Here is a 115,343-nt window from a genome sequence, read left to right on the forward strand (position 1 = left end):
TTTACCGCGAGATGTTTCAGCATAGACCTTGAGAGAAAATAAAGTGCTCGAAGATTGACCTGATACACCTGCTCCCATTCTGCTTCTGACATATTGTATAGTGAGCTGTCTGCCGTGATGCCAGCATTGCTGACAATCATATTAATTGGATAAGCCATCCGATCTGCGAATTGTTTCGTCAACTGCTTGATCTGGGATTCCGATGAGAAATCACAGTGTAGTGCGTGTGCTGTATGCCCCTCCATTGAAAGATCTTCTACCAGTTGTTGAGCCTTCTTACCTGAATTGAAATAAGTGAAGTACACGACCGCACCGGCACGAGCCAGCTTGATGACCGTCTCTCTGCCAATACCTGTAGCTCCTCCTGTAACCAATACATGATCCCCACTGAAATTCCAAGCAATGCAACCCAAGGTGTCTGCCCCTTTCTGAGTTAATTTTTTTCGAACACTCCAGCTGCAAGGAATCCTCCAAAGGCAGACACGCATTTGACCGCAGTCTTGATGCTCCGGGATTCCCATCGTGTCGTCATAGGTAAATCTATTTTGAAATGATGGTTGCTATAGTTGGCCGCTGGAGGAATCACACCTTGCTCCATGCTCTCCAGCATGCAGACAATTTCGAGCAGCGTGTTTGCACCAAGCGTATGTCCGAAATAACCTTTCAAGGCCGTCATCTGCGGAAGAGGCATATTTAAATCAGCGAATGCCCTTGCTATTTCTGCCACTTCATAAGCATCCCACATTTGCATACCTGTTCCGTGTGGAATTAGCAGATCCAGCTCCTTAAGATTGCTGTGCTGCATTGCTCTAGATATAACGCTCGAATAGGAATGGGAAGCAACATTCGGCAGTGACAGATTCCATCCATCCTGCTGAAACGCTCCTCCGAGATATGTGCCAAGCTCTCGTCCACCTGCATTTGCCTTCTCAGGACTTGTCATGACAATCGCTGCTGCCCCATCTCCGAGCACCGAACCGTCACGTTCTGAATCAAATGGTTTCAATATTTGCCGGGGTGAATGGAAGCCTTTGTCCCCGAGCCACAAATATTCGGTCGCATGTACATAATCAGCACATACAACAACCACACTTTCAGCCTGTCCCTGCTGAATGATCTGCCTGCCCAGCTCCATGGCATAGAGTCCAGAGGCACAAGCATTATTTGTAATGTAGGATACACCTTGAATACCGAGTAATTTGGCCAGATAGAATAGATAAGGGAATGTCTGCAACCGAAAAATATCTTGTTTATGCTGTTCAAAAGAAGTAAGGGGAGATACACCTTGCTGCAGCATATGATTCTGTGATTGAAGAATTTTATCAATAAATGGATTTATACCTGGATTCTCATGACCAATGACAAGTGCACTCTTGCTCAGTTCAGCTTTTGAGAGACAAGCCTCGTCAATGGCTAGAAGAGCTGCAACAAGCATAAACACAAAGTCTGGATCCTTATCCAGTCCTTCCTGCTCAATCCACCTGCGTTCAGCTCGAGCAAGCCAAGCCTTCAAATCCAATGGAGGCATTTCGTACACTGGGAAGTTGATGGTCGTACCATCATACATTTCATATCTGCGAAGATTGGGACTGTTTCTGGAAGTTTTCATTCCTTTCCAAACCTCTTCTCTTCCTATCCCCGGTGCTCCGAGCGCGCTGGCTCCGATAATAGAGACACGAGCATTCATATCCTCTCTGCCTCCTTCTTGCGTTCATCATCTTTTTTTTCCAGTTTGAGCTGCAGTATATCTCTATTCGGCAAACATCCATTGGCTTCGCATGCATCCAGACCTCCCTTATCCTGACCATACTTAATCAGTACAAGATCCATATCTTCCGACTCCGTCGTTAAAGATGCTGCTGGTCCTATCGGGGATATTTTCAGCTGTCCATGAATTGAATACGTTTGCCGTGCACTGACACCCGGCCTTTCGATCAGGAGTACTGTGATACGTTCCTCCAAGTATTGGTCTGAAGACTGAACTGATTTCAATAATAGTTCGGACTCAATCCTGTGCTCTGGCGGTATTAGGTGCACATTACATACGATCACTCGGTCATGTCTGCCTTGCTGAAGGAGCTGTAAGGCATATAATATTGCGGCCGGAACTGTGCCTGCCCCTCCAGACAATGTGGTGTTGGTACCTTTGATATTGGTGTACATGGATATATATCCGGCTAGTGAGTTGTACACCGTATTGGGAAAGATGGCCGGATTAACCCGATTGGGTCCATATTTCTCAGCATCCTTCTGTAAGGCTTCAATCGAAAATAAACTTGAGAGGTTATTGCCAACGACGAGTCCTGCCCGCTCCGGAACTCCTGATAAGGAAAGATCTGAGAGACCCGCATCATGAATTGCTTCTTGCACTGCAGCAATACAGGCCTTGGCGATATCGGGGATCCGAGGTAATTGAATTGGATTCAATAAATTAAGGCTTTCAATCGTTATATATGGTGATGAAGGTACATGGCTTCGGTTAATCTCTGTTCGCAAGCCTATGGGGGATAGCCATGCGCTGCCTTGAATAAATGCCTCCATTATGCTCCCGCCTTTCCTAGAACAATGGAAGAGTTGATACCTCCAAAGGCAAATGCATTGGAGAGGATGAAATTTGGCTGCTTGCGTAATGGACGCTTAGCGATAACACGAACGCGGCAATCTGGATCAAGCTGCTCCAAATTAAGTGTGTGAGGAAGCCAGCCGTATCTGAGCATGTTCACACTTGCAATTGCCTCTATGGCGCTTGCCGCTCCCAGTGTGTGTCCAATATGTCCTTTAATCGAACTGGTAAGTATATCTTCACCAAACAGCTCGAATAATGCCTTTGCTTCTGTTCGATCGTTAGCCGGGGTTCCTGTTCCGTGCGCACTAACATAGCCGATGTCCTCCAGTGTTAATTCAGCCATCCTCAGTGCCTCAAGCATAGAACGCATTGCACCAACCCCGGAAGGATCAGGCTGTGTAATATGGTACGCATCAGAGGTAAGACCATAACCAAGCAGGTATGCAAGTGGAGAAACTCCGCGGGCACGTGCATCACTTTCCCGTTCCAATATAAGGACACCAGCTCCTTCACCGAGAATTAATCCTGTTCGATTTACATCAAAAGGCCGGCACCAATCGCTTGACATCGCTCTTAAACTGCCGAATCCAGTGAACGCTGTCCAAGACAGAGCATCTACCCCGCCAGTAATCATACAATCAGCACGACCATATTTAAGCTCATCCATTGCTTGTGCAATCGCAAAATTCCCTGCAGCACATGCATTGGTCATCGTCCATTTTGGACCCTTCAGCTGTAAGGAATCAGCAATTTGATCCGAGATAACATGAGGACCTTGACGATATCCGTTTTTGATGATGGGGGTTGATTCGCCCATGGTTGTTCCCACACATATCCCTGTTCGAAATTGAGCTGGATTCGATAGCTTGGCTTGATACAAAGCATCTTCTGCTGCGGATAGATACATGGCTGCAGCTTTTCCTAATCCTTGATTCATGCTCCCGCTATAGGGAAATACATGTTCCACCTCACACCCACGTTTGTTGGCATGCCCAGATACGTCAAAAGAAGCTATATCACGTGTACCTTGTGTCCCAGACAGCATATTATGCCAAAAATCATGAACATTACTTCCAATAGCTGTTACAATTCCCATACCTGTGATTACAATCGGCTCCATAATCTCACCTCTTCCACAATTTACTGATATCTGAAATGGCAGGATCCGGGCGCTGGAAGCCATCAATTCCCCGATCACGTTTCACAATTTCATATGCCTCCGTCTCATCTGCTTCTGCTCTTTCAGACAAAGCTTGGTCATCCGGATATTTCTCAAAGCCTTGTTTCCAGGCAGTCATTCCTTCCGAGACATCTCCCGCTTTAACCAGTGCATCACCAAAGGCAGTATAAATATCTGGCCAGAAGGCAAAATCGATAGAAGGGTCCATTTGTTCAACGGCTATACAAAAAGCGAAGTCCTGAACTGCTTTATCCGCTCGTTGCAGACCCTGGGGCCAATAAAGATTGTTAAGTCCACGAGCATAGTGAGCAGGGACATTGTAAGGGTCCTCACTCAGCAGTTCATCCAGCAGATGTATGGATTGTGCAGATTTCTGACCCAGTGCGGCAGTGCCTAAATCAAGATCCTGAAGCGTATCAACATAGGCTAGAGCTTGCTGCAGTACTATATCAGGTGTTAACTCAACTTGATTCATTAGATCAATAAACTGTTCTGGCTGTGATTCGCGGGACATCCTGAGCCTTAGCTCTGTAGAATATACAAGGTTGTCCGGAGATTGCTTTATCAAATCCAGTAACTCGCGGTTGGTCAGCTCCGAGTTCACAGGTGGAGTCTCCTTCTCCAGCTTGAAATCGAGTTTGTAATCTTGAATGGACAAACCGGAATCAAGCTTCGGCAAGTCATATGGTTTAATCCATTGCTGATACGAAACTGCACCAATTACCGCAAAGACGACTGCTGTACAACAGGAAACAATTAAAGTTCTTTTCCATCGATTTTTCATGAAGCACCCCCCCATTCCGTAATGCAATCACTCCCTCTCCATTTCTGCCTGAAGATCGAAGGGTTAACACCAACGATTCGCTTGAAAATTTTAGAGAAGTGAGTCAAGTCGTTATAACCAATTGCATAGCACACATCAGTAACGGAATGACCGCTTTTTAGCAGTTTCTTCGCTTTTTCAATTCTTTTGCGAATGATGTATTCCTTGAAACCCATACCAACGTGCTTCTGGAACATTCTTGAATAGTAGTGTCTGCTAACAAAGATCTGTGAAGCGGCCTTCTCAAGCGATAAATCCTGGTCGCATAGATGGCTCTGAATGTAAGCCAGAGATTTACAGAACATCGTGCTGCCTTCCTCTAGTGTGTTATTCTCGACTTCCATCGTATCAATGATGGAGAGCAGGAAATCAGCTGGAACCATCCCGCCCGTCAGGATTAACGTAGGAGCAAGGCTTAGGAATTGTTGAAGATCCCAGGAAGAAGGGAATGATCCCTGCGCGGTGTAAACGACATGATATTGATAGCTGTTAGACTCAGCTGCTTGCATCGCATCATGAAAATCAGTAGTCAGATGTATCACTGCCTTTTTTGACATTGATCTGATCTCTTCAGCCTCTTCCTCTTCGTGCTGGCATAAAATAACGAGTACATTCATGTAAATCTCCTTTCTTCGCTTGAATTATGTTAACAGAGCCTTAATAATCCGCCTGTTTACATGCTACCAATGAACTAAAAATACTTCTTATGTAAAAATTGTTTATTCTTAGTGTTTTTTCACTTTATTGCTACTGGTGCTAAACCTCTAATTTTTTCTGCTGAAAACAACGTCTTATAACATCCTAGCAAACAATAATTTGACGAAACAGCTGTAAATCGGATCATAATTAGGGTTAAATTGTCTTTAATTGAAAAATAAACAAGCCTATTCCATTTTCAGAAGAGGCTTGTCAAAAAATCATATTATATATAAGTTAAAATGCTTTACTGTGTTATATTACTTTCTTTTCTTGATATCCAATAACGATAAGGAATTATAAAAAGTAGACTAATAGTAAACAGTGCATAAAATTGAGGATTAGGAATTCGTTGAATCCTATAGACTGCGTCCATCAATGCAACAAGGAAAGCAAACAGGATCCTTGCTTTACGGGTAGTAGGGGTGGATTTAGGATCTGTCATCATAAAAAAAGCGAACAACTGAAGTCCTGCTCCCATCAGAGGACCTAATGCGGCAAACAGTGGAGCACCGTATAGTAGATGTCTTAAGAACGCAAAAATTGTAAAGCTTCCTATAAAGGTGAGCACCGAATCCAGCCTGTTCGCAACGTAACATACGAGAATCCCCAGGATCAGAATTAACAGCATAATTTCAATCCCGTTCGTCCATTGCTTCGGTGTGCTGACTGCATATTGAGGAAGCAGCACGAGCACGAGCACCATGGAAGCATTGTTCGGGTTGAATATGTGTCCTCCTTTAAATCGCAGTACATATTTGAGAGAAATGGACATTACTGCTGTGACGGCATAGATCCATAACACATTGGAGCTTAATAGCAGGCTTACTCCGATACCTGTAATCAAACCGCTTAATGGAAACGACCATGTTCCTGTCCTCCAACGAGATAAGAAAAGCTCGGTAAGCATTGTACAGGAAATGGATATGAATACAGCCTCCCATCGTTGAAAAAAACCTAGGTACACCTGACCAAGTATAGCGAACAATGATAGAAACACAAGAATGAAATATCTTGGATCCAGCTTATAGTCGTCCCAATGTACAATTGGACGCAGTTTAGTACGAACTTCATTTCTCATGTGCAGCCTCCTAGATACTTTTTATTACTTATTATTGCGATACTCAACGAGATTTTGCTCGTGGGATCTGTGGAAGTATTCGGTTTATTCTGCTTGTCTACTATTATTCATCACCTTCCAGATTCGAAGAGGGAGACCTATAAGTAAGGTAACTAGAAAAGAAGCGTAGAACAATGAGTGATTCACCTCAGCGACTCTCAGAATGGCATCACTCAGGGCAATGGCGAAGCCAAACCATATCCGCTGGTTCCTGCCAGACGGAGTTGTCTTGGGATCAGTGATCATGAAAAAGGTAAATAACTGAAATGCTGCTCCAAGCATTGGACCAAACGCGTAATAGAAAGGCTCTCCGAGACCCCAGTGTCTAACCCCAGCAAACAGAGCATACCCTGATGCAAATGCAAGAACGGTATCCATACGCCCTGCTTTGTATGCGGCCAGGAAGCCAAAAAACAGGATGATAAACATGATCTCCCATCCGTTCGTCCATTGCTTCGGTGTGCTGACAGCATATTGAGGAAGGAAAAACAGCATAATGACCATGGCCACATTATTGGGATTAAATATATGATTCCGATCTATTCGTAGAGCATGCTTAATCCCAATAGCAAGTACAGAAGTGAGAATATATGGCCATGTCAAATGGGAACTTAACAGAAGTCCTATGCCTAACCCCGTAATTAATGCACTGAGCGGGAATTTCCATGTCTTGTATCTAAAGCCTACAATTATTAACTCCAGCACAACGGCCGTTACAACCGAAGCCAGAACATCGGTCCAATCTTGAAAAAAGCCCAATAACAACTGACCTGCCATAGTAAAACTCAATAAAAACAGAAGTATGAAATACCGAGGGTCATTTAATATTTTCATTCCATTACCGCCCCTTTGCCATATAAGATTGCTTATAAGAATAGCTTCTGGGTCGGTTCAATTCCTCTGATAATATTGCTGAGTATCTATTGTAAGATTGTTAATTTCAAGGGCTGGCAATACTAAATTCATTCAAAAGAATATTGCCCCACCTATCGTATGTTCCCACTGAACTCCAAATAAGGTAAACTGGAATACTAAGAAATCTAGATATTTCCTTATAGAGAAAAAAGTAATGGATAGCAGCATAAAGGAGTGAAATCGAATGTCCAATAAACAATTAGACACCCTGCGGCAGTCATTGCCGAGCTGGGTGGAAGCCAGCATCCCCTGCTCTGCGAGCGGGAAGGTTGCCTCTTATATTCCCGAGCTCTCCAAAGCTCCACACGATGCACTTGGCATAACCATCATTGCACCTGACGGAGAGCTCATATCTGCAGGAGATTGTTCCCAGGTGTTTACCCTGCAGAGCATCTCAAAGGTGTTTACACTCATTCTCGCACTGATGGACAACGGCGAGGAAGAAGTGTTCAAACGAGTTGGCATGGAGCCAACGGGAGATAATTTCAATTCCATGCTTAAGCTTGAGCTTGTGCGTCCGGGAATTCCCTTCAATCCGTTTATCAATGCAGGTGCCATCACCATTACTTCCTTGATTCATGGCAGGAGCATGGAGGAGAAATCGCAGAGGATATTAGATCTATTCCATATTCTTACGTCACAAAAGGAACTTTCATATGACATCGATGTGTTCAATTCCGAGTTGGAAAGCGGCGATCTAAATCGATCGATTGCATACTTTCTGAAGGGTAATCAAGTGCTAATTGGAGACGTGGATGAGGTACTAGACATTTACTTCAAGCATTGCTCCATCCTCGTTCAGTGTGCAGACTTGGCGCGAATGGGATTGATCCTCGCCTTTGATGGCGTGGATCCCCTTACGGGGAACAGGCTGCTTCCCAAGAGGTACGTGCAGATTGCGAAGACATTTATGACTACGTGTGGAATGTACAATGCGTCCGGTGAATTTGCGATTGATGTCGGTTTGCCTGCCAAAAGCGGTGTATCCGGAGGGATCTTGTCACTTGTTCCCGGATCATACGGTATAGGCGTTATTGGTCCTTCACTGAACGATAAGGGGAACAGCCAAGCGGGTGTTCATTTGCTTGAGACGGTATCGAAGCAGATGAACTGGAGCATGTTCTAGACGGAAAGAGAATTCTAAATCTTGCAGCTTGTGGGATATGATCACGACAATAAGAGAAGCAATACATCGGACAGCGTTAACGATGATATTGCTTCTCTTTGTTTAATTCACATTTGTTTTTCTAGCTTTAGCATATCAATAGATTTTAATCAAATGGACATACCCAATAAACACTTACAATGCTTATTTCAGTTTGCTTCATATTGATATTTGCTCTTTTCCAGTCATAACAAAGTCCGCGAACATCAAACTTCTGCTATGCCGAACTTCTTCGCCTATCCTCTTCGTATGAATTACCACGAATCATGTTATGTTATTTAACCGTTTTGTTAAGTCTGTGAGCCGCGTGCAGTGTAGGGCCTACAAAACGATTCAGCGGAAAACCACCTGCAATTGCTTTGGTAATGAAGGACTTCCCTTCACGAACCGCATCTTTTACAGACAAGCCTTTGGCAATACCAGCCGTAACCGCCGCAGAAGTTGTACATCCCGCACCATGAGTATAGTTTGTTTGTACGACATCGGCTTCCTGCCATTCAAAGGTCTTGCCATCGTATAACAGATCTACTGCTCGTCCAGGCTCAATGACACCCCGGTCTTTGATGAGGACATTCTTTGCCCCATGCTCATGAATAATGGCAGCAGCCTGCTGCATCTGTTCACGAGAACGGATCGGACCTGTCTTTGCGAGCTGGGATGCTTCAAATAAGTTTGGTGTTACAAGATCTGCTCCAGGAATAAGATACTTCAGCATAGCCTCCGTATTTTCCGGTTGAAGTACTTCGTCAGTACCTTTGCACACCATTACGGGGTCGATAACGATTCCTTTATGATGGGAACGCTTCAATTCAGAAGCGACGAGTTCGATAATTTCCACTGAACCCAGCATGCCTGTCTTCATGGCGTCAAAACCGATACCGTCAAGCACGGTACGAAGCTGTGCCTCAACGATGCTAAGGTCAACAGGATAGACAAGGTGATCCCACGTATCAGGCTTCATAGCCACAACGGTCGTGAGAACCGTCATGCCGTATACGCCGAGCTCCTGGAAAGTTTTGAGATCCGCTTGAATGCCGGCTCCTCCGCTTGTATCTGAGCCAGCAATTGTTAATGTTTTTGGAATAGTCATGATGGTGTTCTCCTTTACAATATACAGTTGGAATCATCCTACTGCGAATTCTATGGCTTGTCAAACGAGTTTAAAAGTTGAGAATATGAAATTTGCCTCTTCTTCATCCCTTCAATTTGTTATATACATTATGATTTAGCAATAGGAGGAATATTGATGAGATTGAAATTATGGAAGAATCAGTGACGTTTATGCAAAGGCAACTCAGTGATTTACATGGATATTGTCTAGTTGGACGAGGAATGGTTATTTACAGGTCACCTTACCAATTAAAAAAGAAGAGGAGCGAACTACTCCTCTTCCTTCCTGTTGATGCGATTTACAATGCTTCACCATTGCGATTGGTATGAACCAATGCTTTTTGCTGCCAAGCCTTGCTCTTCCAGCGAATAAACAGCAGAATGCCTCTCAACCATTCATCCGCGATAAACGCAGCCCAAATCCCATATAATCCATAACCCAAATGGATACCTAATATATAGGTTAGTGGGACACTGAAACACCAGGTGACTAGAATCGACACCAGCATGGCTGCTTTGGCATCTCCTGTTGCCTGCAGAGCTCGCTCCAATATAACATTGAAATTACGGCCAGGCTCCAACAGATAACTAAGCAGTAACAGCGAAGCTCCCATCGTAATAATATCTGGATCTGCTGTGAACAGCTGGATCAGCGGTTCGCGAAATAAGACGAGGATAAATACTGCGCCTAAGGTGATGAACTGACTTCGGATCAAATTACGAAGTACAGTGCTATAAGTGGCTTCATACTTTCCTGCTCCAACGAGCTGACCCACGATGATCTGACATCCTCTGCCCAGCGAAACGGCCAGAATCATCACAAAAAACATAATATTTTGTGTGTAAATCTTCGTTGTCAGCGCACTTGCACCAAGCAATGAAATAAAGGCTGTGGTCACAAATTGATTGGTAGAATAAGACAACGATACTGCAGAAGATGGGACTCCCACACGCAGCACCTTCTCAATATGATCTCTGCGCCATTGCAACAGATCACTCCACTGTATACGAACTTCCGCCGTTCTCCTCAGCAGGATTAAATTAATGATAAGACCGGCACATTGAGCGATTATAGTGCTTATTGCTACTCCGACAATTCCCAGCTTGGGAAAGCCAAATGGTCCAAAGATAACCAGATAATTACCGCATATATTAAGAACATTCATGAAGATCGTTACAACCATGGTTTGGCGGGTTAATCCATGGGACTGTATCATCGCTGTCGCTGCACTCAGAAGGGCCTGTATAACCAGTCCTGCTCCAGCAATCATTAAATAGTATTGTGCTTGCTCGAACAAGACCGGATCCAGATTAAACAACCGGAGTAACGGACCACTGAACGCAATAACAGCGAGGCTGACGATAATTCCAAATAGAAAATTGAGCGCAAGCGAAGATCCTGCGAGTCTGCCGATCTCTGACTTTTTGCCAGCTCCCAAGTACTGCGAGATAACTACAGCGGAGCCGAGTGCTACAAAATTAAACATCAGCACAGCAAACATGATGATCTGATTCGCCACTCCAACGGCTGCTACTGCATCATCAGATACTCTGCTCAGCATGAAGGTATCTGATGTACGGAGCAGCATCTGCAGAGCCGATTCGATAAAGATCGGCCAGGTAATGGCAAACAGAGTGAGCCCGCCTGCAGGCAGGACGCTATTCTCGTTAGACTTCATATGCTCTCTTTATTTTCTCAATCCCCAGCTTAGCTGTTTCAAGAGCTGTTAATGCTCCATATTCTGTCTTAAATAGCTCTAGCGACAAGTACCCCTTGTAACCGGCCTTGCTTAACAGAGCTGCAAGCTCTCGGGATGGAGCAATCCCGTCACCTGGGAACACACGGTCTGCATCCTGGATCTGTTCCTTTGAAGGTTCTCCAGGATAGTCGTTCACATGAACAATGCCAATCTGTTCGCCGGACCAGTCTGTAAGATCACTTATTTCACTGCCTCCTGTATACATATGGAACGGATCCAATAAGATTTTAGCTTCATGGACTCCACTCCCTTTCACTACATACTGGGCATCTCTAACACAATTGAGTCGCTGGGACTTACCCCAGAACTCCAGATAAGGCTCGACACCGATTCCCCGTGCAAGCTCTGCAAGTGTTGCAAAAGAAGTGGCAAAATCATTAAGAGACACATTACTCACATTGCCAAAAGGGGGCGCAGCTGCTGCAGTACAGCCGAGCTCTGCAAGGATATGCAGTTCTTTTTCCGCGAGTTCGAATCCGCGCCTCCGCTCATCTGGATTCGTATCCGCCCAGCTCCAGAAGGCAATGGCATTCGCAAACTCTAGACCGTTCTCATCAATATAGCCCCGAAGTTCGGATAAATTCCCACCTGATTCAAGATAGGCATCAATATCTTTAACCCACAGCTCAATCCCTTGGTAACCGGCTTCAGCTGCGATCCGAATCTGTTCCTTTACACCCAGCCGATACGGCAGGAGCGTGGATGTATTCAAGCATAGTTTAAAAGGCAACAACAAAATCTCCTTCTTTCCGTATGTATTATGGTTAAGGTGTAAACGGTATTTTCCTCTGCCCGGCATGACTTTGCATCCCGAGTTCGATGACACGTATAGCCATTCGTGCCTGCTCAGCCCTAACCGCAAGATCACTCACACCTGCTATGGCTTCATATACGTTGCGATAATAAGAATCGTAGCTGCCAGGAATCGTCTTGATCCGTCCAGTGAATTGAAGCTTATCAACCGTGGTGTTTAAAGTTCCCCACTTCTCTGCCGGTTCTTCTCCCCAATGCGGTGTACCCGGTACTCCGCCTGCTTTGAGCGCATCCTCTTGTGGATCTTCACCATATTTGACAAAAGATCCGTTCTTGCCGTACAAGCGATATCTCGGTGCTGGATCCACCGAGAGCAAGGTTGACTTCAATCTCACCGACAGTCCGCTGTCATAATGAAGAGTAACATCAAAATAGTCGAAGGCCTGAGCCTCTTCTCGCTGCACCTTCAAATCGGCTTGAATACTGCTTGGCAATCCAAACAAAGTCAGTGCCTGATCAATCAGATGGACACCGAGGTCATAGAACGTGCCCGAGCCTTCTCCTCCCGCATCTCTCCATCTTCCTGGATGCGCGAGCGGGCTGTATCGGTCCCATATCAATTCTGCTTCGGTTATAGGACCGACCAGCTTCCGCCGAACTACTTCTTGCAGCGTTAGATAATCTCCATCCCATCTGCGGTTATGGAATACGCTGAGCACAAGTCCTTTTTCCTTCGCGATGGATATCAGTTCATCTGCTTCCTCGGTCGTTGTAGTGAAGGGCTTCTCAACGACAACATGCTTGCCGGCAGCAAGTGCATCCTTGGCAAAGGTATAATGATTCGTGCTCGGTGTCGTAATGACAACCAGATCTATATCAGGATCACGATAGAGCTCATCGACCTGCTTCATAGCCTTGATCGAAGGATAATCGTTCAGGCAGGAATTGCCGCTTCGCTGAACAATCGCTGCTAGCTCAAGACCTTTAACAGAAGCTATAACTGGAGCGTGAAAGGTTTTGGCTGCAAAGCCATACCCAATAATTCCAACTCGGACTTTTGTATTCATAGCTAATCACCTGCTTGAATCAATTTTATAATACCCTTAGTTGCTATAATCAAGAGTATATATGGATCAAATTGGTATAGTTTGTCTATACCCTAATGTGAACCAATGTTATATAGAATTCGATTAATCGGATACTGCGATTCTGATACTTTGACAGGTACGAGATCTCGATAGACCGGATTGAAATATTCCTTGCGGTATTGACTGGCTGTGAGTCCTTTAACCGATTTAAATAGGCGGCTAAAATAATTCTCATCCGTGAACCCTACTGCAAAAGCAACCTCCTTGATACTCCCTGCTTCATACAGAAGAAGCTGACACGCTCGATCAATGCGTCTGTGAATAATGGTTTCTCTTGGAGAACGACCAATAAATTGTACAAATGATCTAGTAAAATGTTCATGCGACCAGCCGACCTGATGTGATAGCTGTTCAATCGAGATGGGCTCATCCAAATGCTGATCTATATAATCCAGTGCCTTGACGATCTGACGTGGAACCCGATTCGCAAGCTTCATCATCGGTTCGTCAAAGTGGTGTCCGTCTATCTCCATAAGAAGAGACCATAGCAAGGAGCTGCCACGAGTCTGAAGTTTGCCAGGATATGCATAAGCGATATTCATAATTTGCTTCATTAATCCAATATGCAGCTCTTCACTTAGTGGAACACAGCTCGGACCTCCAGGAGCAAAGAGAGGCAGGATCTGTTCAATTTCAGACGAATCGGCGAATCCAAAATGAATGAATAAGTGCCTCGCCGGCTGGTTCGGATCATATTCATAGGAGTGAAGCTCACCTGGTCTGGTAAGAACAAAGCCCGGCTCCTTCAGCACGTAAGCGCGATCCTCTACCCGATAAACACTATGTGTGCTGTCCGGGAAGAACAGCAGCTCATAATCATCTATTCGTCTTGGACCGAGAGCGGTACCGGGCTTCTTGACGATATCGCCGACAATATGAATACGCGGCAATTGGACCTGATGTGTGTGTTGTTCCCGGTTAGACATACGACTCATCCTTTTCTTTTACGCTTTAATCCCCAGCTTCTGCAGGTTCCGGAAGCTGATCCTAAGGCTTTCCATTGGATCTCTGCGACTCTGATCCTGTTCAACGACAAGCCACTGTGTTCCAACCTGCCTGGCTGTATCTGCAATGGCATGGAAATCGAGAATGCCTTCTCCAATCTCGGCAAAAAACTGCTCTTCACCAGCTTCCATATCTTTAATGTGCAGCAGCGGACAGCGATTGTTCAATTTGCTTAAATATTGAACCGGGTCTACGCCGCCCCGCTTCGCCCAGTAGGTATCCAGCTCAAGCTTCACAAGCTCAGGATCTGTTTCCCGCAAGAGAATATCCAGAGCGAGTTCTCCATCAAACTTGTCGAATTCCCAGTCATGATTATGATACAACAGCTGAACTCCTCTTTGCTTAAACTTCTCCCCAACTTCATTCAGCTTTGCGGACTTATGAAGCACCTCATCCTTGGAAGAAAAGCGAAGAGATAAACCTACAAATTTATTACCACCTACTTCTTCCAAATAATCGGCAATATAATCCGGATCAAAATCAAATGTATCAAAACCAGCGTGACTGCCAATGACCTTGAGACCGAGATGATCCAGAAGTGATTTCTGTTCTGATACGGACATGCCTTCAGGCGGACGACCTAATTCAATTCCCTGATAGCCAATTTCCGCAATTTGGGTTAGAGTTCCCACATAATCTTTGCTGAGCTGTTCACGAACGGTATAGGGCTGTACCGCAATTGGAAACGTATTCATGCTTACCTACATCCTCTCTAAGCTTCATTTATATTCAAGTGTTTTGTCAATCTCGATACATACAAAGACTACATATCCAAGGTGTTATATTTCAGACCCATCGGTATAGGAGCCGGTCTTTCTGTGGACGATTCCAGCTTCATATGCTTTCCTTGCTCCGAAGCTTCGAAGATTCCCAGTGAGATATCAAGCACATGCCGAGCGAGCTGTCCGCTGGCGCGATTTTTCCGTCCAGACTGGATTGCATAGGCCATATCGGCAACACCCATCCCACGTCCTTCTTCCGCAAAAGGGTGAGAATGTGGAATTTCCTTCGTCTGGCCGTTCGCAAACTGAATGGAAATTGTGCCTCCAAAGAAGTTCGGGTCTGGGACGTACAGTATACCTTCCGTTCCATAGACCTCCATTCGAGGAGAGTAGCCAAATGCTTCCTTAGCCGCAGTGAAGCTCGCCACCGCTCCGCTGTCAAAATCAAGCACAGCCGATACATTGGTCGGAGCTTCGATTGGAACAGACTGACCAAAGGCTGGAGATTTAGGATTTTGAATAATCACTTCCTTATGTAATTGACGCGCAGATCCGGTTACACGGTTCACTGGTCCGAGCAGAGCGATTAGAGCGGTCAAATAGTATGGCCCCATATCCATAATGGGGTCTCCACCCAGCTTCAAGAAGTTGCGGAAATTGGGATGCGTACCGCTTGTCGAGTTCCCCATGATAATGGTTGCGCTTGCAGAATAAGGGGTTCCAATCCATCCGTCATTGATTAATTTGATACAAGTCTGAATCCCTGCACCAAGGAAGGTATCAGGCGCACAGCCAACAAGCAAGTTTTTTTCCTTAGCAAGATTCAGTACTTGATCGGCATCCTCCCGGTTTAGTGCAAATGGCTTCTCGGTGTACACATGCTTACCTGCATGCAATGCCTGTAAATTGAGTGCAGCATGTGCACTCGGTGCTGTCAAATTGAGAACGATTTCAATCTCTGGATCTGCCAGGAGCTCATCTACAGTATAAACATGAGGAATGCCGTATTCCTCGGCTCTTTTTTGAGCAAGCTCCGGTACCAAGTCCGACACCGCTTTGACCTCAACAATGCTATCAAACATGCCGGTTAAATTCTTCAGATATATTGCACTGATTACACCCGTGCCTATCACGCCTACTTTGATTCTACGCACGATCACATCATCCTTTTCACATTATTAGAGTTCTTGAATCAATTTCATAAATTATTAAATATGTAAATTTGAAGCTATATACCCTTGATTTAAGCAGCTAAAGATAATATGAAATTGATTCTCTTGTGTAATTATTATTACGCATTACGGCCAGGAGCTCAATGGACTGTAACGCAAATAAACTGGATTTATTTGATGTGATTCCGTGTTGGATTACAGTGATTCCAGGAACAACAGGTTACGATAAATGTATTTGCCGCAGCCAGGTTTGAAATTGAGAGCTATGCCTCCTTCTTCAATTCCGGCTTCAACACGAATCAAGGCTTTCGATTTCACGAGAGATCGAACCATTTTGTTAACAGATTTCACATCATCTGCTCCTACCGCTCTCGATAAGGCTGCTGTGAATGGACGGTTGCAAGCGATCTGAGTATACAATGGAATGACCGCCCTTGCGATCTCACGATGCACTCTCGTATTAAAATAAAATTGCACAGACCCTGGTATAATTGTTGTCCCATTGGTCAGCTCGGTGATTGAATTTTTCTTAGGGAATGAAATAAAATATCCGATGCCGTTGGAACCGAGTGGCAGCCCTCTGGCCTTCTTCGAAGCCAGTCCGAGCAGCTCTCCCATCTTATCCAAGTCTGCAGCGATCACCGCTCGGCTCCATGCTGAAGCATATTTCCGATGCTCTGCAATCGCACGATAGAACGGGAGCATCACCTTCGCACTATATTGAACTTGGGACACCGGAATATAAGCTATTTTCTTAAGCTTCGTTTGCTTAATTGCCATATAGAAGCCTCCTACATGTATATAGAATGGATTATAGGATCAGTGTATGACGCAGTTTAGTACATGATTGGGCATCTTATGGCATATCACAGGTGAAAAAGAAATACAGCCCTGCGGTAAGCAGTAGCTGTATAGGAGTTCCTATTTAATTCAATACTCAGTCCAGACATTACGTTCGAGAGCCGACTATCTGCCGTGGCATCAGTGTATATTCAACGAAGCCCGCATTGCATTATACAAGGGATGATCTTCTCTACCTCTTGAATTGATAATGGACGTAACTGCGCTTGTAAAAAGCAGAAAGTAATAATTTGGATAGAAATAATCAGCCTTCCTTAAACAGGGAACTGCTGATCTATGGAGTCGGATATTAATAAATTTAAGACTGCTTGGAAGTTAAACTGGTGTAAGCTTCATTCAGTGACAACAAAGAGACACCTTGGATTGACCAAGATGCCTCTTAAGAATACTGCAGGTTTAATTCAGTTGTTTAATTCGGAACAGTAACATCGTTTAATTCGCGGTGGAGCACTGCACCAATTCGTTTCATGCCTTCTACAATCCGCTCATTTGGCATATTGGAATAGTTGAGACGCAGTGTATTCTTAACCGCACCGTTCGGGAAGAACGGCGCTCCAGGTACGAATGCAACATTGTTATTCAGACATTCAACAAACAGTACGCTGGAATCAACGGTTTCAGGAAGCTCTACCCATATAAATAGACCGCCTTCGGGTACACTGTGCTTGATGTTTGCAGGGAAATACTCCTTGATACAAGACAGCATGGTCTCGCATCTTTCTTTGTATACGGCTTTGATCTTCTCTACATGAGCATTAATGTCATTCTGCTCCATATATTTCGCGGTAAGCATCTGAGCGAAGCTGTCTGTATGCAGATCAGCGGATTGCTTGAGCGCCACGTACTTATCAATGATCTCTTCACTTGCGCAAACCCAGCCAAGACGAAGCCCTGGTGCAAATATCTTGGAGAAGGTACTGAGATAGATAACTCTGCCCTCTGTGTCAAAGTGCTTGACCGGTGGAAGAGATTCGCCAGCAAATCGAACAGCCCCATATGGATTATCTTCAACAATCAGAACATTATATTTATTCGCCAGCTCAACCATTCGCTTTCTTCTATCGAGCTTCAAGGTCCGACCAGTCGGGTTCTGGAAATCAGGAATAGTATAGATGAATTTGGCTTCAGGATGTGCTTGAAGTGTCTTCTCTAGTTCCTCCATGATCATCCCATCATCATCCATAGCGACTTCTACGAACTTAGCGTCATATACCTTGAATGCATTAATGGCAGCCAGATATGTAGGGCTTTCACAAATGACAGTATCACCTTCGTTAATAAACAGCTTGCCTGTCAGGTCAATCGCCTGCTGTGAGCCAGATGTAACGAGAACCTGCTCCACCTTCGAATGAATTCCAATCGCGCTCATTCGATCACAAATGGCTGTACGTAATGGAATATATCCTTCAGTCGTACTGTATTGAAGCGATGCTTGTCCCATCTCCGTCAATACGGCATCAGCAGCTGCTCTGATCGCATCTACAGGGAATAGCTCAGGTGCAGGAAGTCCTCCTGCAAAGGAAATGACCTCAGGTTTTTCCGTTACTTTTAAAATTTCTCTTGTCTCCGACGGTTTAACAAAACCGGCTCTAGTTGAATATTTATCGTCCATTCATTTACACTCCTTTGACTATTATAATAACACGCAAATGCCGAATGTAAAAAATATTAATCCTATAATATCTATAAATACGTTCACTCCTTATGTATCTTTAACAACAAGATTAGGATCAATCCGTTGTTATCATCCACACTCTGCGTTGCTCATTATACAAAAAAAACTGCGGTACTCCCGCAGTTAGTATCGCTTATTATGGTAAGACTACGTGTTCCTGTTCCATTTCTTCTCTTGTTAGGGGCTCTCCCTGCAACTGCTTAAGAAGCTTCTTCATCATCACGGAAGCTTTAACTCTCAGCTCTAATGAATCCGATATTTCAATTTGATATGCTCCATGTTTAATAGCCTCTCTTAGTTCATCGACGGTGTTCACAGGCTCGTTCATGCGATTCATGACGCTCCCAAATTGAAGACATTGATGACTGTCGCTTCCAGCAACGATCGGTAGCCCGAGCAATTTCGCAAAAGGATCGATTTTCTCTTGATACACATCCACTCCTTGTTTGTATAGATCCTTAGCATTGAGATCCAGTGCATCAAGTCGCTTCAGCAGGTCTACATTAATATGATGAAGCGGAGTCGATGACCGATAAGGATGCGCTCCAATTTTCAAAACATTCCGTTCCTCCACAAGCTCGAGCAGCTGGGCAAAAGAAATGAAGTTATCTTTAGACAGATAAGGCTTGAGCTGTTCCCGAATAGCCAAGATCTTGTCTCTTGTACTGATTAGAAGGATATGTCCCGTTTCTCTAATATCCACCTCCATCCCCGGAAATACACGAACCCCTTCAGCCTCGTAATAATGCCCATTATAAGAATATACCTCATCAAGTGTTTCATAGATCCGTTCAAAATTTTTAGTATTGAAATGCTCGGTTAGTGCGATACCCGAAATATCATTAGATCGAGCTTCTGTCAGCATCTCCTTGAAATAGGTAATGGAAAAATCAGATTTCTTGGATAGCTTCCCATGAGTATGCAAATCTATGAACATTGTATTCATCTCTCCTTAGTTATAACTTGAGTTAGGAATCATTCTGTCAATCGGTTAATACAGCAAGTTCGGAAGCCTCTCCCCAAACCAGAACAGCCAGCCGACATAAGCCAATGAAAAAATAATAAAATAAACATCGATTGCTTGAATCTTAAGATAGGACAGCCTCAGCTTCTTTACTTCAGGATGATTCATCCCGTACGTAAAACCTCTTGTCTCAAGGGCCTCAACGGTCGTCCTTGAACGTTTAGCCGTATTCAACATGAGTGGGTAGAAGCTGAGCACCAATATGCGCAAATAGTAAATGATGTTCCTGATGTAGAGAACGCCAGGACTTTCAGGCGAACGTCCTCTTAGCCGATAAGACAACAAGATTTGATGAAACTCTGATAACAGTGTAGGTAGTATCCGATAACCATACGATAAGCTGAACGAGAATGCTTCAGGAACTCCAAACGCAGATAGTCCGTCACTCAATTTCTCTGGATCCATGCTGGAAAATACAGCAATACTCGCTAGTGAAATAACGGATAATTTCAGTGTAAGGGTGAGAAGCGGCAATAATGATTCAAGGCTGCCTCCAAACAGCATGGAGAACAGAAACATCCACCCTACTTGACCAATGAGACCTAGCGTTAAAATAATGAGAATGACGTAGCTGACTCGCGCGAGTGCAGTCATACTAACGATAAACACAAACATACCGAACAGTACAGTTGTGTTATGTATAAACCAAGGGACGATCGCAAAGAACAGATACCACAGCAGCAAGGTTCTTGGATCCAGCCTTCCAATAAATGTCGTTGATCTGCCATAGGCAGTCCCTAACAGCTCCAGCTTGATTCGCTCTACGGAGATGCGGTCAAGCGTTTTTCGGACGATATCCATGTGCTCACCTCCCCTTCCCCCGTTAGCTGAGGCCCGCTTGCAGGAGAATAAAATGCAAGAAACTCATCAAGCGTGTAGCAGATCCTTGGCAATCCTAGAGCAAGGCTTAGTTCCATGAGCTGAGTCGACACTAGACCTGCACGCTCCAGCAATCTCCCGTCAGCAAAGATTTCTTCCTTCGTCCCGTCTGCCAGAACAACCCCTTGATGCATAACGATGATTCGCGTAGCCCACTCGGAGACCAGCTGCATATCATGAGTGGCAATAATGACCGTCTCAACTTTATCTTTTAACGAAGCTAATACTTGCTGCATTTCGTGTTTGGTCGCTATATCCAGATTTGCTGTAGGTTCATCAAGAAGCATAATTGCAGGCTCCATGGCTGCCCCAATCGCCAGAGCCGTACGGCGCTGCTGTCCACCGCTAAGCAGACGGGCATCCTTGTCCCTAAGCTCATCTAGTCGGAAATGCTGAAGCATGTCGGCAAGCCGCTGATCTTTATCGGGTACACGATGAGCGTTCAGATAGTATGCAATTTCTTTTTCAACCGAATCTTCGATGAACATTTCCTCTGGATTTTGGTATACATAAGCTGTATGCCTAGCCATTTTCTCAGGTGTCATTACTCTTACGTCCTGCCCGTTTACCTGCATGTAACCCGACGTCGGCTTCACGATTCCGGCAATCAATTTCAAGAGAGAAGATTTGCCTGCCCCGTTATTACCTACGATGGCTACGGATTCACCGGAATGAATTTGTAGATCAACTCCGTCTAATACGGACTGCATTTTTTTAAGGATTGTTCGGTAGGACAGATGGACATCTTCAGCCAGGATCATTGTATTTGCCGTATCTGTTGTTTCGGATTGGCGGATAAGCGGCATCTCAAGAGTCTTCACCTCTGTTCTCTCCTCAGCAGCAAACCAATGTATTGCTTCCTCTAGTGTTATGGGAAGAAGCTGTTCCTTAGACGAATGATCCCTCTGTGAATCCGGACTCTGTGGATAGGCAACATGCCAAGCAGCCTGTGTCACCTGAGGCGGGAAGATCCCGAGCTCCAGCAAGGTTTCCACTGAAGATAATGCCTCGCGGACAGGACGCTTCCACTTGATTCGACCACGATCCATCAATACGACCTCATTACAATAATCAGCAATAAATTCTGCATGATGTTCAATAACAATAATGGTTTTTCCTAAATCCTCATTCAGATGCTTTAGAATATCGTATATTTGCCGGGCATGACGCGGATCAAGCTGTGATACTGGCTCGTCGATCACCAGAATTTCAGGATCCATGGCGAGCGCACCGGCGAGTGCCAGCAAATGCTTCTGTCCACCACTAAGTGACCAGATGAATGCATCCTTTACACCATAGAGACCCATCATACGAAGTGCTCTCTCCCCGCGGGCTGCGTAATCCTTATATCCGTAATTCAGTGGTGTGAACATAACATCGTCCATGACGGTAGGCCTGACCAGCTGATTCTCAAAATCCTGGTATACATAGCCTACATATCGGGATAGTTCTGCTACAGCTGCTGTTTCAGTAGCCAATCCACAGACCTTTGAATCCCCTGTGTATTCGCCTGCATAATAATGAGGGATGAGACCGTTAAATAACTTGCACAAGGTTGATTTGCCTGACCCATTGCTTCCAACGATTGCGATGAAATCACCTTTGTTCACTGTGAGCGATACTTCTTCTAATACAGGAATTACATCACCGGGATATGTAAACGATATATTGGATAATTGAATAACGGGTTCACACATTTTTTGTCTCCGTTCCTTTATCCGACTTGCCTGCTCTGCTGCGCATTGCAATGAGCGTAATGACCGTTATTAGTGCAGCTGCTCCAATACTGATCCATATTAGCTGCTGTTCTGATAAGGCTGTGAAGACATCCTCCCATTCCGCAATATTCCATTCCGTCTCAGAGAGAATCTCTGCTCCTACAGCTACGACGGCAAGGATCACACTAACGATCACATATTTCGGTGATAACCATGCAGCTGTTTCGTATTTCATTCCTTTATGACGGGGACGTATCCCTAGAAGCGGTTCGATCTTTCCATACAGCCGAGGAACAAGATAAAGGGTCGGAAGCAGGGCGAACAAGATGCCTGAGAATAACACATCGTTTAGGAAACCGACCCCTTCGATGACGACGATACTTTCAGCGAGACCCTCTACCGCTTCAAGCTCTTCTACACCTACCCAGACCTTGACGATATCCACTATAGAACTAAGCAGCTGATGAATGGCAACCCCTGTAATCGCTGCTATACCTACCTGACGCTTGTTCGTCGGATCCGTAACCAACCTTCCCGCTGTGTACATCGCCAAGGAAAAAGTGATGAATTTCTCCACTTCTCCGAGGCCGCCGAATTGACCGAGCATCAGCTCACCGAAGATGATCTCTCCTACCGATGCACCTACCGCCGCATACAGCGGATGAAACAGCATACACAGCGTGAGCGGAATAAACGCGAAGTACTCCACCGATAATTCGATAGGCCCAAGCTGCACGCTTGGAATCAGTTCTGTGAACATGTTGGACAAACCATACAAAGACATGGACAGGACAAATATCATCATTTTTTGTGATGAGGTCAGTGTGTACCGCGCAGACAATGTATTCATCTTGTTAAGTTCCTCCTCTAATCGTGAAATATAACACCATTATAAGAAGGTCTGATTATCGCTAAATTCCAGTTTTATTAACGCAGAATCAACATTTTTTCATTATTTTTGACGATGTAAAAATATTTACATAACAATAAATCCTTATATTTAGGAGTGTTTAGTCGCGGAGATAACATAATTAGTGGAGGTATACAATCGGATGTATGAAGAATGGGGTAAAAAACATTTCTCTACCAATCAGCGGCTGCTGGCTGATTTTATACAGCGGAATGAGCAGCGGATTCTATATATGACAGAACAGGAGATTGCAGATGAGGTGGGAATAAGCATTGCCTCCGTCTCAAGGTTCTGGAAATCGGTGGGTTACGTCAATGCCAAACAATTCAAGGCAAAGCTTCGTTTCCGCCTGGAGTCTGCACCTGCGGTCAAATTAGAAGACACGATAAGCAAGATCGAAGGACTTCCTCTGCCACAAACCCTGCTGGGCACAATTCATCAGCATTTAGAAGAGACATGTCAACGACTGGATCTAAAAGTATTGAACGAAGCCTCTGAAGCGATACGACAGGCGAGGCAGATCTTTATTTTTGCGCCAGGTCCATGTATTTCGCTCGCTGAACTGTTTGCGTTTCGATTACATCGATTTGGATTCCATATTCAGATTATGGCCCCAAGTGGTCAAGAATTGCTTGAATCGCTGATGCATGCCGGCCCTGATGACGTGCTGCTTGTCTTTGGTTTCGTGCAGTTAAAGCCGGAGATTGAAGTGATATTGGATTATGCAGAAGAAGCAGGCTATCGAGTTATTCTGATTACGGACCGCTTGGTATATCCTCGGGCAAGTCAGGCGGATCTCGTGCTGTATGCCGGTAGAGGTGAAGTATGGGAATTCCATTCCATGATTGGACCTGTGTTCGTAATTGAGAATTTGATTCTCAATGTGGGCATTGCCATGAATGAAGAAAGTCTCAGCAAGCTTAGACATTTGCAGCAGCTAAGAGCCAGATATCATTCCAAGCTTCCGCGTTAGCAGTTTCAGAGACCATGCGATTCGTCAGAGCTCACAGTGAAATATCATGTCCGAGGTATTGGAGCTTTGGCTTAGAGCAGGAATAGTGTGAATTGCTCTTCGTGTTACCATCCTTCTTGATGTGATTTACAAAATAAATGGTTGCAGCATATTCACAAAATGATTTGAAACTGTTATAATAATGATTATAGTTGAATCAATTTCATAACGCATGATTCAGTTAAAACCAAATATGTTGTTCATGGGAGGAGCCTGCCACACAAGGCCCCTCTCTGTTTATTTTTAAGGCGTGTTTACGGAGAGCTTGCGTAAATGCGCCTTTTTTAATTGAGAGTGGATATTTCCTTCGATTATGTAACAACATAAATGTGGAAACGAAAGGAGAAAGATATGGAATTTATTTTACACTTAGTACTCATCCTCATCTTCACTAAACTGGCAGGTCACTTGTCCCTCAAGCTGGGTCAGCCGTCCGTTCTTGGTGAACTGATCGCCGGTGTTATTCTGGGTCCGGCTGTGCTTGGATGGATACATCAAACATCATTTATTCATGAATTCTCAGAAATTGGTGTCTTGATCCTCATGTTTATTGCTGGGCTGGAAACGGATCTGGAGGAGCTCCGTAAGAATTGGAAGGCAGCTCTGGCCGTCGCCGTTGGGGGTATCATCCTTCCGTTCGTAGGCGGATACAGCTCTGCCTTGGCTTTCGGGATTGAGCAAAGCCATGCCTTATTCCTTGGACTTCTGCTCTGTGCCACATCGGTGAGTATCTCCGTTCAAACACTGAAGGAAATGAATAAACTGAATTCACGCGAAGGTACGACGATACTGGGAGCTGCCGTAGTGGATGATATTCTAGTCGTTGTACTGCTTGCTGTTATGATGAGTCTGTTAGGAACAGGAGAATCCGTAAGTATTGGTTCGCTTATCGGTAAGAAAGTATTGTTCTTCGTTGTCATTATCGCAGCAGCGATCTGGGTCGTTCCGCTCGTCATGAAGTGGATCAGTAAGCTTAGAGTGTCGGAGACGGTAATATCCGGTGGTGTTATCATCGCACTTGCCTTCTCTTATTTTGCCGAGTGGATGGGCGTTGCAGGTATTATTGGAGCATTTGCAGCAGGTATTGCCATTTCCCAAACTCCGTACAAACACACTGTTGAGCATAAGCTTGAGCCGATCGCATACAGCTTGTTTGTTCCCGTATTCTTTGTAAGTATTGGACTTAATGTGAATTTCGAAGGCGTTGGTTCTCAGATCGGGTTTATTATCGTCCTGAGCGTGGCAGCCATTCTCACGAAGCTCCTGGGTGGAGCACTGGGTGCCAAATTGACAGGATTCAATACGCATTCCTCCTTCTCGATTGGTACGGGAATGATATCCCGGGGTGAAGTCGCCTTGATTATCGCCGGAACAGGCCTTGCTTCAGGTCTATTGGATCCACAGTATTACACTTCGGTTATTATTATGGTCATTGTAACGACGCTCGTTACGCCACCGCTTCTAAAAATCATGTTCGCAGATAAACACGCGAATCAATTGAGTCAAGCTAGTTCCCAGAAATAAAATAGAGTCATATCAAAAAACAGGCAGGACATTCTAAAAATGTCTGCCTGTTTTTTATTACCTATTGACCAATCGAATTTTAATCAATCTCCATTTCATATCTTATCGATTTGGTGCTCATTCCATTTGATTCCAGAAAGGCTTCTGCACGCTCATTATCTGCAAGTACATCGATCTCAATTGCATTTGCCTGTCTCTCTTTACCGAGCTCTATGATAAACTCCATTAAAGATTGACCTACTCCTGCTCCCCGAATTTCCTCACGAACACAGAAATCACGGATGAATAATACCTTTCTTTCCCTGTATATCTTGTGTTCATTCACCTTCTCTTCATCTACGATGGCATAACCTGCAATCACATTGTTCGTGGACTCGGCTACGATCACCTCCGAATGATGAGCACCGAGGAATCCTCGAACTTCTTCCTCCGTATAGTTGTCAGCAAGCTTGTACAGATCAGGTCTTCTGTCAGCTATGACTTCATCATATTCCTGTCTTAATTGAATAATGGATGGGATATCTCCTTCAACAGCATTACGAATTCTTAGATCCAAATTAAATCTCTCCTGTCTTATTAGGCTCGAAGCTAGATATTCATATTATTACCCAATTGAGCTAGGAATGATCTCCATGCTTGAATGAATATCCTTTTTCTACACTATGATCTTCAATCCGAGAAACATAACTATGCAGCACCATACCAATCACAACGATAAACATTCCAATCCAAGAAATAGCTGAAGGAATTGCAATGGACAATAATAATACTTCACCTGCGAGTGCAAACAGCACTTCCATGGACTGCGTTGCTTCTACAGCGGCTAATTTCTGCATATTCCCCCTTACCATATCGGTTGCCTTGAAGAATAGTACCGTCGCAATGACTCCGGAACATAAGGCCACAAGCAGCGACTGAATACTCTGATCAAGACTAGGCATGCCTTCCATAGCAAGGCCATACACAGACAGCAGAACCCAGAATGGAAGGCTTGCTAGTGTCATGCCCAGCACTCTTTGATAGGCGTCTAATCTTCCCTCGCACAGCTCCATCATTTTGCGATTGCCAAGCGGATAGGCAAAAGAAGCGATAAATACGGGGAGTGCTCCTAGCAGCAAGTTCTCAAGAGAAAAGCTCTTTGCATGCTGAGCCTGCATCAGCACAATGCCAAGTAAGATAATGAATGACATCAGAAGTCCCTTCAGAGGAATTCTACCTTTTATCTGAAGTACACCTGTAGAAGTATGTATCGTTTCCGTAAATAAAGGGGCGAGCAGCATGCCTGCAATGATCGTAAATTGCCATGTACCTGCAGCTAGCCATCCAGGAGAATAGACAGCAGCAAAGCATAATGGAGCATAAAACAAACCAAAGCCAACACAGCTCCACAAGAGCCAGATTCTCGGTTGTTTTTTCATCTCGGCTATCAATGGTCTGAAATTCTTCCTAAGCATGACAATCACGATTAGAAACGGAATCATAAATATATAACGGAGCGAGGCGCTCCAGATCCAGCTGCCGCCGGACAATTCCATCGACGCGTTTAAGACGAAAGTAAATGCGAAAAAGAAGGCTGCGAATATTCCTAACAATATCGGTCTCAATGAATTCACCTCAGGATGTTCCAAAATTAGCTGCATACGAATTTCGATAATCGGTTGGAGACATGATAAATCTATCATACATTAAGTTATTTCATCTGTGCTGTTCTTTTTTATAATTTTCGTAAGAAGGAGGCTGTCCGATGAAGAAACCTAACATTTTGTTGATTACGAGCGATCAGCAGCACTGGGATACGATCGGTGCATTCAATAATGAGCTGCATACACCTAACCTCGATCGGTTAGTAAGAGAAGGAACGAATTTTAACAGAGCTTACTGTCCTAACCCGACTTGCACGCCTAGCCGTGCCTCCATAATTACCGGCATGTACCCAAGTTAACATGGAGCCTGGACGCTGGGCACCAAACTGCTGGAAGATCGGCATACAATTGGAGAGGATTTCAAGGGTGCTGGCTATCAAACTGCACTCGTTGGAAAAGCACACTTCCAGCCTTTAGTGTCCACAGAGGCTTATCCTTCTCTGGAAGCACATCCTGTCGTGCATGATTTTGATTATTGGAGGGGGTTCAATGGTCCTTTCTATGGATTTGATCATATTTGGTAAAACGCAGGAGGATAATCCTGACTTCTCTTACTTGTCGGAAACAGCTCAGTGAATTCACGGGTACCGTTCCCATCCTTACTATGAATACGGCAAGCGTGCAAGGCTTACAGATTACGATAAGAAGAAGCTCGTGGGTGTCTACTACGGAATGATAAGCCTCATGGACAAATATATTGGCAAAATACTGGATAAGCTTGATGAGCTTGGACTTGCCGACAGCACCATTGTTGTCTTTACAACAGATCATGGACATTTCTTCGGACAGCATGGTTTACAGGCGAAAGGCGGGTTTCACTACGAAGATCTGATTAAGCTGCCTTTCATTGTACGTTATCCCGGTCATGTGCCTGCCGGTCAGCAATGTAACGCCATTCAATCACTGGTTGACCTTGCCCCTACCTTCCTGTCTTTCTGTGATTCTTACAAAAATATGTAGGTTTGTCATCTGCTCGATCACTGATTCTCGCACATTAATGTACTGTTTGAAGAAATAACGATCCACGCAGAGCTTACTATTACTGCTAAATCCTCTCCATTCTCTTGATTTCGACGACAATACTGTAACCCTGACTGTAAACATTTTCCCTCATATCCTCCCTATAATAAATCTTGTCTTACAATATAAGAGTTATCTCTTATAAGAAGAAAAAGGAATTTTTGGGTAATACATAATAAGAAGAGCTACAGCTTAGATTAGGGAGGAATAATAATGAATAAGAAAAGCATGAAATGGTCCGCAGCTATTTTGTCCGCAGGTCTCCTGGTAGGTAATGCGAGCTTTTTAAGTGGGCAATCCGAAGCTGTCGTTGCCGCCGCAACTTCAGTCAAAGCTTCAGACGTCGTGATGAAATATAATGGCAAGACTCTCTCTGCGCCAGGCAGGCTGGTAAACGGAAACACGATGATTCCAATCTCGGTGTTAAGAGATGATTTTGGACTTGCGTTAAGTTATAAAGCTGGTAAGAATGGGACTAAAACCTACACTGTCGGAAGTGGAGTCACACAGATGAGATTAGAAGTGTCTGAATACGGCATCAGCACCTATATAAATGAACGTTATATCGGCAACAACAGTATCCAGTATGAAGCCAAAAATATTAATGGAAAGCTGTATGTCCCATATAGAGTGCTGAAGGAGTATTTAGGTTTTCAGGGCTCTTATAACTCATCAGCCAAAACACTAACACTGAAAAAGCTGCAGCAGAATAAGGTCAGCATCTCTTCGGAAACGATCTCGGACAGTAACAATAATGCAACCATCAACATCCGTTATCCAAAACTAAGCGGTCTCGCAAATAAAGAAGCGCAGGAATCTATAAACAAAACATTCAAAGATAAGGCGGAAGCTTTCGCAGCAGAAGCGAAGAAAAAAGCAACAGAGCGGGATTCGGAGTATGAGCAGCCTTACGAATTCCACGGAACCTTCCTCGTCACCTTTAACCGGGAGGGTGTACTCAGCATAGCCTCTGACTTGTATGAATATGTAGGTGGTGCTCATGGAATGACTTACCGTGAAGGCTTTACTTTCTCTCTCAAGGATGGACAGCAGCTGACAGTTGACGATCTGCTTCATTCTTCAGATGCTGCCAAGAAGAAGCTGGATCAAATGCTGAAGAAGCAAACAGCTGCGGACAAATATGACTTTGGATTTAATGGGTTGAAGGAAGATCCCGATTTCTATGTATCCGAGAGCGGGCTTACGGTGTTCTTCCAACTGTATGAGATTGCATCCTACGCCGATGGGTTCCCAACCTATACATTCAGTTTTGCAGATATGCTGCCTGAAGGAACGGATCCTTTTGCAGCTGCACGATAATAATGTGTGAATCTGCTGGCTGCACGTTGATACAACGTACAGATATCAAAAACACCTTTGGAATCCTCCAAAGGTGTTTTTGCACATCATAGCGAATCAAATTTATAACTCGTAGGAAATATGAAATGATTTTATCTATGATACTTTTACAGGTGTATGTTCTCCCTGCCATAACAGCTGCATTTCTTCACAGCTCTCTAACAGTTCATTAAGGCTGCCTTCAGCTTCAATTCGTCCATCCTTCATCACGATAATATGATCCGCCTTAGACAAGGCTGCTCTTCGGTGAGAGACGGCGATGCAGGTCACATCCTCTTCCTTAAACAGTCCATCCCACACCTGCTGCTCGGTTTCAACGTCCAATGCGCTGGAGAGATCATCAAATATATACAGATCTGAGTCTGTCATCAGCATGCGCGCTGTGGCTGCCCGCTGAATTTGGCCGCCGGACAACATCACGCCTCTTGGTCCAACAAGTGTGTCGAGTCCCTTCTCCAGATCACCTACATCTTTATTCATTACAGCCAGATTCATTGCACGCTCGAGCGAGGCTTCCACACTTGTACGTTTTCCCTGAACGATATTTTCCTTCAAGGTATCGCTGAACAAGCGCGGCACTTGCGGTGTATAGGCCGCTCTTGGCGGTGTTAAGAACTGAGCCGGATCGATCTCTGCTCCATTCCAGCGAATCGATCCTTCTTGCTTAGGAAGCAATCCGAGCATAGCTCGAACCAAGGTGGATTTACCTGAACCGATCCGACCTGTAATGACAAGGAATTGACCTCGCTTCAGCTGCAGATTTACATCCTTGATTCCATTATTTGAATTCGGATATTGATAGCTGAGATTACGGATCGTGACCTCTCGCAGCTTCTCCGTACGATCCTTGCTTATTACGGGTATTTCGGGAGGATCCTCATACAGATATATTTCACGATGATCCATAATCCGGTCCTCTTCACCTGGGCGGAACAACATACGCATACGATCATAGGACACCTTAAGGCGCTTGTGCTGGAACACCATATAACCGAACAACGAGATACTAAATCCAATGTTTGTTAGATAGGTTGTAAATAGCGCGAAATCTCCAACCGTAAAATTGCCATTTCTCATCTCGGCAGCGCACATCAAAAGGATGAATCCTGTGCAAATACTTAAAATGTGCTGATTCAAGGATCTCATCCATTGCTTAAATAAGTTATCCTTAAGCGCTGCCTGCCGGCGGTCTTCGTTCAGCTTCATAAATCGTGCATGCACATGATCTTCTGCCTGACCCAGCTTCAATGCTTGAACGGCCCCGAAGGTTTCGGCAATAAAGCTTGTAATTCGTCCGGTCGCTTCCTGATTCTGCTGGCCGTATCTGCGTGCTCGATTGCCAGAGAGATTGTTCAGCAGTGTGACGATGATTAACGGCAGTACAGCAACTAATGTAATCTTCCAATTGATGCTTGCCATGATAGAAACCGAAACGATAGCAAATACGAACATTCCCCAGAAATCAACCCAGGATTCCACATATTCTACAACCTCATTCACATCATCACGAAAACGACTCATCGCTTCCCCAGGGGAAGCAGGCAGATTCCGCCCTGGCCATCGCATAATTCCCGCCAGCATATTCGTTCGCAGAATGGCTTGGATATGAAAAATATAAGTTACCCATTCATAGAAGGCGATGAGCATTGTTCCTACTCTCGTGATTCTTACAGCAACCATAAGAAGCAGCGGTACGGCAAGCCACAAATAATCGTTCGTATTCGCAGCAGCTGCCCGGTCGAAGAACCACTGCATGGCAAGCCCGATAATAAGCGGAAGCGAATGGAACATGCACCATAAGAGGCCATTGATTATAAACAAGAATGGCTTGAATCGAAAAAGCTTACTGATAAAGCCCGCTACTGTCATGCCAGTTCCTCCTCTCTGCCTGTAACGAGCAGTCTTGCATAATGGGAGGCTGGATTTCTCGCGAGTTCATCACGTTCTCCAAACTCCAGTATCCTGCCATCCCCCAGCACCATAATTTTGTCCACTTGACTCAGTGTAGCAAGCCGGTGAGCAATCATAATTCCGGTACATTCCTTCATCATCTGATCTACTGCGGACTGAAGCATGGTCTCTGTTGCCGCATCCAGCCTCGAAGATGGTTCATCAAGGATTACTAAGCTTGGTTTAGTAAGGAATACCCGGGTTAATGCAAACAATTGAGCCTCACCGGCGGATAAAGATGTACCTCCCGTATTGAGATGCGTATCGAGTCCGTTAGGCTGAGCTTCAATCCATCTGCTTAGACCTAATTGCTCCGTTTTATGCAAAATTTCATCGTCCGTGATTTCATGATCAAACAGCGTCAAGTTCTCACGAAGTGTTCCATCAAACAGCTGTACATCCTGTGTAACCATCCCTACCCGTCTATACAGCGCAGGCAGAGACAGCTTGGTAATATCTACACCACCTACGCGTATAACGCCGCTGTTAATATTGTATAACCTTAGCAGTGTTCGGCTGAGGCTGGATTTACCGCTCCCAGTCCGGCCGATAATCCCTAACAGTTCTCCCGGCTTCAATTCGAAATGAATGTCGGAAAGTATCGGTTTGTCTTCGTTATAGCTGAAGTGAACATGTTCAAATTCCAGACCCAAAGGTCCTTCCGGAAGCTCAGCTTCAACGCCTTCTATAATTTCACTACGTAAGGACAACAGTTCTCTTGAACGCAGCATACCAGATTTTGCTTTTTGAAATTCTTGAATTTGATCTCCCAAGATTTCAATAGGTTCGTTCAGCATCTGAGTATATTGATAGATGAGGTACAGTGTACCGAGTGTAATTGCTCCGGACATGTAATAATGCACTCCGATGAGCAGGACCGCAGTCACCGCTAGTGCAAACAGAATGACCGTTGTATTCCAAGGTATGACCCGAAGCATCCAGGCTCTTCTTCCCTTAAGAAACACGGAGCGCATCAGCCGATGAAATCGATTCATGACATAAGGAACGTGACCATTAGCCTGAACATCTTCGATTCCGGCAATCCGCTCTTCAATCAAACCGAATAGAGAAGCGCTGACTTCCCTCTCATCCTTGGAGGATCGGACACCAAGATTGCGGATAATGACCATGAATAAGATCGATAACAACGTAAATGCCGTCATGACCAGTGCGATAGGCACGTTAATCGTGAACATGAATCCCAAGATTCCAGCGAGTAATACGAAGCTGCCGACTACCTGGACGATAAACATGGCAAAAAAATTGGAAATGGCTGTAACATCTCCATCTACCCGCTCAATCATCTCACCTGGTGTTCTCACATTATGAAACTTCATATCAAGCCGGAGGCAGTGCTTCAAAAGATCACCGCGCAGCTGATTGGTTGCACGCCAGGATACATCATTACCGAAATAGCTGACGGCTACGGTGATAAGCTGATTTACGACAGCTACAACTAGGTATATGCCTGCCAGCTGAAATAGAGCTGTGAGCATTCCCCCTCCTGCTGCTGTGTCAATAAACCGCTGCACAATTTGCGGATTCACTAGCTGCAAACCGGTTGATGTCAGCAGCATTACAAGCAGCAAGAGCAGTCGTCCTTTGACTGGCTTGAGATACCTCAGCAGCCATGACATAGATAATTTCTCTTTTTTGGGCACAGTGCCCACCCCCATCTACACACAAATATGTATTTCTTATTTTCATTTGACCCAAGGTCATTTGCCGTTAAATCATTTATAAGTCTACATGAAAGCAACATCCATTCCTAGGTAAAAAATAATTATAATCCCAATCTGAATTCATTTCATAATTCCTTAAGCTGCTTTAATCAAGAGTGTATGTGAAATATGAGAAAGATTCAGAACAGAACCCAACTTCAGTGAAGGTAACCGCAACGGGTCTCATATTTTGAAATGTACGTAATATAGTATAAAACGAATCAAATTCATAAAACCTTTCAAATCTATGTCATTATGGAGAGAATAAATGGACGTATTACTATTCATTATGATCAATGTATTACTTATAGGTTCGCTTATTATCGGCTATGTATATCTTAACAAAAAGAGAGCACAAATCAGCCATCATCTCGGTATGAACATCTCGATGACGATCAGTATGGTCTGTGCGTTGTCTTTTGGAGCACTTTGGGGGCTTCAATACCCTCAGTATTCCAGCTGGGTTACCATTGCGGCGACGATGCTATCCATGCTGGCAGGATTTATTTTCGGAAGGCTGATCGACATGCAAACAATAATTACCGGTATAACAAGTGGGATGATGACTGGACTGATGGGTCCGATGATTGTGATGCATACGAATCGGCCTGCGCTCTTGCTTATCTTTATTATGTTTCTGTTCTTCTTCACTATGATTCTGTTATGCGGTTCTGTAAATCTGACAAAGGATGAACGTTAGCACCATTGCGTTTATCCTTTTTTTATTTATCCCGCACCCAACAATATTCAAATAATTCTCCCTTTCTTCTAACATGGCTCTGTTATAATGAGTACGATTCCTGATATTTCCAGGGGGTCAAAAATTGAAATAAGGAGTGATTTCATGGTATTCAAGTTCACCCTGCACAAGCATGTAAAATCTCTGTCCAGCGTATTTCTCGCTTCAGTGCTTGTACTAGGGTCTGTTGCCCCGCCTGCTCTGGCTGTAGAGCAAACGGCTGCAGCAGAGCAAGCTCAGCAGGTTAAGGTGCTGAATTCGGAAACAGCATCCTTGTTCCTGGATGAGTTCTTTAATTCACCTGAGGCAATGGCACAATATGTTGGAGCTTCCATTGTTATTGTTAAAGACGGCAAAGTCGTTGCACAAGAAGGCTACGGATATTCTGACCTTGCAGCACAAACGAAGGTAGATCCGGAAGAAACTGCTTTTCGTGTAGCCTCTGTATCCAAGACATTTAATGCTGTGGCAGCGATGCAGCTGGTTGAACAAGGAAAGCTCGACTTGAAAGCTGATTTTGAGCAATATGTAACGGGCCTCGAATTCGATAACCCTTATGACAAACCGGTGACTATTGAGCATTTGCTGACACATACGACAGGGTTTGAGATCCGGGATCCTCAGCAGGAAGATATTCACACGGATTTTAATAAATACATATCCATTGAGGATTATGTTCAAGAGCATATGCCTCCTATTGTTCGTGAACCGGGGAGCTCTTATATGTATGATAATTTCGCCTCACTTTTATTGGGGCTTGTCGTTCAAGAGGTGAGCGGTCAAGAGTACGAGGATTATATGCAAGAACACATCTTTAAACCGCTAGGTATGGAGAATAGCAGCTTCCTGCTTACAGACAAGTTCAAAGAACAACTTGCAACCGGTTACGATGCAGTGAAAAATCCAATAGACTTATACGCGATATCTCCGAATCCAATGCCTCATGGGGGAATGTTAACGACAGCTGAAGATATCAGCCAATTTATGATTGCCTTCCTAAACGGCGGGACAACTGATGATAACCGAATTCTTTCGGAATCGACTGTAAATAGTATGGAGATTTATCGTTCGGCGATCCATCCACTTCTACCGGACACAACCTATGGATTTGAAGCTGCAATGCAGCTCCCTGGAGCGGGAAGCAGTCCTAAGATTATTACGAAGGCTGGAGATCTGATGGGATTCAGTTCTTATCTCTTCCTGATTCCTGAGCAAAATACTGGTGTCTTCCTTACCTATAATCAGTCGGGCGCGCTTCGGAACCTGTTCTATCCTGCTTTTATCAATGAATTTTTCCCTCAATATGCCAAGGCAGCCGGATTTGACGATTATGAGCCTCAATCCGCGGATGAGCTTCAGCGTTATACCGGTTTGTACGCCGATCTGCGTCTAAGCACAATCGTCAGCTCCGTCTCAGGTACGGAGGAGCAGGCAGGCAAGATGACGATCGAGGATGCTTTTCTTGGACCACGTACTCTTACCCAAGTGGAGGAAAATCTGTTTGTCGATGAGATAAGCGGCCAGTTTACCGCTTTTAAAGAGCATACGGATGGCAGCATATATTTGAAAGAGCCCTACCTTAATCCAATGGGTTATGAACGCAAAGGGGTAACACCTGTTGGTTTCAGAGATGTAAGTCCTAGCAGTCCCTATGCTGAATCCTTATACGCTCTTCAGTCATTAGGCTATTATCCGAATGACGCAAGTACGTCTGTTAACCCGAAGCATATCGTCACACGGGCTGAATTTGTTGAGGAGATCTTGAAGGTCAGCAACATCCCAGCTAGTAAAACGACACCTGCAGAAGGAACGGATTGGTCACAGCATCCTTCCGCTGGCTATATCCAAGCCGCTCTGGAAATTGGGATGCTGAGTGAAGCACAGCAATTTAAACCAAATCAAGCCATTAAACGCCAGGAAGCAGCTGTGATGCTGTGGAGAATCTATAAAGCACAGTATCCAGATGAACTTTTTACAGAGGTTGAGCTGTCTGGCAACACGAGCGAATGGGCAGCTCCTGCGATCAAGATGATGATCGGGCTTGGTATTTATGGACCGGAAGTAGAAGTTAATCCTGATGGTTCTGCCGACTATCAGTCCATGAAACCGATGAATGTACAAGAAAATGCAGCTCTTATTTATAAATTGTTAACACAGCCGACAGATCAGATCGCGGCAGCCTTGGCTTCAGAGCAAGCTCAGGCAGAAGCGTCTTCAGGTGACGAATAAATCAAATAATTAAGAAAGAACACTTCTGGTTGCAAAATATGCAGCAGAAGTGTTCTTTTTATTAGCGTCCTATACTCAATATTCGGAATTTAATCAAGGGACAAGCTGATCCACCAGCTTAGGAAGCCACTCATTCAAATCTTCAAATTCAAAGCCGGCTTCGGCCGCTTTATTCGTGTTCATATACCAGGAGGCATCCACTCCGAATGGAGAAGCAGCATCCTCCCCGGCCTCTTTCGTCAGCAGAGCCTTCTTGCCTGCCCTCGTTTCAATCAGCTTTATTAATTCTCCAAGAGAAATGGTATGATTGGATGCCGCGTTTACAGGACCGGTAATGCTGGATTCTCCTGCCCAAGCCAGAAAGCGTGCGGCTTCCTCTGATTGTATAAAGCCCATTCGGGCATTCAGATTAGGCAGGCCAATTGGCGGTCTTCTCTAATGCGATCCACATGGAAATGCAGACGTTTCGTGTAATCATCGGTTCCGAGTACAATGGGAAACCGTACACACACGACTGGAAAAGAAGCTTGCTGGATAAATACAGCTTCGGCCTGCCTTTTGCCCTCCTGATATGTAAAGCGGTCGTGTCTGCCCTGCTGAATCGTATAAGTCGAAGGATCAAAATCCGCTTCCTCAAAAGCATCCTTAACTCCTGCGTCGTAGACGGATAAGCTGGATGTAAAAATATACTTATTCGTTCTGCCATCAAACAGCTTCACCGCATCCTTGGCTGCATCTGGAGAGTAACAAATATTATCGTATACGAGATCCCACGCTTCTCTTCCGGCGGCTAATCGTAGCTGCTCTTCGACCTCGCGATCAACGATGAGATGTCTCACTTCTTCTCCAAAGGGAAGAGGCGTATTTCCCCGTGTTGCTACCGTAATTTCTGATTTCCCCTCATGCAGCAGATATTCCACAAGTCTTTTTCCAAAAAATCGCGTTCCGCCAAGTATCAAGATCTTCTTCATAATTATGTCCTCCATCCCTAACACGATTAAAATATCAAGTTACCGTGAAGTCCAAGCCTTAGCACTATAAACACATATGATATTCCAAGTCTATCACTGATTTCATAGAGGAGGAATGATTATGTGGCTAGGATTTGAATTATTAGCAGCCGCTGTGATTGTGCTCTCAACCATCACGTTTCGATATCTGGATAAACGGGCGGACAGCAAATTCCATCCTCATGCGCCAAATGAGCTGATTATCAAGTTTGTTGAGGGCACATCACAGGATGAGATGAACGCTCTGTACAAAAAAACAAAATGTACGGTTATAGATTACTACGAGGATCTGGGATTCTATCGAATTGCATCTAAACGAAAAGTGCGTAAAATGCTCAAAACATATAGTAAGCATAAACTGATTGAATCAGCTGAACCCAATCATGTGTACAAAGCCCTATACACTCCGAATGATCCCTTCTTCCCAGGTTATCAATATGCTCCGCAGAAGGTACTGGCTCCTGCTGCTTGGGACATCAGCCAGAGCTCTCCTGCCATAAGAATAGCGATCGTAGATACTGGCGTTCAGCCTGACCATCCTGAGCTCGCCGGGAAATTACTTCCTGGATATGACTATGTCGATTGGGATCCTAATACCAGCGATGGGAATGGGCACGGAACGCATGTCGCCGGCATCGCTGCCGCTTCAACGAACAATGGAGTCGGTATTGCCGGTATGGCTCCGCTGGCCTCCATCATTCCCATCCGCTCCTTGGATAACAGTGGCAATGGATTATTATCCAGTGTCGCTAATGGCATTGTGTATGCAGCGAACAATGGGGCACATGTCGTGAACCTCAGTCTGGGATCGCCGGCCAATGATTCGTTTCTTCAAGCTGCTGTGCAATATGCCTGGGATCGTGGAGCTGTTGTTATTGCAGCAGCCGGTAACGATAATACGACAACGCCGATGTATCCGGCCTATCTCCCTGGCGTCGTCGCGGTGGCATCAACGAATGCGTCCGATGTGAAGTCGGCTTTTTCCAATTATGGTGCATGGGTCGATGTAGCTGCGCCTGGTGACCAAATATTGTCCACTTATCTCGGCAGCAGCTTTGCCTATTTAAGCGGTACTTCTATGGCTACACCTCTCGTTTCAGGACTTGCAGCTCTGCTTGCAGCTCAGGGCAGATCCAATACCAACGTTAGAGATTGTATCGTATTTACCTGTGATCCGATTGCAGGTACCGGCACCTTCTGGGCGCATGGCCGCATTAATGCATTACGCGCCGTGCAGCAGCCTGTATCTTAAATAAATTTCTAAGTTCACTCGGAGGCTATCTCATTGGTTTAAAATCTTTGACTTGATCTAATAGTTGGTCTATTCTCGCAAGAGTTATAGAATCCAGTTCGATATCCACGGATTGGGCATTCTCTACAATCTGCTCGGGTCTGGTGGCACCAATCAATGCAGAACTGATTCCCGGCAGACGAAGTGTCCAAGCAAGTGCAAGCTGTGATAGCTTGAGTCCAAGCTCATTAGCTAATCCATCCAGCTGGTGCACCACTTCAAGCACATCGTCACGTAGGTAGCTGCGAATCACGCCATTCACGGAATTGTCGGCTGCTCGTGTACCTGCGGGTGGATTAGCTCCGGGCTTGTACTTACCTGTAAGAATACCTTGAGCAAGCGGAGAGAAGACGATCTGTCCAATTCCTGCTTGCTCGGATACATTCAGCACCTCGTCCTCTATGTATCGTTCGAACATATTATATATAGGTTGATTCGCAATGATAGGGCGGAGATTCAGCTGTTTCGAGATTGCTGCAGCTTCTGTGATTTGAACTGGAGTCCACTCACTGATGGCAGCGTACAGAATTTTACCTTGTGCAGTGAGATCATCCAGTGCTCGAAGGGTCTCTTCTGTTGGCGTTTCATGATCATACCGATGACAAAAATAGATGTCGATATAGTCTGTTCCCAGTCTCTTCAAGCTGGCCTCACATTGCTCCATGATTGCTTTTCTGGATAATCCTTTATCATTTGGTCCGTCTCCCATTGGGAAGTACACTTTCGTACTCAGCACATAGTCAGAGCGTTTATAGGATCTTAGAGCTGTTCCCAGCGCTTTCTCTCCCTCTCCGCGGTTGTACGCATTAGCCGTATCGAAAAAGTTGATCCCGCACTCAAAAGCCTTATCAATACAGGCATCTGCCGCCTGCTGTTCCGCCGCTGTACCATAGGTTAACCAGCTGCCAAGACCAATCTCACTAACCTTGATTCCGCTTGCTCCTACTCTTCTATATTTCATGGACTCTCGCTTCCTCTCTGCATAAGATCATATTTTCTAATAGAGTTAAAGTTAAATGACACTTTCAATATATAGGAAATTCGGAATAAAGGGCAATGGGGAAATTTGATGTTTCCCTTTTTATTCTCCTATCACTTAACAACAAAACCGCGCAAGCCACAGAATCGTGACATGCGCGGTTTTGTATTAATCTATGGTACTATTTTACTTCAGACGAGCAGTCATGAAGAGAAGTGCAACATTCGAGAGTTCAACACATCTCAGTTTATTGGTGATAGATCCTACCATTTGGCCCCAGCCGGAAGCCTTGGTCAGGTGTTCTTCGGGAACGAGCCGCTCTTCTCGTTGATGCAAACATAGACTACTGCATTGTCAATGCAGATTCATCTCAAACTGCGCTGTAGTCAATTTCCATAAATTGAACAACTTCCTTCTCCCAGCGCTCAGTTACAAATTCCACATGCTTCGGATGAGCATTATATGCCTCATAATCTTCCCGACTGTTGAATACCATGGAAAAACCAAAGTCATATGTATTCTTCGGACTAATCTCGCGAAACACTTGAAAGTTGTTCACGGTAGGAATATTACTCAGTGCAGATTTACCTTCCTGAAGAAATGCGGATTCTTCCACAGAGCCACAATCGTGTTTCAGTGAAAATACCACGGAATGTATAATTTGCTGTTGTTCCATCCTAATCACTCCTTGAGTTGGATTATTATTCAAATGGATAACGGAGTCCCCACTGACCTCGAATCTGATCAAGCAGCTTCATGATGGATACAGACTCATCAAGTGGGATAACCGAGCTCTCTGTACGTCCTTCAATCAAGCATTTTCCAAGCTCTTCGGCTTCAAATGCGTAACCTATACTTTCACGATCATCCTCGAAGGTTGTTACATTGCCGTCGACATGGAGCTCTGCTGTATACGCATTTAAGAAAGACGGGATTCGGATATATCCATCGGTACCATAAATGTAAGCTTCATTGGTTAGGCCGAGTCGTACGGCCCCGTTCAGCTGAGCTGTTCTGCCGGCACCGTAGGAGAACAACAGTGAAAATTCTTCATCGACGCCCGTATCACCAATATGTGCTGTACTCCACACGTGTTCAGGCTTAGCCCCGAAGATCATGGACGCAAAGGATACCGGGTAGATCCCTGCATCTAATAATGCGCCGCCTCCAAGTGTAGGATTTAAGAGCCTGCCTTCTGGATCGTAATCTGCACGGAATCCAAAATCGGCCTTCACCAGCTTGATTTCTCCAATCTTCCCTTCATCTAGCCACTCTCTCACCTTACAAATTGCTGGAAGGAATCTCGTCCACATTCCTTCCATGAGGAAGAGTTTATTCTCTCTTGCGTAGGATACCAGCTCTTCTACTTCACCGGCATTCACGGTAAAAGGCTTTTCGCATAATACGGCTTTTCCCGCTCTTAGACATAGAAGCACATTCTCCTTATGAAAAGGATGCGGTGTAGCCACGTAGATGGCATCGACCTCAGGATCGTTTACCAAGCTCTCATAGCTTGCGTGAGCTTTCTGAATCCGATACTCAGCGGCGAATTTCTGCGCACTCTCCGCATGTCTTGAACCGACGGCATATGCCTCTCCATTGCTTGCATAGGCAAGGTCCTTCGTAAACTGTGATGCAATCCATCCCGTCCCTAATATTCCCCACTTAATCGTTTTCGACATTGAATGTACCCTCTCCCTTGATAACAAATTGTCACCGTTTTCAAAAAAATAAAGGCTGTGGCTTTCACTTCTGTGACCATTATAAAGGACTTCCCTGAAGATTGCGATAATGGATGACAAAAAAAGGAACACATAACTTATGTGTCCCTTCATTTCCATTTGAACTACACTTCTATAATGATTGGAAGTATCATCGGTCTTCTTTTGGTTTGGCTATATATGAATCGGCCTACGTCATCCTTCAAGATTTGCTTGATCAGGTTCCACTGACTTACTTCTGATTCGGACAGACTGTCCATGGAGTCTAAGATCACTTGATGAATTTGCTCCATGAGCTCTTCATTTTGTTTGACGAATATGAATCCTCGTGAGATAACTTCGGGAGAAACCATCATTTTTCTCTCTGTTTTGCTTAGTGTGGTAACAATGATCAGCATACCATCAGATGCCAAATGTCTCCGATCCCTAAGTACAATGTTTCCGACATCCCCAACCCCTAATCCATCCACGAGATTGTTTCCAGCATGTACTTTAGGTCCCATGGAGACCGCGCCATTCATAATTTGTATGGTTTCCCCATTGCGAACAATGAACACATTCTCGCTAGGCACACCTACAGACTCGGCAAGCAAGCGGTGCTTGTACAACATTCGAAATTCACCATGTACGGGAAATAAGTATTCAGGCTTCATGAGCGTAAGCATTAATTTCAACTCATCCTGGCTTCCATGACCCGAGACGTGCATACCTGAAGCACTGCCCGAGCCATATAACACTTTAGCGCCAATACCATACAGATTGTCAACTACATTCGATAGGTTACGTTCGTTACCGGGTATCGCTCCGGCAGCGATAATTACCGTATCCCCTGGCAATATCTCAATATGCGGATGCTGTGAGCTTGCGAGCCGGGACAATGCCGCCATAGGCTCACCTTGACTTCCCGTACATAGAACGGCAATCTGTTCTGGCGGATATTTCTCGGAATCTCTCGCATCAATCAGCAGGCCTTCAGGAATTCGCAAATAACCTAGATCATTGGCTACTTCCACTACATTAACCATGCTGCGTCCGAGCAGAGCCAGTTTGCGATTCGTTTCAATCGCAGCATCAATAATCTGCTGAACTCTGTTCACATTAGAGGCAAAAGTGGAGATGAACACCTGCTGCTTGGCACTGGAAAAAGCATCAAGGATATGGCTGCCGACAATACGTTCCGAGGGAGTGAAGCCTGCACGTTCCGCATTGGTACTCTCCGATATTAAGACCTTAACGCCCTTCTTGCCGATTTCTGCCATCCGGTGAAGGTCCGGGTATGGTCCGTTTACAGGCGACATGTCAAATTTAAAATCGCCTGTATGGACGACCGTGCCTTCAGGAGTGTCGAATACGATGCCCAGACAATCCGGAATACTGTGAATGGTTGGAAAAAAAGTGGCTTGAATGGAGCCTGCATCCACTACCGAATTCTCATCAATGACATGCAGCTGGGACTCGTCTAACAATCCGTGCTCCTTCAGCTTTATTTTGATTAATCCGATGGTTAGTGCGGTTCCGTACACCGGTATATTTAACTGCTTCAGCAAATAAGGTATGCCGCCTATGTGATCTTCATGCCCGTGCGTGACCACCAGCGCTTTAATGTCCTCTTGATGATCTAGCAGGTATGAGAAGTCGGGCACAATAAGGTCAATCCCCGGCAGACTTTCGTCCGGAAACTTGGAGCCACAATCTATAAGCACCAGATCATGGTCATATTGAATGAAGTACATATTTTTACCAATTTCATTGACGCCGCCAAGAGCTGCGATCAACAATCGACTAGCTTCCATACTCAATACTAAGTACCTCCTTTTCGTGCTGTAGAATGATGATTAGGACTCTTTGGTTCCGTAGGTCTGCTTCTTCCTCAGCTCGCGATTGTCATGATCTACCCATATATGGAAGACATATTCGAATGCAGCCATCACTAAAGAAATAATCAGAATGTCGGTTAACGATGTATTCCAGAACATAAGCTCCTTGAAGATCCAAAGAGAGGCAAATACAAAAATAAAATCGGCTACGGTCGCGATCAAGTTATTGGTCTTGCGAAATACGACGATGTCGCCGAACAAAAAGCCAATGGCCGCAATCAGCAAAGCGGCAAACCAGGAAGTGATGAAGGAAGCATCGGAGAGCCACATCAGCAGTCCTGTTACCAGCACACTGTATGCCAGAAATTTCGCCATTTCTTTTTTGATATGAATCGCTCCTTTCTGAATCAATTTCATAATACCTTTAGCTGCTTAAATCAAGAGTATATATAGATCAAAATGATTTAATTTGTCTATATAGCTTCGAATCCGCCTTATTAATGAGTTATGAAATTGATTCTAGATGTTATATTATCCGCAAGTTACAATTTACATCCAAAAAATGATACATATTATTTCATATTATTCGAGTTTGATTGCGAACACATAACTGGAACTTCCTTTATCCCAAGAAGCATAAACACTATAAATATAAATACCTGCTATGCCCGGTGCAGTCACTATGTTATAATCCAATGGGACATTTTCGGATTGAAGATCATCCGTCCACTTTGTAACTCCCATCGAACCTTCCCAAGGTTTGGGTGTAAACTCGATTGAGATTTCTGCTTCTGGTGAGACAATGACCGGCTCTAGCTGCTGATGCTTCACCATATCAGGCGGTGCCATATAATCAGCACATTCATTCCAGCAATAGGTACTTTGTAAGTATGGGACTTTCTTCTCGCCAGCTTGGATGCTTGGTTTGGGAGGATAACGATCAAGACTTAATGATGTAATTACATAGACGGTTGTAAACAAGATCACTGCACTTATGATCATTAATAACAGCATCTTCTTCAATTTTGTTCCCTCCTTAGCGCCTCAGCCCTTTCAGTACACTCAGGTATACTTACTCACGACACAGTCAGGCTATTAGTCGAGCAAACCAAAATAAAATAAAAGGATGTTGCACACATGATAAGTAAGAATGGAGCTGCTAATGCCTGGAAAAAGAACACCGTCCTATTTCTAACCAGCCAAACGATATCTCTATTCGGTTCCTCCTTGGTCCAGTATGCCGTCATGTGGTATATCACGTTGGAGACCCAATCAGGCATTATGATGACTATTTCCATTATTTGCGGATTTGTTCCTGCCTTCTTCCTATCCCCATTTGCCGGGGTATGGGCAGACCGGTTCAACCGGAAGCTCTTGATTATCCTTGCAGACTCCTTGATCGCCATATCAACACTGGTACTTGCTGTGCTGTTCCTGCTCGGTTATGATGCCATTTGGCTGCTGTTCGCGATGTCTGCGATTCGAGCGATCGGAACAGGGATTCAGATGCCGGCTGTAGGAGCCATTCTTCCGCAATTTGTGCCAGAGGATCAATTAACCAGAGTTAATGGAATCAACGGAAGTATACAAGCCTTTATCATGATCGTATCTCCTATGGCGAGCGCAGCATTGCTTACGAAGGCAAGCATTGAAGCTATTTTCTTTATCGACGTCGTTACGGCACTGATTGCTATTCTTACTCTGCTATTCTTCCTTCGTATTCCTGCCCATACCAAGGCGATGCAGGATCAGAACACCAGCTATTTTGATGATTTGAAAAAAGGCCTCAAATATATAAGCGGTCACACATTCCTGAAGAAATTTTTCGTCTATGTCGCATTATTTAATGTTCTTGCCGCACCTGCTGCATTCCTGACACCCTTGCAAGTCACAAGAACCTTTGGCAGTGATGTATGGAGATTAACCGCCATTGAAATTACCTTTGCTATTGGAATGATGATCGGGGGAATATTGCTTGCAACCTGGGGCGGATTCAAAAACAAGATCCACACCATGACGATGGCAGGCTTGATCATGGGAGCTTGTACAGTCGCTCTTGGCGTAGTCCCGGTATTCGCCATCTACTTAGCCTTCATGAGCTTGTTCGGCCTCGCAATGCCTTTCTTTAATACCCCATTCACTGTCCTGCTTCAGGAAAAAGTGGAGCCTGACTATCTCGGCAGAGTGTTTGGTGTCCTCACGATGATATCCACTTCGATGATGCCGCTTGGAATGCTCATATTTGGCCCTGTTGCCGATGTGGTGGCTATTGAATGGCTGTTGTTGGGAACTGGTGTATTGCTGCTGGCGCTGGCATTTACCCTCCTCGGAAATAAAGTGCTGGTTGAAGCCGGTAAACCCGTAGTGAATGAAGATACGCATTAATAAACAAGAAAGGCTGCCCATAAGGGCAGCCTTTCCTTTTTCTATAATTTAACTCTAAACTGGTGATTTGATGCTCCTTGGTCCTTGTTCCATAATTCTTGGAAATATCCACTTCGGTCTATCAGTTCCTCGAAACTGCCTTCGTCCTCGATCGCTCCGTCTTTAACTAACAGGATTTTATCTACCTCCTTGATGAAGCTAAGCCGATGAGCAACAATAATGATTGTCTTCTCCTTGAACAAACGCAGCATTTCTCGCATAATCTGCTTCTCCATAATATTGTCCAGCGCGGATACCGGTTCGTCGAGAATAACAAGGGGGCGCTGCTGACCCATAATCCGGGCAAAAGCAAGCCTCTGCTTTTCACCACCGGACAATTTTGTACCTCTTTCCCCTACCCATGTATCCAGCTGCTGAGGAAGGGCTTTCACCTTGTTTTTTAATCCGACCTTATCCAGCAAATCATACAAATCATCATCGGAGTGATTCGTCAGCAGCATATTATTACGAATGCTTGTATCAAAGATTGGAGAATCCTGAGAAATATAGGACAGCTGATCGTACAGATGATGGAGATGAAGCTCATCAACGTCCAAACCATCTATGAGTATTCGACCAGATTTTTTCTTGAGCAGGCCCGTCATCAGCTTGACGATGGTTGATTTACCACTCCCGCTGATTCCTACAATGGCTACAGAAGTGCCCTGCTCGATTGTAAAACTAACCCCATTTAATATTCGTATATCTCCATAATCGTACGTGGCCTTATCAAACTCGATTCTCCCTTCCAGAGAGCTTATGGTAATACCGGAATCAAGATTTCGATCTTCTGGCTTGTTAAGGAAAGCTTCAAACCGAGAATAAGTAACCAGATCCAGCTTGTGATCCACATACAGTACATTGAAGATCGCAATCGGCGTGTACACCTGATCAATAAACATTATCATGGCAACAATTACACCAATGGACAGGTGGCCTGAAATGATCTCGTTCGCACCGTAGAGGATAACCCCAATCTTAATCAAATTAACAATCAGAGCGAAAATCGCAAAAAATGCTTCATGCACAAGTCTAATCTGAGTGCTTCTCTTTATGATTTGACCAGATGTCCGGGTCATACGATCCATCTCTCTCTGATACCGCTTATTTAGTCGAAATACAACCAGCTCCATAAACCCGCGAGTAGTATATCTGGACATTTTCTCCTGATCCGCTATTAGTGAGGCTTTAACACGATAGAGTGTCCGCAGCAGCACATGCGTCATAAGGAATACAAGAACATAGCCAGCTAAGATAATCAACATAATATGGATATTGTATAGACCGATAAATAACAGGCTGAATAGAATCTTTGGTAATAATTCGTGAAATATCGTCAGGTAGAAAGAATGCAGCATTTTTCCTCCAGCCTGAGCTCCGTTCTCAATCACCTTGATCATTTCTCCGGTTCCAATGCTTTGATAAGATGAATAGTCGATTTTGGACACTTTGGATAGGGCCATGATCTTAAGCTTCTCAACAATGCTAATCGATAAGTAGGTATTTGGATATTCATCAACATAATTCAGAAGGGTCGATCCGATGAGCACAGCGCCATACAGTAGAATTAACGGTATTATTTCTTCGATATGATCCACGGTTACGATGGTATCCAGTAATTCTTGAAACATTTTGATCCCTTGCGCTTCTAAATATTGAATGGCAAATCCAATCAGAATATATATCATAATCATCCATTTAAAATGCTTTATGCAGTTCTTTAACAAGGATCGTCTAACCTCCATCAGTGAAATGTAAAAAAGCCAAGGAATCACCGGGCAGGACAATTAAGCCTGGCTCTCCGGCCACAGGCGTTTTTGTCCTCATACAGGTGTCCCTTGACTATTCTTAAGAATGATCAATGCCGGGCACCGTTCAAACAATTAATCAACTTTTGGCCAAAAGGCAGACTGCTCCCTTGGCGGCTGGTACGCGTTTTACCCAGCCCGATGATTAATTACTTCGAACGATACGGAATGCCATCCTCTTCACCTCTTGTGTATAGACTGTTCTTATTGTAAATGATGGAAAAATTGTTGTACAGTCATTCCTTATACTCAGAAGCCAATATTCCGTAATACTCCAAATCCTCATATTGTCCCCACTTCACTACATGCTGGTGGAATGTCCCTTCATGTCTCATTCCGATCTTTCTCATGACTGAAGAGGAAGCAGGATTACGACTCATAGCCGCTGCCCATACCCGATTTAATTGTAGTTCGCGAAAAGCAAACTGGAGTACACATTGAGCCGCTTCCGTACAATATCCCTTTTCCCAGAACGGTTTGCCAATCCAGTAAGCAAGCTCGGCATGATTATGATTTTTATTTACTTGCAAGCCCACTACGCCCATGAATTCGGTTGTCAGTCCATCAAGAACGGCAAAGGAGTAACATATGGATAAAAAAATAACTATCCCATACGGACGAAGTTTGTCCGTAAAATAACTAACCTGTAATTCTTTTTTCAACTGCCTTGCGCTCTTTTTTATACTGCTTGTCCTTCAAATAATCATCCCATGAATCCAGCAGCCGTACCGGCTCTGCTTCTATTAAGTCCATAGCAGCATCCTCATGCCTGCTGCGGAGATCGTTCATGATGTCTATTAAATCCTCGCGATCCAGCAGTCTTACACCATTATATCCTGCCAGCTTCAAGCAAGCATCCGTATAAATGCCTGATGTAATCACGATGGATTTCTGAGCCCTGTAAAACGGCATTGCACTATATATTTCTTGAACAGCAGATAATCCGACTGGATTATTAACAGAGTATCGCTTGGCTTGAATAATTGCCCTATTTCCATTTCGATCAGTGAATACCAGATCAGCACCAAAATCCCGGCTGCTGACGGTCTTGTAAGCATCTTCGTATCCTAAGGCAAGAAATAACCGAAATAAATATTCCTCGAAATCTTTTCCGTCTTCCATACGGTCAATGTCTTTAATGGTTATCTTATAGGGATTAAGCTCCCTATGCCTTCGCCGTCTCGATATACTGATGATTATTCTTGCGGCGATGACAATCATGATGGCTGCCGCTATGGCATATATTACGGCCAACATTAAATTCCTCCTATTCTCCGTATCCCGTTATGTATGTCTGCTGGCGTATGAAGGAATCCTGTGCTCTGTAATAAGATAATAAGAACATGCATTCTCTTGCTAAACAAATTATAAATTGACTTCATCGAAAGGTAAAGGGTAACAACAATACGTGCAACAGCGCTTTTCATATCTATTAAAATCTGGCCGATTTTGACAAACTTGCTCTATAATAGATATCGTGTAAGATGTAATATTTAAATTCATGAATACAGGGAGGTATGCAAAATGGAATACACTTATTTGGGAAGAAGTGGTTTGCAAGTATCGAGGTTATGCCTTGGTACAATGACATATGGTGCTTGGGATATGGATGAGCCAAGCTCGCTCTCCATCATTGATCAGGTGCTCGATTCAGGGATTAATTTTATTGACACGGCAGATACATACGGAAAAGGGACGACAGAAGAGATTATTGGCAAGGCACTTCGGGGAAGACGGGATCAATTCATCGTAGCGACCAAGTTTAAAGTTCGGACTGCTGAAGGAGTCAATGGCGAAGGAGCCAGTCGATATCGAATTATGCGCCAGGTTGAGGCGAGCCTTAAACGTCTGAATACGGACTACATTGATCTGTACCAGATACACCGTCCTGATCCATACACTCCGCTTGATGAAACCCTTCGGGCGATGGATGATCTGGTCACTCAAGGCAAAGTACGATACATCGGATGTTCCAACTTTGAGGCTTGGCGTATCGTGGAATCCTTGTGGGTCAGTGAGAAGATGAATTTGGAGCGCTTTGTCACCAATCAGCCTTCCTACAACATTTTTAATCGTTACATTGAGCAGGAGATATTACCTGCCTCCGAGCGTCATGGATTATCGACATTAGCGTACTCCCCATTAGATGGGGGCTGGTTATCCGGCAAATATCGCAGCGGAAAACCTCTTCCTTCGAATTCACGTGGTGAGCGGATGGATACAGAAGCTCCAGTGAATCGTAATAAGCTGGCTAAAGTGGATAGACTGGCTGAGCTAGCCGAGGCCAAGGGAATTACACTGGGTCAATTTGCTCTTGCCTGGCTGCTTCATCGCCCAGATATAATCCCCGTGATCGGGGTAAGAAACGAACAACAGTTAAATAGCAATCTTGGGGCACTCGATGTCAAACTTACGGAAGAGGATATAAGACGAGTTGATGAAATATCCCCTAGCCCTTATATCGACTTTTCCAAAGACGGCAGCTTCTGGTTTGATGAACCTAGAGCTTATCGCTTCAAATAATATTTTACAACCAGTTAGCCTAAACTGAACTAATGAATATATCACAGCCCGAGCAAATTCTTTATGACAATGAAAACAACGGGGACAAACAGAGCCGGGATCAAATTCATCGTTTTAAAATGCTTGATACCCAGGATGCTGAGCCCAGAACTTAGAATAAGCACTCCGCCAACGATCGAAATTTCCGTGAGCAGCTCGGGCGTGATATACCCAGATACCGCACCTGCCAGCATATAAATCAATCCCTGCCAGCAGAGCAGCACAACTGCTGACCAGGCAATACCAAATCCAAATGTGGACGCCAGCACCATAGAAGTGATGCCATCCAGCATTGCATTTGACAGCAGGTAGGTATGATTACCGTTCAATGCACTTTCAATGGGTCCTACGATGGATAATGTACCGATACAGAACAGCATGATTGCTGTCGATAATCCTTCCGCCAGATTCCCTTTGGAGATGCGGGATACGGCGCTTTTGAAGCTGCTCTCAAGATTCAGCCTCTCTCCAATCAGACCACCTACGGCAAGACTGATAATGAACAGGACGGGGTAATGACTGTCAGGCAAGTATTTAACGATGGAGTTAATGCCTAGCGCGGTAACAGCAAGTCCCATAGCCTGCATCAAGATGTCCTGGTAGCGCTCCCCGATTCCCTTCTTAAATAAGCTTCCCAGTGCACTTCCCACCAGGATCGTTGCTACATTTACAATCGTTCCAATCATCTAATTCCTCTCCCACTTGAGTTGTTGTTAAACACAGAATAAACCCTCCAGTTACTGGAGGGTCAATGTTATTTTACAGGGATCTGTATTTCTGTGACGAACTTGGAAGCATCCTGGGTCAGTCCATAATCAATATAGGTTATTTCCAGTCCATCATCATACATCTGATAGCCATTATCTTCAATGAAATTGATAAGCTGTTCATAATACGGGGCCGCATCTTCATGTGTACCTGCAAACCGAATAGTTATATTTCTACTTTGTGAAAGAAGCTTCTGCCCTTGATGAAGTTGCTTGCTCTGTTCCTCAACAACAACAAAGATCGAATCATACTCCTCAAAGCGTCGGGCAACTAAGCTTTCTAGTGCAATAGATAGTCCCACTTTACCTAGAAATATCGTTGATTTCATCTTGGTTTGATTCTCAAGCATACGAATCGGCAATTCTAAATTATCACTTTTATGTATCTTATGCTTAAGAACTACAATCGCTCTTTCGGGCAGCTCAACCTCACGAATTTTATACAGCTCATTTACATTCGCTGCATCCTTGATTTGATGAATCCGGCTTTCAATCTTTTGCTTAATTTGGGTAAACTCATTGATTTTATTTACGGTTCGCTCATACTGATCCTGAAGCAGCTGTAAGATATGATCGATATCGCGATGATCGAGAAACTGCTTGATCTGTTTGAGCGGAACTCCGAGCGCTTTAAGATAGAGGATGGTATTTAGCTGTTCAAATTGATCTATGGAGTAATAGCGGTATCCCGTAGATGTGTCGATGGATGCCGGCCTAAATAAGTCTATTTCATCATAATAGCGAAGTGTGCGAATGTCGATTTGAAAGAGCTTTGAGATCTCTCCGATCATGAATAAGTTGTCCATCTCTATCCTCCTATGTCTTATCTAGATCAATATAACATAGTGCAAAAATGGAGGGAAATACAATAGAGTATGAACTTGAGATATGAAATGACTTATCCAGTGACTTATTACTCAGCTTTCTCTCTTAAGCAGCCTATGGTTTACAATTAACAATGCTCCTACCATGACCAAGATCGCGGCAGCCCACCAGAACGTATCTATTGCGCGGTCATGCTCAATCAGAATCAATCGAATGACAGCCGTAATTCCAATGTAGATAAAGTATCGCAGTGGAAAATGAAACCCTGTGCTGAAATACTTGATAATTAACGCGATAAACTCAAAATAGAGAAAGAACACAAGCAGATCATCCGTAAACTCATAATAGGATTTGTCGTTCTCCGCAGGGAGAACAACATATGCAAATATATCCCAGGTTACTTTGAATAAGGATATACACAAGAGCAGCCCCACCAGCAGCAGGCAAATATTTAATATGTGCTGCAGCACCTGAGGCAATTTTTCACTATATTTCACGGGTACCTACCCCTTGCCTGTATTTGTCATCAAATTCGAGAGATAGCTTAACCATTAATTCATTGTTTAATTCGTATTTAATCCCAGCCAGACAGGTCCCATCTCTACAATTCACTGAGACCATTCTGTTATTCAACCGAGCTTCCGCACAAAAAAACAAGCACCATACGGCGCTTGCTCTTCTTCATACTTATTTTCTAGACTTATCTGGCGTTTTATTTGCGGCTTCTTCCAATCGACGATATCGTTTCAAGTCTGCCTTCCTAATCGGGAGAGGTTCTTTTCTAAGCAGCTTTACAACAGCGATGATTAATAGTAGCAATATAACTGTAAAAGGCAAAGCGGCTATTAATGAGGCTGTTTGCAGAGCCCCCAGGCCGCCGCTGTATAATAGAACTCCTGCGATGGCAGCCATCAGTGTTCCCCACACGATCTTCGCCGTCATTGGCGGATTGAGGCTACCTTTCGTTGTCATGCTGGACAAGATGTAGGTCGCCGAATCGGCTGAGGTTACGAGGAAAGTGAGAATCAGCAGAATGGACAATATGGACATGATCGTCGACAATGGAAGCTGTCTAAAGAGCTGGAACAATGCCGAAGTGACATCCTCATTAACTGCAGCCGCGATGCCAGTAGCTTCATGAAGATCAAACCAAATGGCCGTTCCACCAAAAGTCGCGATCCAGAGACAGGCAATGAGCGGTGGCACGACCATAACTCCCACGATGAACTCTCGGATCGTTCTGCCCCTTGACACCCTTGCTACAAAAGCACCTACGTACGGCGACCAGGCAATTGCCCAAGCCCAGTAGAATATAGTCCAGTCTCTAACCCAGGTTCCCTCGGTATAAGGCTGTAACCGTAGACTGTATGAAATAAAATTCGTTATGTAGTCACCCAGAGCCAGTGTAAACGTCTCAAGTATGAACACCGTCGGACCGAGAGTAAATACAAAGAGAAGGAACAATAAGGCTACACCGAGATTTAGATTACTTAAATACCTTATCCCTTTATCTAGACCTGTAGTAGATGAAATCATGTACCCAATGAATATAGCGACTAGTATTCCCAGCTGAATAAGTTTGCTGTTGCTAGTTCCTGTAAGAGTACTAAGTCCTCCACTCATTTGCATAACACCTAGACCAATGGAAGTCGCAATTCCCATGACCGTAGCGATGACGGCCAGAATATCGATCGTTTTCTTAACAGCAGGTTTATTACCCGTTACTGGCTCCAGCGCTGTGGATACGAGTCCATCCTTCTCCTTGCGGAATTGAAGAAATGCAATTACGAGACCTACCAGTGCAAATACGGACCATTGACTGATCCCCCAGTGAAAGAAGGAGTATCCCATTGCAACGCGTGCCGCTTCTTCCGTCTGTGATTCCACACCTCCAAACGGAGTATTAAAGAAATGACTCATGGGTTCCGCTACGCCCCAGAATACGAGACCAACACCGAAACCGGCTGAAAACAGCATTCCGATCCATGTGAAAAATGGATACTGCGGCTTTTCTTTCTCGCCACCCAAACGTATGGTTCCATACTTACTGGCAGCCACCCAGATGAGGAACGCAATAATGACAAAGATGGACAGCAGATAAAACCAACCGAAATTATTGGTTGTAAAATTGTACAGCATACTTGTTGTGTTACCGAATGCGACTGGCATCAGAGCACCAAGAACAGCAAGGAGAGTGATGATGATTGCTGAAATGCTGAATACCTTGTCTTTCATTAATTTACGAATCAATAATCCCACCTCTAACCTATTTAGTTATCAATACCTCTACAGTATTCCTATTTAAACCATATTCCATGTATATAAACGGTTAACGACTCTTTTCATTTCTAACTATGATGAGCAATATCTTACAAGAATCACAAGCTTGCTTATAATATAATGACAGCAGAAAGATAGATCATGGAGAGTAGGTGCAGCTAGTGGCTCAAGAGAATAGAATGGTTTGTTATGATACGGATTTACAAGTGGAAGCTTATCGATTTGAAGGAATTATGCAAAAATTCCCCAACCATTTTCATGATTATTATGTATTCGGGTTCATTGAACAGGGGAAGCGTTACTTGGCTTGTAAAAATGAAGAGTACATCATAAATACTGGTGATGTTATTATTTTCAATCCATATGATCCCCATGCATGTGAGCAAGTTGATGGACGAACGTTGGATTACCGCTGTATAAATATACAGCCAAGCATCATGCAAAGATATGTATTTGAAATTACGAGAAAGAAGGAAACGCCTTATTTTAAAGAACCTGTTCTTTGTAATAGTGAAATCGCGGATACCTTGCGCGATTTGCACACGATGATCTCCGAAGGTCAATCTGATTTTAAAAAAGAGGAATTGCTCTTATTTCTTATTGAACATCTCTTAAGAGATCATACCGAGAAGTTTATCTCTTCATATGAACTCTGTCTTCGCACAGAAATCAAAACGGTATGTAATTACATAGATAATCATTTTGATCAAACCATTACGCTTCAGGATTTATGTAAGCTTACTGGTCTTAGTAAATATTATTTGCTTCGTTCGTTTACCAAACAAAAAGGAATTTCACCTTACAGCTATCTAGAGACACATCGCATCATCCATGCCAAAAAGCTTCTAGAGCAAGGCGTTCCTCCCATTGAGGTTGCGATCCGTTCCGGGTTCAGCGACCAGAGCCATTTCACTAATCATTTTAAAAAGCTCATCGGGCTTACGCCAAAACAATATATGAGGATATTTACCGATCAAACATCACCACCCGTATATACGGAGGCCAAGGCATGATGATAAAGAAGCAAGCCGCATCAACGGGACATCTACTCGCAATATTCACGATCTTTGTATGGGGCACGACATTTGTGTCTACTAAGCTTCTGCTGTCTGACTTCAATCCGATTGAGGTGTTGTATTTACGTTTTCTTATAGGATACTGTGTTCTGTTGCTACTCTATCCCCGAATTGTAAATACGAACTCAATTACGGAAGAACTACTGTTTGCAGGCGCTGGATTATGTGGAGTAACCCTTTATTTTCTCTTGGAAAATATCGCGCTGACCCTTACCCTTGCTGCAAGTGTAGGCGTCATCGTATCAGTTGCCCCCTTTTTCACGGCTGTATTCTCACATTTTTTTCTTGAAGGCGAAAAACTTAGCGTATCCTTTATGGTTGGATTTATCATTGCTCTTATCGGTATCGTAATGATCGGGTTTAATGGCAGTTTTGTGCTCAATCTAAATCCTCTCGGTGATTTTCTAGCCTTCCTCGCCCCTATTTTTTGGGCAATCTATTCAGTGCTTATGAGAAAAATCAGCGAAAGGGGCTATCATACTATCGGTTCTACACGAAAAGTGTTCTTCTATGGTTTAGTCTTTATGCTGCCGGCATTGTTCCTATTTGATGTAGAGTTGAGCTTGGCGAAACTAACCGAACCTATGAGTCTGCTGCATCTGCTTTATCTTGGTATTGGCGCATCAGCACTGTGCTTCGTGACCTGGAATAGGGCAGTAGGCATTCTAGGCGCTGTCAAGACAAGTATTTATATTTACATAGTGCCTGTCATTACGGTCATTGCCTCACATTTGGTATTGAGCGAGCCTCTTTCCTGGACTATGGGGATTGGAGCATTCCTCACTTTGGTCGGTTCATTTATTTCTGAACGCAGAACAAATCCGCAATACAGTATTAAAAAAAGGATGGATCTTTGAGGCCAAAAGGCTTCGAAAGATCCATCCTTTTCTTGTATACGATCCATGACATTTTTTTATTCAGCCAGTGCTCTAACTTCCTCATCCGTAAGTGCCTCATTGTATACTTTCACTTCATCGAGGCTGCCGTTTAAATACGGATCTGCCGCATAACGGCTCTTGCCAAGATACGCATCGGTAGAGGTGAGCTCTTTCGGATTAAAAGTAATCTGATCGCTCGTCGTTACGACTTCTCCGTTCACATACAGCTTGCCTGTGTTCCCTTCGAGTGTAACCGCAACATGCGTCCATTCATTCACTGGAAGCTTCGTAGGTGCAAGAAGACTTTGATCTACTCCATTATGAATAGTAAACTGCATGACTCCCAGATGCTGAGAAGGTGTCAGGAACATATGCTTGCCGAGCCCATTGCCAAAATCAAAGACTCGCTGCCAATCTCCCCCGCCGTTCCAGTAAACCCATGCTGCGAATGTGAAGTCTTCTGCATCTGTGACTAACTCAGGCACTTCCACATAACCGTCTGTACCGTTGAATTTGATAGCTTGACCTTGTTTGCCAGATACTTGTGATTCAACTCCGCCGATCAATGTACCATCAAATCCGTTGCTGCTGAGGTCAGGAACCGATGGTCCCGATATTCCTTCAAAATCATATTCGACCAGCTTCGGCCCTTCGATTTCAGCAAGTACAGTTACATTAAACGTCTTGGTATCTCGCACTTTTCCTTTTTGAATGGTGGCTGTAAGCTTCACTACCGCATTGTCTTCGCCAGCTTCGGGTCTTGTGACAATTCCGGCCTTTGATATGACACTTTCATTAGAAGAAGTCCATGAAATCACACTGTCCCTAGTTCCTTCTACAGGCAAATTCATATTTTGATAAATTCCCGCAGTATTGCTTAGATTGAGGTCCTTCTTCACCGCAGCAACGACTTCCTTGTCTTTCATTTCCTCCATTTGGCTGCCCCAGAGTGCAACTCCGGTATCTGACAATGCGCTGAAGGTTACGACATTTTTCTGTGACGATTCGTCCCACTCCTTAGTGAACACTCCTGTATAGGTAACGCCATCTGTCTTAAGAGTGGCAGTTCCGTCTTTATCCAGGCTCCAAGTGCCCTCCACATCACCTCTGATCTTGCCGTTCTTCTCTAGTGTTGCAATGACGGATGTTTTGAGCTCTGCTGAAATGTCTTTGCCATGATTCACAATTTTATAGCTTCCTGCCGCCTCGTTCTTCTTTACTTCCTTCTGCTGGATATCCGTATAGCGGTAAGGCGCTACGACCGGCCATCCTTTGTCATTCATGTACATTTCATGGACGCGAATCTCATGCTCTTCCCCACGTCCAGGGAAACGGGTATGGAAGAACAGCAGATGCTTGCCTGTCTCTTCATCATAATATGCGGAATTGTGGCCTGGAGATATATAGCCAAGGCCCGTGCCTGCTCCCGGATCTCCAAGCTCTCTCGTGAATTGATAGTTCCCCATCAGCTTTACCCCAAAAGGTTCAATAGACCGATCGTCAAACAGAGGCAGCTCCGGATTTGCTTTGACCTGAATCATATCTGTGCCTTCAGCATCCACATACGGACCATCCGGATTTTTGGACCTCGCAACCCTGATGTTATATCCGCCAACGGCATCTAGTCCGCCATAGGATACAAACATATAGTAGTAATCGCTTTCCGGACTATACAAAATATACGGACCTTCAATCCGGCTGTGGTTACCTCCCATCAGCTTCTTGCCATAGCCTTGTCCTGGCAGCTGTTTGCCGGTTACAGGATCTAACTCCAGGATAAAGATGCCTCCTGAATAAGATCCGTATACCATCCACAGCTTTCCGTTCTCATCGAAAAACACATCCGGGTCTACCGCATTCGGATGAATGGTCGCATCGTAAATGGTTCCATCCTCACTCGGCTCGCCCCACATGCCGGATTTCAGCATGATCCCTTGATCTACATAAGGTCCTTCAATGTTGTCCGCCACGGCTACGCCGAGCGCTGATCTTGGAGAATCCCCTTTGCAGGCATTGTAGTACATATAATAACGTCCATCTTCCAATTGAATAACATCGGCTGCCCACAGGGTATTTGTCTGTGCCCATTCAAGCGTTTCCTTGAGCTCTTCCGTAACATTAGGTATTAGTTTGTTGCCATTGGCTACACCAGCGGCGACCATATCCCAGTTCATCAGATCATCTGTCTTCGCCGCAGCAAGATGGGAACCGAACACATAATAGGTATCGTCTACCTTGATAACAGAAGGGTCATGCACGGAGCCTTCCTGAAAAACTGGAGCTTTATTGGCAGGCTTCCCTTTCTTAGCCGTATCCTCCTCTGGACTTGCATATCCCGAAGTTCCAATTACGCCGCATAGTACAGTCAGCGTTGTCGTTAATACGGCTGCTTTTTTGCTTGCTTTGAGTAAATTACGCAAAACATCCCTCTCCTTTGCACCAAAAAAAGTATGAACCTAGAGTCACTTAAAACGCTTACACAAAGAATCGATCGACGTATGAAAAAGACTGAACAAGAAGTATGTATATCGATGAATAGTTTACATATATATAAATATATTTAACTATTTGTTAAATAATAGCATCATCTGTATTCGCTTTCAATGGATTAATTACAAATTGTTCACAAAAGTCTGATGGTACGCATTTCTGAATTGTGCCGGTGTCATGTCATACATTGGGACATTATTTGTCCGGCTGTGCGTTGATGCATGCCGCCGGCGTCCGCATCGTGAAGAGTTAAACCTAAAAAGAGGCTCGTATGAACCCATCTCTCCTACAAAGAATTGGGTTCTAATGCGAGCCTCTTTAAATACTCAATGTTGAATCGTAAATTGATCTAGCAGCTGACCATTTACGTCATAGGCCTCATACTTCAGCGTTTTTCCTGAGATCGAAATCCCGGCATACATCTGTTTATTGTTCTGAAAATGCAGCTTGTGATAGAACTGATCCTCTTTCAACGCATTGAATTTGGGACCACTGGCATTGACCACGACATAAATGGCTCCTTCGTGATGACGTACCATATCGCTTCCATCCCCGGTGACCTTTCCGCCCTTCACAGGATAAGAACGTGAGTACACATGATTGTGACCCTGAAGCACCAGATCAACCTTATATTTATCAATGATTCTAGACCACTCTATTAGCTTTTTCGTAATATTGCCGCCATAGATTGGACGATGCATCGCCACGATTTTCCATTCGCAGTCAGCTCCCGCCAGATCGGCTTCGAGCCATTTCGTTTGCTGCTTAATGCACATCTCCGTATTCAGTACCGCAATATGCAAGAAGCCATAATTGAAGGAATAGTTCGTCTGTGTTCCCGCCAGCGCATGGGCTCCATTCTCTGGAAGATGAAAATAAGAAGCATAACGGGCTGCTCCGACGTCTTTGACATCATTATTACCGATTACCGGAACGATCGGCGTCTCTCCAATCTAGGTGGTGCTGGCATTAAAAAAATGGTTCCATGCACTCTTCTTGGCTGCTGTTTCAACCAGGTCTCCGGCATGCACAACGAAGTCAGGATTTGCATAGCGGGCAAAGGCCTGCTTCATCGTATCCTCCCAGAGACGAAAATCGGTCACTGTGTCAGCTTGGGAATCGGTCACATAGATAAGTGATACCTCTGATATCTCTTCCTGTGCCGTCATAAAAGCATGAGGCTCACTCCAATGTCTCCCGCTGCTGTCTCCTACCCGATAACTGTACATCGTACCCGGCTCAAGATCTGCTGCCACCGCTCGATGAACAGCTATTTCGTTACCGTCCTGTCTGATAACAGAAGTGCTGGCTTCATAGCTTGCGACAGAGTTATGCTGGAAGTCTAACGCATTACCCTTTGTGATTTGCAGCTGAGCGCTGCCATTCGTATCACGGCTGTGCCAGGTAAATGCTCTGCTGGTTGACGGATCGCCTTGGATCGTCATCACAATCTGCAGTGGTATCTTAGGAGCTCTCCTCTGTAAAATCGACTGAAGGATGAGGAAGCCACAGATTACAGCTATAGCAATCAGAATGATCCATATTATCAAATTCATGATTATCTCCTGCTTTCCGCTTCGATCCGCTCTCGCGAAGGAGCAGACCACTCGCCTGTCTATTTCAATATATACCCGGTCCGTTTCCTTCCTCAAACTCATTAGAGATATAATGGATATGTGTACTCAAAAGACAAAACATCAATAGAAGTATAAAGATCCCATTGATGTTCCGTCTTTTTCTATGATTTTCTTCGCATGCTGCGGATCAACACTTTTTGCTCAGCACTTACTTGATATGATTCGGTTATTTTTTGCAGTGCCTTGTTATAAGTGAACCTATCTAGTGAGCTGCTCTGCAAATATATCAGCGTAGGCTCCGGCATTTTGATATAACAAATAGATATCGCCCAAGCGACAGCCATCTGAACATAATATTCCTCGCTGTGTATTGTGTCGAGCTTGTGCAGCACCTGATCAATATATTCTTCATCAACAAAATAAGTAAGAAGCATCACGACACCAAAACGAATATGGTAGGTATCCTGGGATGACAGATAAGGGATAACAAAATCCCATACGCGTGCTCTGTTCTTCTTCGTTATCTTAAGTCCGCTGCAAAAACTGTCACAGATTGACCAATTATTGATCTTGGGTATAAAAACAGCTGCGTATTCCAGCAATTCGTCAATATCTGTCTTGACGTAGCCGATCACCATCGCCTGCAGCATCACTTCTTCAAAATACTCATCTTCCGCCTGATTAAGATATGTACGCCAATCGCCTTTGGCAATCGACTTGGCCAGCTTATGCAGCTCAGGGTGCCTAACACCCAGTAGATTCGTGATATTGGGTATCAGCCGGGCTGTAAACTGCTGATATTTCACATCGGATAATTCAAGTAATTGTTCCTTTAATTGATTATTCATGGGCAGTCATTAACTCCTTTAAATCTCGTCTGTTGTTTCAACATTTTTACATTATAGCACATATGTTCGCTAAGATAACGAATTCAAGCGTCGGTAAATTGAACAAGGAACCGGTTCACAAGATGCTAACCGATTCCTTTGTAAAATAGATATAGACGGATACACAAATTTTGGCCTTCTTTAATACAGTAATAGCATCATAAGGAGGCCTAAGATATATGCTGATATTTGATAAAGAATATATAGAGCACGCATCACTTGGTGGCTGGATGGAAGAAGCTTATCGTTTTTTCTCAATGAAAATGTCTGATACAGAGCATAAATTCCCTTGCATCCCTGCAACAATTGGCCATAAATTGAATCATTTCCGCTATGTATTTCTTAGTGATCCCAGATCTGAACAAGCTTCAGAGCAATTGGCAAACAGCCTTGCTGTCTATGGAGAACAGTCAAAAGAAATCGGTAACTACACCTCACTCATTGCCATTTTTGAAACCCCGGCGGATCTTGTCGAGAAATATCAAGTGGAAGAGTACCGATCCTTGTTCTGGGATGTGCTTAGTCAAACGAGTGCGTTGGATGAACAGCCATGGCCAGCTCATATTCCGCAAGAACCGGATCATAATGTGTGGGAATATTGCTTTGGTAACGAACAATATTTTATGTATTGTGCAACTCCTGCTCATCAGAGAAGACAAAGCCGGCACTTCCCTTATTTTATTTTTGCCATTACCCCTCGCTGGGTGCTTACTGAATTCAACAAGAACGTGTCAGCCGCTGCTCAAATCAAGAAAAAAATTCGAGAAAGAATTACCGAGTATGATGAAACGGGTATTCATCCAGACTTGAATTTCTATGGCAGTGAGGACAATTTTGAATGGAAGCAATATTTTCTCAGTGATGATGATCAGCCGGCTGCAGGTAAATGTCCTTTTGCTCATCTGCACATGAAGAAGAGTTAAGCATAATAATGAGCAGCAGCGATCATATATTGACAAGCACTGCTGCAGCTACTTCACCGGAATCCAGATTTCTGAATCACAATCCAGACTGTACGGATCCTGATCTGTATAATACTCGAACTGTATTAAAGCCTGACTGCACATAACCACTGGAAGGAAGCCACTCCCCATAAATCTGCTTCCAAACATTTTGCATCGCATTTAGGCATAGGACCACGTACTTCAATACCGCCTACTTTCAATCTCATATGTTCTCCATTGCATAGTGGAAAAATCTCGATGAGCAAAAAGCCCTCTGATCACACGCTGAAAAAGCGGTTCTGAGAGGGCAGTCTTAGTTCATCTAGTTATTCCACTGTAGCCGGGTCCATCCACATGATCTCCCACAGGTGTCCGTCCAGATCCTCGAAGCTTCTTCCATACATAAAACCATGGTCCTGTGGCTCGCTATATGATCTTCCACCCGCAGCCAATGCTTTCTCAACAATTTCGTCTACCTGTTCCCTGCTGTCCGCCGACAAGCATAGAATAGCCTGCGCTGCTGATTTAGCATCTGCTATCGGTTTATCAATAAAATCCTTGAAACGCTCTTCGGTTAGCAGCATAGCATAGATGTGGTCGCTGATAATCATGCTGGTTGCATTCTCATCGGTAAACTGCTCATTAAATGCAAAACCAATGGAAGAGAAAAATGCGATGGAGTTCTTTAGATTTTTGACAGGAAGATTTACAAATATTTGTTTGCTTTGAAGAGCCATAAGTCACCTCATCTATTAGGATGAGCAGATTATACCAATATTTTACTGTTTTGGACATCCTTATTTTTGTAAAAATCGCGATTTCCATCACTCTTATCCAGCAGGCTCAAGTTACTACAATTCCAGCTGCACTTGGGTCTCTGCAATCTCCTGGCCGTTCAATAGCAATATGATCCGGTGCAAGCCCGGGTAATGACGGCGTGTTGTCAGGTCAGCCCAGCGATGAATTCTGGAACCACTAAGCCTCGCTCCTTCCTGGGCAGTCTTGTCAGATAGAAGGAACTTCTTACGTGACACCTTGCCGCTGGATTTTACAAAATCTATTCCGTATTCCAATCGGATACGAGCGGTTCCGCTTGTGCGAATAAGGAGATTATACTTGAGCTCTGTAACGTCTCCGATTCGGATCTGATCCGGCGTTACGATAATCTCAGCGTCTTCTGCCAGTGGCACTTCTTTGGAAGAGGCTGTATAGCCAAACAAGGCCATAACCTCTGGGGCAGCCTTTTTAATTAAACCACGGCAGCCATGTCTTACAATCCAGTCCGTATGCGAATGCTGTCCAATCCATTTCTGAGCAATATGAAGTACAATCTCTGGATGGTCCTTTGCAATGTCATTCAGGTTGTTAGCGACACTTTTGCGAACATATAACGAAGGATCGGCTTTCAATTGAGTCAGTATGGGCAGGATCGGAGCAGGATCCTGTTTAAATTCAGTCAGTGCTTGTCCCCATGGTAGTCTTGGCCTGCAGCCTTCACTTGCGAGTCGCCGAACATGCTCATTCTCGCTCATAGACCAAGCGCGCATTTGCTTCATCATCCGTTCAGGATTCTGTATAATAAACGGCCTCACTGCAAATTCAGCGGAAGATTGCTGTGTAAATGCCTCAAGTGCTCGCATGGACAGCTCAAAATGCTCATTGGCTTGACCATATACCTCCACATAATCTGGAAGAATCAGATAAGGAAAACCAGAGCAATGCCGGTTCACTTCAAGTAAAATATCTATCGCATCCTCATATCGATTAGGCAATAAAGCTCCAAGTACGTTGGATATGTGACGGATTCGGGCTTTAAGAGCAAGCTCCTCCCAATGATCATTCATCACTTTCTCTACGAAAGCTTCAACCGGAAAGGAAGAATCGACAGCCTGTATCGTTTGCCCCAAATTCATTAAAAAGGAGGGGCTGTATATATTTTTTAATGGTTCTGCCATGTAATTAATTCTCCTCGTCTTAAGTGTATTGATGACACAACATCCAGAAGCTTCTGTAATGCTGCTACTCCTCGTATTTGTTCTTTTAATGCATAATCAATATAGGCAAGTTACTTTATATGGAAGTTATGGAAGGTGAGGATGACGGATGCATGGCAGGATTTGTTGATCCATTCAGAAATTTATGGTGGGTTCAATCGAAAAAATAACGTTGTCATGGTTTGAATAAATGTGGAAAAAGAAGTACCTGACAATGCAGGTACTTCTTAACCGCAATTCTTCTGACTGAAAGTTATGCGTGGAATCTAAGTCCGTCATAAACGGCTTCAACGTAACCGGCACGAATGACGAAATCACCGAAATGCTCTCCGTCCTCACGTTCTTTAGCATATCTTGCGATGATCTCATCAAGTGATTCCAAAATCTCTTTTTCCCCGATATTCTCTTTATACAGCTTGTTAAGACGTGAACCGTTAAATGCGCCACCCAAATACATATTGTATTTACCAGGTGCCTTGCCGATGAAGGATAGCTCAGCCAGCATCGGTCGGGCACATCCGTTAGGGCAGCCAGTCATACGAATAACGATTTCCTTCTCACGAAGACCATTGCTCTCCAGTATATACTCGATTTTTTCCATAAGAGTAGGAAGGTAACGTTCTGATTCAGCCATCGCAAGTCCGCATGTAGGGAGTGCAACACAGGCCATGGAATTTCTACGAAGCGCTGAATAATGAAGCCCATCGGTCAACCCGAATTCAGCGATCAGCTTCTCAATCTTCTTCTTGCTATTCGGACCCACATTACCGATAATCAAATTCTGATTCGCAGTGAGACGGAAGTCGCCTTTGTGGACCTTGGCAATTTCACGAAGACCTGTCATCAGCGGATATTCATCGAGGTCGACAATTCGTCCGTTCTGAATAAACAGGGTGAAGTGCCATTTGCCATTGCTGCCTTGAACCCAGCCATAACGGTCACCATTGTGATCAAATTCAAAGGGACGAGCAGCTTCCAAAGCATAACCGAGACGTGTGGTCAGTTCATTCTTCAGCCAATCCAGTCCCCGATCATCTACTGTATATTTGAAGCGTGCGTGCTTACGAACGGCACGATCGCCGTAATCACGCTGGATCGTCACAATTTTCTCTGCCACATCCACCATTTGCTCTGGTGTGCAGAAACCGATAACTTTACCTACCTGTGGATAGGTTTTGGTATCCCCATGCGACATGCCCATACCCCCGCCTGCAGTCACATTGAATCCTTTCAATTTGCCATCCTCCACGATAGCGATATACCCAAGATCCTGGGAGAATACATCGACATCATTGGATGGAGGCACTGCGATACCGATCTTGAATTTACGCGGCAGATATACCTCACCATAGATAGGCTCCTGCTCTACATCATGATCACGACTGTCAATGACCTTCTCTTCGTCAAGCCAGATCTCATGATACGCTCTTGTACGGGGATCAAGATGATCACTAACCTTACTAGCCCATGCATACACTTCTTCATGTACTTCGGACTGATAAGGATTCGGATTGCACATGACGTTCCGGTTCACATCGCCGCATGCAGCAAGTGTACTCAGCAGAGCGTCGTTCACTTCACGAATCGTGTTCTTCAAATTCCATTTCAGTACACCGTGAAGCTGGAAGGACTGACGGGTCGTCAGCCTGATTGTACCGTTCCCGTATTTATGGGAGATACGATCCATCATCAGCCATTGATCCGGCGTCACCACACCACCAGCAGCCCGAACGCGAAGCATGAACTGGTAAGCTGGCTCCAGCTTCTGCTTGGCTCGTTCGTTGCGAAGATCACGGTCATCCTGCATGTAGCTGCCGTGATGCTTCATCAGACGGTTATCATCCTCTGGTATAGATCCTGTAATCGGATCTTTCAATGTTTCAACAAGACTGCCTCTTAAATAATTGCTTTGACGCTTTATATCCTCCACATCGCTGTGGGGTGCATTTTGTGGCGGGTAAAGTTCATTTAGTGCCATGCTAGTATCTCCTTCCGGTATGAAAAGACTTCCTTAATAAACATCGCGTTGATATCGTTTGTCCTGCTTTAATTGAATGAGATAGTCGGTTGCCGCTTCCATCGTCATACCGCCTTCCTGTACGAGAATGGCTCCAAGTGTAGAATGGACATCATGAGCCATCTTCTTCTCATCTCCACAGACGTAGATGTAAGCACCTTCCTGAAGCCACTCGTACAGCTCTCGGCTTCTCTCGAGCATCCGGTGCTGAACATATACCTTCTCATCTGTATCTCTGGAGAAAGCGACATCCATACGAGTCAGCACACCATCTGCGAGCCAGCGCTGCCACTCCACCTGATACAAGAAGTCCGTTGCGAAATGCTGATCTCCATAGAACAGCCAGCTCTTGCCCCCGGCTCCTTGCTCTTCTCTCTCTCCGAGGAATGCGCGGAAAGGAGCGACTCCCGTGCCTGGTCCAATCATGATAATCGGTGCATCGGGGTTAGCTGGAAGCTTAAAGTTATCATTATTCTGAATAAATACAGGAAGCTGATCTCCTGGTTCAATTCGTTCTGCCAGCTGGACGGAGCAGACACCGTAGCGATCCCGGCCGCTAGCTTGATAACGTACCGTGCGCACTGTCAAATGCACTTCGTCAGGGTATGCACTTGGACTGCTTGCAATGGAATACAAGCGTGCCGGAATTTTACGAAGCAAAGAAACGAATTCAGATGCGGTCACACCTCGTAGATTAAAGTCCTGGATCAAATCCAGCAAATCATGATCATTGATATAATTGCGAAGTTCTTGTTCATTACCGGGTTCGACCAGCTTTCTGAGCTGAGCATTCGAGGTCAAATTCACAATTTGTTCGAGCAGCGGCTTCGTAAGTACGGTGATTTCAAAATACGTCGTTAGAGCCTCATTTAAAGGGAGTGTATCGCCTTTTTTGGAGACTTGAATCACCTCTTGACCGTTCCACCCCGCTGCAGCAATGATCTCTTCTACTAGTAAAGGATGATTCTGAGGGATGATACCCAAGCTGTCCCCTGGCTCATAACTGAGTCCAGATCCTTCTAAAGATAACTCTATATGTCTCGTTTCACGATCGGACCCGCGTCCGTTCAAATTCAAGTTCTCAAGCACTTCGGCTTGAAACGGATTCGATCTGGTGAACTCTGATTCCGTACTGGTAGAGGCTGCCGCACCTACACTACTGACATTTACTGGTGTTAATGCACTTGCAGTACTCAGCTCGGACAGGACTTGATTCATCCATTCTGCTGCAGACTCTTCAAAATCGACGTCACAATCGACTCTAGGCGTCAAGCGGCTGCCTCCAAGCTCCTCCAGACGCTTGTCAAAATCCTTGCCTGTTTGGCAGAAGAATTCGTAGGAAGTATCTCCAAGCGCCAGTACAGAGAATTTCAAGTCATCCAGCTTAGGTGCGCGTTTACTGTACAAAAATTCATGGAAAGCAATCGCACTGTCTGGCGGTTCTCCTTCTCCATGTGTACTGATAACAATAAGCAGATTCTGAACCTTCCTGAGATTGTTCGGTTTAAAATCACTCATGGAGCTGGTTGTCACTTCAAAACCCTGCTCCTGAAGCTTCTTGCTGAATTTCTTGGCAATTCCGCTGCTATTTCCCGTCTGAGAGCCGAACAACACCGTAATCTCTTTGCTGATTGCAGGTGCAGGTGCCGCAGGCTGACCGACTGCATTCAGAGCCGGAGCTTCTGCCATTGATGTCGCAGCCACTCCGCTTGCTTGAATCGCCGTTAAATAGCCGCTAAGCCAAATACGCTGTGTCTCACTAAATGTCGGTAATAGTCGATTTAATAGTTCTGTCTGTTCCTGAGTAAATGGGCTGTTAATCACTTGGAGTTCCAATAATATCCACCTCGGATGCTTTGATAATAATTCTCAGTAAGTTTGTCAGAATTAATTTGTCTCTACTGAAACTATCACAGCTCCAGAAACTGGTCAATTAGTTTCATCTTATAAAACCTATCAGCTTTTCTGATAAAAGGTGCTTTTTCGTGAATAAGGGTTAAATATGTAAAATTATTCTGATAAATAGAAAACTCTCCCTTTAAATTAAGGAGAGTTTCTTAGAGCTACTAGAATTTTATAGAAAGATACTGATTTGACTATGGGTTAGTCTCTAGAATTTTCTTTCATTTTAATAACAACAGCTGTCAGCGGCTCAAGCGTAATGGAGGTCTTGGTCAGCTTAAACCCTGATTTGTCAGAAACCGCCTTAACTCCAGCTTCATCCTGATCCACGACAACGGTTCCTTTCGTAAGGTCTGTGCTCAGACTAAACGTTCTTGTGGTTTGATCCGCATTAACAAAAACATAGTACGTTCCAGTCTTATCCGTTGACTTGTTCTTGTATGCAATGATTAAATCCTCGCTGTTCATTTCCGGTGTCTCAATTAGAGATATGTTCTTATTCACTAAAGCGTCATCTCCCAGACGGAAGGCATTGGTCGATTTCCTAAGTTGAATGAGACCCTCCGTATATTCACGAGTTACACTATTAACGGGATACTTCTTACTGTCCAGTGCCATACTCCAATCGAACTTGTTAATCGCATCCGAAGAATCATAAGAATCATGAATAAAATAGCCAAACACTTCACCCGTTTCATCTGACAGTGCGTGATATTTCTGCTCCGGCAATCCTTCTCCATGCCACTGCTTCGTGCGTCCGTATTCCTGTCCAGCATGTAGAAATGCTGTTCCCTGAGAAGTCAGGACCATCAGATTCCCAAGCCTGATTCGCTTATGAATTTCGAGATCATTTTCCGGTATTGACGGATCCTTCTTGATCGATTGCGCAATGACATCATATAGCGGAAGATTATCGTGAGCTTCAATATATTGCACCATATCTCCAGGATCGTCCGCCGGCGTGTTTGTCGGCTGCCCTTTAATATTGCTCATGATCAGGTTGATATCTCTGGCACCACCGGTTAGGAATCTGGGCTCTCCTTCAGATCCAAACCCGGATTTCAACTCATTTCGAATCTCATCGGAAAATACACCCACATCGTCTGTCTTGTCCATCCAATCCTGATCCGCACCAAGTCCGGCAAGCTCAGGATCTGCATTTGCTCCACTGAAAGTTCTCCAGCCCTCACCAATGAATAGAGCATTCGGATTCAGCTTGGCAGCTGCATCGTAAACTTTTTGAATGGAATCCGAAGTTGCATCACCCATCATATCGAATCGCATCCCATCAATTTTGTACTCATCAAACCAGTATTTTACGGAATCGACCATCAATTTCTCGGCCATAAGATGGTTCGTAGCCAGGTTATTGCCAAAACCACCGACGTATGCACCATTGCTGTCCTTCCATGCATAGTAATTCGGAACGATATCATTCAGAAGATCGGCATTCGCCATATGCGTATAAACGACATCCAGAATTACGCCCATACCTGCATCATGAATTGCGTCAATCATGTTCTTAAGCTCTCTGATCCGAAGCTCTGGATTCGTGGCATCCTCGGAATACGCCCCATCAGGAGAGAAGTAATTATGTGGATCATATCCCCAGTTATATTCGTTGCCTCCGGCAGAATACTCAAGTTCTCTGTCACCCATCTTCGTCTCATCCCCATAGTACCAAGCCATGACCGGGAGAAGCTGTACGTGAGTAACTCCAAGTGATTTCATGTAGTCCAATTTGTCTTCTAATGCGCTGTAAGACCCCCATCTGGATGTTAAGTCACCTTGAATGGAAGGATCAGAAGTATAATCACGAACGTGCAGCTCCCATATAATTGCATCCTCCCTCTCCTTATAACCATCAATCTTGGCATAGTTATAACCCTTAGGATCTGTATTGTTCAGATCAACGATGGCTGCTTTGCCAACGACATCACCGTCTTGACCCGCAGCGCCTGAGGTATCGACCTGAAATGCTGCCATCGATTTGGCATAAGGATCAAGTACTTTTCGGCTTATCCCATTGTTTACGACCTCATATTGGTAGAAGTAATTTTTAAGATCCTTTACGCCAAGCTCCTCCGGGCGAACTACCGTCATCCAGACCCCTTGCTCTTTAAGGGTCAGCTCTTTGGATCCAATATAAGCAGATGCATCCTTCTTGTCATATACATTTAGCTTTACCGAGCTTGCAGTCGGTGCCCATAGCTTGAAGGTAACTTTTTTCTTACTGTATGTAGCACCGAGGTCGTTACCCTTATAAGCATATAATTTATCAATGACACTCCAATGAAGCTCCGCCTTAACCGATATACCTGCATAGGTAATTGTAAGTGGAAGTCTGTTCAGATCAAAGGCAGCAGTAATCACTGCTGTATTCTCCTCCGTTATTTTGACTTCACTTATCTCAACTGGCGAACCGTCCTGATCTTCAATGATCAATTCTTTGCTTATCGAATCCGGAGTAAGTCCTTCGGTTCGAGTAAATCGAAGCTCGATCTGATCCTTTGATGTGACTGTGGCAGCCGTGACTCCTGTAGCCATCTCACCATAGGGTGAGACATAGACCTGATCGTCACCTTCTCTAATCCATAGATGATTATAATGCTGAAGCAGGCTGAAGCTCTTATCCCCACCATCCTTCTCTTCTCCATTATTGCGATTGACGATTAGGAATCCGAGCTTCGTTGCATCCTCTTTTAGCGGAACATCAATGTAGGCTCCATATTTATCCGTCTGTTTGTTTGTAAAAGGAAGCGCACCCTTGGGCCAATCCGTTGAAGGCGATTTCACATCTTCCCATAACCATAATCCATATTCATTGTAATCTTGATCTGCGCGAGAATAATGGATCCGTACGACATCATCAGCTAAAGGTACAGGTTCAAACAGCAGAATCTCATCGGATCCTTGTTCAACCCACACCTCATTCATACCTGTTGAATTAAGCTCCAGAAGCTTATCTCCCCCTTCCTTCTCTCCAGTCGTCCGATTTACGATAAGAAATCCGACTTTCTTGGCATTGGTTTTGAGAGGAATATCTACGAATGCGCCGTAAGAATCCTGCTGTTCAGCTGTAAAAGGGATGGCGCCTTGAGGCCACTCTGCTGATGGAAGCTCCACATCTTCCCATACCCATACACCCAAATTCTCTCCCGCACCCTCATAATGAATCCTCAAGTTCTGCTCCGGTACGGATTGAATGGTATGATTCTCCTGTGCTTGAGCAGGGACAATCCATATACTTGTCAAGATCATAACCATTACGATGAACACCGTCATCCCTATTCGAAAAGAACGAAACTTACGCATGAACATTCCTCCGATTCTATAGATTGAAATACACATTGAATTGGAACCGTTTGCACAAAAAGTCGAATATGATTGAGCCTTGTCAGTATACTTCTTCATGCTCAGAAAAAGCGTAACTATGCACCTCCGTTCTGTTATACACAAATAATCTTTTAATTGTCTGCTCATGGCATTAGCCAGAAACATATTCCTTATGTTGAATATAATGAAACCGCTTGCATCAATATATTACATTTGCTTCATGATTATCGTCAACCATTAATTACCATCCCCCGTGATAAACAGTTCTTAAGAACGATATATTTTTGATATAATCAAATCAATTTCATAATACCTTTAGCTGCTTAAATCAAGGAATGTTTCAACATAAGGAGATATGATACATATGCAGCCCTTTACCGCAGAAGTGATTCGAATCATTCAATCCATCCCAGAGGGAAAGGTAATGACCTACGGACAAGTCGCGGCCATGGCAGGAAGCCCTCGGGCGGCGAGACAGGTCGTCCGGGTACTCCACTCCATGAGTGAGAAGCATGCACTTCCCTGGCATCGAGTCGTAAATAAGTTCGGAGAAATAGCCATAGTTGAGGACGAGCACCGATTGATCCAAGAGATGAAGCTGCAAGATGAAGGTGTAGAGATTGGACTCGACCGGCGAATCGATTTATCCAAATATCAGGCGTGAAAATGAAGAAGAGGAGTACTCGGACTATATGCCGGTACTCCTCTTCTCACGATGAAAAATCGTTCGTCCTAAACCTTAGCGAATTCGAATAACGAATGTTTTCGTATTCGTCGCACCTTGATCATCTGTGACGGTCAACTCTACTGTATAGTTTCCGCTTCTGGTATAGGCATGTGAGGCGGTGACTCCACTTCCTGTTGTTCCATCTCCAAAATTCCATTCATAAGAAACAATGCTGCCATCCTCGTCATATGAATTTGAAGCATCAAATGTAACATCCCTGTTGCGCTGAGCTGCGTTTGGAGATTGGATGATGGCAACTGGGGCCACATTTGGTGGAGCAGGCTCTTCCCCACTCTGCGTTACATATACTTTGCCGAGTGCGGTAACTTCTGTCTCGTTACCTGCTGGGTCCCATACTCTCACTACAATAACTCCGCCTTCAAGCCTAAGGGATTCTGAAGTTGTATATGTTCCTTCATAATGACCAGGTAATGTCTCAGAGAGCGGAGTTTCATTCATGCTTGACGGTGCATTGCCTGGCAGTTCGACACGGAACGATGCCGACAGACCTGGGCTGCTGTCAAAGGATACATATACCGGGTCTCCTGCAGCTATATGCAGATCAGAGCTTGGCATGAGGTTCGTAATGACCGGTGCAGTCCAGTTTACAGTGACGGTACGAGTAATGGTTGTTGTGTTGCCCGCCAAATCCGCAGCGATAACAGTAATGACATTATCACCTGAATTAATCAGAAGACGGTGCTCGAAGCTTCCATCTTCGGCAACTTCAGCTGCTTCACCGTTCACTGTAACGGTATCAAGAAATTCATCATTCACTGTACCTCTAACGATATAAGCTTCAGCATTCGTAGTCTCTCCATCCTCAGGAGAAGTAACGATAAGCTCCGGTGCAGCTTGATCAAGAGTTACCGTAACTGGAGTTGAAGGATCTGTTACTTCATCACCGACCAACGCTTCAGCGACAAGTACATTCTCTCCCACATTCAGGTCAATCTCTGCTTCAAATTGCCCCTCTTCCACCGTTGCAGTTGCAGCTACTTCTTCCCCATTATAAATAGTCACCGTGGATCCATTGGCATTCGAAGTACCCGTAATCGTAATGGACTCTTCATTCGTAAAGGTATCTTCTGCTGGAGAGGTGATGACAGGTGCGCCAATCGCATATTGGACATGCGCCCGAATCATATAGTTTCCTTCATCTACAGGTGAGGCTGACCATGCGCCACTGATCCGCTGCCAAGCCCGTTCAGCAACCGTGCTGCTCTCATCCGTAGCAAGTCCTGGTGAATATGGATTAGCTTCAGTCTGCTCGTATACAATGTAGAAATCTCCTGTAACCGATACCGGTTCCGGGAATTCCACTATTGTCCATTCATCATTTCTTAGAGCAGTGCCGTCAAAAGGCCCTGCAAGCTCACGGCCTGGTGCCCCGTCAGGCCCGGTTGCATCATATACAGAATAACTGAAAGCCGTACCACCTGGATTTGGCCACTCTGTATTCCAGAAGAGGAAGGATGCACCGGTTACTTGTGCGGCTTCGGATTCAGGGGTCATTCTCACAGCCCACGCATTCCCTGCCGCATTCCATGCACGAGCATTTTCTGCTGTTCCATCATCGTATTTGATCTCACCTGCATAGCCTATGAACGGTTTCATATCAAAATTATGCGTGACAGAATCGTTCGCAGGAACAGTTACTGCAGATGTTTCACTATAGTAATCCAGTGCAGAGATGGACAAAGTATATGTTCCTTCATATACCTGCAGGGTGTAGATTCCATTTTCGTCAGTACGAACCGGTGATACCTGCGCGTCTTCCATGACCATAACTACCGCATCAGCAATCGGTTCTCCCGTGCGTTCGTTTGTAACGGTTCCCGTAATCATGCCTTGAGGAATTTCATCCAGTTGGAAGTTAACATTACGTGTCTTGCCATCTTCAATGGTTACAGGTACCGTCTGTGGATAATAGCCGTAAGACTCAACCTTCAAATTGTAGTCGCCGGCTACATGATTAAAGCTGTAGCGGCCTGTATAAGCATCCGTGCGAACAGATCTTCCGGTTTCAACAACCGTCACCGTTGCGGAGACTGGAAGACTAAACAGTCCGACTTCCCCGTCTTTGGATACGGAATCACCTTGCGTAGCAATCGTTTGCTTGCTCACAAAGTCACTTAATACAGGTGCCTTCTCTATTACTTTGGCTTTATCCGTCTCCGTCTTCTGATCACTAGCCGTAGATTCAGGTGCTGAAACAGCAAGCACCCGGAAATCATCCAGATACCATCCGGCTTTTTGTACACTGCTGTCAGTCGTAAATCTGAAGCGGACCTGAATTTCTTGGCCTGTATAGCTCGTCAGATCAATAAATACAGGTGACCATTGCTTTCCTTCTGTTGCATGAGAATAGTAGCCAATCTCTGTCCAAGTAGTTCCGCCGTTAGTGGTGACTTCCACATAGGCATCATCATAGTTTCTTTCGATTTCGTACCAGTGATTGAAGGTCAGTGCAGCCGTACTCTGAGAGGTCAAATCGATCACAGGTGATACCAGAGAGAAATTAGAGCTTACCAGATAGGTTCCGTTCAGATCCGTTCCCCAAACATTCGGAGGAGTTACCGCAGAAGCTGGACCCGGCGCAGCAGGAGCACCCCGCTCCCATACATCATTCGTTCCCGAGTGTGTCCAACCATTGTCATTATCACCATCGAACGAATCACTGAAGATGGTCTCAGGTACGGCAACCTCTACAGCAATTTCATTAGAAGCGTCACTCTCGTTGCCACTGTAATCTTTAGCTTTTACAACGTAATAATAAGTTGCGTTTCCTTCTATTGTAATACTGTCAACATACGATGTTTCTGCACTCGTTCCAATCAGCTCGTAACCCGTGTCTGATGTTAAGGAACGATATACATTGTATTCCTTCAAATCCTCATCAGCAGGAGCAGTCCACTCAAGCGTTACGTCACCAAGGATAGAAGGTGTTCCTGTCAGCTCGGATGGAGCTGCTGGAGCAACTTCATCTGGAAGCTGCAGCGAGAAGTCGTCGATATACCAGCCTTCTCCTTCGGCTGAACTGTCTGAGCTAAGAACAAATGCAAGATATACTTTTTGACCCGCATACGCTGTCAAATCAATATACTGACTTACCCAATCTTCACTGCTGCCCGTAACAGTTAGCAGCTGTTCAAATTCATAGTCATTCTCTTCTGTCGCTAAGTACACACTGCCGAAATCACTGCCATCTTCAAGGTCATACCATTGTTTGAAGGACAACAGTGCACCTTCCGGCGAGTCTGCTAGATTGATTGGCGGCGCAATAAGTGCAGTACTTGAGTTGGGTGCGTAAGTACCCGTTAAATTTGTCGCTATTACATTCTCTCCGGAATAGGCACTTCCAGGACCGCTTTCAGGACTTCCCCAGACCCACGGATCTTCAAGATCCGGTAAGAAACCGACATAATCTTGTTCGAAATCCTGGGTATACCCTGGCTCAATTCCTTCCAGTACTTCTACTGAATGTACTTCCGTACTATAACCATTATTGCCATAGTCGTTGACACGAATGTAATACTCAAGGCCAGGCTCCTCTATTAGTGATGCAGGGATGACAGCTTGGTACGTACCGTCAAGCGCATCACCGGAAGTAAGTTCCGCTGGTATGTATACATAGCGGCTCATTCCTTCTGTTCTTGCGAAAACACTTACCTCGGTAATGGATACATTATCACTGGCATCAATGGAAAAGGCAGCATCAAGTCCAGCGTAAACCGATTCCATTGCCGTGTATTCCAGTTCAGGTGCTGTCAGATCATCACCATCAATGGTCACACGACCCGACACAGAGCCAACACCTTGAAGGACAGAGCCAACCGCATCAAGTGCATTTACGATACCGTGTCCATATCCATTGTTAGGTGATTCGGGATAGGTACTGTCTGTTCTTTCCGTCGCCGTTTCTGTCAGAATATATTCCAGATCATCGACAGTGAGAGAGCTGTTCGCTTGCAGAAGCATGGCCGCAATTGCTGTTGTATGGGGCCCTGCCATCGATGTTCCATTCCAACCTCCTTCATAACTGCCCCCTGGTACCGATGAACGGATATTCACACCTGGAGCAGAGACTTCAGGTTTAATTTCGTCATACGGAGATGGACCCAGGAGAGAGAAGTCAGCCAAATTTCCGTTTATATCGGTTGCGCCAGTGGCGAAGGATTCCGGATAGTTCGCCGGATTGGCAACTGATCCCGGTCCACCAGGGTTCGTTAGTGTGGTGTTACCCGCAGAGAATTCCGGAAAAATCTGTGCATCACGCCATGCTTGCACGATAGGTCTAAACCATTCATCAATGCCTGGTCCTCCACCCCAGGAATTGTTCACCACATCTGGAGCAAGCTCAGGATGAAGATTTCCTTCTTCATCTACTGGTGCTAGCAGCCACTGAGCACCATCTAGAATAATGGCATCGGTAGTGGAAGGATTGAATATCCTTACCGCCATCCATTTAGCTCCAGGAGCCACACCGATAATGTTAGTACCATCTTCTTCAGCACCTACCATCGTTCCCATAGTATGAGTTCCGTGACCATCTGTATCTGCTGGAAGTGAGGCACCACTGTGCGGATCGTACCAGCTTAGCTCTGGATCAACGACATTGCCGTTTGCATCCAAACCGCGCCATTTGCTTGCAAGGGCAGGGTGTGTATAATCAACACCTGTGTCCAGATTAGCGACGACAATACCAGAACCGTCAATCCCTTGCTCCCATACTTCTGGAGCATTAACTTGGGCAATGTTCCATTCTATATTCGCCGGATCATAATCTGAAGGTTCTGTATTCTTGTTCTTGTCCGCTGCTGAAGCAGAGGAATCGCTGTCTAGATCACTCGCCTTAGGAGTGGAAGCATTCTTATCAACCGTAACTTCCTGCAGGAACCGTTCTTCGTTCGGAAGGATTTTTTCAATGCCAGGCTGAAGGGCTAGCTCCTCCATTACTTCTTTTGTACTTGTTACCGCCAGGGAATTTACGATGAAATAGCTCTTATATTCCTGTACTCCCCCAGCTTCCTTCTGTTCATCCAAGTATTTTTGAATCGGTATTTGTGTACGCGTTGCCGTTTCACGCAGTGTGCTCACTACTGAGGTACGAGCAGAGAGCTTCGCAGCTGCAGGGGTTGCTTTTTGAGTGGAAGCTAGCTCCATTGCTTTCTGTGAGGCAAGTGCAGTATCCGCTTGTTCGGACATCTTAACCAAATAGGTGACATATTTGTCTTCATTAAACAGCTTGTTCAGCTTAGAGTCTACTTTTGCAGTGATCAGTTCGGGAGCCGTTGAACGCAAATCAATCTTGTCGGAAACCGAGGTCGTTGGAGCGGCCATAGCCGGACTTACGATGGACACTGCCAGGAGGAAAGCCATGCTTAATGAGAAGGTTTTTTTCGTATTTTTCGCTGTGACCAAGTCTACTACACTCCTTTAGAATCGAGATAGAAACCGTTTGAATTTCCTCCAAACACTTGTCTTTCTAACTGCGAACAAATAGCACAGTCGAGCAACTTAGAACATGAGCAGCAATACACGACAAATCAAACGACGAGGATTCAGAATATGATTTTGACAACCACCTCCTTTAAAGGGTAAAACAAAGAATGAAATGATTGGCTTAGGTCAGTTCAGATATGCTTGTACAATCTCTTCGGAAGAAGGTGCCTTGAATTAAGCATCTTAGATGGGAAAAAGAAGATTCAATCGAGTAGATTCAGGGGGCTAGTCTATTTCATTTTGCTGAGAGAATTTGATGAGATGCGAAATTAACATTTAGAGGATTTGTTAAATTTAATCAATTTTATAACTTAACAAAAAGGTGAATTTGAAAGATTTAAAGTAAGTACTTTTACTTGTGTAGAGAGTATAAATCATAAAAAATGACTCTTACAAGCATTTTATTAGCATATTTTTACATTTGGTACTTAATACTTATTTTACATAGGTCAATTAAGAACTAAGACCGATACGCCATATTACATGCCTGCCGCATTTTTCGATAATATTCTTATAAATGTAAAAAGAACCGTGATCAACACGGTTCTTGATGTGAAAAGTGGAATATGTTGTTAGAAGCATTGGTATGACCGCTTTTTTTGGATAATGACATCGAAATAGGGGCGTATATAGGAGCGATTTGGGATCTATTACGATTTAGGTATTTTGTATATGAATAATTGCGTTTTGACGCACAGAACATGGTTTTTCATCATCGAAATAATACTATATATGCTCATAAAGCATGTATTTTGTCCTGTTTGATAGATTATTTCTGGCTTGATTGCTTGTAGCCCATGATTTTATAGGAATATAATACTAATTGTTTCAATTTGACGAATTAATGCGATTGCTTGTTTGCTGTCCGTACTTTCGGGACGGGAACCTTATACAAGTAGTGAAATATTACAAGCAGTAAGATATGCATCACGGCAAAAACAAAATACATATTGCTAAACACCGATGCTTCCAGGTTGGCATTTATACCATTCCATGCCGTCCTTGCTCCTTGATCAAGGAGTATACTGTAGAAGGAGGCCGATATTGCGCCCGACATGAAATTAAGAGTCGAAAAAAGACCCATCCCTACTCCGGTATATTCTGGAGCAAGTGAGCGGGAGACGCTGTTGATGAGCGAGATTTGAAGACTCATCTGGCTTACAGTCCCGACAATGAGAATTGCAGCAATCCAGTAATGATGACTACCCGCCCAAATCGACATCGCCATAAACGTAATGACCAAGAGAGATGCCGATATCGAATAGACAAAGTGATTACCATGTGCATCGACTATTTTTCCAATCCTTCTTCCAAGGAATGCAGAGCAGATCGCTGCAGGAACCAGCATAAATCCGACAATTCCAGCTGATAGATCATTGACCTGCTGCAGCAGCAGCGGGGTCAGAAATGGGAACGAGAAACCGATCCCTTGCATAAGAACCAGGATAACGAGTCCAATCGCATACCCTTTCGAATGAAACAATTGAAGCGGTATAAATGGGGTTGAAGTCAACCTTGAGCGAACAATAAATAGTATAAACAGGACTGCCGCTGCTACGAAATACAGTATTTTTGCTTGAGTTATCGACATCATAAGCAATATAACAAATAAAGCTAGCAAGCCGCCCCCAAGGTAGTCGATCTTGTCGTCTTTCTTTAATTGGTCCCTTCCCAGATACTTCAAGTAAAACGGCAAAGTAGTAAGTGTCAGTATTGGCACTGCAAACAGCCATCTCCATTCGGCAAAGCTGACAACTGCTGCTGAGATAACGGGTCCGATTGCATTACCTACCGCAAGACCTGTAAAGGTAATCCCCAGTGCATACCCTCTTTTCTCCTGACTGAAGTATCTGACTGGGATGATGGTACTCATGGCCGGCACTACAGCAGCACCCGCCGCCTGTACGATTCTACCCAGTACAACCACATAGTAAGACTGCGCTGTAAATCCAACTAACGATCCCATAGCGAATATGAGCAATCCAACCACAACTAAATGCCTCAGATGAAACATGTTAACCAGTTTCCCGTAAGTGAGGGTTCCGAGCGCATAAACGACGAGATACGCGGTTGAGACCCAGCTTACCTGGGCTACAGATAATGAAAATTCAATGCTGATGTCAGTAAGCGCGATGTTAAACATCGTCACACTCATGACGGACAGCACCATGGTGAATGCCAAAACTCGAATCAATTTATATGCAGTGTCGGCTGCACCTAGTTGAGATGACGGACTAACCACTTTATCGTCCATTCCAATTTTTCCTCCCTCTTCTTCTCTCGTTCTCCAGTTTATTCTTAAAGATGAAGGAAGAAAAATATATATTTAGCCATATCCTTATATACTCAAGTATATTAAGCTGTAGTTATTACAGACAAAGGAGCGAAAATAAATGGAACTTCTGCAGCTTCACTATTTTCGTACTGTAGCGCAGCTATTTATCCAAAGCAGCTCTAGCTTTCAAGCAATTTTTAACAGATCTCCTCTTCATTATAAGCAAAAAGAGCTGGTCTGTATTTGAACAATACACGCCAGCTCCATTATCTCTAATCCAATTAATTAATAAATCCTTCCAGGGCAATCGTTGGTTTGCCATCCGCATTCCAAGCACCTTTTGCATAACCGCCATTATATCCCGGGGTTGCCTGCGGCTCCCAGTAGAATACGCCTAGTCCCTTGCCTCCAGAAATATTGCGCACATCATTTTTGATCTTGGTAATAAAGCTCTTGGCTGCCGATGCCTGATTATAATCCATACCAATCTCAGAGATGACGATCTCCTTACCATACTTGGATATCAGTTGATTCACATTGGTTATTGTCTGGTTCACCTTCGTAGACCAATCCGAGGCTGAAGGATAGAGTGACAAACCGATGACATCAAAATTGGCCCCGTTTTGTACCAGTCCCCCGATATTCCAATCAAGCACGGCATAATCGTGAGCGTTCGCCAGATGTACAATGGTCTTCGTATTCGGGCTGACCGATTTCACGGCATTATGGCCTGTGTTTACAAGCCACGCGTAATTTTTCATGTTCACGGAAGCTTTACCATCATTCCATAACATGCCGTCATTCGTTTCATTGCCGATTTGAACCCAGTCCGGAGTAACCCCTTTGTTCTTCATCGTATTCATCACATAAATTGTGTGGGACCATACCGCGTCCATGAGCTGCTGAAAAGTGTAGTTTCGCCACGCATAAGGTTTATTTTGCTGTCCGGGATCAGCCCAGGAATCACTATAATGTAAGGTAAGCATAACACTCATTCCCAGATTCTTCGCTCTAAGCGCGAGATCAGCTGCTTTCTCTGCATTCATATATCCGTTTGCATAATCACTCATATTGGGATTCACCCACACACGTAAGCGAACTGAATTCATCTGATAATCATTTTTCAAAATCTGCAGGATGTCACGCTGAACCCCGTTCTTGTCCTTCCATTTGTAACCTGCTGCCTCCATCCCTGCTACCCAGCTGATATCTGCTCCTTTGGCAAAAGCAGGTGCTGCCTCCGCCTTGTGATCTCTACCGGACGGGCCGAACAGCATCAATAACATCGAGAGACTTAGAAATATCAATCCAAATCGTTTACGGAACTTATTCATACCAGACCTCCTATATCCATTTCACTCTCCTTGGAAAGTGTCATCTGTATTGTAAACGCTCTCAAAGAAATGCCCTAGGATATTTTTCCAACATTTTGGTTCTTATTCTAACTTCACTATGATGGGATAAGAGGATATATGAGGATACACCAAAAAGTCCTCCGCAAAGGAGGACCTTTTTAGGCTAAGCTGGTCTTAGTGAAGAATTTAATGGGTTCATTCCTTCCATCTAGCTAACGAAAAGGCTTGAGCGCTTCCACATATTGCGGATACCAGTGATCCCACTCTTCTTTGCTCTCCATTAATGCCTTACCATTTAATAAAGTCTCAATAGCATCAAGACAGACATGCCAGCCTGCCAGATCCTTAGGTGTATGATCTGTAAGAGCAGAGATCTTCTCGGTCAGTATAAGTGTGGAAGCTTCTCCATTTTGATCTGCATGAATTTCGAATCGTACCTTGTCTTCTCCCCACACATACTCAAGGACTTTGCCCTCTACATAGTCCAATATCGGCATTTCCTCGTTCGTCCCATCCTGCATATCAAACAGGATCATACCTCCTGTACCGAGTTCTTTTACCTCAAGCTCTGGGAACCACTCTTTTAATCGTTTATTCTCAGTAAGCATTGCCCATACCTTATATGCAGGATGCTGTAACTCCCGCTTGAATTCAGCTGTATAACCCGATTCATTTTTTTGAATTTGAGCGATCATTATTAGATTGTCCCTCCTTCTTATATAGACATCATTATACCTTAATACCAAGATCATTACGAATGATCAACACCGTCAATCCAGTTGACCACCAATGGTGAGCTATTTGCTGATGATCAAGCTGGATGATTCAAGCTACCTTCTTCGTCCGATGTAGAGTAAATGTGAGGATATACCGAGCAGCGCTGGGTCTTCTGCAGTTGTGATCATCAGTTCTATATACTTTCTGTGTGCCTCGTCGCCTTGATTCCTCCAGTAATCCACCTGTTCAGAATGAAGCAATGCACCGATACTTGTAGAACCGATGAGACTAACTTTCTCAAACCCGTGTTCCTCCATGAAAGGCTCAATGGCGGCTGTGTCGAAATAGTACGCTCCCGTAAACCGTCCCTGGTCCTCGTGATTAAATCTGCCTGTAGCCCAAAATTGTTCAAGATTGTCCATCGTATGATTCGGCTTCCAGTGCGCTGGATTCAGTAATGAGTTCAGCAGCATACGGGTTCGTGTCTGAAAAGCAACAAACACAACTCCGCCTGATTTGGTCACACGATACAGCTCCTTCGCAGCTTTGGATCGCTCCGCTTCCTCCTGCAGATGGTACAAAGGACCGAGCATCAAGGATGCATCAAAGGCTTCATCTGAAAATAAATGGAGGTCGGCCGCATTCAGCACATGAAATCCGTCAAATTGTGAAGTCAGCTGTAAATGATCTGCCTGCTCCTCTGCTACACTCACAAGTCTGGGAGTCAGATCAGACAATGTGACCTGATAGCCCTGCTTCGCCAGCTTCATTGCATATTTACCTGGACCAGCTCCATTATCCAATACCCGCCCGGATGGGGGAAGATTCTTGCTGATATAATGCCAATTCACGATAAATTCCAGTGGCTCACGGTCCAGTCTTCCCCATTCATCAAAGGCAGAATAGTAATCAATGATCTCTTTCATATGACCTTCCCCCTGTAATATATCTCTAGCTAAAATGCATGCTTGGCGCAAAAAAGCCCATCGCCTCTAAAGAGGCGACAGGCTAAATTCCTTCGCGGTACCACTCTTCTATGTTCGATTGCTGTTCCTAACAACAAATGCACCCGAACCTTGAATAACCCAATATCGGCGGTCATCCGGCATAGCCTAAATGAAGTCTCTTCCAATCAGTTCAGAGTTCAATTCAGCTATACTGCTCCAGGGTGAGCTATACTTCTGTTCGAATCCCTGCCTTGCACCAGCCGGCAGTTCTCTTCATCATCTTACAGAAGCAAATCCCTATCATCGCATGAGGTGTATGTATATTTTTACCATTATACATATTGAGTAGTTCTTTGCCAAGTCATAAAATCCTGCTGGATTCATGTAAGATCTCTGATCATTTGTCCGATAAGAATGAATGAGCCAGGAGTGAGAATAGAAAATCGCTCAACACGTATTTGTGTTCTATTGAATGTTTTGAACATCAGTCAAATTCACCTGCGAAGCATTTCCTAATAACCCATCTAAAAATCCCATATTCTTTCTCCTCCGTTGGTGTAAAGTTTTATAGTAATGTAAGTACTATTTTATAAAGTTACACTAAGTGGGTAAGAAGACAAAAATCCTTGACGTTGGAACAAAGGTAAGTTGATAGGAAATGTGCAAAAAATGTCCTCCATCTCTTACATGCACATGGTACTTGAATCCTTTTTCATGCACGTTAAAAGATGCATTAAAGTACTGACGTAATCGCAGCTGAAAGGGATTAAAGAAATCCCAAAACACATTAGTAAAGTCAACTACAATACGGTCTATTGATACTTTCACTCCTTCCATGGTTGCAAACAAAACCCTTTGAATACCGCTTACACTATAATTGTCGCTCTTTCCATCATAGAAGGTGCGATTCAATTCCTTCTCATCCTCAATATCGTTGTAGAGTTTCTACAGTTGCGAATAATTTTGAAAAAAACATGAGAAAACGAAGAAAACAAAAAACAGGTCAAATATGGCAGTATCTGACCATAATGAACCTGTTTGATGTAACGTTATAGCGTTGTTTAGGTTATAAAATTCAAGCGTTTAAGTACGTACAGGCATACTGTAGAAATATCATACGGACACGATGAGGGTTAAGTTCTTTCGGGATTAGCCGCCCGATTCATTCGACAAGGGATGGGAGTAAAAGATAAAGAAAAACCACATGATAAAAATAACTTACATGTGGTTTGGTTATCTTCGATAGGCGCTCCAACTTCAACTTATTACGCTTAATTTTGTTCACGCCTATCGCCCGTTCCTATCTCTCAACCCTCCTACTGCGTTTTTACTAACCTCACAACTTTAGAAACCTAATCACATTGTGGTTCCGATTCATCACTTTTTGCCCGTAAATTTGTCTAACTCGTTTTCAACTAGATTCAGTTCCGAAACTAAATCGCTAAAGAGTGTCTCATTGTTCGGATTTTTACTATCCTTAAAATCGGTTTTACCAAGAAATGCCATATAAACACTAGATATTTTCCCCTTAACACTTGCCTCTACTTCACCTTGCCCATAATCTTTTTCAAAAAATGAATCTATCGTTCGTCGAGCATTACTGTTGAACCCAACATATTCAATAGCTAGATAAAGTAGTTCAACACATTCCAAAGCATCCTCCACGAATACTTTTTGCTGTTTCGCGCCTTCTTTCATTGAACACCCCGATATAAATAATAGACAGCTTAACAAGATATAAAAACATGTGACTCGTTTCATTACTTGCGACCCCTTCTGCGGCCAAAATCAAATTCAGGAGGATACATATGGTTTGCCTCTACATAGTCTTCTGCTTGACTTGTTGTAAGCGTTTTGTAGAATTGACCATCTTCATCGACTAAATAAAAATCATATAGAATTTTTCCATTCTCAATAAACTCAATATTCATACGAAGATTTTCAACAATATCAATTCCTTCTATTGGGTCATACGTGCCCCCTCTCTTAAGCTTATCATTTAATGAACTATACTTATCTAATTGCGCTTCCGCATCCTCATAATAGCCATCTGTACTTCCAAATGGGGCATCTCTACGGGGTTTAACTTCCCACATTTGACCATTACTTGCAACAATATCAACGTAACTATTTGAATCAAACCAATACTTCCTTTTTTGAGTTACCTTATATTCTAACTGAACACTTAATCCTGACTCCGCATGGATTTTCTTTGCGGCATGAATTTGCGCAATTTCGTGCAGAGCCTTGTACCTGCCTTTATCACTACTACCATTCGCATTAAAAGTTGCATTAGAAAGTTCCCAATTCGTAAAATGAGTACCGTTTACTCTGCCACCAATAAAATCTTTTAAAAATCCATTAAGCAAAGAGTGAGGCATATGTCCACTAGGGTCAGTATATTTCAACGGATTATTATGCACATACGTATAAAGATTCTGACTCAGCGGATTGTTCAGTTCCCCTTCATACGTATCCTCATTAATAAACCGACCAATATTTGGGTCATACCAGCGAGTTCTTAAGTACTGTAGTTTTGTAGAATCATCCCAGTATTCCCCTGAATAGCGGAAAGGATTGTGTACTAGTTCTTCCTGAGAAAGAATATTGCCCCAAACATCATAAGAGCTGTTTAGAGTCTGACCTGTATTATCCTGCAACTCAGTAATATCTCCATGATCGTTGGATAACACATACACTCTTGAACCATCTGCATAATCAATTGCTTCTAGTTCTTTTCCACGGATATAGGTAGCCTTATGAATTGGCTTCCCATCAACTACTTCGGCTTCTGCTATGATCTGGTTACTATCATAATAATAGCGATTCCGAACACCATTCTCTTCGTAATAGCTTATGTATTAGTATGTTTGAAATTGACATTCAATCTTTTCTATTAACAACTCCCTAAATTTATATTCAGTATATTCCCCTTACATACTGAACGTTAGAGATATAAAGTACCTCTTCGGTACCGCTGGAGAGAGTCTCTGCAATGGCTGCAGGAAGGTCTTTTACAAATAGATTAGGTCCTTCCGTCTCCCCGTAACCTCCATTGTTCAGCACGTTATTATAATTTACTGAATTAATGATTGGTTTGTTAAAAGTCGGATCGATTAGATCGGATTTAGTAACCATTTGAATAGTTTGTGTTTTACCGGTTTTGGAGTCTGTAACTGTTGACGTTGATCGGTATACTTGCTTTGCATAGTCACCATAAAATTGCTGGATGCCGAACACGAGGGTTACAGTACCAACAGTCAGAATTTAGGTAGCAATGAAAAAAAGACAAGCTTCACATGAGTACGGTAGAACTCACATGAACCTTGTCTTCTTACCTAATAGCGATTGCGTTCTTTATCCCTTTACCGCGCCAAGCGCAACGCTGCCAATAATCTGTCTGGAGAACACGGCGAACACGATAATGATCGGTACAATGGAGATCGCCACACCCAAGTACAAGAGCCCGTAATCCATGCCATAATATCCTTGTACCAGAGCAACGAGCACGGGAAGCGGATATTTATCCAAGGAGAAGAACAGCACAAGTGGGGTTAGGAAATTGTTCCATGAGCCAATGAATGTGAATATTCCAAGCGCCGCTACCGCCGGGCCAAGGATCGGTAGCACGATCTGGTTGAAGGTTCTGAACTCTCCGCTCCCATCGACCCGTGATGACTCGATAATCTCATCCGGGATGCTGCTCTCAATGAATTGCTTGATAAAGAATACGTTGAAGGCATTCGCTGCTGCAGGAAGTATAATGGCTGCATAGCTGTCCAGCATACCAAGTGTACTGAACAGTCGATACATCCCGATCAGCGCCAGCTGTCCGGGTACCATCATTGTCGCCAGCAGGAACAGGAACAGCCACGTGCGGCCTTTGAATTTATATTTGGCAAATCCAAATGCCGTTAAGGCACCGATGTACAGTGAGAGGATCGTAGAAGCTCCTGCGATGAAGAAGCTGTTCCCAAAGCCCCGCCAGATATTGATCTTGGAAGCCATATTGACATAATTGTCGGGCAGGAATGAACCCGGAAGAAAAGTAAAGGTCGACGCGATGGTAGCATTGTTATGGGTGGAATAGATCAGCATGAGATAGAACGGGATGATACATATAATGGCTAGCACAATTAGGAAAAAGTATATTAACACTTTGCCGGGTGTAAGCCGATTTGCCTTTGCTTTTCTCTCATAAGCCATGCTTTGCTCTAAAGGTTTGGCCGTTTGCATCCTCATTCCCCTCTCTTATGAGCTGCTCTTGCGTTTAGTCATCACGAACGATGCAACCGAGAACAAAATAATGATAACGAATAGGCAGAAGGCGATGGCTGCTCCGTAACCAAAGCGCGTGCTTTGGAAAGCAACATTGTACAGGTACATAATGCTCGTCATCGCTGCCCTGTCGGGTCCTCCGGTTCCGTTCGTCAGTGTAAAGGGCTGATCAAAGATTTGAATTCCGCCGATAATGGACGTAATAACCTGAAACAAAATAATCGGACGCAGCATAGGAACGATGATGTGAAGGAAGATATGCTTTTTCTCCGCTCCGTCAATTTGAGCGGCTTCCTGCAAGGAAGGATCAATGCCCTGCAAGCCTGCAAGATAGATCACCATCGAGTAGCCGAAATACTGAAAGAACAGGATGGCAGATACGATTAGCCGCATGATCCAAGGATCGTTCTTCCAGTTGATTGGGTTCTCAATTAGACCAACTTGTACAAGAAAGTGATTGAGTCCCCCGGACTGCCAATCAAAGATCAAGCTGACCAGCAAGCCAAGGGATGCAGCAGTGACGATGTTCGGAAAGAAATACACCGCTCTGAAAAAATCTCTTCCCCTGAGAAGCTTGTCGTTAAGAATAAAGGCCAGCACCAGCGAAACGGTCAGCTGAGGAACAACCGAAATCCCCCAAATAAACAACGTATTAAACAGTGTTTTCCAAAAGAGCGGATCCTGCACGACCGCCACATAATTGCCGAGACCAACGAACTCCGGTGTCGTAATCCCGTCCCAGTTGGTGAAACTGATGTATAAGCTATACAGAATCGGATAAAGTCCAAATATGAGGAAGATGATGAAAAACGGAGCAATAAAATAATAACCATAGTGGTCTTTGCGTATGGATTTAGCAAACATTCATTTGTACCCCCCGTCATCGGATTCACATTGACGTTCATTCGTATTCAGCATTTCACTCCAATCCTTCGAGCTCTGGAAATCTCAATTTGACGTCGCGTTTAATTCTCTCTACCGCTTCCTCCTTTGTTTGAATATCGTTGTTTAGGTACAGCTGAAGAACGTTCTTGAATATGTCGTTGTTAATCACGGTATCGTATTTGGTTCTTTCATAGACGGGTACGTCTTTCGCTGCCTCTGAGAAGAATTCAAAATGCTTCTGCCCGCCAAGATAATCCGATGTCACTGTCTTTGCCAGCTGATCATTCACAATCATATTGCTCGTGAAATAATCCTGCTCCTGCGCAAGCTGAGACAGAAATTCATGATCAAAGTTATAAAATTCAATAAACTTCCAAGCAAGATCCTTCTTGTCGCTATTGCTGTACATGGCAATATAGGTTCCGCCCGAGCTAAATCCTGTCGGTCCTTGAGCAAGCCCCCACATGCCAGAAGTATCCGGCGCATTAGCTTTGAAGGTGTATTGAAGCCCCCAGGTGGCGGCTGGGTAAAACATGACTGTACCCTTTTGCATGGAGGCAGCTGAGCCTGCGCTTCCTTCTTCATATTCAGCAAGCACCTTGCGTTCTCTCGCTTCCCTAACCAGATCCAGAATTTCCAGATAAGTATCGTCCATGACAAACTTACCATCTTGTACCCAGGGAATTCCGTCATAGGAGTTCGAGATCGCGTTCCAGTTCGCCAGAGCATGCACTTGATTGCCACTCTCCTGCTGTACCCGCTCGCCAATCTCAAAGATTTTATCCCAGGTATCAATCTGCTTGCTGACCTCTTCGGGATCATCTGTCCCCAAATATTCCTTCGCCAGATCACGCCGGTAATAGATGGCGCCCGGAGTTGCCTGATAGCCAAGTGCTCTAACATGGCCTTCACTGTCTTTCTCATTGGCCTGAACAAAAGGGTACTGCTCAGGAAGCAGTTCGTCCGCATTATAAGGTGCCTCAGACAGATTTTGCAGGTAAGGTACATCAATCAGCTCTCGTATGTTAGCGTTTTCAATCATAAAGACATCAGGTGCCTTGGAGCTGGTCTGCAGTGCCGACTTTAGCTTCGTGATATAGAAGTTGCCCGGAATGTTGACAAAATTAACCTTGATGTCCGGGTACTTCTCCTCAAACTTTTCAATCGCATAGCCGGCTTCATCCGTAAAGCTCCACACCGTGATCTCGTTATCATTAGATTCGGCCATAGCCTGAAGCTGACAGCCTGACAGCAATACGACTGAGCATAGTAGAACAAGCAGCGCTAAATGATGACGTTTACTCTTTGGATCCAGCTGACAATAAAATTTCTTCATGAGCCCCCTCCTTTATTTAAGGAAACGCTTACATTTTATTCGATTATATTGATTTCGAAGTGGGCTTTCTTCACCGATATTGTTCATCATCCTTCATATTTTGCGTTGTTTGTCTTGTGCTTCTTTCGAAAATCGGACGGCGTGCAGTCGTTATATTTTTTGAACAGACGGTTAAATGAGTTAATATTGTTAAACCCGTGGCTTACAGCAATATCAAGAATGGAATCCTCACTGAACAGCAGCGCCCATTCCGACTTGATGATCCGAAAGTGATTCAGGTACTCCATCAGTGTGATGCCCTTAATATCCTTGAACAGCTTGCAGACGTAAAATTTGCTGAATTTAATATGGTCAGCGACTTGATCCAGCTTGATATTCTCGGAGTAATGCTCTTCCAGATATTTACATACACCCTCAATGAACTCGAATTTCTTCGAGGTTGTAATTTGCCAGTTAAGCGCATCGGAATCCTCGCACAGGCCTTTAGTTCGCAGAAGCTGTACAATAAAATCATACAATCGTGCTATCATTGCCCATTTGTATCCTGCCTGCCTGTTGCTTTCTTCGGCTGACAACGAAATGACGTACTCCCCTAAGTCTCTTTCTTTACATGTGGAAGCAGGAATAACAGTTGTTTTATTAAATAACTGCTTCATACTTAGCCAATCATTATCTTCAATAAAGCTGCTCGTAAACAGCTCCATCCGAAATAAAATAATGGTCAAATTCTGTGTACCCGGCAAAAAACAATGTACATCTCCCGGCTTGATCACAAGCACATCGCCTTTTTGGAGCTCATACATACAATTGTTCACGCCTATGCGTCCGTATTCCCCTTTGACGAACACCATCTCTACCTCTTCATGCCAATGAGCTGCATAATTGAATTGATCGCCAGTATGAATAACTCTGATAGGAAAACCTTCTGTCATATGACCTGTTTCAAGAAATGTCGGCACGCCCATTCTATCCACCCTTTCCTATTCGCATTTATCACATTACCTTATTATAGTTATTCTCTCCCGGTTCGTACCAGCAAAATATAAATAAGCCGCTGTCAACAATAAATGAAAGCAGCGGCTAATAATTCTTTATTTTGGCGTCTTTATTCAGTTAATTATATTTTCAAAATATTTCTTCACTTCCTCAATGCTCTGGGTACGCAGGACAACTTCTTTGTCATTGGTAATCATCATCGTCGGGATTTCATCAACTTCTGCTTTATCCGCTTTTATCTGGTTGTCGACTGTATTAACGTTATACAATTGTATACCTCGAATGACCTCTAGTAATTCCTCACTTGAGTTCATATATTCAAGCAGCTCGTTATCGAGATCCGTGCTCGCGTCGCGGAACAGATGAATGGTGTACATCCCTTCTGTATCAGATAGAAAATAAGACAGGTCCGTTTCCTTACTGGGAACACTGCAGCCTACAATACATAGGAACAGAAGCACAACGAGCAAATTTAAATTTCTCAATGGAACCCCTCACTAATCAAGTACAATGGTTTTGTTCATTTCGGTCCAAGTATCAGGGCCTATAATCCCAAGGCGCCATAGAGCAATTCCTTTCAGATCATAACGCTTCGCGAGACCAATCTTCGTATTAATGCTTGCCGAGGTTTCGCTTCCGCGGGAAATACCTAGAATGAGCTTGTCCTTGTCAACCTGCTTCAGTGCCAGCTGTATGGCTTCATCCACCTTTGCCACGGGCTCGGGACTTTGTTCATCACCGTAGGCATACGCCATAAGGACAAGATCGTCCGCTAGATTTGCGAGTGTCTTGTAGTCATAGCCTTGATACACACTGTTCAATGCATGTACAATGACAGTCAGCTTCATGTCTTGCTGCTTGGCTCTTGAAGACAGCTCCTTTACAAAAGTATTATAATCACTCTTCACCTTGGATTTATCGCCCGTCATGCCGAGTCCTTCCAGGTCAAGTGCGATGCCTTTGAAGCCTTTCTCTGCTGCAGCCTCCATAATGCTGTCTATAGTTTTATTTCGCAGCTCCTTATCCTCAAGGTTTTTCGTGAGCTCCAGCATGCCATCTACAGAATAAACCATTAGATATGGTGTTGTTCCTTCAGATGCTACATCCTTAATAATCGACTCACCAGTAATCTCGCCGGATGGAGCTGGCCATCTGTACTCATCCCCGGTTAATGTAAAATTACCTTCTCGATCGATGCGGCTCCAGCCAAACGCGGCTGCGTCAAAGTGATGGAGGTAGGAAATTTCATCAAAGGAACGAAGTGCATAGTAGCCGAGCGTATACATCTCTTCCCGAGGCGATATGATAAATACGGTCTTAGAAGCTTGGTTCCAGCCCACACCCGCACCAAACTGCTGGCTGAAGAAGCTAAGCGGAATCATCGTCGTATTGTTGATCGTCCTGGGGGCTAACGTTAATGCTGCATTTTGTCCGTTTACCTTTGCTGTCTTGCTGCCAAGGGTAAGCTCTACTGTCTTTTTAATGCCATCTGAGAGCTTTGAAGCCGTTATTTTCTTGGCCTTCTGGTTCCATATCACATTAATTCCAAGCGCTTCGGATATGGCTCTGAAAGGCACCATCGTTGTTCCGCTAATGACAACCGGTTCTACCGGAAAAGGCAAAGGATAGTTATCCAGCATAATCTTTACTTGACTGGCACTCGCCGCATTTGCAGACGGAAGTACAGTTCCACTTGCCGCTGAACCTAATACAATTGCGCAGCTGAGCAGTATTTTTCCCCATTGCTTCATTTCTCGCTCGTCTCCCATTCTCATCAATTTAGTAAATAGTGTTTCTATCAACGCTGCATATTTTACTATAATAATAGAAAAAATAGGTTAATTTTCTTTAATCTGATAAGTTTCAGTCTTTTGATAGATTAACAGAGAGGTACATCAATTATTAACCGATATAATATATTTCATTTTATATTACTCTATTTTGTTTTTGTTGCATTTACAACAATTTTAAGTTAAATTCAATATCATATATTTTATTGATTCGCAACAAAAATATAAAAGGAGGTAACAATGAAGGAAATTCTTCGAGAAATTGGAATGATAGCAAGAGCATTAGATTCCATAAGCAATATAGAATTTAAAGAATACGACCTAACAAAAGGACAGTATTTGTATCTTGTGCGAATTTGCGAAAAACCCGGAATCATTCAAGAAAAATTGGCTGAGATGATAAAAGTGGATCGAACAACAGCAGCTCGTGCTATAAAAAAACTCGAAACGAATGGCTTTATTGAAAAGAAAGAGGATGAACATAACAAAAAAATTAAGAAACTCTTTCCAACAGAGAAAGGAATGACGGTTTATCCATTTATTAAAAGAGAAAATGATTATTCGAATAACGTTGCTTTAGAGGGATTTTCTGAAAAAGAAACAGAAATCATGCATAATTTTCTTCAAAGAATCAGAAAAAATATTGAAACAGATTGGGAATATGTTAAGAGAGGTAAAAAAAGAGATTACTGATAATAGATAAAGGAAGGACATTTTTAAATGACAGTTACTTTAAAAATAAAAAAGTGCAACCATGAAGATTTGCTGCTGCTCCAAGAGATAAGTATTGAAACATTCAACGATACTTTTAAAAATCAAAATTCATCTGAAAATATGAAAGCCTATCTGGAAAAAGCATTTCATTCTAAACAATTGGAAAAGGAATTGTCCAATATTTCATCAGAATTCTTTTTTGTTTATTGTAATAATGAAGTCGCTGGATATTTAAAAGTTAATACAAATGATGCTCAGTCTGAAGAAGTGGGCGAGGAATCACTTGAAATAGAGAGAATTTATATAAAGAATAAGTTTCAAAACCATGGGCTTGGAAAGCACCTGCTAAATAAAGCTATGGAAATGGCAATCGAAAGTAATAAAAAGAAGATCTGGCTAGGCGTTTGGGAAAAAAATGATAATGCAATCGCTTTTTATAAGAAAATGGGGTTTGTTCAAACTGGAGCCCACTCTTTTTTTATGGGAGATGAAGAACAAATTGACTTTATAATGACCAAAACACTTATTTAACTGAATAGGAATCAATTTTATAATTTTACCTATTTAATGATTTATGAAATTGATTGATAATAAATAAAAATATCGGTCCCTAAACATTACTAATGTTGTATTCGCCTAATGTTATAAATTCGCATTTTTCTGATGCAGCTCCTAACACGAAAAAAACCAGCCAAGTTTATGGCTGGTTTTACTGAAATACTGATGCAAGAACGGCATCTATCGATATTAAATACGGATGTAAACTTGATTATTGGTTACAATCTTTTTTATAAGTACAGCGAGTCTACGTAAGCTTGATCCTCTTGATCCTTCGCGGTATACCCTTCTTTAATTAACGTGCGAATCGTTGTTTCCTTAAGTACCCATACTAGATATTTGTTCAGTATCGCCCATAGGAGAATGCCGAGCAGGAAAAATGGAATGAGCGAGACGGACATGATTATTGAGAAAAAGAGCAGCATGATCTGCGCAAAGATAAAATACAAAATAATGAGGCTTGGAGCCAGCATTTTGCTTGCCCTCACCTGTCGATACACTTTAAACAGCTTGAACGAAGCTGTCCAATTCAGCTTGCCTTTTGCTTTGACAGGCACTTCAGCCGCTGTATCTCCTTTCAACATATAGAGCAGTGATTTTTGGTCTTTCTTCTTGTTCAACGAATGTATCCACCTTTTTGATATGAGATCTGTTATTGTACCCAAGTGTTCCGGTTCATTCTCTACAATACCACATCCGAATTCAATATTGAAATGATCCGTGCCTATAGAGCCTGCACTGCCTCATGCAAAATACGAAATGATTTCCTACGCTTATCCAGATCGTAGATAAAGGAAAGAGCCATCAGCTCATCGAACAGATAGCGTTCTTTCAGCTCCGTTATTTTTCTTTGTATGGTTTCTTTAGAGCCTATGATATGCGCCTGTTTAATGGAATCAACCAGTTCTTTGTCATGCAGGGACAGCTCGGTTTCATTCCAGGCTTCGGGAGTGTCCATTCGCAGCACCCTTCCTTTTTTTAAATAGTAAGTAAACTGGATGGACGTCTTCGCAAGCTCCTCTGCTTCTTCATCCGTATCTGCCGCGATCACCCGAATCGCTGCAAGTCCGTAAGGATCATTGAGACCTTCATGCGGTACAAAGCTCCTTCTATATTCCCGGAATGCAGAGTAGAGCTGCTCCTCCTGCCCTGGTGAGAAATAGGCAAATGCGTATCGAAGTCCCATGGATGCGGCAAGCCGTGCACTAGAGGGACTTGTCCCGAGAAGCCACAGATCAGGAATGTACTGAGTGCGAGGGGTGGTCATTAGTCCTCTTAAAGGATGAGACGCAGGCAATGTGCGCCCCAGATATTCTTGCAGCTGACGCAGCTGTTCTGTAAAAGTATCCGGGTCTCGAAGCTGCAAGTCCTGTAACGCCTTGGTCGAGTTCGGCAAACCGCCAGGGGATCTGCCTACCCCCAAATCCACCCGATTCGGCGCAAGCGCAGACAGGACTTTGAAATTCTCAGCGACCTTGTACGGACTGTAATTTTGCAGCATCACACCGCCCGAACCAATCCGCATATGTGATGTAATCGCAGCGATATAACCGAGAAGTACTTCAGGCGAAGAGCCGCCCATCGCATCGGTGCTATGGTGCTCTGCTACCCAGTAGCGTGTATATCCCAGCTGATCCGCGAACCTCGCCAGTTCGATCGTTTCATTAAAAGCCAATTCAGGAGTGCCTTTAACTTTCAACGGTGTCTGATCCAGTATACTGACGTGCATTGCACACTCCTCCTTCAGTTGAACTTATAATAATAAAGATGCTGAGTTGTTAACGCACCTTCCAAGTATTATAAGATATTTTGTCCGATGGTACTAATTCAGCGCAATATCTACATGATTTAGAATATAAATATTTATCTAAATCGCGATATAGTTTACATAATAATTAATATGTAAATATTATTTTTTTTAAAACAAAAAAGAGATCCGCCATATAGGCGAATCCCTCTTATGTTTCTTATTACCCTTCAATTAAACCTTTCTCGATCAGAAAATCACGGGCCACATCTTCCTCAAGCATCGCATCTACATCCACTTGTGCATTGAGGTCCTGCATTTCCTCCTCCGTCAGGAAGCCTTCGAGCTCATTCAGTATTCCCTCTAGCTCAGGATACTGTTCAAGCGTATCTTGTCTAATCAATGTAGATGCATCATATGGAGGGAAGAATTCTTTGTCATCCTCCAAAATAACAAGGTCATGCACCTTGATCTGCGCATCCGTCGCATAGGCATTCGTTACATCCGTCTCACCCGCTTCAATAGAGCGATACATAATACCGTGGTCCATTCCTTTAGCTTCCTTGAAGTTCATATCATACAGCTCCTGGATTCCAGGATACCCGTCATCACGGTCCAGGAATTCGAACTCTACTCCAAGTACCATATCTTCGGACACTTTTGCCAAATCACTGAATGTTTTCAGATTATGTTCTTTTGCCGTTTCTTGTGTTACCGCAAGTGTATACGTATTATTTATGCCATAAGGCTCCAAAAACTTTAGCCCGTCTGCTTCAACCAGCTCGCGCGTTTTATTCAGCGTCTCTTCCGCGGTTCCAGTCTCTTCCTGATAATAACTGGCTACAATGGTGCCTGTATATTCCGGATACAGCTGAATTTCGTTATTCTCAAGTGCAGTCCAGACGACATTGGAGCCGCCCAAATTTAATTGACGATTAACTGTAATATCTGTTCGATCTTCAATTAACAATGCAACGATATGTGCAAGGACTACATTTTCCGTGAAATTTTTCGAGCCAATCGTAATTTCTCCTGCAGACTCCCCTGATCCTCCGGACTCTCCCGATCCATTGCTGCATGCACCCAAGATTAAGGTTGTGGCGAGCAGCATTGCTATCCCTGTACCAAATTTGAAATTCTTCATTTTGCTTCTCTCTCCTGTCCCATATGCGATGTATAAATTTCGTTAAACCTTCAGACCTTTCGGCGTTGTACCCTTCTCAACCAGACCCAATAGATAATCAATGATGAGTGCGAGCAAAGCTGCCGGTATAGCGCCAAGCAGTGTCAATGCATCAATGTTGCGCTGAATGCCAAGGAAGATGAACTCCCCAAGTCCCCCTGCTCCGATGAAGGCCGCAAGAGTAGCTGTACCTACATTAATAACTGTGGCTGTTCTTATACCGGCCATCATGACACTGAGTGCAAGTGGAAGCTGGACTCTGAACAGAATTTGCATATCCGTCATTCCCATTCCTCTTGCAGCTTCAATGACAGCAGGATCGACATCTGTAATTCCTGTGTATGTGTTGCGAATGATCGGCAGCAAAGAATATAGAAATAGAGCAACAATAGCAGTATTCATGCCGATACCAAAGAACGGGATCATAAAGCCCAGCATAGCTAAGCTTGGAATCGTCTGCAGAATTCCTGCTGTACCGAGAGTGACCCCTTTTAGAAACTTCACACGTGTAATGATAATTCCGAGGGTAATCCCGATCACCGCAGCAATTAGCATCGAAATCACGACAAGCTGTATATGAACGAGCAGTCCGCTCAGTACGTCCTCACTTCTTGCCTCTAGCTGGTACATCAGCTGTGAAAATAACGATTGATCTCTCATGCCAGCACCTCCTTTTCTCCAACCCATTGAGAAGCAAAGGCAGTAAGCAGGCTGCTTCGAGTAACGATCCCTACAATGACCCCGTTCGAGTCAACAATAGGTATAATCCCGTACGGAGCTTCATTGATCATGGCCAACGCATCTCTTGCTGTCCCTGAGTCTTCAAGTACAACGGCCGCCGGATGCATGACCTCACTGATGGTAGTCGCATCCATATGATTCGATAAGTCATAAGCTGACACAATGCCGAGTAGCTTCCCTTCCTTGTCGCCGACAAGCAGTGTATCTGTCTTCCGCTGTCTCATCATCGTGATTGCTTTGGCAGGTGTCCGCTCCGGCAGAGCTGTAGACGGATTATCCCGCATGACATTCGTTACTGGAATGTATTCCGGATTCTGATAGATCCGATTTTTTCCGATAAAGCCTTCGACAAATTCATTAGCCGGCTGGCTGAGAATCTGATCCGGGGTATCAATTTGCACCAGTTCTCCATCTTTCAGAATGGCGATCTTGTCGCCCAACTTTAACGCTTCCTCCATATCATGCGTGACAAACACAATGGTCTTCTTCAGATTCAGCTGCAGCTTTAGCAGTTCGTCCTGGAGTTGCTCCCGAGTTATGGGATCAAGTGCGCCAAAAGGCTCATCCATCAGTATAATTTCAGGATCAGCGGCAAGTGCTCTGGCAACACCGACCCGCTGCTGCTGACCACCCGATAGTTGTTTAGGATAACGCTTCGCAAATATTGCAGGATCCAGACCAACCAGCTTCAGCATTTCATTAACCCTTTGTTTCTTCTTCTCTGGGTTCCACTTCTTTAATTGAGGAATCAAGCCAACATTATCTTCAATCGTATAATGGGGGAATAAACCAGCTTGCTGAATGACGTAGCCCATATTTTTGCGTAGAGTTACAGGGTCTTCTGTTGTAATATCCTTTCCATTGATATAGATGTGACCGGACGTATGCGGAATCAACCGGTTGATCATTTTCATGGTCGTCGTTTTACCACAGCCGCTTGGTCCGATTAATGCCAGAATTTCACCGGCGCCGACCTCAAAGGTGATATTCTTGACGGCTTCAAGACCATTCGGATATTTCTTGCTAACCTGATCAAATTTAAGCATAAATACGTTCTCTAACCTCCTGCTACAATCATTTAACCAAAAGCCTGCTTTTCTTCCTCTGCTCCACTTTGTGAGTAGATATAGAAAAGAAAGCTTTTGGACTAGACCTTACTATAACAGATATATATTTTACTAACAACCTTTATATTCTACATAAGTTGTATGTATTTTTGTGGAAAATGTTGATTTCGCTCGCTAATTCACTAATTTAACAAAAAACACCCGTATGGACCTAATGGTCTATTCGGGTGTTTTGAGATGATAATTGGTTTACGTAATATTCATTACGGATACTATATACCAAAGAAGCATGTACCAAGTTGAAGCTCTAGTCGATATAGCTTCTGTTCGTTTGCAGATCATGGAATGGTTCAAAAAAAACAGACCTATTCTCTCGTTATGAGTGAATAGGTCTGCATTAATGTGTCTTCTACTTTCAATATCTAGATATAGAATTTATTGCTCTTGGAGTCCTTTTTGATTAATAAAACGAGCCGTTCGATCGTACATGTTCTCATCCCCCACCGCCACGATGACATCCTCTTCTCTTAATACAACGTGAGGTCCTGGCGAGATGGTGACTTCCGTTCCTCTGCGCAACGCAATAATTGTCGCACCTGTATTTTGCCAGAAGAACAAGTTGCCAATCGTGTTGCCTATTACATGAGAATTGGTCTTGATCGTAATTTCCACAGGACGGTAAGGCTTCAAATTCTGCATACGATCCGATGCCTTAATAATTTCGTTTAACAGCTCCTCAAAGCGTTCGTCAATTGCCTTCTTCTCTTCAAGAAGCGACTCCAGGTCCTGCTTAAGTGAATATGCCGATTTCAAATAATTGTGTTTTATGATATACTCGTGCGCCAGTTGTTCTGACAAAACGATGATCTCCTTGCCCTGCGATACAGACACGATATTTTCTTCCTTGAGCAAGCCAATCGCTTTACGGATGGTTTCTGGTGAAACATGATATTGTCCAGCTAACAGAGAGCGTCCGGAAATCTTGCTATGACGAGGGAATTCTCCGCTCACAATTCTTTGGGCAATATCAAGAGAAATGGATTTATATCCGGCCTTTTCCTGCATTCTTACTGTCGTCCCCTTATCCTACGCGGTCAAATATGATTTAAATGCTTTACTTTTCAAGATGTTAGTCATCATAATCAATTTCTATATTTTATCTGATTCATTATGGGATATCAATCAAGCAAAAAGGCATGGCTCATTTTTTTAATGTTAGAAATTTTGTTGATTAAATAATAGTTAACATAATATATATTACGGTATATTTATTGTTTGTTTTCTCCAGCACGGCTATAAGCAGGAACAACAATATCCAGCATCGCCATCGCCTGCTCCTTCTCACGATTGGTTACGTGGGTGTAAACGGTCGTTGTTTGAATGGAAGAATGCCCAAGCAGCTCCTGCACGGTTCTTAGATCAGCTCCCTTACGAAGCATCATCGTAGCAAAAGAGTGCCTGAGCTTGTGGCTTGAGTATGATACCTTCTGGGCTGGAGACACATTTTGTTGAAATCTCTCAAAGGCTTCGGAAGCAATCAGTTGAATGGTTCTAATCGAAAGCCTTCTTCCCTGCTGGGATACGAATAATGCATCCTCCCTCGACTTTCGAGGTTCAATCCGTTTATTCATGACCTCCTGTAGCACTTCGCCAACGGCATCAGGTACAGGCAGCAGCCTCCACTTACGACCTTTACCGAATACACTCAGCGTTTTTCTCTCTGAGTTGTAATCACCTAAGTTGAGCAAATGAACCTCACCCACTCGCAGTCCCATGTATCCCATTAACAAAAAGATCGCCAGGTTCCGTTCCCGATATTTCCCATCGACTGATCCCATAAATCGTGATAGATGCTGCTCATCCATAAATACAGGGACTCTATTCTTCTCCGTCTTGGACTTCTTGATTCCAGCTGCTGGATTAACGGTAAGGAGTTCAAGCTCAATTAATGCTTTGAAAAAGCAGTTCACTGCAGCATGCTTCCGATTCCTTGTCGCATCGCTGATGCCTCGGTCACGAGCCTTGGATAAGAATGACAGCACCTGCAGCCGTTTTACCCGTTCGATCGGTTTTCCTTCCAGCGTTTTTAGAAATTCAAATACATCACTCTTGTAAGATTTCACGGTATAGCCTGTATATCCCGCATCCTTCAGCCAGATATCAAAAGCCTCGAGCTCCGCAGTATAAGTTTCTTGTATGTAATCTTTCATCATGCTCATCTTCACCACTTTCTTAGCTGCAATTAAACTGACCAAGTGATCGAGTGTAGAAATTAAAATCGATCAAATTTAAAACTACGTATAATTTATATTATACGCAGTTTTTCTGTGGAAATAAAGCGTACGATAATCTCGCATTTCAGTTGTTAGTCGCAATTAATTTCTTGCTTCCATTGATCGGGATCAAACCGCTTCGTCAAAAGATAAATATGAAAAAACCTCCTATAAAACTATAAATTTAGTTTGCTTCTAATAGGAGGTTGGAATCTTATATATTAAATTTTTCATTCACGTTATTTTAAGAGAATAGTAAAGCAGCTAGTAAGGTGTAAAATATCACTGCATTAAAGAAACCGGCGATCATGGAGGCAATTCCAAGACCTACAAAAATCATGACCATACTGAGTGAGCTGGCACTCTGGAGTATCACTGCATTCCGCTCGTCGTTCTCCTCGATATACAGCTTCTTCAGCTCTGCTTCATTTCTACTGGCTTTTATATACTTGGCGAGAAAAAAACGACGCACAATTCAACACCGATAAAAGCCCCCGTGGCAGCCATGTTGGAATTAAAAGGTGGGAGATAGTTAATGAGTATAAAAGTAGTCGGAGAAAGTTGTTAAGAAAATGATCTGTTCATCCTGAACACATTCCGCTTCGTTAAAACAAAAAAGCCGCAGATACGCGACTTTTAAGCACTAATCTTCTTGCCAACCTACATATGGTGAATAGAAAAATCCTTATCGTGACACAATTGTTATTGATTGATCAATTACATAAAACTAGTTATTTTTCTTTCTCTGTAGTTCGCGAATGGTTGCTGCAATCCCAACCTCTGGCTTAGTTGTTGGGATTTCCCCAATAAGGCGCTTATACTTTTCACCGCTTAAACGCAGCGGCTCTTCCGTTAAGTACAACATTTCCACAACCTCCTTCATAACAGGTACGAATAATCCAAGCAGTGACAACCCCATTTTACCCAGAGCAATAACGGGCTTTTTCGTGCTGCTTGCCTGTTGTGCAATGCGGACAATCTCATGGCCGGAGATGATGTCCGAGCCGGGTAAATTCCAATTCTCCCCATAAGCTTGCTCGCGCCCCGCAAGTTCAACAATCATATTTGCTGCGTCGGGAAGATATATATATTCACGAGGAATCCTCATATTACCGATGAAAAATGCCAACTTTCCACTTGCGATTGCTTCTAGCGTTCCTCCTAGATATGAAGCCTGATTGGCAGTCGGTCCATAATAATCTGGTAAACGCACAATCATCGGTCGAGCGTTCTCCCATCTGCTGTTAAATACCATTTGCTCAAAGGCAAGCCTAATTCTTCCCTTTTTCGTGTGAGGCTGTTTTGGATGCTCTTCTGTTACTTGATCCATCTGGCTTCTTCCATATGGGTAGATTCCATCAATAACTACAACTTTTAGGCTCAGTCGGTCGGCAGCCTCCATAACAGATTCTCCTAAAGGAATAAGCTTGCTTACCATTTCGTTATACGGTACGTTTGCGCTATGGAACAAGACATCTGCACCTTGTACTGCAGCGGTAATATCATCCGGCTGGCATGCATCTCCGATGGCCAGCGAGAGATGAGCAGGATTACCTAGCTTGATAGCAAGCTCCTCCAGCTTTAACTTAGACCGCCCGAAGGCAATCGTCGGCACTTCACGACTCACAAGTTCAGAAACAATAACAGCACCCGTACCGCCTGTCGCACCGATTACAATCGCTTTCTTCATTTTTCGTCATCTCCCATTAGTTTGTAATTGATCAATCACTAATTTATATCCAAACTATACCATCTTGTTAGTGATTGGTCAATAACTAAATACACTATATGGCTTCCGCCATATTATACCTCTCTTTCGATAAGCTCCGGCATATCGAGCGCCCACGAAATATTGCACAGCATCCCCCTAGCCAGAAACATAAAGGTTCGTTCCCTCGGCTTCTCTAGCCCTTTCTGCTGAAAAGCACTCAGCACAATCCGTTGCACTTCCCGAAACCCATTGCGCATTACTTCCCGAACTGGCTCCTCTCGCATCGTCTGGGCTTGCATTTGCAGATAGGTTTCATTTATATAGTCAGCTAGGATATCCTTATAAGCTTCAATCAGATCACTCTCTAATTCCTCCGGAGTAGCTGCGCTTTCCACGACCTGCCGAAAGGATTGCTGGATCCTTTCCCACGAAAGCTCCAGTGCGCTAATCAATAAAGTTTCCTTCGTTGCAAAAAAACGAAATACATACGGCTGGGAGATATTTGCACGTTCTGCAACCTGTGCCGTCGTAGCACGATAATAGCCGGTTTCAGCAAAAACCTCAATTGCTGCAGAGATGATTTCGGTTCTACGGTTCACGCTGTTTTTTTCAGATTTTGCCATACATTAAACACCTCTTTTTAATTAGTGACTAATCAATAAAATTATTTCTGTCAATTATAGCCTATGTGGGGTATACGTGCAATTAAGCAGCGATATGCTGTGATTCTGTCATTAATTGAGGAGATTCGTTGTTTATATTTTGATTTGATTCTGAGATTACAATCATAGTCGTGTTCTGATATCAATTGCGCAATTGGAGTCGAGTACTGGTCTACACGAATACCACGAATCATTCTCTGTTATTAACCATTAGGATTTCTTCCTTTGGTGCGAAGGTTATTGTGACCGTAAGGAGTCTGGAAAATTGGCCATGAACGTAATCATCTCATCACTTATCGTAGATCCAAAGGCAGCAGTCAAATTGGGATTCCGAAAAAAAGCTTCTACTAATTTTTGATTTAAATCAGCGCTATAAAGGTCAAAACAAACTTCCTTATCCTGCTGAATGTTCACAGCAATTTCTGAATCACGAACAAAATCAATGTCCTGGAAACAAAGCTTTTTCCGATAAGGGAATCGATTGGATGAAAAATAAATCTCTAGAGCATTTATGTCGTATATTATGCTAAATGCAGTATCTGCTCTCTGGATCGACCGAAGAATATCGTATAAGCAATCTACTTCTGCTACTGCATTATCCAAATATTCTATTACTCGATCGAACCGTTTGATCGAATCCAGATCATAATCGCTTAATACAACTGACCATTCTTTGTTTGATTCATTCAATCTCTTCCTTGTTTCTAAATAAGGGGTATTAACCATAACTTGCACTGGCAGAGTGGTGCCTGAATATATAGCTAATTCTCCATTCAAATACTCAAAAATAGCACACGCTCCTGTACGATCGCAGATCATGTAATGAAGACGAGAGAATGGGTTAACGATTCGGAGAGATTCTGCTGTCTCTTTTACCTCTTCAACTGTTGCACAAGTATCAAGCATGAGTTGTATCCATTGCAGCTCACCAATAACAGGATTGCCGTCCTTATTAGGATAACTAGATTGCCAGAGAGTCGTCTGCTCCACGACTAAGCCGACTTCGTTCATTCCTCCATTTGGCATTTCCTTACCTACTTGTGATAGGGTTACGCTATTGTACTTAGATATCCACTTCATGGGGCGGTCTGGCGGCATGATCAGTGCCGTTTTGTACCTATCTCTTTTATTGGAGAACATGTAGGCACCGTCGTAAGGTACGTCCTGATTTTTACCTAGCAAGTTAACACCATCTTGATTCAAAAATAGTGCCGTACTCATAAAATCACCCTATTTCATTAATTTGTTGGTTAATTCATTAATTCTTCCCGAATCTAACTCATCCATAATTAAATCAACGATGTCTCCAACCCGCTCATCATCTTGTTCTAAAATAGCAGCCATCCTATTAAGACGGATCTGATTCTTTTTCTCTCGCTCCAGCTCCTTTTTTTTGGTTAAGTAAGGCTCGATGTCCTCATCTTCCCTTCCTTGCGCCTCAAGCTCAGCCACTTTCTGATCCACTAGAAGTAAATGTAATTCGATCTTCGCAATGGAGCTAAGTGGGTTTACATAATATTGCTCATCTACAAGTACTGTTTCCTTAACACCAAAATAATTGGCAAGAGCCTGTAGTCGCTCCTTCGGAATGGGTCGACGTTTCTTAATCCAATCTGAAAATTGCTGCGGTGTAATGTTAAGCTCGCGTCCTATTCCCGAATAGGATTGTTCGTTAATCATGACCAAATATTCTAAGACCGTTTTGGCAATATGACTTTTCAATTCATACCCTCCAAGACATAATTTATGTCATGATTATATAAATTGACATAAATTATGTCAAGTTGTTAATTGTATTGTTGAATATCTTGACGGACCTCCCCCTCTCCATTGCGTCTCTATAATGCTTATCAACATTACCGCTTCTCCATTAGCTAATAGACGAACGTGATAAGAAAGAGATTAAAGCATCATCATACTCAGTTGCATGCTTCCCAATCCATATGAGGTGGCCCCATGAATCAAGAATACACATTTCAGAATGGGGAATTATTTCTCTCGCAGCCAAGTCTAATAGATCCTAGACATTCTTCACTGGAACTAGTAGTTTAAAATAGATACTGATTAAGGAGGAGTACCATGATTTATTTACATACTTTTTCATTTCCGAATGAAGATATGGAGTTTGATTTTTTCATGGAGATAAAAAGAACGTGCTATGACTCATTTTATCCATTTAAAATCTTATCAAAAAACAGCTTACAAACCATTGATTTTGAGCCAGTGACCATTTTGTATGGCGGAAATGGATCAGGAAAATCCACTGCATTAAACGTAATCGCAGAGAAAACAGGACTCCAGCGTGATTCGATTTATAATAAATCGAATTTCTATCCTGATTATGTGAATATGTGCGAGATGCATACCAGATTAGACATTCCAGAAAATAGTAGGATCATTACTAGTGATGATGTATTTGACTACATGTTGAATATCCGGAATCTTAATGAGGGAATCGACCACAAAAGGGAAGAATTGTTCGATGAATATTTGGATGCGAAATATTCGCAATTTCAGATGAGATCTATGGAAGATTACGAGCAGTTAAAGAAAATGAATACAGCGAGAAGTAAAACACAGTCCCGGTATGTGAGAAATAACCTAATGGATAACGTAAGGGAATATTCAAATGGTGAAAGTGCCTTCCTCTATTTTACTGAAAAAATTGGAGAGAATGGACTTTATATTTTGGATGAGCCAGAGAATAGTCTCTCTCCAAAACGTCAGCAGGATTTGATGAAATTCATTGAAGATTCTGCTCGTTTTTTTGGCTGCCAGTTTATCGTTTCCACACATTCTCCATTCCTGCTATCCATGAAGGAGGCAAAGATATATAACCTGGATGAAAATCCTGTGAAGGTAAGACACTGGACGGAATTAGAAAATGTTCGCACATACTACGAATTTTTTAAAAAACATGAAGATGCGTTTGATTATTGAGATATATGGAACGATCCTCCACTTTATTGCGTCCGTTGTTTTATAACAACCTTCAGGAGGGTGCTAATGCGAGTATTGGTTACTGGAATTACGATAATAATCTTTATAGTGTTACTGTCTGCCTGTTCTTCCGCTGCTGACTATACACCAGATGAAATGGTCAAGACGGAGGAATCGCTTACCGCAATCAAGAGAATCGGTGATTATCAATTGAGGCTTACAACAGACATATTAGATCATCACTCAGCTCCATTGTTGCAATTTCAAGCTGGTCTCCGATATGTAGGCGGCAAATCTAAGATAGAGATCATGCATAGCTTTGATATACACCGAATTGATCTGCAAATAGACGGCGAATCTATTCTTCCCCCTAGTTCCTCCGAAAGCGTAGGGTATCCCCTCTATACTGGAAAAGGGTGAGTGGCTTGAGGAGCACATTGAATTAACAATGAATCAAGACCAGTTAGAGCGGATGATCAAATCAGACGGGGATATCATTCTGTATTCCGATTTCGATGATGGCAAAACCAAGGTGGAGGACAGGACAAGAGCGCTTAGTATTAAAATGTCTGAGCTCTTGCAAGAATAAACCACTGATGATTAGCGCTAGGATGGCGCAGCTCTGCAAGGTGGAGATCAAAATCCGGTGATTTCTCTACCAACAAAAAACAGCAGCAACAAAATCGTCACTGCTGTTGAATAGGCATATCTCTCATGCCAGGATAATCCTTCTATTTATTCTTGTGTTAACGAATTCCAATACGTAACGCGATCCAGCGGAAGACGAGATTTAGGCAAGCCTGGCTTCGCCGCTTTACCGATTGAAATAAGCATGACCGGAATCAGATGAGATGGAATCTTAAACTCTTCAATCAGTCTTTCATGTGAGAAACCACCCATCGGTACGCTGTCATAACCTCTTGCCTTCGCAGCCAGCATTAGCTGCATGGATACCAGTCCTCCATCAATCTCAGCCGTACTCCGCGCGGTTTCCTCTGACATCGTACGGTAATATTCTAACATCCGTGGCACGTAAGCATCACGGGAAGCCTGAGGCATGCCGAGCTCTACAGAACGATCATAAATCTCATCTGCGCGTTTATAGGCTTCTTTGTCACCTAGTACAATAATTGTTGCTGCGGAATCCACGACTTGTTGCTGATTATTTGCAATCGGCATGAGTTTTTCTTTGACGGCTGGATCGTTAACGACGATAAAGCGCCATGGTTGCAAGTTGGAAGAAGAAGGTGCAAGCACCGCGTCTTCAAGAATGGCTCTCAATTCCTTCTCTGAGATGGTAACCCTCGGATCGTAGCTGCGAATAGACTGACGTTCACGAATCAAATTGAAGAAATCTGCTTGTATATCCTGGGTCATTTTGTATGCCTCCCTAATATATGTAATAATAATAATTACAAATTGAAACGACAATAATATAATGCGAAATTTAATTTTTGTCAACTTATTTTCAAGGTCTATCTTATCTACAAATGATTTATAGCTTAGCAGTGAACAGAGCTCTTCCCGTACGTTTTTCCTTATACATCGCTTCATCTGCAATCTTCAGTAATTGAGTCACATTGGATGCATCTCTTGGATATATGCTAACCCCTGAGGAATATGAAATTGCAATTTCCGTATTCTCGTATCTAAACGAATGCATAGATAACGAAGATAGACGGTCATGAATCATTTCTATAACCTCTGTGTCCGTTTTATCATCACAGCTTACGATAAGCACAAACTCATCGCCCCCGATTCGGGCTGCCAGATCACTTGGTCCGGCGGTATTCTTAAAGATACGAGCGATATGCTTGAGATACAGATCTCCGACGAGATGACCGTAACTATCGTTAACCGGCTTAAAATTATCCAGATCAATTAATACGAGAGCAAACCTTTCCTGTTGCGCTATTTTTTGCTCAAGATATTCCTCCATTGCTGCTCTGTTACTTAAATTAGTTAATGAATCGTGAAGTGCGAGATGCTTATATTCTTGTTCGGATTCTAACAGTCTTCGCTCTGTATTCTTTAAAGAGGTCACGTCCGTCAAATGCATAACGAATAGCTCTTCATTCGCACCTTCCACCAACTCCAGGTTCATGATGAGATCAACATGCTTCATTCGATCACGATCCACTCTTATCTCCCAGTGGGATGCTCCTTCTCGCCGCTCTTCTAAGGAAGCCAGAACATCGTGGAGGCTTATCCCATTATTGAACTCTATAGATTGTGGAATCTCCTGAATTGGAATTCCTTCGAACCAATGCTTAGCTTTAGGATTCAGCTCTCTTACCGTCCCCTTTCGATCAAGCAGCATGATGGCTGTTGGAGCAGATTTAAAAAGAATATGAAACAATTTGCGATAATCCGGCATGATATTGTACTTCCCTATCTGATGCCTCAATATAACTGCCCACATCAGATAACCGACAAAATATAGAATCATGGAGTATCGGGTGGTTATTAACATGGATTGCAGCAGCAAAGTAACCATTACAAACCAAGCAAACAGTGAGAACAAGCCGAGAAGTAATGAACGGGATGCCTTTCTTACTCTCTTTTCCTTCGTTCTATACCAGATCATAGACAGGATCACCGCAGACAGGAGAATATATCCGGCTACAAATAGGAGAGTCAGCAGCAAAAATAACGGATCCAGGGGACTGCGGCCATCGGTTACTTCAACGTTATATAATTGCGTATGCTCCATGGTCACAAGAAAAATAAGCCACAATGTAAAAGGGGCAGCATAGATAATCGGTAATCGCCGCTTTAAATACTCCGTTGTGGAGTCCCCCATCAGAATACACAGGTGTACTAAGAAGCAGATGACAAACAGAAGCATCGGGGCATTTCCGTATAGAACAATCTGCATCTGATACTCTGGGAGCAAGGAGGTCTTGATATACTCCCCCAGAAAATAAAATAAAAACGCAAGCATAAGAAATGCTGCTATTCGGTTCAACATACTCCTTTTGTTACGATGAATTAAGGTGATGGCCATATATAAGAAAAAATAAGTGGGAAGCAATATCGTTAGAAAATCCATAAAAAGTTCGTTCATTATTCAATAATTCCTATCACTTTATGCTAAATTATTTGATGTCCAGTACTGCCTTCAAGGTCGATTGTATCGTCGGATATTTAAATTCAAAGCCTTCTTCCAGTAACCGCTCTGGTATAACCCATCTGCTCTTCAATATCAATTCTGTCTCTGTTCGAATGACGATTGCGCCCATCTCCAGCAGCCATTTGGGGGTCGGAATGCCAACAGGCACACGCATGACCTTCCTCATCTCATGCATCAGGTCTTGATTGGTCACCGGGTTTGGGGCAGACGCATTAAATACACCCGAGAGTTCCTGACGGCTCTGAATATACTGCACCATACGAAACAGATCTTCGACATGGATGAAGCTGAATTTTTGATTGCCTGGCCCCTGCTTGCCCCCTAGCCCAAATCGCGTCAAATATATATAAGGTGTCATTACGCCTCCGCCCGGTCCGAGCACAATGGCAATACGAAGAGCAGCCTGCCTTGTATGAGGCAGTTCGTAGGAGAAGTAGGCTTCCTCCCATGCCTTTGCCACCTCCACAGAGAATCCTGTGCCAAGCTCGCCTGATTGTTCAGTCATCGGTTTGTCTTCAGCATGACGATAGATCGTTGCTGTACTTGCATTAATCCACAGAGCCGGGGGCTTGCTGCATTGGAGTACAGCATCTCCAAGAATCCGAGTTGTACGCGTACGCGACTCTATAATCTCTTTCTTGTTCGATTCATTGTATCTGCAGTTTACCGATTTACCAGCCAGATTCACTAACAAATCTGCACCATTCAGCGCCTCTGCTATACCTTTGTGATCTTGCCAAGAAATATGACCTTGCTGTCTTGAGATGATGAATACAAGATATCCCTGCTGCTCGAAACCATGTTGGAAATATTGACCGATAAACCCAGTCCCTCCTGCAAGAACGACCTTCTTCATACGTTCACCTATTTTCTCTATGATAAATTATGAAATAGATTCACTCATAAGTTCAAAAGTTCAAGCCAAGCCCGATGATTCAAATAGGGGGTAGATTCAGTTTCTCTAACACGATAATGATTGCAAAATACAGAAGAAATAGTACAGGCTGTGCTGCAATAAACAACATCGTCGGATTCAGCAGCTTATTAAAGCGGTAGACATACTTTTCTACAACGATAAATATGGCTGTAAGGATCGCGGCTCCCCCGATACCGATCAGAAGCATCCCTGCTCCTGGTCCAGGGACCTCTTGTCCTAGCAAGGGTAAGTATTTCATGACGAGTTCGAAGCCTGCCGCTCCCCCAGCGTACAATAGGATAAGCCCGGTGATATACCGGAGCCTGGATACATATTGCTCGGATAACTTAATCAGTCTGGATACGACGACTGCGTTTCCCATTGCAAAGACTATAAAAAAAATGGAGAATACGGTCGTATCTACATTCACTTCGGAAGTATAAAGCTCTATTAGTTTCATCTGCTGTCATTCCTCTTGATGTCATTTGTTTATGTTCTCTTACTGCGAACACTGTAATATCTCATGGCTCTCGGTACACCTTGGATCTTCAGCTTGCCGCCATAGATCAGCTCTCTTAGTCGGTATTCAATGAACGCGTCCCCTGTATACTGCCCGGAATGTCCGATTACTTCGCCAATGACTCTAGCCGCCTTCAGGAACTCCCCATTTGGTATACCTTTTTCAAGTAGACGAACCTTCTCGAGTATATAATCATCAAAATAGGTAACTTCTGCTGAGATCAGCTCACCAAACGCCCATATTCGAAGCAAATTAGAGCTCTCAGAGAGAGACAGCCATTCTTGCTCGTAGGAGCGCCTTTGCTCAGTAGTCACCAGAACATGCTTGGATGCATCTTGATACACTCTCGATAAATCCTCTGATGAGATCTCTCCAGTATGGGAATAGAATTGTAATACACCCGGCTGATCCTCCCTCTGTTCATTAGCGGTTGGAGCATCGAGTATATACAGTAAATTAGAGTAATCTTTTAGTAGCCAGCACACATATCGCAGTCCTGTCTGCTCGTGAGCATTATTACTGCACCATATATAAATCACCGCGTCTTCAGGTATGATCTCAATGGCAGGATGCTGCCTGTCCCCTGCATCATCAAATTTTGGATCTAGATGCTGCCGGAACCAGGCTCTTCGATGTTCCCTCCCTTGTTCTTCGTGCAGCCGCCATAACGGCCCAATAGAGAACACTTCATCAAACAGTAGAATCCGATCCATTTCCCGGGAGGCATACTCTTGAATCATTTGTTTCACACTTCCTGCAGCTGATGCGCCGAATACGATATGTATATTTTTCGTGTTCTCGTCTGGCAACCAGCTTTGCTTGCGCGTTAGCTGCTCACTTCGAGTATTCAATACGGCATCATAAATGTTCATCATCCGACCATACAATTCTTCCTTCATGGAGTCATGCTCTTGTGTCAACTGCATTTGAATCATGAAATGAAGTATCAGGGTCCTGAGCTCGGATTCGTTCATCTTCTCAACGGTCCATTTCAATTGTTCTAGATCAGGCAATCAAATCTCCCCCTCCCTATATACCAATTTGCTTTTCTATTATAAACGCGCTTTAGCAGAAAAAGTATCGTTATCGTTAGAAATAAGCAACCTGCTTTGTTAAAGATAAGTACGCTGGGAAGGAGAAAAGAAGAGATTTCTGAACACCGCAATCCCTTTTTTGCATCGTAAACTCTCTTGTTTTGCATCATAAGATGCTTGAAATTCCTCGATAACCCCTGCTTGCTTGAACCATGATCCACCAGCTTTAAGCCATTTATCTACTTCTGCCTGCCAGCCGGCTTCATCAATCTTTCCCATAATATATTTTGTTTGTGCGTCACTGATCAGCAGATCAAGCTCATTGCCTCTTTCCATATAGGTTGCGGATGTCAGAGTCAGACTGATGTTCGGTACCACATATTTGGCGTTCTCCTTCGCCATCGCGGTCCCTTTTTCACCTGAGGCGTATCCTTTAGCGGCTTAACATGATAGCCCTCGATATTGAGCAGATTGTCCCGGTATGGCTTCACTTACTGTTGGAACAGGGCGAAATCGATGAACTCCTTCCGGCTATCCTCTGTTTCCTGTAATGCACATCCTTGACCCCTCTCATCAGCAGTGTCGAAGACAGTTCATCCAGCAGAGCATTCATAAATTCAAGCACTCGATTTTGTGAGTCAAGCAAAAAAAGAGCTGCCGTGGCAACTCCTTCGTCTTTTGCTTGGATCGTTTTTCAAGGTGCAATTTTGTCGTGCAAAGTATAGTGACCAATTTCTAGTCCTGCATTTGTAAAACGTCCTTCATCTCCATATTTAAGCCAGTAAGTGAATACGATTCCCAGAAGGATCGGCAACAACTAATGCGTTATTTTCCTCTTTAAAGGATTCACCAAAATTCATTAAATTAGCTACAACATGATCGCGTGCTGCTTCATTGGGACAAACTAATGTGAATGATGAATGATTTAAGTCCGACACTGTTTTCAGGTGATTGGGGTGCGCCCACACCGTTCCAGGTATTTAATCCAATATGGTGATGATACTTGCCAGTAGAGATGAAAAGAGCTTGATTTCCATATCGGTTTACCACTTCGAAACCGAGTCCCTTAATATAAAATTGTTCTGTCTTTCGTAAATCAGATACATGCAAGTGGATATGCCCCATGACGGTATCAGCAGGCAGACCATTCCATTCCTGCTGCTTTCTGCCAGAGAGGAGGTCGCTGAAATTCAAAGGATCAACTGCCATTCTCACTTCACCGATATTCCATTCCCAATTCGATGGATCGCGGTCTCTATAAATTTCAATTCCGTTTCCATCCGGATCTGACAGGTAAAGGGCTTCACTAACAAGATGGTCGGATGAACCGAAACGTAAACCGATGTCGACAAAATGCTGAACAATATTCGCAAGATCAGAGCGTGTCGGCAGGAGTAGTGCAAAATGATACAGTCCCGTTGTCTTACCTTGCATCTGTACAACGTTATCCGGTTGTTCGAGGGATAACAAAATCGTCTTCCCATCCGCAGTCAGGTTAGCTTTTCTTTCCGTTCGTTCCAATACCTTAAACCCGATTACCTCCTGATAAAACGTTAAGGCACGTTCTAATTTTTGAACTTTTAAGTTTACTTGCCCAACAAAAGTATTAGGTTCACGATGAAAATACATCTTATATCCCCCCTTTCTTTAACATGCTTTGAATTGCTTTATTCTTATTTGGTTTGAGAGATTTCGTTAACGATTTGAGTCAGCGACGTAATGATTGGCGTAACTGGACGACCAAGCAGCTTTTCGAAATCGTTGCTTTCGACCTCCAATGCGCCTTCCCGAATGCCTTGCTGGATACCTACAAGAATAGGAATGACGAAGTCGGGTACACCTGCGCCTTTCATGATGTCGGCATAAGCGGCATCATCAACCTGTTGTACGGGTACTTCCTTGCCTAATACCGTGCCAAGAGCAGACGCCAATTCTTCTTGCGTCATTACTTTTCCCGAAAGTTCATAAATCGTATTTTCGTGTTCGTTCCCCGCCAATACTTTTGCAGCCGCCTCCGCGTAATCTTGTCGAAGTGCCCAACCCACCTTGCCAGATCTAGCAGACGTTACCCAAGGAGCTCCTGCCATTACGCCTTGAATGCTTGAGATTTCATTCTCCAAGTACCAGTTGTTGCGTAAGAAGGAGTAACTAATACCCGTTTTGATAATGGCTTCTTCCGTAGCACGATGTACGGGAGCAAGGAAAATGGTGCTTTCACTTGCATTGGCTAAGCTGGTATATGCAATAAATTTAACTCCAGCACGTTCTGCAGCAGCTACAGCATTTGTGTGCTGCCGAATTCTTGTTTCGTTGTCTCCATCCGCAGAAATAATTAATAAACGGTTGATACCTGCAAAAGCAGAATTCAATGTTTCTGGACGGTCAAAATCTCCTAGGCGAACTTCTACTCCACGAGCTCGTAATCCTTCCGCTTTCTCTGGATTGCGGACACTGACAGTCAGCTGACTCGCTGGTACAGATTTCAATAGCGACTCTACAACTAACATTCCTAATTTCCCTGTCGCGCCTGTGACTAACATTTTCATCTTCTATTCCTCCAAATATTTTTGTTGTAATTCCTATTGTTATAACTTTATCAGTTACAACAAATTTATAAAATAAAAGCTCTTTTAAAGGAGCTCTCATTTATTTAAACCTTGCTGTGAGTTGGCTCAAAGTCGTTTGTGCCAACCTGTGTTCCATAGCGGATTGAACCTCATTCAACTCGGATTGGAGAACCAACTCAATGTTCCGCCCGACTGGGCATCGCTCATTCGGATCTTCGTGAAAACGGAATAATCGATTTTCTTCAATTACATTCACAGCCCGATAAACATCAAGAAGCGTAATTTCCTCAGGTGTTTTGAGTAGAGAAGCGCCTCCCACCCCAGGACGTACTTCCACTAACCCTGCCCTTTTTAGCATTCCCATAATTCTTCGGATTACCACAGGATTTGTATTTACACTATCCGCAATGAAGTCCCCAGTACATTCGTTCGAACTAACAGCAATCAGAGAAAGAATATGGACACCGATAGAAAAGCGCGTGCTTATTTGTTTCAAGTGCATCACCACCGTTGTAATCATTATAGTTACTACTGATTTTCATGTCAATAGCTGCCCGATACTTACGGTCAGAAGCAATTTTGAACTAAAGTTCACCAAATGGATAATTTCAGAGAATGATAGTTTTGGCCATTATTAATTCTTTTGTTCTTCTTTCCCATATAGAAAGAGTGTATTCCTGTTTGAACATTTTCATATAAAAAGCGATAGCATTTTCATTTTTTTCCATACGCCTAGCTTTCGAATAAGTCGCTCTCGTTTGCTTAATAAAACAATGGGTTGATTCCAGGAATGATGAGGCTATCAGCATAAAAACCGACTAATATTGGAACTCTAGGAATAAGGAGGGGTTGTGATGGACTTACTGACATCCGTACGGAACCAATTGGAGAGGAACGGCGATTATAGCGAACGTGCTCTGGAATCCGACAACCAATTAGTGAAGTTGATTTATTTGAACAGCATCTGCGACGAGAAGAAAATCGCGGATCAACTGATTAGACCCTTCTATGAAGATCCGCGCCGGTTTGCGGAGTATGTGCGGTCTTTTCACGGGAACAAAAGCTTAACCGAACCGGGAGCGGCAATCGATCAGATGTTATCTGGACGTGTGTGCATCATCACCGAAAACAATCCGATTCTTGCTGTCGATATGCTTGACTTCAAAGCCAAGTCTCTTTCGGAGCCATCAAACGAGAAGGTTCTGCACGGGCCTCAACACGGGTTGAGTGCGGAACTGCGAGTTTCGTTGAATCTGCTTCGAAACGCTTACCGCAAGTCATCATTTATCGTGGAAAACCGCACGGTCGGACTCCCTCAGTCAACGAAGCTCTCGCTCGTTTACGATCAAGATATTGTTAGTCCTGCCTTGCTCCAAGAAATGAACAGGCGATTGGACGATGTGAAACTCGAGATCGTAACCAACATCGGACAACTACACCAGAAATTCAGCAAGTCCAAGTGGAGCTTGTTCCCGCTTTACATGATTACCGAACGAGTAGACCGCATTCTGAAGAACGTCCAGGATGGAAAAGTGGCGGTCTTGTTAGAGGGAAGCCCGTTTGCTTTAATTGCGCCGGCCGTCTTTTTCGATTTCTTTGTTTCGATGGATGATATTACCGAGCCATCGCTTGCGTCCAGATTCTTTACCACACTGCGCTATATAGCTTTAACCATAACGACGCTGTTTCCGTCTTTCTATGTTCTGGCAGTTCAATATGCCCCGGAGATGCTGCGGCCCCAGATTGCTCTTCATCTTGCAGGGAGTCGGTCGATGGTTCCGT

104 protein-coding genes and 2 pseudogenes (2 of these 106 running past the window's edge) are annotated in these 115,343 nt (G+C 43.8%); 21 read left to right on the top strand and 85 right to left on the bottom strand.

Features of this window, described 5'->3' with window-relative positions; genetic code table 11:
* The 8 genes from ACFQ3J_RS07190 to ACFQ3J_RS07225 form a co-directional block, all read right to left on the bottom strand.
* Positions 1-413, bottom strand: the 5' portion of a protein-coding gene (locus ACFQ3J_RS07190; protein WP_251584024.1) for an SDR family NAD(P)-dependent oxidoreductase. The gene continues 343 nt to the left of window position 1, outside the view; only the first 413 of its 756 coding nucleotides appear in the window; its start codon is at positions 411-413; its stop codon lies beyond the left edge, outside the window.
* A 20-nt stretch (positions 414-433) separates the two neighbouring features.
* Positions 434-1,687, bottom strand: coding sequence for a beta-ketoacyl synthase N-terminal-like domain-containing protein (locus ACFQ3J_RS07195; protein ID WP_251584022.1), 1,254 nt, complete (start codon positions 1,685-1,687; stop codon positions 434-436).
* The gene (locus ACFQ3J_RS07200) at positions 1,684-2,541 is read right to left on the bottom strand and encodes a beta-ketoacyl synthase N-terminal-like domain-containing protein (RefSeq protein WP_091156424.1); all 858 of its coding nucleotides are present in this window, start codon (positions 2,539-2,541) and stop codon (positions 1,684-1,686) included. The genes ACFQ3J_RS07195 and ACFQ3J_RS07200 overlap by 4 nt, the downstream gene beginning before the upstream one ends.
* Positions 2,541-3,686, bottom strand: coding sequence for a beta-ketoacyl-[acyl-carrier-protein] synthase family protein (locus tag ACFQ3J_RS07205; RefSeq protein ID WP_251584020.1), 1,146 nt, complete (start codon positions 3,684-3,686; stop codon positions 2,541-2,543). The genes ACFQ3J_RS07200 and ACFQ3J_RS07205 overlap by 1 nt, the downstream gene beginning before the upstream one ends.
* A gap of 4 nt (positions 3,687-3,690) precedes the next feature.
* Positions 3,691-4,530 (bottom strand): tetratricopeptide repeat protein, encoded by an 840-nt coding sequence (locus ACFQ3J_RS07210; protein ID WP_251584018.1) that lies wholly within the window; start codon positions 4,528-4,530, stop codon positions 3,691-3,693.
* Positions 4,527-5,186 (bottom strand): helix-turn-helix transcriptional regulator, encoded by a 660-nt coding sequence (locus ACFQ3J_RS07215; protein ID WP_091156418.1) that lies wholly within the window; start codon positions 5,184-5,186, stop codon positions 4,527-4,529. The genes ACFQ3J_RS07210 and ACFQ3J_RS07215 overlap by 4 nt, the downstream gene beginning before the upstream one ends.
* A gap of 326 nt (positions 5,187-5,512) precedes the next feature.
* Complete coding sequence (locus ACFQ3J_RS07220; protein WP_251584016.1) at positions 5,513-6,346, bottom strand: RnfABCDGE type electron transport complex subunit D; 834 nt, start codon at positions 6,344-6,346, stop codon at positions 5,513-5,515.
* An 84-nt stretch (positions 6,347-6,430) separates the two neighbouring features.
* A complete protein-coding gene (locus ACFQ3J_RS07225) occupies positions 6,431-7,219 on the bottom strand; it encodes an RnfABCDGE type electron transport complex subunit D (protein WP_285850284.1) in 789 nt (262 codons plus the stop codon).
* Between the two features lie 265 nt (positions 7,220-7,484).
* On the opposite strand from ACFQ3J_RS07225, the gene glsA reads away from it, so the two are divergent.
* Positions 7,485-8,426 (top strand): glutaminase A, encoded by a 942-nt coding sequence (gene glsA / locus ACFQ3J_RS07230; protein WP_251584011.1) that lies wholly within the window; start codon positions 7,485-7,487, stop codon positions 8,424-8,426.
* A 313-nt stretch (positions 8,427-8,739) separates the two neighbouring features.
* Here the strand turns inward: glsA and thiD are convergent, their stop codons facing one another.
* The 13 genes from thiD to ACFQ3J_RS07295 all read right to left on the bottom strand — a co-directional run bounded on the left by thiD (position 8,740) and on the right by ACFQ3J_RS07295 (position 23,142).
* Positions 8,740-9,555 carry a bifunctional hydroxymethylpyrimidine kinase/phosphomethylpyrimidine kinase gene (gene thiD, locus ACFQ3J_RS07235; protein WP_251584009.1) on the bottom strand — a complete coding sequence of 272 codons (816 nt, stop codon included), beginning with the start codon at positions 9,553-9,555 and terminating at the stop codon, positions 8,740-8,742.
* 319 nt (positions 9,556-9,874) lie between these two features.
* A complete protein-coding gene (locus ACFQ3J_RS07240) occupies positions 9,875-11,254 on the bottom strand; it encodes an MATE family efflux transporter (protein ID WP_251584007.1) in 1,380 nt (459 codons plus the stop codon).
* The gene (locus ACFQ3J_RS07245) at positions 11,244-12,065 is read right to left on the bottom strand and encodes a sugar phosphate isomerase/epimerase family protein (protein WP_170862393.1); all 822 of its coding nucleotides are present in this window, start codon (positions 12,063-12,065) and stop codon (positions 11,244-11,246) included. The genes ACFQ3J_RS07240 and ACFQ3J_RS07245 overlap by 11 nt, the downstream gene beginning before the upstream one ends.
* A 34-nt stretch (positions 12,066-12,099) precedes the next feature.
* Positions 12,100-13,155 (bottom strand): oxidoreductase, encoded by a 1,056-nt coding sequence (locus tag ACFQ3J_RS07250; RefSeq protein ID WP_251584005.1) that lies wholly within the window; start codon positions 13,153-13,155, stop codon positions 12,100-12,102.
* 92 nt (positions 13,156-13,247) lie between these two features.
* Complete coding sequence (locus ACFQ3J_RS07255) at positions 13,248-14,162, bottom strand: AraC family transcriptional regulator (RefSeq protein ID WP_244533177.1); 915 nt, start codon at positions 14,160-14,162, stop codon at positions 13,248-13,250.
* Between the two features lie 18 nt (positions 14,163-14,180).
* Positions 14,181-14,936, bottom strand: a complete 756-nt coding sequence (locus ACFQ3J_RS07260) for a sugar phosphate isomerase/epimerase family protein (RefSeq protein ID WP_091156399.1) — start codon at positions 14,934-14,936, stop codon at positions 14,181-14,183.
* Positions 14,937-15,004: 68 nt separating this feature from the next.
* Positions 15,005-16,117, bottom strand: a complete 1,113-nt coding sequence (locus tag ACFQ3J_RS07265; RefSeq protein ID WP_251584004.1) for a Gfo/Idh/MocA family protein — start codon at positions 16,115-16,117, stop codon at positions 15,005-15,007.
* Between the two features lie 213 nt (positions 16,118-16,330).
* Positions 16,331-16,915, bottom strand: coding sequence for a hypothetical protein (locus ACFQ3J_RS07270; protein WP_251584003.1), 585 nt, complete (start codon positions 16,913-16,915; stop codon positions 16,331-16,333).
* A gap of 490 nt (positions 16,916-17,405) precedes the next feature.
* Positions 17,406-18,608 (bottom strand): aminotransferase-like domain-containing protein, encoded by a 1,203-nt coding sequence (locus tag ACFQ3J_RS07275; protein WP_091156394.1) that lies wholly within the window; start codon positions 18,606-18,608, stop codon positions 17,406-17,408.
* A 199-nt stretch (positions 18,609-18,807) separates the two neighbouring features.
* A complete protein-coding gene (locus ACFQ3J_RS07280) occupies positions 18,808-19,608 on the bottom strand; it encodes a PHP domain-containing protein (protein WP_251584001.1) in 801 nt (266 codons plus the stop codon).
* 54 nt (positions 19,609-19,662) lie between these two features.
* On the bottom strand, positions 19,663-20,496 hold the full coding sequence (locus ACFQ3J_RS07285; RefSeq protein WP_091156297.1) for an energy-coupling factor transporter transmembrane component T family protein: 834 nt from the start codon (positions 20,494-20,496) through the stop codon (positions 19,663-19,665).
* Positions 20,457-22,271 (bottom strand): ABC transporter ATP-binding protein, encoded by a 1,815-nt coding sequence (locus tag ACFQ3J_RS07290; RefSeq protein WP_251584000.1) that lies wholly within the window; start codon positions 22,269-22,271, stop codon positions 20,457-20,459. The genes ACFQ3J_RS07285 and ACFQ3J_RS07290 overlap by 40 nt, the downstream gene beginning before the upstream one ends.
* A complete protein-coding gene (locus tag ACFQ3J_RS07295; RefSeq protein ID WP_091156293.1) occupies positions 22,264-23,142 on the bottom strand; it encodes a cell division protein FtsQ in 879 nt (292 codons plus the stop codon). The genes ACFQ3J_RS07290 and ACFQ3J_RS07295 overlap by 8 nt, the downstream gene beginning before the upstream one ends.
* A 202-nt stretch (positions 23,143-23,344) precedes the next feature.
* On the opposite strand from ACFQ3J_RS07295, the gene ACFQ3J_RS07300 reads away from it, so the two are divergent.
* Positions 23,345-24,175: a MurR/RpiR family transcriptional regulator gene (locus ACFQ3J_RS07300; protein WP_251583999.1), complete on the top strand. Its 831-nt coding sequence runs from the start codon at positions 23,345-23,347 to the stop codon at positions 24,173-24,175.
* Between the two features lie 390 nt (positions 24,176-24,565).
* Entirely contained in the window at positions 24,566-25,738 is a 1,173-nt protein-coding gene (locus ACFQ3J_RS07305; protein WP_091156288.1) for a cation:proton antiporter, read from the top strand.
* Positions 25,739-25,817: 79 nt separating this feature from the next.
* On the opposite strand, the gene ACFQ3J_RS07310 is transcribed toward ACFQ3J_RS07305, so the two are convergent.
* Both ACFQ3J_RS07310 and ACFQ3J_RS07315 read right to left on the bottom strand, forming a co-directional pair.
* On the bottom strand, positions 25,818-26,294 hold the full coding sequence (locus ACFQ3J_RS07310) for a GNAT family N-acetyltransferase (RefSeq protein WP_251583998.1): 477 nt from the start codon (positions 26,292-26,294) through the stop codon (positions 25,818-25,820).
* A gap of 61 nt (positions 26,295-26,355) precedes the next feature.
* The gene (locus ACFQ3J_RS07315; protein ID WP_251583997.1) at positions 26,356-27,342 is read right to left on the bottom strand and encodes a DMT family transporter; all 987 of its coding nucleotides are present in this window, start codon (positions 27,340-27,342) and stop codon (positions 26,356-26,358) included.
* A 140-nt stretch (positions 27,343-27,482) separates the two neighbouring features.
* Here ACFQ3J_RS07315 and ACFQ3J_RS07320 point away from each other — a divergent pair.
* Both ACFQ3J_RS07320 and ACFQ3J_RS07325 read left to right on the top strand, forming a co-directional pair.
* A pseudogene (locus ACFQ3J_RS07320) lies at positions 27,483-28,320 on the top strand (sulfatase-like hydrolase/transferase); the annotation flags it as partial.
* A gap of 294 nt (positions 28,321-28,614) precedes the next feature.
* Positions 28,615-29,721: a PdaC/SigV domain-containing protein gene (locus ACFQ3J_RS07325; RefSeq protein WP_251583996.1), complete on the top strand. Its 1,107-nt coding sequence runs from the start codon at positions 28,615-28,617 to the stop codon at positions 29,719-29,721.
* Positions 29,722-29,856: 135 nt separating this feature from the next.
* Here ACFQ3J_RS07325 and ACFQ3J_RS07330 read toward each other — a convergent pair whose 3' ends face one another.
* Positions 29,857-31,629 (bottom strand): ABC transporter ATP-binding protein, encoded by a 1,773-nt coding sequence (locus tag ACFQ3J_RS07330; RefSeq protein ID WP_251583995.1) that lies wholly within the window; start codon positions 31,627-31,629, stop codon positions 29,857-29,859.
* On the bottom strand, positions 31,626-33,347 hold the full coding sequence (locus ACFQ3J_RS07335) for an ABC transporter ATP-binding protein (protein WP_285850291.1): 1,722 nt from the start codon (positions 33,345-33,347) through the stop codon (positions 31,626-31,628). The genes ACFQ3J_RS07330 and ACFQ3J_RS07335 overlap by 4 nt, the downstream gene beginning before the upstream one ends.
* A 352-nt stretch (positions 33,348-33,699) precedes the next feature.
* Here ACFQ3J_RS07335 and ACFQ3J_RS07340 point away from each other — a divergent pair, with 352 nt between their 5' ends.
* Both ACFQ3J_RS07340 and ACFQ3J_RS07345 read left to right on the top strand, forming a co-directional pair.
* The gene (locus ACFQ3J_RS07340) at positions 33,700-34,131 is read left to right on the top strand and encodes a hypothetical protein (RefSeq protein WP_251583993.1); all 432 of its coding nucleotides are present in this window, start codon (positions 33,700-33,702) and stop codon (positions 34,129-34,131) included.
* 144 nt (positions 34,132-34,275) lie between these two features.
* Positions 34,276-36,399: a beta-lactamase family protein gene (locus tag ACFQ3J_RS07345; protein ID WP_251583991.1), complete on the top strand. Its 2,124-nt coding sequence runs from the start codon at positions 34,276-34,278 to the stop codon at positions 36,397-36,399.
* A 93-nt stretch (positions 36,400-36,492) separates the two neighbouring features.
* Here the strand turns inward: ACFQ3J_RS07345 and ACFQ3J_RS07350 are convergent, their stop codons facing one another.
* A complete protein-coding gene (locus tag ACFQ3J_RS07350; RefSeq protein ID WP_311287454.1) occupies positions 36,493-36,795 on the bottom strand; it encodes a hypothetical protein in 303 nt (100 codons plus the stop codon).
* An 8-nt stretch (positions 36,796-36,803) separates the two neighbouring features.
* Entirely contained in the window at positions 36,804-37,370 is a 567-nt protein-coding gene (locus ACFQ3J_RS07355; RefSeq protein WP_311287452.1) for an NAD-dependent epimerase/dehydratase family protein, read from the bottom strand.
* Between the two features lie 121 nt (positions 37,371-37,491).
* On the opposite strand from ACFQ3J_RS07355, the gene ACFQ3J_RS07360 reads away from it, so the two are divergent.
* Entirely contained in the window at positions 37,492-38,661 is a 1,170-nt protein-coding gene (locus ACFQ3J_RS07360; RefSeq protein ID WP_251583989.1) for a S8 family peptidase, read from the top strand.
* 25 nt (positions 38,662-38,686) lie between these two features.
* On the opposite strand, the gene ACFQ3J_RS07365 is transcribed toward ACFQ3J_RS07360, so the two are convergent.
* Entirely contained in the window at positions 38,687-39,661 is a 975-nt protein-coding gene (locus ACFQ3J_RS07365; protein WP_091156268.1) for an aldo/keto reductase family protein, read from the bottom strand.
* Positions 39,662-39,769: 108 nt separating this feature from the next.
* On the opposite strand from ACFQ3J_RS07365, the gene ACFQ3J_RS07370 reads away from it, so the two are divergent.
* Positions 39,770-40,021, top strand: coding sequence for a hypothetical protein (locus ACFQ3J_RS07370; protein ID WP_251583987.1), 252 nt, complete (start codon positions 39,770-39,772; stop codon positions 40,019-40,021).
* Between the two features lie 28 nt (positions 40,022-40,049).
* On the opposite strand, the gene ACFQ3J_RS07375 is transcribed toward ACFQ3J_RS07370, so the two are convergent.
* The 5 genes from ACFQ3J_RS07375 to ACFQ3J_RS07395 form a co-directional block, all read right to left on the bottom strand.
* Positions 40,050-40,355: a Dabb family protein gene (locus ACFQ3J_RS07375; protein ID WP_091156263.1), complete on the bottom strand. Its 306-nt coding sequence runs from the start codon at positions 40,353-40,355 to the stop codon at positions 40,050-40,052.
* Between the two features lie 25 nt (positions 40,356-40,380).
* Positions 40,381-41,361 carry a Gfo/Idh/MocA family protein gene (locus ACFQ3J_RS07380; protein ID WP_251583986.1) on the bottom strand — a complete coding sequence of 327 codons (981 nt, stop codon included), beginning with the start codon at positions 41,359-41,361 and terminating at the stop codon, positions 40,381-40,383.
* A gap of 164 nt (positions 41,362-41,525) precedes the next feature.
* Positions 41,526-43,193 carry a ribonuclease J gene (locus tag ACFQ3J_RS07385; protein ID WP_091156259.1) on the bottom strand — a complete coding sequence of 556 codons (1,668 nt, stop codon included), beginning with the start codon at positions 43,191-43,193 and terminating at the stop codon, positions 41,526-41,528.
* Positions 43,194-43,235: 42 nt separating this feature from the next.
* Entirely contained in the window at positions 43,236-43,634 is a 399-nt protein-coding gene (locus tag ACFQ3J_RS07390; protein ID WP_091156256.1) for a DUF2512 family protein, read from the bottom strand.
* A gap of 165 nt (positions 43,635-43,799) precedes the next feature.
* Entirely contained in the window at positions 43,800-44,240 is a 441-nt protein-coding gene (locus ACFQ3J_RS07395) for a hypothetical protein (protein WP_251583985.1), read from the bottom strand.
* 114 nt (positions 44,241-44,354) lie between these two features.
* On the opposite strand from ACFQ3J_RS07395, the gene ACFQ3J_RS07400 reads away from it, so the two are divergent.
* A complete protein-coding gene (locus ACFQ3J_RS07400; protein ID WP_251583984.1) occupies positions 44,355-45,602 on the top strand; it encodes an MFS transporter in 1,248 nt (415 codons plus the stop codon).
* 41 nt (positions 45,603-45,643) lie between these two features.
* Here ACFQ3J_RS07400 and ACFQ3J_RS07405 read toward each other — a convergent pair whose 3' ends face one another.
* From ACFQ3J_RS07405 to ACFQ3J_RS07415, 3 genes are all read right to left on the bottom strand, one after another.
* On the bottom strand, positions 45,644-47,368 hold the full coding sequence (locus tag ACFQ3J_RS07405) for an ABC transporter ATP-binding protein (RefSeq protein ID WP_251583983.1): 1,725 nt from the start codon (positions 47,366-47,368) through the stop codon (positions 45,644-45,646).
* A gap of 317 nt (positions 47,369-47,685) precedes the next feature.
* Positions 47,686-48,111: a GNAT family N-acetyltransferase gene (locus ACFQ3J_RS07410; protein ID WP_251583982.1), complete on the bottom strand. Its 426-nt coding sequence runs from the start codon at positions 48,109-48,111 to the stop codon at positions 47,686-47,688.
* Positions 48,089-48,706, bottom strand: a complete 618-nt coding sequence (locus tag ACFQ3J_RS07415; RefSeq protein ID WP_091156247.1) for a restriction endonuclease — start codon at positions 48,704-48,706, stop codon at positions 48,089-48,091. Before ACFQ3J_RS07415 ends, ACFQ3J_RS07410 begins: the two co-directional genes overlap by 23 nt.
* A 267-nt stretch (positions 48,707-48,973) precedes the next feature.
* Between ACFQ3J_RS07415 and ACFQ3J_RS07420 the strand changes: the two genes are divergently transcribed.
* Complete coding sequence (locus ACFQ3J_RS07420; protein WP_251583981.1) at positions 48,974-49,972, top strand: aldo/keto reductase; 999 nt, start codon at positions 48,974-48,976, stop codon at positions 49,970-49,972.
* Between the two features lie 41 nt (positions 49,973-50,013).
* On the opposite strand, the gene ACFQ3J_RS07425 is transcribed toward ACFQ3J_RS07420, so the two are convergent.
* The 4 genes from ACFQ3J_RS07425 to ACFQ3J_RS07440 form a co-directional block, all read right to left on the bottom strand.
* Positions 50,014-50,697, bottom strand: a complete 684-nt coding sequence (locus ACFQ3J_RS07425) for a DUF554 domain-containing protein (protein ID WP_251583974.1) — start codon at positions 50,695-50,697, stop codon at positions 50,014-50,016.
* A gap of 68 nt (positions 50,698-50,765) precedes the next feature.
* Positions 50,766-51,584, bottom strand: coding sequence for a MerR family transcriptional regulator (locus ACFQ3J_RS07430; RefSeq protein ID WP_251583973.1), 819 nt, complete (start codon positions 51,582-51,584; stop codon positions 50,766-50,768).
* Between the two features lie 111 nt (positions 51,585-51,695).
* The gene (psiE, locus tag ACFQ3J_RS07435) at positions 51,696-52,100 is read right to left on the bottom strand and encodes a phosphate-starvation-inducible protein PsiE (RefSeq protein ID WP_091156238.1); all 405 of its coding nucleotides are present in this window, start codon (positions 52,098-52,100) and stop codon (positions 51,696-51,698) included.
* Between the two features lie 190 nt (positions 52,101-52,290).
* On the bottom strand, positions 52,291-53,838 hold the full coding sequence (locus ACFQ3J_RS07440; RefSeq protein ID WP_379293271.1) for a BCCT family transporter: 1,548 nt from the start codon (positions 53,836-53,838) through the stop codon (positions 52,291-52,293).
* Positions 53,839-54,062: 224 nt separating this feature from the next.
* On the opposite strand from ACFQ3J_RS07440, the gene ACFQ3J_RS07445 reads away from it, so the two are divergent.
* Both ACFQ3J_RS07445 and ACFQ3J_RS07450 read left to right on the top strand, forming a co-directional pair.
* Positions 54,063-54,896, top strand: a complete 834-nt coding sequence (locus tag ACFQ3J_RS07445; RefSeq protein ID WP_251584082.1) for an AraC family ligand binding domain-containing protein — start codon at positions 54,063-54,065, stop codon at positions 54,894-54,896.
* Positions 54,897-54,898: 2 nt separating this feature from the next.
* Positions 54,899-55,816 carry a DMT family transporter gene (locus tag ACFQ3J_RS07450; RefSeq protein WP_379293274.1) on the top strand — a complete coding sequence of 306 codons (918 nt, stop codon included), beginning with the start codon at positions 54,899-54,901 and terminating at the stop codon, positions 55,814-55,816.
* A 56-nt stretch (positions 55,817-55,872) separates the two neighbouring features.
* On the opposite strand, the gene ACFQ3J_RS07455 is transcribed toward ACFQ3J_RS07450, so the two are convergent.
* The 4 genes from ACFQ3J_RS07455 to ACFQ3J_RS07470 form a co-directional block, all read right to left on the bottom strand.
* Positions 55,873-58,257, bottom strand: coding sequence for a family 43 glycosylhydrolase (locus tag ACFQ3J_RS07455; RefSeq protein ID WP_251583971.1), 2,385 nt, complete (start codon positions 58,255-58,257; stop codon positions 55,873-55,875).
* A 396-nt stretch (positions 58,258-58,653) separates the two neighbouring features.
* The gene (locus ACFQ3J_RS07460; RefSeq protein WP_379293276.1) at positions 58,654-59,280 is read right to left on the bottom strand and encodes a metallophosphoesterase; all 627 of its coding nucleotides are present in this window, start codon (positions 59,278-59,280) and stop codon (positions 58,654-58,656) included.
* The gene (locus ACFQ3J_RS07465; RefSeq protein ID WP_251583970.1) at positions 59,281-59,883 is read right to left on the bottom strand and encodes a fibronectin type III domain-containing protein; all 603 of its coding nucleotides are present in this window, start codon (positions 59,881-59,883) and stop codon (positions 59,281-59,283) included.
* Positions 59,884-60,065: 182 nt separating this feature from the next.
* The gene (locus ACFQ3J_RS07470; RefSeq protein WP_251583969.1) at positions 60,066-60,752 is read right to left on the bottom strand and encodes a DNA alkylation repair protein; all 687 of its coding nucleotides are present in this window, start codon (positions 60,750-60,752) and stop codon (positions 60,066-60,068) included.
* 218 nt (positions 60,753-60,970) lie between these two features.
* Between ACFQ3J_RS07470 and ACFQ3J_RS07475 the strand changes: the two genes are divergently transcribed.
* Entirely contained in the window at positions 60,971-61,714 is a 744-nt protein-coding gene (locus tag ACFQ3J_RS07475) for a YqcI/YcgG family protein (RefSeq protein ID WP_251583968.1), read from the top strand.
* Between the two features lie 347 nt (positions 61,715-62,061).
* On the opposite strand, the gene ACFQ3J_RS07480 is transcribed toward ACFQ3J_RS07475, so the two are convergent.
* From ACFQ3J_RS07480 to ACFQ3J_RS07500, 5 genes are all read right to left on the bottom strand, one after another.
* Entirely contained in the window at positions 62,062-62,472 is a 411-nt protein-coding gene (locus ACFQ3J_RS07480; protein WP_091156219.1) for a VOC family protein, read from the bottom strand.
* Positions 62,473-62,586: 114 nt separating this feature from the next.
* Positions 62,587-63,690: a DNA alkylation repair protein gene (locus ACFQ3J_RS07485; protein WP_251583966.1), complete on the bottom strand. Its 1,104-nt coding sequence runs from the start codon at positions 63,688-63,690 to the stop codon at positions 62,587-62,589.
* A gap of 292 nt (positions 63,691-63,982) precedes the next feature.
* Positions 63,983-65,707: an assimilatory sulfite reductase (NADPH) hemoprotein subunit gene (gene cysI, locus ACFQ3J_RS07490; protein WP_091156214.1), complete on the bottom strand. Its 1,725-nt coding sequence runs from the start codon at positions 65,705-65,707 to the stop codon at positions 63,983-63,985.
* A 33-nt stretch (positions 65,708-65,740) separates the two neighbouring features.
* Entirely contained in the window at positions 65,741-67,582 is a 1,842-nt protein-coding gene (locus ACFQ3J_RS07495; RefSeq protein ID WP_251583965.1) for an assimilatory sulfite reductase (NADPH) flavoprotein subunit, read from the bottom strand.
* A gap of 267 nt (positions 67,583-67,849) precedes the next feature.
* A complete protein-coding gene (locus ACFQ3J_RS07500) occupies positions 67,850-70,963 on the bottom strand; it encodes a pullulanase (RefSeq protein WP_251583963.1) in 3,114 nt (1,037 codons plus the stop codon).
* A gap of 385 nt (positions 70,964-71,348) precedes the next feature.
* Here ACFQ3J_RS07500 and ACFQ3J_RS07505 point away from each other — a divergent pair, with 385 nt between their 5' ends.
* Positions 71,349-71,648 (top strand): MGMT family protein, encoded by a 300-nt coding sequence (locus tag ACFQ3J_RS07505; protein WP_091156207.1) that lies wholly within the window; start codon positions 71,349-71,351, stop codon positions 71,646-71,648.
* A gap of 75 nt (positions 71,649-71,723) precedes the next feature.
* On the opposite strand, the gene ACFQ3J_RS07510 is transcribed toward ACFQ3J_RS07505, so the two are convergent.
* From ACFQ3J_RS07510 to ACFQ3J_RS07580, 15 genes are all read right to left on the bottom strand, one after another.
* Positions 71,724-77,135, bottom strand: a complete 5,412-nt coding sequence (locus tag ACFQ3J_RS07510) for a S8 family serine peptidase (protein ID WP_379292502.1) — start codon at positions 77,133-77,135, stop codon at positions 71,724-71,726.
* 922 nt (positions 77,136-78,057) lie between these two features.
* Positions 78,058-79,470 carry an MFS transporter gene (locus ACFQ3J_RS07515; protein WP_379292504.1) on the bottom strand — a complete coding sequence of 471 codons (1,413 nt, stop codon included), beginning with the start codon at positions 79,468-79,470 and terminating at the stop codon, positions 78,058-78,060.
* Between the two features lie 302 nt (positions 79,471-79,772).
* Positions 79,773-80,777, bottom strand: coding sequence for a glycoside hydrolase family 53 protein (locus tag ACFQ3J_RS07520; RefSeq protein WP_251584074.1), 1,005 nt, complete (start codon positions 80,775-80,777; stop codon positions 79,773-79,775).
* A gap of 281 nt (positions 80,778-81,058) precedes the next feature.
* Entirely contained in the window at positions 81,059-81,541 is a 483-nt protein-coding gene (locus ACFQ3J_RS07525; protein WP_251583960.1) for an SRPBCC family protein, read from the bottom strand.
* 135 nt (positions 81,542-81,676) lie between these two features.
* Positions 81,677-82,489 carry a class I SAM-dependent methyltransferase gene (locus ACFQ3J_RS07530; protein WP_251583958.1) on the bottom strand — a complete coding sequence of 271 codons (813 nt, stop codon included), beginning with the start codon at positions 82,487-82,489 and terminating at the stop codon, positions 81,677-81,679.
* Between the two features lie 621 nt (positions 82,490-83,110).
* On the bottom strand, positions 83,111-83,422 hold the full coding sequence (locus ACFQ3J_RS07535; RefSeq protein ID WP_379292507.1) for a hypothetical protein: 312 nt from the start codon (positions 83,420-83,422) through the stop codon (positions 83,111-83,113).
* 465 nt (positions 83,423-83,887) lie between these two features.
* Positions 83,888-84,208 (bottom strand): hypothetical protein, encoded by a 321-nt coding sequence (locus tag ACFQ3J_RS07540; RefSeq protein ID WP_251583956.1) that lies wholly within the window; start codon positions 84,206-84,208, stop codon positions 83,888-83,890.
* A 62-nt stretch (positions 84,209-84,270) separates the two neighbouring features.
* Positions 84,271-85,170 carry an RHS repeat-associated core domain-containing protein gene (locus tag ACFQ3J_RS07545; RefSeq protein WP_311287437.1) on the bottom strand — a complete coding sequence of 300 codons (900 nt, stop codon included), beginning with the start codon at positions 85,168-85,170 and terminating at the stop codon, positions 84,271-84,273.
* A gap of 259 nt (positions 85,171-85,429) precedes the next feature.
* A complete protein-coding gene (locus tag ACFQ3J_RS07550) occupies positions 85,430-85,750 on the bottom strand; it encodes a hypothetical protein (RefSeq protein ID WP_091156186.1) in 321 nt (106 codons plus the stop codon).
* 117 nt (positions 85,751-85,867) lie between these two features.
* Entirely contained in the window at positions 85,868-86,746 is an 879-nt protein-coding gene (locus ACFQ3J_RS07555; protein WP_091156183.1) for a carbohydrate ABC transporter permease, read from the bottom strand.
* Positions 86,747-86,761: 15 nt separating this feature from the next.
* Positions 86,762-87,652 (bottom strand): carbohydrate ABC transporter permease, encoded by an 891-nt coding sequence (locus ACFQ3J_RS07560; protein WP_091156181.1) that lies wholly within the window; start codon positions 87,650-87,652, stop codon positions 86,762-86,764.
* A 55-nt stretch (positions 87,653-87,707) separates the two neighbouring features.
* Positions 87,708-89,009: an ABC transporter substrate-binding protein gene (locus ACFQ3J_RS07565; RefSeq protein ID WP_251583954.1), complete on the bottom strand. Its 1,302-nt coding sequence runs from the start codon at positions 89,007-89,009 to the stop codon at positions 87,708-87,710.
* A gap of 86 nt (positions 89,010-89,095) precedes the next feature.
* Positions 89,096-89,968, bottom strand: coding sequence for an AraC family transcriptional regulator (locus ACFQ3J_RS07570; RefSeq protein WP_251583952.1), 873 nt, complete (start codon positions 89,966-89,968; stop codon positions 89,096-89,098).
* Positions 89,969-90,118: 150 nt separating this feature from the next.
* Positions 90,119-90,490, bottom strand: coding sequence for a hypothetical protein (locus tag ACFQ3J_RS07575; RefSeq protein ID WP_251583950.1), 372 nt, complete (start codon positions 90,488-90,490; stop codon positions 90,119-90,121).
* 12 nt (positions 90,491-90,502) lie between these two features.
* Entirely contained in the window at positions 90,503-91,756 is a 1,254-nt protein-coding gene (locus tag ACFQ3J_RS07580; RefSeq protein ID WP_251583948.1) for a stalk domain-containing protein, read from the bottom strand.
* Between the two features lie 279 nt (positions 91,757-92,035).
* Here ACFQ3J_RS07580 and ACFQ3J_RS07585 point away from each other — a divergent pair, with 279 nt between their 5' ends.
* On the top strand, positions 92,036-92,488 hold the full coding sequence (locus ACFQ3J_RS07585) for a MarR family winged helix-turn-helix transcriptional regulator (RefSeq protein WP_251583946.1): 453 nt from the start codon (positions 92,036-92,038) through the stop codon (positions 92,486-92,488).
* A 27-nt stretch (positions 92,489-92,515) separates the two neighbouring features.
* The gene (locus ACFQ3J_RS07590; protein WP_251583944.1) at positions 92,516-93,040 is read left to right on the top strand and encodes a GNAT family N-acetyltransferase; all 525 of its coding nucleotides are present in this window, start codon (positions 92,516-92,518) and stop codon (positions 93,038-93,040) included.
* A 257-nt stretch (positions 93,041-93,297) separates the two neighbouring features.
* Here the strand turns inward: ACFQ3J_RS07590 and ACFQ3J_RS07595 are convergent, their stop codons facing one another.
* From ACFQ3J_RS07595 to ACFQ3J_RS07650, 12 genes are all read right to left on the bottom strand, one after another.
* Complete coding sequence (locus ACFQ3J_RS07595) at positions 93,298-93,687, bottom strand: hypothetical protein (RefSeq protein WP_251583942.1); 390 nt, start codon at positions 93,685-93,687, stop codon at positions 93,298-93,300.
* Between the two features lie 104 nt (positions 93,688-93,791).
* Positions 93,792-94,796 carry an LLM class flavin-dependent oxidoreductase gene (locus ACFQ3J_RS07600; protein WP_091156161.1) on the bottom strand — a complete coding sequence of 335 codons (1,005 nt, stop codon included), beginning with the start codon at positions 94,794-94,796 and terminating at the stop codon, positions 93,792-93,794.
* A 241-nt stretch (positions 94,797-95,037) separates the two neighbouring features.
* Complete coding sequence (locus ACFQ3J_RS07605; protein ID WP_251583940.1) at positions 95,038-95,958, bottom strand: glycine betaine ABC transporter substrate-binding protein; 921 nt, start codon at positions 95,956-95,958, stop codon at positions 95,038-95,040.
* A 42-nt stretch (positions 95,959-96,000) separates the two neighbouring features.
* Positions 96,001-96,657: an ABC transporter permease gene (locus tag ACFQ3J_RS07610; RefSeq protein ID WP_091156157.1), complete on the bottom strand. Its 657-nt coding sequence runs from the start codon at positions 96,655-96,657 to the stop codon at positions 96,001-96,003.
* Positions 96,654-97,784 (bottom strand): ABC transporter ATP-binding protein, encoded by a 1,131-nt coding sequence (locus ACFQ3J_RS07615; RefSeq protein ID WP_091156154.1) that lies wholly within the window; start codon positions 97,782-97,784, stop codon positions 96,654-96,656. Before ACFQ3J_RS07615 ends, ACFQ3J_RS07610 begins: the two co-directional genes overlap by 4 nt.
* 456 nt (positions 97,785-98,240) lie before the next feature.
* Positions 98,241-98,870 (bottom strand): TrkA C-terminal domain-containing protein, encoded by a 630-nt coding sequence (locus tag ACFQ3J_RS07620; protein ID WP_251583939.1) that lies wholly within the window; start codon positions 98,868-98,870, stop codon positions 98,241-98,243.
* A 203-nt stretch (positions 98,871-99,073) separates the two neighbouring features.
* On the bottom strand, positions 99,074-100,018 hold the full coding sequence (locus ACFQ3J_RS07625) for a tyrosine-type recombinase/integrase (protein ID WP_379293278.1): 945 nt from the start codon (positions 100,016-100,018) through the stop codon (positions 99,074-99,076).
* Between the two features lie 304 nt (positions 100,019-100,322).
* Positions 100,323-100,550 carry a hypothetical protein gene (locus tag ACFQ3J_RS07630; protein WP_251583932.1) on the bottom strand — a complete coding sequence of 76 codons (228 nt, stop codon included), beginning with the start codon at positions 100,548-100,550 and terminating at the stop codon, positions 100,323-100,325.
* Between the two features lie 255 nt (positions 100,551-100,805).
* A complete protein-coding gene (locus tag ACFQ3J_RS07635) occupies positions 100,806-101,768 on the bottom strand; it encodes an NAD-dependent epimerase/dehydratase family protein (protein ID WP_091156147.1) in 963 nt (320 codons plus the stop codon).
* Positions 101,769-101,881: 113 nt separating this feature from the next.
* Positions 101,882-102,412, bottom strand: a complete 531-nt coding sequence (locus ACFQ3J_RS07640; RefSeq protein WP_091156144.1) for a TetR/AcrR family transcriptional regulator — start codon at positions 102,410-102,412, stop codon at positions 101,882-101,884.
* Between the two features lie 276 nt (positions 102,413-102,688).
* Positions 102,689-103,672, bottom strand: coding sequence for a linear amide C-N hydrolase (locus ACFQ3J_RS07645; RefSeq protein WP_251583931.1), 984 nt, complete (start codon positions 103,670-103,672; stop codon positions 102,689-102,691).
* A gap of 9 nt (positions 103,673-103,681) precedes the next feature.
* Entirely contained in the window at positions 103,682-104,173 is a 492-nt protein-coding gene (locus ACFQ3J_RS07650) for a helix-turn-helix domain-containing protein (RefSeq protein ID WP_251583930.1), read from the bottom strand.
* Positions 104,174-104,530: 357 nt separating this feature from the next.
* On the opposite strand from ACFQ3J_RS07650, the gene ACFQ3J_RS07655 reads away from it, so the two are divergent.
* The 3 genes from ACFQ3J_RS07655 (at position 104,531) to ACFQ3J_RS07665 (ending at position 105,980) form a co-directional block, all read left to right on the top strand.
* Positions 104,531-105,391: an AAA family ATPase gene (locus tag ACFQ3J_RS07655; protein WP_251583929.1), complete on the top strand. Its 861-nt coding sequence runs from the start codon at positions 104,531-104,533 to the stop codon at positions 105,389-105,391.
* Positions 105,392-105,457: 66 nt separating this feature from the next.
* The gene (locus ACFQ3J_RS07660; RefSeq protein WP_251583927.1) at positions 105,458-105,811 is read left to right on the top strand and encodes a hypothetical protein; all 354 of its coding nucleotides are present in this window, start codon (positions 105,458-105,460) and stop codon (positions 105,809-105,811) included.
* A gap of 28 nt (positions 105,812-105,839) precedes the next feature.
* Positions 105,840-105,980, top strand: coding sequence for a hypothetical protein (locus ACFQ3J_RS07665; protein WP_251583926.1), 141 nt, complete (start codon positions 105,840-105,842; stop codon positions 105,978-105,980).
* 146 nt (positions 105,981-106,126) lie between these two features.
* Here the strand turns inward: ACFQ3J_RS07665 and ACFQ3J_RS07670 are convergent, their stop codons facing one another.
* From ACFQ3J_RS07670 to ACFQ3J_RS07710, 9 genes and pseudogenes are all read right to left on the bottom strand, one after another.
* The gene (locus ACFQ3J_RS07670) at positions 106,127-106,768 is read right to left on the bottom strand and encodes a nitroreductase family protein (RefSeq protein WP_251583925.1); all 642 of its coding nucleotides are present in this window, start codon (positions 106,766-106,768) and stop codon (positions 106,127-106,129) included.
* A gap of 118 nt (positions 106,769-106,886) precedes the next feature.
* Positions 106,887-108,362 (bottom strand): sensor domain-containing diguanylate cyclase, encoded by a 1,476-nt coding sequence (locus ACFQ3J_RS07675; RefSeq protein WP_251583924.1) that lies wholly within the window; start codon positions 108,360-108,362, stop codon positions 106,887-106,889.
* A gap of 127 nt (positions 108,363-108,489) precedes the next feature.
* Positions 108,490-109,380 carry a TIGR01777 family oxidoreductase gene (locus ACFQ3J_RS07680; RefSeq protein WP_091156133.1) on the bottom strand — a complete coding sequence of 297 codons (891 nt, stop codon included), beginning with the start codon at positions 109,378-109,380 and terminating at the stop codon, positions 108,490-108,492.
* A 79-nt stretch (positions 109,381-109,459) separates the two neighbouring features.
* Entirely contained in the window at positions 109,460-109,900 is a 441-nt protein-coding gene (locus ACFQ3J_RS07685) for a hypothetical protein (protein WP_251583922.1), read from the bottom strand.
* Positions 109,901-109,929: 29 nt separating this feature from the next.
* Positions 109,930-110,973, bottom strand: coding sequence for a DUF1835 domain-containing protein (locus ACFQ3J_RS07690; RefSeq protein ID WP_251583920.1), 1,044 nt, complete (start codon positions 110,971-110,973; stop codon positions 109,930-109,932).
* A 99-nt stretch (positions 110,974-111,072) separates the two neighbouring features.
* On the bottom strand, positions 111,073-111,396 hold the full coding sequence (locus ACFQ3J_RS07695) for a hypothetical protein (RefSeq protein WP_251583918.1): 324 nt from the start codon (positions 111,394-111,396) through the stop codon (positions 111,073-111,075).
* A 371-nt stretch (positions 111,397-111,767) separates the two neighbouring features.
* Positions 111,768-112,623: pseudogene (locus ACFQ3J_RS07700) on the bottom strand (VOC family protein).
* A gap of 44 nt (positions 112,624-112,667) precedes the next feature.
* Positions 112,668-113,540 carry an SDR family oxidoreductase gene (locus ACFQ3J_RS07705; RefSeq protein ID WP_251583917.1) on the bottom strand — a complete coding sequence of 291 codons (873 nt, stop codon included), beginning with the start codon at positions 113,538-113,540 and terminating at the stop codon, positions 112,668-112,670.
* A 100-nt stretch (positions 113,541-113,640) separates the two neighbouring features.
* Entirely contained in the window at positions 113,641-114,057 is a 417-nt protein-coding gene (locus ACFQ3J_RS07710) for an Rrf2 family transcriptional regulator (RefSeq protein WP_251584072.1), read from the bottom strand.
* Positions 114,058-114,415: 358 nt separating this feature from the next.
* Between ACFQ3J_RS07710 and ACFQ3J_RS07715 the strand changes: the two genes are divergently transcribed.
* On the top strand, positions 114,416-115,343 hold the 5' portion of the coding sequence (locus ACFQ3J_RS07715; protein ID WP_251583916.1) for a spore germination protein. 398 nt of this gene lie beyond the right edge of the window; the window shows 928 of its 1,326 coding nt (coding positions 1-928); it begins with the start codon at positions 114,416-114,418; the stop codon falls past the right edge of the window.

The sequence above is a fragment of the Paenibacillus provencensis genome, from assembly GCF_042678545.1.
Lineage (GTDB): Bacteria > Bacillota > Bacilli > Paenibacillales > Paenibacillaceae > Paenibacillus > Paenibacillus provencensis.

Excerpts from the sequence above, each read along its gene's own strand:
- ACFQ3J_RS07195 (WP_251584022.1), bottom strand. The coding sequence starts at position 1,687 with ATGAATGCTCGTGTCTCTATTATCGGAGCCAGCGCGCTCGGAGCACCG.
- ACFQ3J_RS07200 (WP_091156424.1), bottom strand. The coding sequence starts at position 2,541 with ATGGAGGCATTTATTCAAGGCAGCGCATGGCTATCCCCCATAGGCTTG.
- ACFQ3J_RS07205 (WP_251584020.1), bottom strand. The coding sequence starts at position 3,686 with ATGGAGCCGATTGTAATCACAGGTATGGGAATTGTAACAGCTATTGGA.
- ACFQ3J_RS07210 (WP_251584018.1), bottom strand. The coding sequence starts at position 4,530 with ATGAAAAATCGATGGAAAAGAACTTTAATTGTTTCCTGTTGTACAGCA.
- ACFQ3J_RS07215 (WP_091156418.1), bottom strand. The coding sequence starts at position 5,186 with ATGAATGTACTCGTTATTTTATGCCAGCACGAAGAGGAAGAGGCTGAA.
- ACFQ3J_RS07220 (WP_251584016.1), bottom strand. The coding sequence starts at position 6,346 with ATGAGAAATGAAGTTCGTACTAAACTGCGTCCAATTGTACATTGGGAC.
- ACFQ3J_RS07225 (WP_285850284.1), bottom strand. The coding sequence starts at position 7,219 with ATGAAAATATTAAATGACCCTCGGTATTTCATACTTCTGTTTTTATTG.
- glsA (WP_251584011.1), top strand. The coding sequence starts at position 7,485 with ATGTCCAATAAACAATTAGACACCCTGCGGCAGTCATTGCCGAGCTGG.
- thiD (WP_251584009.1), bottom strand. The coding sequence starts at position 9,555 with ATGACTATTCCAAAAACATTAACAATTGCTGGCTCAGATACAAGCGGA.
- ACFQ3J_RS07240 (WP_251584007.1), bottom strand. The coding sequence starts at position 11,254 with ATGAAGTCTAACGAGAATAGCGTCCTGCCTGCAGGCGGGCTCACTCTG.
- ACFQ3J_RS07250 (WP_251584005.1), bottom strand. The coding sequence starts at position 13,155 with ATGAATACAAAAGTCCGAGTTGGAATTATTGGGTATGGCTTTGCAGCC.
- ACFQ3J_RS07255 (WP_244533177.1), bottom strand. The coding sequence starts at position 14,162 with ATGTCTAACCGGGAACAACACACACATCAGGTCCAATTGCCGCGTATT.
- ACFQ3J_RS07260 (WP_091156399.1), bottom strand. The coding sequence starts at position 14,936 with ATGAATACGTTTCCAATTGCGGTACAGCCCTATACCGTTCGTGAACAG.
- ACFQ3J_RS07270 (WP_251584003.1), bottom strand. The coding sequence starts at position 16,915 with ATGGCAATTAAGCAAACGAAGCTTAAGAAAATAGCTTATATTCCGGTG.
- ACFQ3J_RS07275 (WP_091156394.1), bottom strand. The coding sequence starts at position 18,608 with ATGGACGATAAATATTCAACTAGAGCCGGTTTTGTTAAACCGTCGGAG.
- ACFQ3J_RS07280 (WP_251584001.1), bottom strand. The coding sequence starts at position 19,608 with ATGTTCATAGATTTGCATACTCATGGGAAGCTATCCAAGAAATCTGAT.
- ACFQ3J_RS07285 (WP_091156297.1), bottom strand. The coding sequence starts at position 20,496 with ATGGATATCGTCCGAAAAACGCTTGACCGCATCTCCGTAGAGCGAATC.
- ACFQ3J_RS07290 (WP_251584000.1), bottom strand. The coding sequence starts at position 22,271 with ATGTGTGAACCCGTTATTCAATTATCCAATATATCGTTTACATATCCC.
- ACFQ3J_RS07295 (WP_091156293.1), bottom strand. The coding sequence starts at position 23,142 with ATGAATACATTGTCTGCGCGGTACACACTGACCTCATCACAAAAAATG.
- ACFQ3J_RS07300 (WP_251583999.1), top strand. The coding sequence starts at position 23,345 with ATGTATGAAGAATGGGGTAAAAAACATTTCTCTACCAATCAGCGGCTG.
- ACFQ3J_RS07305 (WP_091156288.1), top strand. The coding sequence starts at position 24,566 with ATGGAATTTATTTTACACTTAGTACTCATCCTCATCTTCACTAAACTG.
- ACFQ3J_RS07325 (WP_251583996.1), top strand. The coding sequence starts at position 28,615 with ATGAATAAGAAAAGCATGAAATGGTCCGCAGCTATTTTGTCCGCAGGT.
- ACFQ3J_RS07330 (WP_251583995.1), bottom strand. The coding sequence starts at position 31,629 with ATGACAGTAGCGGGCTTTATCAGTAAGCTTTTTCGATTCAAGCCATTC.
- ACFQ3J_RS07335 (WP_285850291.1), bottom strand. The coding sequence starts at position 33,347 with ATGTCATGGCTGCTGAGGTATCTCAAGCCAGTCAAAGGACGACTGCTC.
- ACFQ3J_RS07340 (WP_251583993.1), top strand. The coding sequence starts at position 33,700 with ATGGACGTATTACTATTCATTATGATCAATGTATTACTTATAGGTTCG.
- ACFQ3J_RS07345 (WP_251583991.1), top strand. The coding sequence starts at position 34,276 with ATGGTATTCAAGTTCACCCTGCACAAGCATGTAAAATCTCTGTCCAGC.
- ACFQ3J_RS07350 (WP_311287454.1), bottom strand. The coding sequence starts at position 36,795 with ATGGGCTTTATACAATCAGAGGAAGCCGCACGCTTTCTGGCTTGGGCA.
- ACFQ3J_RS07355 (WP_311287452.1), bottom strand. The coding sequence starts at position 37,370 with ATGAAGAAGATCTTGATACTTGGCGGAACGCGATTTTTTGGAAAAAGA.
- ACFQ3J_RS07360 (WP_251583989.1), top strand. The coding sequence starts at position 37,492 with ATGTGGCTAGGATTTGAATTATTAGCAGCCGCTGTGATTGTGCTCTCA.
- ACFQ3J_RS07365 (WP_091156268.1), bottom strand. The coding sequence starts at position 39,661 with ATGAAATATAGAAGAGTAGGAGCAAGCGGAATCAAGGTTAGTGAGATT.
- ACFQ3J_RS07370 (WP_251583987.1), top strand. The coding sequence starts at position 39,770 with ATGTTTCCCTTTTTATTCTCCTATCACTTAACAACAAAACCGCGCAAG.
- ACFQ3J_RS07375 (WP_091156263.1), bottom strand. The coding sequence starts at position 40,355 with ATGGAACAACAGCAAATTATACATTCCGTGGTATTTTCACTGAAACAC.
- ACFQ3J_RS07380 (WP_251583986.1), bottom strand. The coding sequence starts at position 41,361 with ATGTCGAAAACGATTAAGTGGGGAATATTAGGGACGGGATGGATTGCA.
- ACFQ3J_RS07385 (WP_091156259.1), bottom strand. The coding sequence starts at position 43,193 with ATGGAAGCTAGTCGATTGTTGATCGCAGCTCTTGGCGGCGTCAATGAA.
- ACFQ3J_RS07390 (WP_091156256.1), bottom strand. The coding sequence starts at position 43,634 with ATGAAATTGATTCAGAAAGGAGCGATTCATATCAAAAAAGAAATGGCG.
- ACFQ3J_RS07400 (WP_251583984.1), top strand. The coding sequence starts at position 44,355 with ATGATAAGTAAGAATGGAGCTGCTAATGCCTGGAAAAAGAACACCGTC.
- ACFQ3J_RS07415 (WP_091156247.1), bottom strand. The coding sequence starts at position 48,706 with ATGTTGGCCGTAATATATGCCATAGCGGCAGCCATCATGATTGTCATC.
- ACFQ3J_RS07420 (WP_251583981.1), top strand. The coding sequence starts at position 48,974 with ATGGAATACACTTATTTGGGAAGAAGTGGTTTGCAAGTATCGAGGTTA.
- ACFQ3J_RS07425 (WP_251583974.1), bottom strand. The coding sequence starts at position 50,697 with ATGATTGGAACGATTGTAAATGTAGCAACGATCCTGGTGGGAAGTGCA.
- ACFQ3J_RS07430 (WP_251583973.1), bottom strand. The coding sequence starts at position 51,584 with ATGGACAACTTATTCATGATCGGAGAGATCTCAAAGCTCTTTCAAATC.
- ACFQ3J_RS07440 (WP_379293271.1), bottom strand. The coding sequence starts at position 53,838 with ATGAAAGACAAGGTATTCAGCATTTCAGCAATCATCATCACTCTCCTT.
- ACFQ3J_RS07445 (WP_251584082.1), top strand. The coding sequence starts at position 54,063 with ATGGTTTGTTATGATACGGATTTACAAGTGGAAGCTTATCGATTTGAA.
- ACFQ3J_RS07465 (WP_251583970.1), bottom strand. The coding sequence starts at position 59,883 with ATGAATTTGATAATATGGATCATTCTGATTGCTATAGCTGTAATCTGT.
- ACFQ3J_RS07470 (WP_251583969.1), bottom strand. The coding sequence starts at position 60,752 with ATGAATAATCAATTAAAGGAACAATTACTTGAATTATCCGATGTGAAA.
- ACFQ3J_RS07475 (WP_251583968.1), top strand. The coding sequence starts at position 60,971 with ATGCTGATATTTGATAAAGAATATATAGAGCACGCATCACTTGGTGGC.
- ACFQ3J_RS07480 (WP_091156219.1), bottom strand. The coding sequence starts at position 62,472 with ATGGCTCTTCAAAGCAAACAAATATTTGTAAATCTTCCTGTCAAAAAT.
- ACFQ3J_RS07485 (WP_251583966.1), bottom strand. The coding sequence starts at position 63,690 with ATGGCAGAACCATTAAAAAATATATACAGCCCCTCCTTTTTAATGAAT.
- cysI (WP_091156214.1), bottom strand. The coding sequence starts at position 65,707 with ATGGCACTAAATGAACTTTACCCGCCACAAAATGCACCCCACAGCGAT.
- ACFQ3J_RS07500 (WP_251583963.1), bottom strand. The coding sequence starts at position 70,963 with ATGCGTAAGTTTCGTTCTTTTCGAATAGGGATGACGGTGTTCATCGTA.
- ACFQ3J_RS07505 (WP_091156207.1), top strand. The coding sequence starts at position 71,349 with ATGCAGCCCTTTACCGCAGAAGTGATTCGAATCATTCAATCCATCCCA.
- ACFQ3J_RS07515 (WP_379292504.1), bottom strand. The coding sequence starts at position 79,470 with ATGGACGATAAAGTGGTTAGTCCGTCATCTCAACTAGGTGCAGCCGAC.
- ACFQ3J_RS07520 (WP_251584074.1), bottom strand. The coding sequence starts at position 80,777 with ATGTTATTGATGCTGTTCGGCCCGTCCGGTAGAGATCACAAGGCGGAG.
- ACFQ3J_RS07525 (WP_251583960.1), bottom strand. The coding sequence starts at position 81,541 with ATGATCGCTCAAATTCAAAAAAATGAATCGGGTTATACAGCTGAATTC.
- ACFQ3J_RS07530 (WP_251583958.1), bottom strand. The coding sequence starts at position 82,489 with ATGAAAGAGATCATTGATTACTATTCTGCCTTTGATGAATGGGGAAGA.
- ACFQ3J_RS07540 (WP_251583956.1), bottom strand. The coding sequence starts at position 84,208 with ATGAAAGAAGGCGCGAAACAGCAAAAAGTATTCGTGGAGGATGCTTTG.
- ACFQ3J_RS07555 (WP_091156183.1), bottom strand. The coding sequence starts at position 86,746 with ATGCAAACGGCCAAACCTTTAGAGCAAAGCATGGCTTATGAGAGAAAA.
- ACFQ3J_RS07560 (WP_091156181.1), bottom strand. The coding sequence starts at position 87,652 with ATGTTTGCTAAATCCATACGCAAAGACCACTATGGTTATTATTTTATT.
- ACFQ3J_RS07565 (WP_251583954.1), bottom strand. The coding sequence starts at position 89,009 with ATGAAGAAATTTTATTGTCAGCTGGATCCAAAGAGTAAACGTCATCAT.
- ACFQ3J_RS07580 (WP_251583948.1), bottom strand. The coding sequence starts at position 91,756 with ATGAAGCAATGGGGAAAAATACTGCTCAGCTGCGCAATTGTATTAGGT.
- ACFQ3J_RS07585 (WP_251583946.1), top strand. The coding sequence starts at position 92,036 with ATGAAGGAAATTCTTCGAGAAATTGGAATGATAGCAAGAGCATTAGAT.
- ACFQ3J_RS07590 (WP_251583944.1), top strand. The coding sequence starts at position 92,516 with ATGACAGTTACTTTAAAAATAAAAAAGTGCAACCATGAAGATTTGCTG.
- ACFQ3J_RS07600 (WP_091156161.1), bottom strand. The coding sequence starts at position 94,796 with ATGCACGTCAGTATACTGGATCAGACACCGTTGAAAGTTAAAGGCACT.
- ACFQ3J_RS07605 (WP_251583940.1), bottom strand. The coding sequence starts at position 95,958 with ATGAAGAATTTCAAATTTGGTACAGGGATAGCAATGCTGCTCGCCACA.
- ACFQ3J_RS07610 (WP_091156157.1), bottom strand. The coding sequence starts at position 96,657 with ATGAGAGATCAATCGTTATTTTCACAGCTGATGTACCAGCTAGAGGCA.
- ACFQ3J_RS07615 (WP_091156154.1), bottom strand. The coding sequence starts at position 97,784 with ATGCTTAAATTTGATCAGGTTAGCAAGAAATATCCGAATGGTCTTGAA.
- ACFQ3J_RS07620 (WP_251583939.1), bottom strand. The coding sequence starts at position 98,870 with ATGCAGGAAAAGGCCGGATATAAATCCATTTCTCTTGATATTGCCCAA.
- ACFQ3J_RS07625 (WP_379293278.1), bottom strand. The coding sequence starts at position 100,018 with ATGATGAAAGATTACATACAAGAAACTTATACTGCGGAGCTCGAGGCT.
- ACFQ3J_RS07635 (WP_091156147.1), bottom strand. The coding sequence starts at position 101,768 with ATGAAGAAAGCGATTGTAATCGGTGCGACAGGCGGTACGGGTGCTGTT.
- ACFQ3J_RS07640 (WP_091156144.1), bottom strand. The coding sequence starts at position 102,412 with ATGGCAAAATCTGAAAAAAACAGCGTGAACCGTAGAACCGAAATCATC.
- ACFQ3J_RS07645 (WP_251583931.1), bottom strand. The coding sequence starts at position 103,672 with ATGAGTACGGCACTATTTTTGAATCAAGATGGTGTTAACTTGCTAGGT.
- ACFQ3J_RS07655 (WP_251583929.1), top strand. The coding sequence starts at position 104,531 with ATGATTTATTTACATACTTTTTCATTTCCGAATGAAGATATGGAGTTT.
- ACFQ3J_RS07660 (WP_251583927.1), top strand. The coding sequence starts at position 105,458 with ATGCGAGTATTGGTTACTGGAATTACGATAATAATCTTTATAGTGTTA.
- ACFQ3J_RS07665 (WP_251583926.1), top strand. The coding sequence starts at position 105,840 with ATGAATCAAGACCAGTTAGAGCGGATGATCAAATCAGACGGGGATATC.
- ACFQ3J_RS07670 (WP_251583925.1), bottom strand. The coding sequence starts at position 106,768 with ATGACCCAGGATATACAAGCAGATTTCTTCAATTTGATTCGTGAACGT.
- ACFQ3J_RS07675 (WP_251583924.1), bottom strand. The coding sequence starts at position 108,362 with ATGTTGAACCGAATAGCAGCATTTCTTATGCTTGCGTTTTTATTTTAT.
- ACFQ3J_RS07680 (WP_091156133.1), bottom strand. The coding sequence starts at position 109,380 with ATGAAGAAGGTCGTTCTTGCAGGAGGGACTGGGTTTATCGGTCAATAT.
- ACFQ3J_RS07685 (WP_251583922.1), bottom strand. The coding sequence starts at position 109,900 with ATGAAACTAATAGAGCTTTATACTTCCGAAGTGAATGTAGATACGACC.
- ACFQ3J_RS07695 (WP_251583918.1), bottom strand. The coding sequence starts at position 111,396 with ATGGCGAAGGAGAACGCCAAATATGTGGTACCGAACATCAGTCTGACT.
- ACFQ3J_RS07705 (WP_251583917.1), bottom strand. The coding sequence starts at position 113,540 with ATGAAAATGTTAGTCACAGGCGCGACAGGGAAATTAGGAATGTTAGTT.